The following is a 111,803-nucleotide window of genomic DNA, read 5'->3' as shown; positions in this document are numbered from 1 at the left end:
CGCCGCGGCGAGGAGCCGCTGCGCCACGCCCTCGGTCTTGAACAGGCCGCCGTGCGCGAACATCGCGTCCAGCTCGACACCCTCGTCGTCGAGCACGCGCATGCCCAGCGCGAGCGTCCCGAAGACGCCGTAGACCTGGGCACGCATGAGGTTGGCCAGCGTCATCCGGCTGCCCGGCGTGCGGACCACGAGCGGGCGCCCCTCGGTCAGCCCGGTCACGGGCTCACCGGCCAGGTAGTTGTAGGCGAGCATGCCGCCGCCGTCGGCCTCGCCCGCGAGCGCCTCGCGGAGCAAGGCGCCGAACACCGCGTCGGGGGTCGACGGGTGGCCGAGCGCAGCCGCGAACTGGCCGAAGACCTCGGCCCAGGCGCCGAGCTCGCTCGCCCCGTTGTTGCAGTGCACCATCGCGACCAGGTCGCCGCCGGGCGTGGTCACCAGGTCGATCTCGGTGTGCACGCGGGTCAGCGGGCGCTCCAGCACGATCATCGCGAAGATCGAGGTCCCGACGCTGATGTTGCCGGTCCGCGGAGCGACCGCGTTGGTCGCGACCATCCCGGTGCCCGCATCACCCTCGGGCGGGCACAACGGCACGCCCCCCTCGAGCGCACCGCTCGGGTCGAGCAGGGCCGCGCCGTCGGCGGTCAGCCGACCTGCGTCCTGACCGGCGACCAGGACCCGCGGCAGCAGGTCCGCGAGGGCCGGGCCGTTCCAGCGGCCGGCGACGTGCGAGTCGTAGCGCGCGACCAGTGCGGCGTCGTAGTCGTGGGTCGCGGGGTCGATCGGGAACATGCCGGAGGCGTCGCCGACGCCGACCACCTTCTCGCCGGTCAGCCTCCAGTGCACGTACCCGGCGAGCGTGGTGAGGAACGAGACCTGCGGCACGTGCGGCTCGGCGTCCAGGATCGCCTGGTACAGGTGCGCGATCGACCAGCGCAGCGGGATGTTGTACCCGAGCAGCTCGGTGAGCTCGGTCGCCGCGCGCTCGGTGGTCGTGTTGCGCCAGGTCCGGAACGGGGCGAGGAGCTCACCGTCGGCGTCGAACGCAAGGTAGCCGTGCATCATCGCCGAGACGCCGATCGCGGCGAAGCTCGTCGGGCGCACGCCGTAGCGCGCCTCGACGTCGTCGACCAGTGCCGCGTAGGCCGCCCGAAGCCCGGTCCACACCGCGTCGAGCGAGTAGGTCCACATCCGGTCGACGAACTGGTTCTCCCAGTCGTGGCCGCCGCTCGCCAGCGGGACGCCGGCCGGGGTGACGAGGACGGCCTTGATCCGGGTCGAGCCGAGCTCGATGCCCAGCACCGCCCGGCCGTCGGAGATCGTCGCGTGCGCGTCGGTGCCGTCGTGGGTGGTCATGCACTGCTCCATTCGCGTCGTTGCGAAGCTCGTCCAGGGGTTCTGGTCGAGAATGTTAGCGTTCACATTGCGGTTGTCAAGCCCTCTGCGGGGCGCGCGGCGGGGCCGTGCTGCGCCGCACGACGAGGCTCGGCCCGATGGACTGCGGATCCACCTGCTCACCGGCGAGCAAGGCACGCAGCTGACGCAGGCACGCCCGGCCGAGCGTGTCGAACTCCTGCCGGACCGTGGTCAGCGGCGGTGAGAAGTGCGCCGCACCGGCGATGTCGTCGAAGCCGACCACCGACAGGTCCTCCGGGACCCGCACCCCCGCCTCGGTGCAGGCGTGCACGACACCGAGCGCGAGCTGGTCGTTCCCGGTGAACAGCGCGGTCGGCCGCTCGGGGTCCGCCACGAGCTCGCGACCCACGCGGTAGCCGCAGTCCGCGCTCCAGTCGCACATCATCGGCTCCGCGGGCGACAGCCCGGCGTCGGCCATCTCGTCCCGCCAGCCGCGCAGACGTTCGCGCCCGTCGACCCAGTCCTGCGGGCCGGCGAGGTGACCGATCCGGGTGTGCCCGAGGTCGAGCAGGTGCCGGGTCGCCAGCCGCGCGCCGGTGTAGTGGTCGACCGCGACGGTGTGGACCGTGCCCGCGGGCAGGTCGCTCGGACCGACGGCGACCACCGGGACGGGTGCGTCGAAGGTGCGTGCCGCCTCGATCGCGTCGTCGCCGGCAGCGATCACGACCACACCGTCCACGCCCTGGGCCATGAAGTGCTCCAGCGTGTGGCGCATCGCCTCGCCGCTGAAGTCCGTGACGCTCGCCACGGACACGAACAGGCCGTGCTCGCGCGCCGCGTGCTCGACGGCGATCAGGGTGCTGATCGGACCGAACAGGTCCGACGCGCTGGTGATCACGCCGATCGTGTCGGACCTGCGGGTGACCAGGGTCCGGGCCGCGACGTTGCGCCGGTAGCCCAGCGTGGCGATCGCCTCGAGCACGCGCTCCCGGGTCTCCGGCCGCACGCTCGGGTGCTCGTTGAGCACCCGGGACACGGTCTGGTGGGACACGCCCGCGAGAGCCGCGACATCGCTCATCGCCGGCGGCCGGGCTCCGTTCACGTCGTCCCCCTCAGTCCCGGCCCGACGACGCGGGCGGTGCCCCGAGCTCGCGGCTGCGGTCCCGTGCCGCCTCGGCCGCGGCGATCACCGCGGCACGCACGCCGTGGGCGTCGAGCGCCCGCAGGCCGGCCACGGTCGTCCCGCCCGGCGAGGAGACCCGCTCCCGGAGCACCACCGGGTGCTCACCGGTCTGCTCGAGCAGCTCGGCCGCTCCGAGGAACGTGGCCCTGGCCAGGTCCATCGCCTGCGCACGGGTGAGTCCGAGCAGCACGCCCGCCTCCGCGAGCGCGTCGACCAGGTAGAACACGTACGCCGGGCCGGACCCGGAGATCGCGGTCACCGCGTCCATGTCGGCCTCGCCGACCCGGACCACCAGGCCGGTCGGCGCCAGCAGCTGCTGCACGGTGTCCAGGTGCGCGGTGGTGGCGTAGGCGCCGGGGCAGATCGCGGCCGCACCCTTGCCGACCACGGCAGGTGTGTTCGGCATGACCCGGACCACCGCGGTGCCCTCCGGCAGCGGCGCGGCCAGCGTCGCGGTGGACAACCCCGCGGCCACGCTCACCACGAGCGCCCCCGGGCGCAGCGCCGGCGCGATCGAGGCAAGCACCGCCGGCACGTCCTTCGGCTTGAGCGCCACGACCAGCACGTCGCTCGCGGCCGCCACCTCGGCCGGCGTGGCGTCCGCGCGCACGCCGTGCTTCGCGGCGACCGCGGCGGCCCGCTCGGGGTTCGCCTCGGACACCAGCACCCGGTCGGCCGGGACGACGCGCAGCACCGCCGCGAGCAGCGCCTCGCCCATCACGCCGGCGCCGAGCAGCCCGACGGCCTCGGAGCCGCTCACAGCGGGAAGGCCTCGTACACGTCACGCACGGCGGCGAGCGGACCCGACGCGGTGAGGACCACCGTGCCGTTGGACCAGACCGCGAGCGCGGTCCCGTCGGCGTGCGACGCGATCGTGTAGCTGCCGACCTCCTGGCCGTCGACCAGCACGGCACCCTCCTCGACGGCGCTCGGCGCCGCCGAGGTCGTCTCGTCGGCCATCGCGGACGTGTCCTCGGTCTCCGTGGACGGCTCCGCCGTCGCGCTGGGCACCGCGGCGTCCGCGGACGCCGCGTCGGCGAGCCGGCCGTAGACGGCGTCGGCCTCCTCCGCGGTCTCCCACTGCCCGGCGAGCACCGAGACCTCCTGGCTGCCGTCGGAGTAGTCCATCCAGTACGCCTCGAGCGCACCGTCGCCGACCAGCTCGGGGGCGTCCCCGGTGTCGGCCAGCGCGAACGCGAGCACCTCCGACGGCAAGGCGTCGTAGAACTCCGTCCCGGGCTCGCGGTCGATCGCGGTCACGGTCGGCGTCGGCACCGGGAGGGTGACCACCTCGGCCTCGGGCGGGACCGGCCCGCCCCCGCGGTTGACCATCAGCAGCGCGCCGGTCGCGGCCACGCCGACGAGGAGCACCCCGGAGACGATCCACACCCAGACGGGCAGCCTGCGCGAGGGCTTGGCGCGTGCGTGGCTCTCAGTCATACCTGCGTCTTTCCTCGGCTCCGGGCCGCGGTCCCCGCCGGGCCCCCGGTCAGCGTAGGCCCTGCGCCGAGGTGCAGGCTGCAGGCCCGGGCCGGGCGCCCGACCCTCGGGACGGGGCGCCCGGCCCGGTTCACGCCGTCAGGCCTCGAGGTCGCGCCGCCGGTAGGCCGCCACGCCTGCCCCGATCAGTCCCAGCCCGAGCACGGTGAGGATCACCAGCGCCGGCACGTTCAGGTCGCCGCCGGGCAGCCGAGGCGTGTGGGCGAACGGCGACAGGTCCATCACCCACTGCGGGAGCTCGAGCAGCGCGCCGATCTCACCCAGCAGGAAGAACGCGACGAACAGCCCCCAGGACAGGCCCACCGCGAACCGGGGCACGAGGCCGATCGCGAGGATCGTCAGGCCGACCATCACCAGGATCGCCGGAAGCTGCACGGCTGCGGCGCTCGCCGACTTCGACCACCACGCGCTGTCGCCGAGCGAGCGCGAGATCGAGAAGCCGGTCAGCGTCCCGGTGACGACGAGGAGCGTGACGACCCCGCCGATCGACGCGATCAGGTGCGACGCGGCCCACCGCGGCCGGGTCAACGGCGTCGCGAGCAGGTTCTCGGACCGACCGGTGGCCTCCTCGCTGCGCAACCGCAGCAGGGCCGCGATCGCGTAGGCGCCGAAGAACGTCCCGATGAACGACCACTCGACCGCCACGAACGTGTCCTCGAGCCCCTGCTGGCCGCCGAGCGCCGCGAGCATGTCCTGCATGCCCTCGTCGACGAATCCGCCGAGGTTGGCCACCAGCCCGCCGAGCACCATCGAGAGCAGCGCAGCGCCGAGCACCCAGCCCGCCAGCAGCCCGCGGTGCAGCCGCCACGCCAGGCCGAGCCCGCCGGACAGGGACCGCGGCGCGCTCGCGGCTCCCGCGCGGTCCGGCAGCAGACCGGCCCCGAGGTCGCGCCGGTCGACCAGCGCGAACGCGATCGCGGACACCAGCAGGAAGAACGCGAGCCCGAGCACGCCGACCGACCAGCGCGGGTCGGCGAACGCGTGCACCTCCTGCGCCCAGCCCACCGGAGACATCCAGCGCAGGCCGACGAGCTCGCCGTCGGCCGAGCCGTCGGCCACGGCCCGGATCAGGTAGGCCAGCCCCAGCAGGCCGCCGGCCAGTCCCTTCGCGCCCCGCGACGTCGTGGCGACCTGTGCGGTGACCGCGCCGATCGCCGTGAACGCGAGGCCCGTGACGAGCCAGGCGAGGGCGAAGGACAGCGAGCCCACCACGTCCAGGCCGGCGCCGACCAGGCTCACCGCGGTGACCAGGCCGAGCACGACCAGCACGATCGTGGTCCAGGTCAGCGCCGCGGCCAGGGGCGCCCAGCGCCCGACCACCCCGGCCCCGACGAGCTCGGTGCGTCCGTCCTCCTCCTCGCCGCGGGTGTGCCGGGCGACGAGGAACAGGCCGAGCAGACCGACCATCGCCGCGCCGAAGGCGTACATCTTGAACAGGGAGACCTGACCCATCGAGGTCGGGTCGAGGATCGGCCCGTAGAACGCGGCAGAGGAGGCGCTGCTGTTGAGCGTGTCGGCGATCTGGACCCTGCTGGCCTCGGTCGGGTAGATGCCGATCGTGGCCGCCGCAGAACCTGCCGCTGAGAAGGCAAATACCGCGATCCACACAGGAGCGAGTACGCGGTCACGTCGCAGGGCGAGCCGGACCAGAGGACCGGTTCCCGTGAATCGGGCGAGGGCGGTGGCCGCGGGCGCCTGGGTGCGACGGCCGGCCATCGTCGTGGCGGCCATCACTGCACACCCGCACCGGCGAGGTCGTCGCTGTAGTGGCGCAGGAAGAGCTCTTCGAGCGTGGGCGGCGCACTGGTCAGCGCCCGCACGCCGGCGCCCTGGAGCACAGTGAGCAAGCTCTCCAGGGCTGGAGCGTCGACCTCACAGGCCAAGCGAGCACCGTCACCGTGCGGCTCGACCCGGACGTCGTACACACCCGGGAGGGCGTCGAGGCCGTCCGGGGCGCGGAGCACGTCCACGGTCACGGCGGTCCGGGTGAGGTGCCGCAGCTGCTCGAGCGTGCCGGTCTCGACCACCCGGCCGTGCCGGATGATGCTCACCCGGTCCGAGAGCGCCTCGGCCTCGGACAGGATGTGGCTGGAGAGCAGCACCGTGGCGCCGCCCGCGGCGAGCTCACGCACGACGGCGCGGAACTCGGCCTCCATCAGCGGGTCGAGGCCCGAGGTCGGCTCGTCGAGCAGGAGCAGCTCGACGTCCGAGGCCAGCGCCGCGACGAGCGCGACCTTCTGCCGGTTGCCCTTGGAGTACGCGCGGCCCTTCTTGCTCGGGTCGAGGTCGAAGCGCTCGAGCAGCGCCGCGCGGCGCGCGGGGTCCAGGCCGCCACGCAACCGGCCGAGCAGGTCGATCACCTCGCCGCCGGTCAGGTTCGGCCACAGCGCCACGTCACCGGGCACGTAGGCGAGCCGGCGGTGCAGGGTCGCCACGTCGCGCCAGGGGTCGCCGCCCAGCAGGGTGGCGGAGCCCGAGTCGGCGCGCAGGAGGCCGAGCAGGATGCGCAGGGTCGTGGTCTTGCCGGCCCCGTTGGGGCCGAGGAAGCCGTGCACCTCGCCGGCCTCGACGGTCAGGTCGAGGTGGTCCAGCGCGGTCACGCTGCCGAAGGTCTTGGTCAGGTCCGTGATCTCGATGACAGGGGTCATGGGTGTCTCTTCTCGGGACGTCGGCGTCGGGCCGACGGGTCGTCGGGGTCGGGGTCGGACGCGGCCTCAGGAGGCTGCGGTCTCGTCCCGGGCCGGCGGGTCGGACACGTAGGAGAGGTAGGCGTCGAGCATCCGCCGGTCGGTCAGCACGCCCTCGGTGAACGCCTCCAGCGCGGGCAGGCTGATCTCGGCGGTGTAGCGCTGCAGCCACGCGGCGAGGTCGTCGGGCGGCGGGTCCTCGAGCGCGAGGGCGAGCAGCATCGCACCCATCCCGGACAGGGTCAGCCACCGGATCCGGGCCTTCTCGTCCCGGCTGGGCCGCAGGGTCCCTGCGGCGACACCCTCGGCGACGTACTGCTCGGCGTCGGACACGAAGTGCTCGAAGGCCTCGCGGCCACGGGGGCCGCCGCTCTGCATCGCGCGCATCAGGTACCCGGCGACCGGGGCGTACTCGGCCACCGACGCGAGCTGGACCAGGAGCTGGTCGGGCCCGGTCGGACCGAGCGCGACCCGCTTGACCTCCCGGATCACCGCGAACGCGTGGTCGTCGCACGCGTCCCGCAGACCGTCCTTGGACCCGAAGTGGTGGAGGACGAGCGCGGGGCTCACGCCGGCGTCGGTGGCGATCGCGCGGATCCCGACGCCGAGACCGTCGGCGGCGAACCGGCGCAGGGCCGCGTCCCGGATCCGGGAGCGGGCCGTCGCGTCGTCACGGGACTCGACTGAACGCATGTTCAGGATCCTAAACGCGCGTTCAGCCGGAGGCAAGGACGTTCCTGCGCGCCGGGTCGTCGGCCACCCCACCGCACACCGGCCGACCACGGGGCGACCGCCCGGCCGACCACCGGCCGACCCACGGCCGACCACTCGTCCGGCGGTTCCGCGGCGGCGTCGGTCCCGGGCGCTACCGTGCCGGGGTGACCAGCACCACCTCACGCACCAGGTCCCGGGCCGCACGGCCCGGCTTCACCTGCACCGAGTGCGGCTGGACCACCGCGAAGTGGGTCGGCCGCTGCGGCGAGTGCCAGACCTGGGGCTCGGTGGTCGAGGACGCCGCACCGACCGGGCCGCGCACCACCCCGACCTCCCCCGGCGCACGCGCAGCGCGGCCGATCGGCGAGATCGACGTCGAGACCGCGCGGGCCCGGCCCACCGGTGTGGGCGAGCTCGACCGCGTGCTCGGCGGGGGCCTGGTCCCCGGTGCCGTCGTGCTGCTCGCCGGCGAGCCCGGCGTGGGCAAGTCGACGCTGCTGCTCGACGTCGCCGGTCGGCTCGGTCGCGAGCCCGGCGCACGCGTCCTCTACCTGACCGGAGAGGAGTCCGCGGGCCAGGTGCGGCTGCGGGCCGAGCGGATCGGCGCGGTGTCGCCCGGCCTGCTCCTGGCCGCAGAGACCGATCTCGGCACCGTGCTCGGCCATGTCGAGCAGGCCGAGCCGACCGTGCTCGTGCTCGACTCCGTGCAGACCGTGACCTCCACCCAGGTCGAGGGGTCGCCCGGCGGCGTGTCCCAGGTGCGCGAGGTCGCCGCCGCCCTCATCGCCGTGGCCAAGCAGCGCGCGATCCCGGCGCTGCTCGTCGGCCACGTCACCAAGGACGGCGCGGTCGCCGGACCCCGGACCCTCGAGCACCTGGTCGACGTGGTCTGCCAGTTCGACGGCGACCGGCACACCCGGCTGCGGCTGCTGCGCGCGACCAAGAACCGGTTCGGCCCCACCGACGAGGTCGGCTGCTTCGACCTCAACGACACCGGGATCGTCGAGCTGGCCGACCCGAGCGGGCTGTTCGTCTCGCGCGGCGACCACCAGGTGCCCGGCACCTGCGTGACGGTGACCCTCGAGGGCCGACGCCCGCTCGCGACCGAGGTGCAGGCGCTCGTCGTCCCGACCGCCCTGTCCAACCCGCGACGCACCACGAGCGGCGTCGACGGCTCCCGGGTCGCGATGGTGCTCGCCGTCGAGCAGCGGCGCGCCGGCCTGCCGCTCGGCGACCGCGACGTCTACGTCTCCACGGTGGGCGGCGCGCGGGTCGCCGAACCCGCCGCCGACCTCGCGATCGCCCTCGCGGTGGCCAGCGCCGCGACCGACCGGCGGGTCGCACCGGACCTGGTCGCGTTCGGCGAGGTCGGTCTCGCGGGTGAGATCCGCACCGTCCTGGGCCTCGGGCGCCGGCTCGCCGAGGCAGCCCGCCTCGGCTTCCGTCGGGCCGTGGTGCCGGCCGGGACCGCGGCGTCCGACCGGGTCCCGGAGGGCATGCACCTGCTCGAGGCGCACCACCTCTCCGAGGCGGTCTCCCTCGCACTCGCCGGGCGCGGAACCTCACCCGCTCGCGAGCCGGGCCCGGAGCCACCGAACGACTAGGATCCGCACGTGACTCCCGCCGACGACCTGCTGCGGTCGACGCTCGCCGCTGCCGCTCCCGGCACCGAGCTGCGCGACGGGCTCGAGCGGATCCTCCGCGGACGCACCGGCGCGCTGATCGTGCTCGGCTTCGACGACACCGTCGAGGCGATGTGCTCCGGCGGCTTCGTGCTCGACGTGGAGTTCTCCGCGACCAGGCTGCGCGAGCTCGCCAAGATGGACGGCGCCGTCGTGGTGGACGGCCACCGGATCGTGCGGGCCGCCGTGCAGCTCCTGCCGGACCCGACCATCGAGACCACCGAGTCCGGTACCCGGCACCGCACCGCCGAGCGGGTGGCCAAGCAGTCCGGCTTCGCCGTGGTCTCGGTGAGCCAGTCGATGCAGATCATCGCGATCTACGCGGGTGGCTCGCGGCACGTGCTCGAGGGCTCCGACGTCATCCAGTCCCGCGCCAACCAGGCGCTGGCCACGCTCGAGCGCTACAAGGCCCGGCTCGACGAGGTCAGCGGCACGCTGTCCGCGCTCGAGATCGAGGACCTCGTCACGGTGCGCGACGTCGCCTCGGTGGTCCAGCGTCTGGAGATGGTCCGCCGGATCTCCGAGGAGATCGCCGGCTACGTGGTCGAGCTCGGCACCGACGGCCGCCTGATGGCCCTGCAGCTCGACGAGCTGGTCGGCGGGGTGTCGACGGACCGCCAGCTCGTGATCCGCGACTACCTGGACACGCCCAGCCCCGAGCGCATGGCCGAGGTCCAGGAGGCGCTCGCCGGGATGGACGCCAACGAGCTGCTCGAGCTCAGCCAGATCGCCCGCGTGCTCGGCCTCGCCGTGATCGACGACTCGCTCGACGGGGCGGTCGGACCGCGCGGGACGCGCCTGCTGTCGAAGGTCCCGCGGATCCCGCCGAGCATCGTGGAGCGCCTGGTCGCGCACTTCGGCGGCCTGCAGCGCCTGCTCGCTGCCGGCGTCGAGGAGCTGATGACCGTGGACGGGGTCGGCGAGCAGCGCGCCCGCACGGTGCGTGAGGGCCTGTCCCGCCTGGCCGAGTCCTCGATCCTCGAACGCTACGTCTGAGGCGTCCGGCCAATTCGGCTCGCGCGGGCCGATCGCGCCCACCTAGGTTCGCTCCATGGCGATCGTGATCGGGCACCTGAACATCGACAGCACCGACCCCCTCCCCCTGGCCCGCTGGTGGGCCGACGTGCTGGGCTGGCAGGTCGATGAGGACGACGAGGACGAGGTCTGGGTCGCCGCGCCGCAGGGCGAGGGTGTCGGCCGGACCGGCCCCGGCACCGGCGGGCTCCTCTTCATCCGGGTGCCCGAGGCGAAGTCGGTCAAGAACCGGCTGCACCTGGACCTGCGCCCGGCCGACGGGACCGACCAGGAGACCGAGCTCGCACGGCTGCTCGCACTCGGGGCCACGACGGTGGACGTCGGCCAGGGCGACGTGCCGTGGCACGTGCTGGCCGACCCGCAGGGCAACGAGTTCTGCCTGCTGCGGTCCACGCCCAGCCGGCTCGCCGAGCTCCTCGCCGCTCAGGAGTAGCGGGAGCCGAGCGACGGGCCGGGCTCAGTCCTGCAGCTCGAAGACCGCAGCGCTCAGTCCTGCAGGTCGAAGACCGCAGCGGTGCTCGACGCCCCGGCGAGGCTCGCCGTCGCCGTGTAGGTGCCTGCGCGCGGTGCCGGCAGACCCTCCGAGCACGCCTCGTCGGAGCGCACCCGCGGCCAGGTGTACGCGGACTCGTCCCGCGCGCCGGCCGCGAGCAGCAGGATCCGCTCGCTCGTGTCCGCCGGGCAGTCGGTCGAGGCCCAGATCCGGTCCGAGCCGGAGCTCACCAGGATCTGCCGGTTGAGCTCGCCGGCATCGACCGTGCAGCTCGAGTCACCGACGTTCGTGATCGCCACGGTGAACACCGGGTTCGAGCCGGCCGGATAGGTGCGCGCGTCGGCCGTCAGGCTGAGGGAGAGCTGTTCGGGCGTGCAGGCCACTGGCCCGTCGCCCGTGTCGGTCGAGCCGTCCTGAGCGTCGCCCTCGGTGCCGGTGCCGGCGTCGGTGCCGCTGCCGGGGTCCGCTGCGGCGCTCGGGTCGGCGGTGGCACCGTCAGCCGACGAACCGCCGACCAACGCGTTGCCGAGCACGAGCGCCAGCGCGACCACCGCGGCGACCGCGACCAGCGCGACGACCCGGCGCAACCAGTAGACCCGCGGCGGTCGTGGCCCCACGGGGTGCAGCAGTGCGCTCATCGCCCCTCCGCTCCGTCGACCTGGTCCGCCCCCTGCACCGCCACGGTACGTCGGGCCCGGCGCCGGGCTGCGGTGCCGCGCCGATCGGATGCCGTGCCGATCAGGCATCATCGGGGCGTGTCTCTCGTCGCTCCGGTGCTCGTCTGGTATGAGGAGCACCGCCGCGACCTGCCGTGGCGCGCTGCCGATCGGACGCCGTGGGGCGTCCTGGTCAGCGAGGTGATGCTGCAGCAGACCCCGGTCGTGCGGGTGCTGCCGGTCTGGCGTGCGTGGCAGGAGCGCTGGCCCGGCCCGCGCGAGCTCGCGAGCGCGAGGCCCGACGAGGTCCTGCGGGCCTGGGGCCGCCTCGGCTACCCACGCCGCGCACTGCGCCTGCACGCCTGTGCGGTCGCCGTGGTCGAGGAGCACGGCGGGGTGCTGCCGGACGACGAGGCGACCTTGAGGACCCTGCCGGGCATCGGCGAGTACACCGCCGCCGCGGTCGCGGCCTTCGCGTTCGGCCGGCGCTCGGTGGTGCTCGACACGAACATCCGTCGGGTGCTCGCCCGCGCGGTCGACGGCGCCGCGCTGCCGGCACCCCACCTGACCCGTGCCGAGCGGGACCGCGCGGCGGCCGTGGTTCCCGCCGACGAGCCCACCGCCGCCCGGTGGAACGCGGCGGTGATGGAGCTCGGCGCCCTCGTGTGCACCGCGCGCAACCCGGGCTGCGACTCGTGCCCGCTCGCCGACCGGTGCGCCTGGCTGGCCGAGGGCCGCCCGGCCGACGCCCTCGCGGAGACCCGGCGGCGCCAGGCGTGGCACGGCACGGACCGGCAGGCGCGCGGCACGGTCATGGGCCTGCTGCGCGACGCCCCGGCGCCCGTCCCGCACAGCGAGGTCGTCGCGGCCTGGCCGGACCGGGAGCAGCTCGAGCGCGCTCTGGCCGGTCTGACGGCGGACGGGCTGGTCGAACGGCACGGCGACCTCTGGCGCCTGCCGCGTGGAGGCGCCCGGTGACCGCCGACGCGACCCGCGGCGAGCCCGGGCGCAGCCCCCGGATCCGCGTGCCCGACGGGCTGCTCGCACTGCCCGGCTTCGGCGAGCCCTGGCAGACCTGGCTCGACGCGCTGCCGCGCAGCGCCGCGGACCTGCTCGACGAGTGGGCACTCACCCCGGACGGCGACCCGACCCACGGCCGGTGCTCGCTGGTGGTCCCGGTGCGCACCGCCGACGGCGACGCCGCCGTCATCAAGCTCGGCTGGCCGCACGAGGAGGCTCGCCACGAAGCCCTCGCGCTGCAGCGCTGGCACGGCCAGGGCGCCGTCCTGCTGCTGCGCGCCGACCCGCACCGCTGGGCCCTGCTGCTCGAACGGGCCCACCCCAGGGACCTCACGACGCTCGACGACGTGACCGCGTGCGAGGTGACCGCAGGCCTGCTGAGCCGCCTGCACCGCCCCGCACCGCCGCAGCTCGGGACGCTGTCCCGCTCGGTGGCCCGGTGGACCGAGCGGCTCGCGGCCCTGCCCCGCTCGGCGCCGGTACCGCACCGGATGGTCGAGCAGGCCGTCTCGCTCGGGGAGGCGTTCGCCGCGGACCCGGAGACCGACGGGACGCTGATCCACACCGATGCGCACTACGAGAACGTGCTGGCCGCGGATCGCGAACCGTGGCTGGTGATCGACCCCAAGCCGCTCAGCGGCGACCCGCACTACGAGGTCGCCCCGCTGCTGTGGAACCGGTGGGACGAGGTGGCCGCCGCACCCCGGCCCGTCCTGCAGCGACGGCTCGACGCCGTGGTCGACGTGCTGGGGCTGGACCGCGACCGGACCCGTGACTGGGTCGTGCTGCGCGAGGTCTGCAACGCGCTGTGGACCCTGGAGGACGCGGAGCGGCTGCGGCGCCCGCTCTCGCCGGCCGACCGCGACGAGCTGACCCGCGTGGTGACGATCGTCAAAGCGGTGCAGGACTGAGGCGGTCCAGGACTGAGGCCCCACCCGGGCGACCCCGTCGGCCGCCACTCTGTCGGGGTGCGCCTGTACACGATGCCGGCCAGACGCGACGACGACGTCGCGCTCGACGTGCTGCCCCCGGTCATGGGTACCGCAGAGGTCAGCGTGGTCCGGGTACCGGCGGGAGGAACGCTGGAGCACCCCGCCACGCAGCACCGCCGGATCATCACGGTGGTCAGCGGCGCGGCCGTCGTCGAGGCCGCCGGCCATCCCCCGGTCGAGCTCGGGCCGGGCCTGCTGCTCCTCTGGGAGCGCGGCGAGGTCGAGCTCACCCGCGCCGTGACGGACCTGGTCGCCGTGGTGGTCGACTGTGTCGGCATGCTGGACCTCGCCGGCCGCTACCCGGAGGTCGAGGTCGTCGGCCCGCGCTGAGGCCGTCGGCACCCAACGTTTCGCCGCCCTCCGTCGTTGATGTCGGTGAGAGGGGGCGGAGATGGCCTGGCAGGACGAGCTGACTGCGCTGGCGACCCGGCGCGGCGCCGCCCTGGTCGGCTACGCGTACCTGCTCTGCGGTGACCTGCCCCGCGCGCACGACCTCGTGCAGGAGGCGCTGGTGCGCTCGTGGTCGCGGCCCGCACGCGTGCTCGGCCCGCAGGCGACGGAGGGCTACGTGCGTCGCGCCGTGCTGCACGCCTTCCTCGACGAGCACCGCCGTGATCGCACGTGGGCCGGGCGCCGGCACCTGGCGGCCGCCCCGGCCGTCGCCCCGGACCCGACCGCGCAGACCGACGACCAGGTCGTCGTCCAGCAGGCGCTGTCCGGCCTGCCGCCGCGCGAGCGGGCCTGCGTGGTGCTGCGGTTCTACGACGACCTCACGGTGCCCGAGCTGGCACGTCGCCTGGGGATCAGCGAGGGCACCGCGAAGCGCTACCTGTCCGACGGGCTCCGTCGACTCGAGGACACGCTGGGACCGCTCGGGTCCGACGAACGCCTCACGGTGGACCTGACGGAGGGGGAGCGATGAACCTCGCCGACGCGTTCGAGCAGATCGCCGCCGGCGCGGCGGATCGCGGCGGGCTGGACGACACCGAGCTGGCCGACGTGCTGGCGAGCACCCGCCGGGGACGCCGGCGGTTCGCCGGGACCGTGGTCGCCGGGCTCGCGGGCGCGGCCGCGGCGGGTGCGCTCGGCCTGTCGCTGCTGCACCTCGGCGGTACACCGCAGCCGCCGGTCGCGCCCACGCAGACGATCGACCCGACGCCGGCGCCGAGCACCTCCCCCAGCCCGACCGGCTCCTGGCCGAGCGCCGCGACCGTCGCGGCCGTGCCGCAGTGCGAGGACGCCGCGCCGGTGCTCGACGCCCCGGCCGGCGCGCAGCTGGTCCTGACCGTGGACCCGATCGACGGCGTGCTCCCCGCGGACCAGGCCGTCATCCCCACGGCCTCGCTGGCCAGCGACGTGGGCTTCTACGGCAAGGCAGGCGGGCCGATCACGATCGCGGTCGTCGCCCGCGAGGGGCCGTGGGCCGGCAGCGTCGTGGCGGTCGGGACCGGGGCGATGACCGCGTCGCCGGTCGGCTCGACCGAGCCGACCTCCTCGCTCGTCTCCCCGGGCCCGGTCGTCCTGACCTCGTGCATCCCCGGGCTGCGCGGGCGCTCGTCGGAGAACGAGGTCGTGAGCCTGGACATGCTGCCGAACGGCGCCTATGACCTCTACGAGGTGGTGCCGCTGGCCGCGGTGACGGTCGACGACGTGGCGTACGGCGGGCCGGGCACCCTGCTGCTCGCCGCCGGGCCGCGGACCTTGGAGATCGGCGACCCGGAGCCGGTGCCGAGCTCGGCGCCCGACCTGCCGACCTGCGGGCAGAGCGCGGCCGGTCTCGAGCCGACCGCCCTCGGTCAGGTCTCCGCAGAGACCACCTGGCAGCGCAACGGCGGCGCGCCGTACTTCTCCGTCGCCGTGGTCGACGACGGACCGGCGAGCTACGGCGACGTACGGTTCACCGAGCTGTCCTGGGTGATCACGCAGGACGGCGTCGTCGTGAACGCCGGTGCGCAGCCTGCCTCCGGGCCCCAGGTCGGCACCACCCTCGGTCGTCACTCGCGCGTCAACGCCGAGGACCTCGTGAGCCTCGGCGGGATCGCCGACTGCCGGACCGGCGAACCGCTGGACGAGTCGATCCCGATCGAGATCTGGACGAGGTCGGTGGTCGGGGTCGATCTGACGCCGGCTCTCGGCGACGACGCCGATGCCGAGGTCGCCCTGATCTCGGCCGCCAGCTGGTTCGCCTACGACCCGGCACCGGTTCCGGCGGACGTACCGGTGGTCGGCGGGGGCGCGACGACGTTCGACGGGGTCGACGCCCAGGACTTCGACCAGATCGGCGACCAGGCGTGGGTGGTCGGTCAGTCCTGGACCGACGCGGCGACGTGGGACCGGATCAAGGCGGCCATGGCGGGGGCCGGGTACGCCCTCGCCGACGAGCAGACGCACCGGGCCCCGGACCACGACGGCATCGACCGCGCGTCGGGCACCTTCCGCGGAGGCTCCTGGACGGTCGTCGTGGACGCCGCCAACGACACCGGTGGCGGCTGGCTCGCGACCTGGCAGGTCAGCGCGGGCTGAGGTCGATCAGCATCCGGGTGTTGCCGAGCGTGTTCGGCTTCACGTGCGCGAGGTCGAGGAACTCGGCGACCCCGTCGTCGTGCGAGCGCAGCAGCTCGGCGAACACCTCGGGGTCGACCGGCGTCCCGGCGATCGCGCGGAAGCCGTGCGACGCGAAGAAGTCGACCTCGAACGTCAAGCAGAAGACCCGAGCCAGGCCCAGGGCGCGCGCGCGGTCGAGCAGCGCGATCAGCAGAGAGTGGCCCACGCCGGTCCGTCGGTGGTCGGGGTGCACGGCGAGCGTGCGCACCTCGGCGAGGTCGGACCACATCACGTGCAGCGCACCGCAGCCGAGCACCTCACCGTCCTCGCCCTCGGCGACGACGAACTCCTGGATCGCCTCGTAGTAGCCGACCAGCTCCTTGGCCAGCAGGATCCTGGACTCGGCGTACGGGGCGACCAGGTCGCGGATCGCCTTGACGTCGCGGGGCAGCGCGGCGCGCAGCCGTACGGTTCCGGTCACGCGCTCACGCTACTGGCCCCGCGACCAACGCCTCGGCGGTGAGCTCGTCGATGACCAGGTCGGTCACGACGCCGGCGGCGAGCGCGGCCCGCAGCGGCGCGACCTTCGCGTCGCCGGCGACGGCACAGACCCGCCGGCCGATCCGCTGGAGCTCCTCGGGTGTGGGGCCGGTCGCGCGCTCGTTGATCGGGATGTCCTGGTAGCTGCCGTCCCCGCGCAGGAAGACGGTGCAGACGTCGCCGACCACACCCTCACGGTGCAGGAGCTCGATGTCCTCCGGCTCGAGGTAGCCGGCCGAGTAGACGTGGGACGGCAGACCACCGCTGACCGCCCCGACGCCGAACAGCGCGATGTCTGCACGTCGTTGCACGTCGAGCACACGTTTGACCGAGCGCTCGCGCCACATGGCCGCCTTGGTCTCCGGGTAGTCGAAGAACGCGGGGACCGGGAAGTGGTGCACCGTCGCGTCGAACGCGGCGGCGAACCCGGAGATCAGGTCGGAGGCGTACTCGAACCCGCTCGTGCGCGTGTTCGCCGCACCGTTGAGCTGGACGACGGCACTGTTCCGGGTGGGTTTCGGGGTCAACCGCCGGCCGATCGCCGCGAGGGTCGTGCCCCACGCGATGCCGAGCACCATGTCGGAGTCGAACCACGCCGAGATGAGCTTGGAGGTGGTGATGGCGACCTGGTCGAGCCGCTCGACGTCGCTCGCGGAGTCGGACACCGGCGCGACGTAGGCCTCGATGCCGTACCGCCGGGCGATCGTGCGGGTCAGACCGGGTGCCCGGGTGCGCGCCGGGCGCAGGTGGATCTCCACGATCCCGCTGCTGCGCGCCTTCTTGATGAGCCTCGAGACGGTCGATCGCGACGTGTTCAGGTGCCGCGCGATGACCTCCATCTTCATGTCCTGCAGGTAGTACATCGACGCCGCACGCAGGACGTCCTCGTCGTCCACGACACCTCCCTGGGCCGTGCCGGTCGACCTGTTGCACATTTGTGCACCTGGGTTGCGCGTTCGTTCGCGCGGTGACCAGCATAGGGCCGAGACGGGACCTCGGACCCATCAGCACCACCGGTCAGAACCGAGGGCCAAGAAGTGCAGGACGTCGAGGAGGACGAGTGTGAAGACGGTAGCCCTGACACCGCAGACCCGGCAGCGAGCCCTGGACGCCCTGGCCGCCACCGGTGAGGGCAACGAGATCGACGTCCTCGTCATCGGCGGTGGGGTCACCGGGGCCGGGATCGCTCTCGACGCCGTGACGCGTGGCCTGCGGGTCGGCATCGTCGAGGCGCAGGACTGGTCCAGCGGCACCTCGAGCCGGTCCAGCAAGCTCGTCCACGGCGGCCTGCGCTACCTGCAGATGCTCGACTTCCACCTGGTGCACGAGGCGCTGACCGAGCGCGACCTGCTGCTCAAGAAGATCGCCCCGCACCTGGTCCGGCCCGTGTCGTTCCTCTACCCGCTGGAGAACGCGTACTGGGAGCGCGCCTACGTCGGCGCCGGCGTCGCGCTCTACGACACGCTCGCCTCGATCGCCCCGGGCAAGCGCGCCATGCCGTGGCACCGGCACGTGTCCCGCCCGGGCATGGAGCGGATGTTCCCCGACCTGCGGCACGACGCCGCGGTCGGCGCGGTGCGCTACTACGACGCGAGCGTGGACGACGCCCGACTGGTCGCCACCCTGATCCGCACCGCCGTGAGCTACGGCGCCTACGCCGCCAGCCGCACCCAGGTCGTCGAGCTGACCAAGCGCGGCACCGGCGTGGTCAACGGCGCCGTCCTGGTCGACCTCGAGACCGGGAAGAAGTTCACCTGCCACGCCGACCAGGTGATCAACGCCACCGGCGTGTGGACCGAGGAGACCGAGGCGCTGGCCGGCACCGAGGGCGGCCTGCACGTGCTCGCCTCGAAGGGCATCCACATCGTCGTCCCGCGCGAGCGGATCCGCGGCGAGGTCGGCCTGATCCTGCAGACCGAGAAGAGCGTGCTCTTCGTGATCCCGTGGTCGCGCTACTGGGTGATCGGGACCACCGACACCGAGTGGAAGCAGGAGCTGGTCCACCCGGTCGCCACGGCCGAGGACATCGACTACGTGATCGAGCACGCGAACGCCGTGCTCGCCACCCCGCTGACCCGCGACGACGTGATCGGCTCGTGGGCCGGGCTCCGCCCGCTCCTGCAGCCGGGGACCAAGGAGGGCACCTCCTCGGCCAAGGTCTCGCGCGAGCACACCGTCGCCTCCCCCACGCCTGGCCTCACGGTCATCGCGGGCGGCAAGCTCACCACGTACCGCGTGATGGCCAAGGACGCCGTGGACTTCGCGATCGGCGAGCGGTCCGCGAGCCTGCCGTCGCTGACCGACCGGATCCCGCTGGCCGGCGCCGAGGGCCACGCGGTCCTGCAGCGCCAGGCGGCCCGCATCGCGACCACGTACGGCTGGACCACGGCGATGGTCGACCACCTGCTGCACCGGTACGGCTCGATGCTCTCGGAGATCATCGACACCGTCGAGGCCGACCCGTCGCTCGGCAAGCCGCTCGAGGGTGCGCCCGCGTACCTGCGGGCCGAGGTCGCCTACGCCGCCACCCACGAAGGCGTGCTGCACCTCGAGGACGTCATGCTGCACCGCACCCGCCTGGTCTACGAGCAGCGCGACCGCGGCCTCGGCGCGATCGACGAGATCGCCGACCTGGTCGCCGAGCGGCTCGGCTGGGACGCCAAGCGCAAGGCCGCGGAGATCGCCTCGTACCGGGCTCGGTGCGAAGCGGAGGAGGCCGCGTCCCACGAGTACGGCGACGAGAAGGCCGAGGCCATCCGCCTGAAGGCTGCCGACATCGCCCCGATGGTCCCGCTCGGATCCAAGGAGCACGCGACCGCCTAGACCAGCACCACCCCCCGATCCCCCCGGGCGCTCCCGGGGTCTCACCTCTGGATCCCCCGGGCGCCGTCCGGGGCGCACGTGACAACGAAGTCCGCGAGTGAAACGAGGAAGCGCACATGACATTGGGAGAAGTCTTCGTCTCCGAGACCCTCGGCACGGCGATGCTGCTGCTGCTGGGTGCTGGTGTCGTGGCCAACGTCATCCTGCCCAAGACGAAGGGCAACAACGGCGGCTGGCTGCTCATCAACTTCGGGTGGGGCCTCGGCGTGTTCGCCGGTGTGTACGTGGCGTACAAGTCCGGTGCGCACCTGAACTTCGCCGTCACGATCGGCCTGCTGGCCAACGGCGCGGCGGAGTTCGCACCGGGGGTCGCCGCGAACTTCAGCAACGCGATGGTCTACCTCGGCGGTGAGATGCTCGGCGCGTTCCTGGGTGCCGTGCTGGCCTGGCTGGCCTACAAGAAGCACTTCGACGAGCAGGCCGACCCGGCCATCAAGCTCGCCGTGTTCTCGACCGGCCCGGAGATCCGCAGCTACACCTGGAACTTCATCACCGAGGTCATCGGCACCTTCGTGCTGGTGTTCGTCATCCTGGCCTTCGGGCCGACCCCGTCGGGCCTCGGCCCGCTCGCCGTCGCCCTGCTCGTGGTCGGCATCGGCATCAGCCTCGGCGGCCCGACCGGGTACGCCATCAACCCGAACCGCGACCTGGCACCCCGCATCGCGCACGCCCTCCTGCCGATCCCCGGCAAGGGCTCGAGCGACTGGGCCTACTCCTGGGTCCCGGTCCTCGGCCCGATCGTCGGTGGCGCACTGGCCGGTCTCGTCGGCCAGTGGTACCTCGCCTGATGAGTCAGCGGGGTGCGGGACCCACCCCCACGGGTTCCGCACCCCGTCTCAGGGGCCTCCTGCCCCCATCGCGTCGGCCGCAGGGCCGTCGCACAGCATGACCGGGTGCCACGAGCGCCCGAACCGGGGTCCCCGACCCCGACACCTGGGGGCAACCCCCCTCGCAGCGGTGCGACTCACCGCGAAGCGACAACCGACGAAGGACGGACATGGCTGACTACATCCTCGCCATCGACCAGGGCACGACGAGCTCGCGTGCGATCGTCTTCGACCACAGCGGCCTCATCGTGTCCACCGGCCAGAAGGAGCACGAGCAGATCTTCCCCAAGCCGGGCTGGGTCGAGCACGACCCGACGGAGATCTGGGTGAACGTCCGTGAGGTGGTCGGCCTCGCGCTGACCCGTGCCAACCTCACGCACAAGGACATCGCCGCGGTCGGTATCACCAACCAGCGCGAGACCGCGGTGGTCTGGGACCGCACCACGGGCGAGCCGGTCTACAACGCGATCGTCTGGCAGGACACCCGCACCAACAAGATCTGCGACGAGCTCGCTGCCCTCGGCGGCGGCGCCGAGCGCTACAAGGACCGGGTCGGCCTCCCGCTGGCGACCTACTTCTCGGGCCCGAAGATCCGCTGGATCCTGGACAACGTCGAGGGCGCCCGGGCGAAGGCCGAGGCCGGCCAGCTCGCGTTCGGCAACACCGACGCGTGGGTGCTGTGGAACATGACCGGCGGCGTCGACGGCGGCGTGCACGTGACCGACGTGACCAACGCCTCGCGCACCATGCTGATGGACCTCGCGACCCTCAGCTGGGACGCCGAGATCGCCGGCGAGATGGGCATCCCGATGTCCATGCTCCCCGAGATCAAGTCCTCGTCCGAGGTGTACGGCCACGGCCGCCAGGGCGGCATGGTCCCGGGCGTGCCGATCTCCGGCATCCTCGGCGACCAGCAGGCCGCGACGTTCGGCCAGGCGTGCTTCAACGTCGGCGACGCGAAGAACACCTACGGCACCGGCAACTTCATGCTGCTGAACACCGGTACCGAGCCGGTCCCGTCGAAGAACGGCCTGCTCACCACCGTGTGCTACAAGATCGGCGAGAGGGCCCCGATCTACGCCCTCGAGGGCTCGATCGCGGTGACCGGCTCGCTGATCCAGTGGCTGCGCGACAACCTCGGCATCATCTCCTCGGCCCCCGAGGTCGAGGACCTGGCCAAGACGGTCGAGGACAACGGCGGCGCGTACTTCGTGCCGGCGTTCTCCGGCCTGTTCGCGCCGTACTGGCGGGCGGACGCACGCGGTGCGCTCGTCGGCCTGACCCGGTACGTCAACAAGGGCCACATCGCCCGCGCGGCCCTGGAGGCCACCGCCTTCCAGACCCGCGAGGTGCTGGACGCCATGGAGGCGGACTCCGGTGTCGAGCTGAAGGAGCTCAAGGTCGACGGCGGCATGATCGCCAACGAGACCCTGATGCAGTTCCAGGCCGACGTCCTCGGCGTGCACGTGGTGCGCCCGAAGGTCGCGGAGACCACGGCGCTCGGCGCGGCCTACGCGGCCGGCATCGCGGTCGACTTCTGGTCCGGCGAGCAGGACGTCATCGACAACTGGGCCGAGGACAAGCGCTGGACGCCCGCGATGGACGAGGGCCACCGCGAGAAGACCTACCGGAACTGGAAGAAGGCCGTCACCAAGACCTTCAACTGGGTGGACGAGGACACCGAGTGAGGCACCTGATGGAGTGATCCCGCACGCGGACCGGGATCGGTGCCTCCCGGTCCTCGTGGCGACGGCCGTCCTTCGGGGCGGCCGTCGTCGCGTCTGCGGTCGGGAGCCGGTCCGGCGGCACAGGTGCGGCACCGCCCTGCCCGTGGTCGCCCGACCCGGCGGCCCCGCGGTTCGACGTAGGGTCGGGCCGTGCTCATCGTGCTGCCGCCCTCGGAGGCCAAGGCGGCACCCGCGCGGCGCGGCCACCCGGTCGACCCGTCGTCGCTGAGCTTCCCCGCGCTGGCCGGCACCAGGGACCGCGTCCTCGCGGCGACGCTCGCCAGCTGCACCCGGGGCGACGCCCTCCGCCGGTTCGGGGTGGGGCCCTCGCTCGCCGACGAGCTCGCGCGCGACGCCCGGATCCTCGAGCTCCCGGCCCGGCCCGCGCTCGAGGTCTTCACCGGCGTGCTGTTCGACGGGCTCGACGCGCCGACGCTGTCCGCGGCGGCCCGCCGGCGGGCCGCCGCACGCCTGGTCGTGGTGTCCGGCCTCTGGGGCGCGCTGCGGCCTCGCGACCGGATCCCGCCGTACCGGCTGAACGTGTGCGCGGCGCTCGTCGAGCCGGACGGGGCCGAGCTCGGCGGCCTCGAGCCGCTGTGGCGCGCCGTGCTCCCGGAGGTCCTCGCCGAGGCGCTCGGCCCCCGCGGGCTGCTGGTCGACCTGCGCTCGTCGAGCTACCTCGCGATGGGCCGTGCGACCGCGGTGGCGGACCGGACCGTCGAGGTGCGCGTGCTCCGCGACGGACCGACCGGGCGCAGCGTGGTCAGCCACATGGCGAAGCACACCCGCGGCCTGGTGGCCCGGCACCTGCTCCAGACCGGCGCCGACCCGCGCAGCCCGGAGGGTCTCGCCGAGGTGCTGTCCGACGTGTGGAAGGTCGAGCTGCAGGCCCCGTCGCGTGCGGGCCGCCCGTGGACCGCAGACGTGGTCGTGGCGGACACGTCGAGCTGAGGGCTGCGCGGACCCGACCGGGCCGGGCAGCGGGTTCCGGGGCGCTGACTCAGGCGCGCGGCGGGGCGGTCGTCCCGCGTACGACCAGCTCGGTGGGCACCAGCACCCGCTCGTGACCGGCCCGGGCCCCGGAGCGCACCTGGTCGAGCACCAGGCGCACGAGCTCACGGCCCATCTGGGTGAAGTCCTGGCGGACGGTGGTCAGCGGCGGGTAGGAGTAGCCGCTCAGGCCGATCGCGTCGAACCCCACGACCGACACGTCCTCCGGGACCCGGCGGCCCGCCTCGTGCAGGGCGCGCATCACGCCGAAGGCCATCTCGTCGTTCGCGCAGTAGACCGCGGTGACCGCGGGATCCAGCGCGATCCCGAGCCCCGCCTGGTACCCGGACTCCGCGCTCCAGTCCCCCTGCCACACCGGCGGCGGCCGGCGACCGGCCTCCTCGAGGCAGCGTCGCCACGCCCCGGCGCGGACCCGGGCCGGCTCGGAGACCTCGGGCCCGGCGACGTGGTGAACCGTCTGGTGCCCGAGGTCCAGCAGGTGACGCACGGCGTCGATGCTGCCCTGGACCTGGTCGGCCACCACCGACGGGTAGTGTCCGCCGAACCGCGAGTCGGACACCGCGATCGGCATGCCCACCGGCAGGGCGAGCGAGTCGGCGGTGGCCCGCTCCGCCCGGATGATCACCAGTCCGTCGATCGCCTGGTGCGGCAGCCGGTGGGCCGCGGGCTCCCACCCCTCGGCCGGGTTCTGCACGGTGAGCAGCGTGACGGAGTAGTCCTCGGCCTCGGCGGCCCGGACCAGCGCCTCGGTGGTCAGCGCCTCACCGGTCCGGCCGAACCGGTGCGCGACCAGGCCGATGGTGCCGTAGGTGCCGCTGCGCAGGGCCCGGGCGGCCCGGTTCGGGGCGTACCCGAGCTGTTGCATGGCGAGCAGCACACGTTCCCGGGTGTCCGGTCGCACCACGTTCGCGCCGGTGGAGACCCTCGACACGGTCTGCGCGGAGACTCCCGCAAGGCGCGCGACATCCTCGATCGACGGCCCTGTCTTTCGGCGGCCGCGGCTCGGCGTCACGCCCATGGGCGATGATCCTAGTGCGCCGGATGTTGACGTCACCACTGTCTCGGCGCGGATCCGTGCCGGGGGGCCCGACGTTACGGAAACGTGATCCATCGAAGGGGTGACGACCGCGCGGGGGACGTGGCAATGTTCACCTAAACATTTCGGCGCTCGGAGAGCGGCGAGGCACCACAAGGGAGTCGGTGCAACGCGCTCCGGACCCACCCGGCCGCAACGACGCGGAGGTCGTCGGTCGGCACCCGGAAGGGTGAGGGCCGGACGCCGTGGGGCATCGAGGTCGCCCCGACCTCGATGAGGTTGGTGACAGAAGGGGTTCAGATGACCACGTTCCGGAAGTTCACGGCGGGAGCAGCGGTCCTCACGCTCGCTGCCGCGCTCAGTGCCTGCTCCAGCAGCAGCAGCGGCGGTGGTGACGACACCAGCGGGTCCAGCAGCTCGGCGAGCGGCGGCGGCACCCTCTCCGTCTGGTGCTGGGACCCCAACTTCAACATCTACGCGATGCAGGCCGCCGAGAAGATCTACCAGCAGGACCACCCGGACTTCTCGCTCGACATCACCGAGGTCTCGTGGGACGACCTGCAGACGAACCTGACGACGCTGGCCCAGTCCAACCAGCTCGACCAGCTGCCGGACATCTTCCTGATGCAGAACAACGCGTACCAGAAGAACGTCGTCAACTACCCCGACCTGTTCTCGGACTACACCGACTCGGGCGTCGACTTCAGCCAGTTCCCCGACTCGGTCGTCGCCTACTCCACCGTTGACGGCGTGAACTACGGTCTGCCGTTCGACAACGGCACCGCGATCCAGGCGGTCCGCACCGACATCCTCGCCGACGCGGGCTACACGGTCGACGACTTCACCGACATCACCTGGGACCAGTTCATCACCCTCGGTGAGGACGTCCTGGCCAAGACCGGCCAGCCGATGCTCACCGGCCAGGCCGGCTCCACCGACCTGATCATGATGATGCTGCAGAGTGCCGGCGCGAGCCTGTTCGACGACGCGGGCAACCCGACCATCACCGACAACGACGCGCTCAACGCGGCGATCGACGTCTACACCCGGCTCGTCAAGTCCGGCGTCCTGGTCGAGGTCAACTCGTGGGACGAGTACATCAACACGATCGTGAACTCGAACACCGCCGGCGTGATCAACGGCGTGTGGATCTCGGCGTCCATCCAGAGTGCACCCGACCAGTCGGGTCTGTGGGCGGTCACCAACCTGCCGAAGCTCGACGGCGTCGCCGGCGCGACCAACTACAGCGCGAACGGTGGGTCGTCCTGGGCGATCAGCTCGAACGCCGACTACGCGCTCGCGGCCGACTTCCTGAACTCGACGTTCGCCGGCTCGACCGAGCTGTACGACACGATCCTCCCGGCGTCCGGCGCACTGGCCAACTGGATCCCGGCCGGTCAGTCGGCCGTGTACGCCGAGCCGCAGGAGTTCTACGGCGGCCAGGCGATCTACGCCCTGGTCGTGGACTTCGCCACCAAGGTGCCCAGCAACAACACGGGCGTCTACTACTACGAAGCCCGTGACGCGGTGGGCGTCGCCATCACCGCGATCCTGAACGGCACCGACCCGTCCGCTGCCCTCGAGGAGGCGCAGCAGACCGTCGAGTTCGCGATGGGCGGCTGACGCCCCAGGCCGGTGGTGGGGGTCCCGACGAACCGGACCCCCACCACCGGGCTCTCGAGCCGACCACCGAGGGAAGGTGCACCCGTGTCACGTCCAGCCGTGCCGGCCGAGGTCGGTGCCACACCGTCGACCTCTCCGGGAAAGACCTCGCGACGGCGCTCCCGTCCACCGAGCACGTCCACCGGCCTCGAGCGGCGTCGCAGCCTGACCGGCTGGACGTTCCTCATCCCGGCCTCGCTCGTCATCCTGCTGATGAGCTTCTGGCCGATGATCCAGGCGGCGATCCTGTCGCTGCAGACCGGGCGCGGCAGGGACCTGTCGTTCGCCGACCCGCTGTGGCTGAACTACCAGCGGATGCTCGACGACGAGATCCTCAAGCAGACCCTGACGACCACCTTCATCTACCTGATCATCCAGGTCCCGATCATGCTCGGGATGGCCCTGATCCTGGCGAACCTGCTGAACGACCCGAACCTGCGGTTCAAGGGCCTGTGGCGGACCGCGATCTTCCTGCCGAGCGCCGTGGGCCTGGTCTCCTACGCCCTGGTGTTCCGGACGATGTTCGCCACCGACGGCCTGGTCAACGACATCGGCATGGCCCTCGGGTTCCTGGACAGCCCGGTCAACTGGCTCGGCCAGACCTGGTCGGCCCGGATGGTCATCATCCTCGGCCTGCTGTGGCGCTGGACCGGGTACAACATGATCTTCTACCTCGCCGGGCTCCAGACGATCGAACGCTCGACCCTGGAGGCGGCCAAGATCGACGGCGCCGGCCCGGCGAAGACCTTCTGGTACGTCACGATCCCGCAGCTCAAGCCGATGATCCTGCTCACCGCGATCATGTCGACCAACGGGACCCTGCAGCTGTTCGACGAGTCCTACAACCTGACCAACGGCGGTCCGGGCAACACGTCGATGACCATCTCGCACTACCTGTACAACGTGTCGTTCCGGAACAGCCCGAACTTCGGGTACGCCGCTGCCATCTCCTACGTGATCCTCATCCTGGTCGCGATCCTGGCAGCCGCCCAGATCAAGATCGGAGACACACGTGACTAGGCGCCTGCGCCGGCTGCCCGGCTACCTGTTCCTGGGATTCGCGGCCCTCGCGTCGGTCTTCCCGCTCTACTACATGGCCGTCTCGGCGACCAACACGAGTCAGGACGTGCTCGCCTCCCGCCTGATCCCCGGGTCGAACCTGATGGCGAACTTCGAGTCGCTCGTGACGCAGCAGCCGCTCTGGTCGTCCGTCTGGCACTCGACGGTCATCGCCGTGAGCACCACCGTGCTCGCGGTCGTGATCACCTCGATCGCCGGGTACGGCTTCGAGGTCTACCACACCCGGGCCAAGGACCGGCTGATGGGGTTCCTGCTGCTCGCAGTGATGATCCCGTTCGCGGCGACGATGATCCCGCTGTTCCGCCTCTTCGCCGACCTCGGCATGGTGAACTCGCCCCTCGCGGTGATCCTGCCGGCGATCTCGACACCGTTCCTGATCCTGCTGTTCCGGCAGGCGTCGCGGTCGTTCCCGCGGGAGATCATCGAGGCCGCACGCCTGGACGGGCTCAAGGAGCTCGCGATCTTCGCCCGGATCTACCTGCCCACCATGCGGCCGACGTTCGCGGCCGCCGCGGTGATCACCTTCATGACTGCCTGGAACAACTTCCTGTGGCCCAAGGTGATCCTGATCAGCAACGAGTACCAGACCCTGCCGATCCTGCTGTCCAACATCAGGGCCGGCTACGTGACCGACTACGGGATGCTGATGCTCGCCGTGCTCATCGCGTCGCTCCCGGCCATGGTCATCTTCCTCATCCTGCAGCGCAGCTTCGCCGAGGGCATCACGGGAGCCATCAAGTGACGTTCGACATCGCCCGGGTCGCCGACCCCACCTACGTGTCGGAGAACCGGTTGCCGGCTCACTCCGACCACCGTTGCTTCCGCACCGCCGAGGAGGTCGCCGGCGGCAGCAGCAGCCTGGAGACCTGCCTCAACGGGCTGTGGAAGCTGCACCACGCGAAGAACCCGTCGCAGGTTCTGCCCGGCTGGGAGCAGCCCGGGCTCGACACCAGCGGCTGGGACGACATCCCGGTCCCGGGGCACCTGCAGCTGCACGGCTACGGCCGGCCGCAGTACGTCAACGTGCAGTACCCGTGGGACGGCCTCGCGGACGTCCAGCCCGGGCAGGTGCCCACCCGGGAGAACCAGGTCGCGGGCTACCGCACCACCTTCACGCTCGACGAGCCGCTCGGCCCGGGTGAGCGCCTCACGATCGTCTTCCACGGTGCGGAGAGCGCGCTCGCGGTCTGGCTCAACGGGACCTGGATCGGCTACGCGACCGACTCGTTCACCCCGTCCGAGTTCGACCTGACCCCGGCCCTGGTGGACGGCGAGAACGCGCTCGCGGTCCAGGTGGTCCGCTTCAGCGCGGCCTCCTGGATCGAGGACCAGGACTTCTTCCGGTTCTCCGGGCTGTTCCGTGACGTCGTGCTGCACCGCCGCCCCGCCACGCACCTCGAGGACCTGCGGGTCCGCACCGAGGTGGCCGACGACCTCGGCTCGGCCCGGGTGACGCTGAGCACCGCGCTCGCCGGCCCCGGCTCGGTGCGCGCGACGCTGGTCGGCGTGGGCGACCTCGCCGACCTCGGTGACGGGGACCTCGGCGTCGACCTCACCGCGCCTCGGCTGTGGAGCGCGGAGGACCCGTACCTGTACGACCTGCGGATCGAGGTGCTCGACGCCCAGGGCGCGGTGACCGAGGTCGTCCCGCAGAAGGTCGGCGTGCGGCGGTTCGGCATCGAGGACGGCCTGCTGCGGATCAACGGGCAGCGGATCGTCTTCAAGGGCGTCAACCGTCACGAGTTCGGCCCGCAGGGCCGGGTGATGTCCGCCGAGCTGATCGAGGCGGACATCCGGCTGATGAAGGCGGCCGGGATCGACTCGGTGCGGACCAGCCACTACCCGAACAGCTCGGTCTTCTACGACCTGTGCGACCGCTACGGCCTCTACGTGATCGACGAGATGAACCTCGAGTCGCACGGGATGTGGGACAAGGTCGCCCGCGGTGAGCTGACCGTGGCCCGGGCCCTGCCGGGCGACCGTCCGGAGTGGCGCGCCACCCTCATGGACCGGGCGGCGAGCACGGTCGAGCGGGACAAGAACCACGCGTGCGTCGTGATGTGGTCCTGCGGCAACGAGTCGTTCGGCGGGAAGAACATCGCCGACGTGGCGGACTGGTTCCGTTCGGTCGACACCCGGCCGGTGCACTACGAGGGCGTGCACTGGGACCCGCGCTACCCGGACACCACGGACGTGGTCAGCCGGATGTACGCGCCGGCCACCGAGATCGAGGAGTACCTGAGCACCCACCGCGACAAGCCCTACGTGCTGTGCGAGTACGCGCACTCGATGGGCAACTCGTTCGGGGCCGTGGACAAGTACCTCGACCTCGCCTACCAGGACCCACTGTTCCAGGGCGGCTTCATCTGGGACTTCGCCGACCAGACGCTGGTCACGACCGACCGGCACGGGCGGACGTTCGCCGGCTACGGCGGCGACTTCGGCGACCGACCGGCCGACTACGAGTTCAGCGCGAACGGCATCGTGTTCGCCGACCGCACACCGACCCCGGCGCTGCAGGAGGTTCGCTACCTCTACCAGCCGCTGCGGATCGCGGTCACCAACGACTCCGTCGAGGTCGACAACCGTCAGCTCTTCACCGGCACGGCGCACCTGGACTGCGTGGTGCGCCTCGCCCGCGAGGGCGTGACGGTGCGCGAGGTCCGGCTGGACACGGACGTCGCGCCGCAGGCCACGCGGTCCTACCCGCTGCCGCTGGAGCTGCCCCGGACGCCCGGCGAGTACACCGTCGACGTCTCGTTCCGGCTGGCGGAGGCGACCGCCTGGGCCCCCGCGGGCCACGAGGTGGCCTGGCAGCAGGAGGTGCTCACCGTGGCGGGCACGCGCCCCGCTCGTCGGGTGCCGGCCGCGGCTCCCGAGGTGATCGAGTCCACGCACAACGTCGGGGTCCGGGGGCAGCACTTCACCGCGCTGTTCTCCAGGCTGCACGGCGGGCTGGTGTCCTACCGGTTCGGCCTGACCCCGGACGGCGGGCACGAGCTGCTGCGCGACATCCCCTACCCGAGCTTCTGGCACGCACCGACGTCGAACGAGCGCGGGTGGGGCATGCCGTTCCGGGACGGCCCGTGGCTGCTGGCCAGCCGGTACCGCCGGCCTCGCCCCGGGCAGCCGGTGCCCGCGGTCGAGATCGGCGAGGACGCGGTCGAGATCCGGTACGCCTACGAGCTGCCCACCGCGCCCGCCACCGAGTGCGACGTCACCTACCGCGTGGACGGCGGCGGCCACGTGGAGGTCACCGTGCACCTGCGGCCGGGCGAGGGACTGCCCGACCTGCCCGAGCTCGGCATGCTGCTCACGGTCGATGCGGACCTCCACCGGCTCCGCTGGTACGGCGACGGCCCGGCGGAGAGCTATGTCGACCGGCGCAACGGCGCCCGCCTCGGGGTCTACGACGCCGACGTCGCCGACCAGCTCACGACCTACATGCGGCCGCAGGAGTCCGGCAGCCACACGGGGGTGCGCTGGGCGACCGTCACCGACGATCGCGGCGCCGGCCTGCGGCTGGACTGCGCCGAGGGCATGGAGCTCTCCGCGCTGCCGTGGACACCGTTCGAGGTCGAGAACGCCCGCCACGCGGTGGACCTGCCACCCGTGCAGCACACCGTCCTGCGCCCGGCGCTGCAGCGACGCGGGGTCGGCGGGGACGACTCGTGGGGCGCCGAGCCGCACCCGGAGTTCCGGCTGCCCGCCGGCGACCTCGAGTTCCGGTTCGGCTTCCAGGGCATCCGCTGACCCGACCGCCCGGCCGGCGCCTCGGTGCCGGTCGGGCGGGCCCCCGGACCGGTCGACCGGCACCCGCCGACGGTCGAGTGCCGGTCAGTCGGTGCGGCCGCGCTGGACCACGTCGACGACCGCCACCACGAGGGCAGCCGTGACCAGCGCGACGGTCGTCACCAGACCGTGGACCGCGGCGGTCGTGGCGTCACCGGCGGCGACCCCGCGGAAGTACAGCGCACCGACGAGCGCGACGCCTGCGGCGGTCCCGAGCCGCTGACCGGTGTTCAGCACCCCGCCGGCCGTGCCGGCCTGGGCCACCGGGACGTGCTCGAGCGTGAGGGTCACGTTCGGCGAGACCACGAACCCGCTGCCCAGCCCCGCGACCAGCAGCGGCCCGACCAGCCACCAGCCGATCACGTCGCCGGGGTCCGCGGCGAACACCAGGGCGGTCGCGACCAGGCCGACCGCGACCACCACGAGCCCGACCACCACGACCCACCGGCCCATCCGGCTGACCAGCCGACCGCCGACCGCGGCGGTCACCGCGGACCCGAGCGCGAACGGCGTGATCGTGAGCCCGGCCTGCAGCGGGCTGTAGCCGAGGCCGCTCTGCAGGTACAACGTCAGCACGAAGAACAGCCCGGTGAAGCCGGAGAAGTAGACCATCCCGAGCAACGCACCCGCGGCGAAGCCCTGCCGCGCGAACAGCGACGGCCGCACCATCGGCACCCGGCCGCGGCGCTCCTGGCGCCGCTCCCACCAGAGGAACGCCGCGAGACCGACCACGCCCGCCGCGAGCACGGCCGCGTCGACCGGAGCCCACTCCTCGGAGACCAGCGGCCAGAGCACCCCGACGACGCCGACGCCGAGCAGCAGCGCACCCCAGGGGTCGAGGTCGTGCGCGGGCTCGGGGTCCCGCACGGGGTCGATGTAGCACCGGGCCAGGACGATGGTGAGCAGACCCACAGGAAGGTTGACCAGGAACACCCAGCGCCAGCCGTGCTCGGGGCCCATCGCGGCCAGGATCACCCCGCCGAGCACCGGGCCGACCGCCGTGGAGATCCCGATCGTGGTGCCGAGCCGGCCGAAGGCCCGGCCCCGCTCCGCGCCGCTGAACAGCTGCTGGATCAACCCGGAGACCTGGGGGTTGATCATGCCGCCACCGACACCCTGGGCGAGCCGTGCGGCGACCAGCCACCCGGCGGCCGGCGCCAGCCCACCGGTGAGGCTGGCCAGGGTGAACACGGCGACGCCCGCGACGAACATCGTCCGGCGGCCCCGCGCGTCGCCGAGCCGGCCGGACGCCACGAGCACCAGGCCGAAGCTCAACGCGTAGCCGGAGACGATCCACTGCAGCGCGGCGTCGGAGGCGCCGAGCGCCTCGCGGATCGACGGTAGGGCGACGTTGACGATGCTCACGTCGAGCAGGGTCATGAACCCTGCGGTGAGGGCGACGCTGAGGGCCTTCCACCGTCGCGGGTCGGGTGCGGCCGGGCCGGCGGCACGCTCGGCGTTCACGTCGCTCATCGACCACGGAGCCTACGACCGTGGGCCGGTCCGTGCGGTCCGGGGCCCGGGCCCGAGCGCGTCCCGGCACCCGGGCCCGCGCCGGGTGCGCGGTCCGGAGTCCGCGGTCCGGAGTCCGCGGTCCGGAGTCCGCGGTCGGCCAGGTTCGGTCCCCGTACCCCGAGCACGCCGCACACCCCACGGGCAGGATGGAGCCATGGAGACGATCGCGGTCACAGGGGCATGGGGCAAGGCCGGACGAGCAGTGGTCGCGGACCTGCTCGCACACGGGTACCAGGTGCGGGCGACCGACCTGGTGGGCCGGGCCGGGCCGGACGCCGTGGAGGTCCTGGGCACCCCGCTGATGCTCGCCGACCTCACCGACCACGGCCAGACCGTCGAGGTCCTCGAGGGCGTGGACGCCGTGATCCACCTGGGCAACATCCCGTCGGACGGGCGCTACCCGGACGCGCGGACGCTGGACGTCAACGTGGCCGCCAACCACCACATGTTCCTCGCCGCGAAGACCCTCGGGCTGCGCAAGGTCGTCTGGGCCTCCAGCGAGACCACCCTGGGCCTGCCGTTCGACGTGCCGCCACGCTACGCGCCGGTCGACGAGGCCCACTTCCCGGTCCCGAACAGCACCTACGCCCTGTCGAAGGTGCTCGGCGAGCAGGCCGCGGAGCTGATCAGCGGATGGTCCGGGATCCCGTTCGTCGGTCTACGGCTGTCCAACATCCACACGGTCGAGGACTACGCGGCGGTGCCCGGGTACCAGGACGACGCACAGAAGCGGCGCTGGAACCTGTGGGGCTACGTGGACGTGCGCGACGTCGCGCTCGCCTGCCGCCTGGGCCTGGAGCGGGAGACCAGCGGGTCCCACAACGTCATCATCGCCGCGGCGGACACGATCATGGCGCGGCCCTCCGCCGACCTGATGGCCGAGGTCTTCCCGGACGTCCCGCTGACCCGCGAGCTGGTCGGCAACGAGACCCTGCTCGGGATCGACGCGGCCCGCGACCTGATCGGGTACGCGCCCGAGCACTCCTGGCGCGACCACGTCTGACCGCGGCGAGTCTCAGCGCACCGCGTCGGCCAGCGCGAGGACGCGGCGCACCGCGGCGTCCACCACCGCGGGCGCCTCACGTCGCACGTTGTGACCCGCCGCGGCGTGCACCACGGTCAACCGGTCACCGAGCGGCGCGGCGACCGCCTCGACCTGCGGCTCGTCGACGATCGCGCCGAGCACCGGGTCGCCGACCAGGAGGGTGACCGGCACCCGCACCTGGTCCAGGACCGCGGGCCAGTCCCGTGCGTCCCAGACCTGGGGCGTGTCGGCCAGCCGCGGGTCCACCCGGGTCTTCGACCGCGCCCACGGCGCCAGCTCGGCCACCGGCCACTGCGGGTTCCACACCGGCGCCAGCTCGAGCAGGTCCTCGACGGTGCGTGCCGCGTTCATCCGGATCGCCTCGTTCAGGTGGGCGGGTCCGCCGGTCCGGTCCACGTCCGGGTCCGCCCGCCACGCCGGGTCCTCGAGGACCAGGGCGGCGACGAGCGCCGGTTCGGCGATCGCGAGCTCCTCGGCGACCAGCCCACCCATCGAGTGCCCGACCACGACGGCCGGTCCGCCGCCGAGCTCGGCCCGGATCACGGCCGCGACGTCGGCCGCGAGCGCCGTGATCGTGAACGGGGGCTCGCCGAGGGGCGTGTCACCGTGGCCGCGCGCGTCGACCGCGACGACGCGACGGCCCTGCGCCCAGCCGGGCGCGAACGGCCCCCAGCACAGGCCGTCGTCGGTGACGCCGTGCAGCAGCACCACCGGCACTCCGGGACCGGAGCCCCACGTGTGCCATGCGACGTGTCCGGTCCGGCCGGAGACCGGGTCGCGCGTCGGGTCGGGTGTCGGTTCGCGGCCGGGCATCGGTGTCACGAGCCCGCGAGCAGGGTGTCGATCCGCTCGAGCTCGTCGTCGGACAACGGCGGCGCAGCGAGCGCGGCGACGTTGTCCTCGAGCTGCCGGACGCTCGAGGCACCGATGATCGCGGTGGTCACCCGCGGGTCGCGCAGGACCCAGGACAGCGCCAGCTGCGCCACGCTCTGACCGCGTGCCTGCGCGACCTCGCGCAGACCGCGGACCATCGAGAGGTACTCGGGCGTGATCCGCTCGGAGCGCAGGAAGTGTCCGACCGCGGCGCGCGAGTCGTCCGGCACACCGTCCAGGTAGCGCTCGGTGAGCAGGCCCTGGGCGAGCGGGCTGAAGACGGCGACCCCGACGCCGAGCTCCCCGACCGCCTCGAGCAGCGGCTCCGACTCCCCGTCCGCGACCTGCTCGAGCGCGCGGTCCAGCATGGAGTAGCGCGGCTGGTGGACCAGCAGCCGAACGCCCTCCGCGGCCAGCATCTGGGCCACCCGGCGGGTCAGGGACGCCGGGTAGTTCGAGATGCCGACGTAGAGCGCCTTGCCCTGCGCGACCGCGGTGAGCAGGGCCCCGACGGTCTCCTCGAGCGGGGTCAGGGGGTCGGGCCGGTGGGAGTAGAAGATGTCGACGTGGTCCAGACCCATCCGGGTCAGCGACTGCTCGAGCGAGCGCAGCAGGTACTTGCGCGACCCGCCGTCACCGTACGGCCCGGGCCACATGTCGTAGCCCGCCTTGGTGGAGATCACCAGCTCGTCGCGGTAGGGCCGCAGGTCGGCCGCCATCACCCGGCCGAACGCCTCCTCCGCGGCGCCGTACGGCGGGCCGTAGTTGTTCGCCAGGTCCAGGTGCGTGATCCCGAGGTCGAACGCGCGGCGCAGCGTCGCCCGTTGCGTCTCGTACGGCTTGGTCTCGCCGAAGTTGTGCCAGAGGCCGAGCGACAGCGGCGGCAGCAGGAGGCCGCTGCGCCCGCAGCGGCGGTACCCACCCGCGGCGGCCATGGCGTCGTAGCGGTCGGCGGCAGGGAGGTAGGCGGGCAGAGTGCTCACCGACCCACCGTAGGCCCCTCGACCCTCGCGCCGCGGCGCCCCGCGCGCTTGGCTAGCCGCATGCGCATCCGCCCCGTCCTGCTCACCGTCGCCGGCGCCGCCGCCCTCGTCCCGCTGGTCCGTGCGGCTCATCGCGCCCAGCTCGGCTGCGGGGCGACCGCGACCGAGCGGATCAGGACCCTGCCCGGCGACGGCCTCGTCCCGGTGCCCGACCTGGTCGCCACGCGCGCGATCGACATCGACGCGCCGCCGGCCGCGGTCTGGCCGTGGCTCGTGCAGCTCGGCCAGGGCCGAGCGGGGTTCTACTCCTACGACGTCCTGGAGAACCTGCTCGGGCTCGAGATCCACTCCTCGGACCGGATCGTGCCCGAGTGGCAGGACCTCGCCGTCGGCGACCCGGTGAACCTCGCCGAGGGCGTGCCGCTGGCCGCCGCGATCGTCGAGCCGGACGCCGCGCTGGTGCTGTTCGGCGCCGGGCCCCTCGACCCCGACGACGAGGACGACGCACCGCCGTACGACTTCTCCTGGGCCTTCGTCGTCGAACCGCGTGACGGCGGCACGCGGCTCCTGGTCCGCGAGCGCTACGCCTACCGCGTCAGCTGGGCGCCCGGGCTCGTGCTCCCGGTCTCCTGGATCAGCTGGCTGATGACCCAGCGCATGCTGCGCGGCATCCGGGACCGGGCCGGACGCGACTGACCGAGCCCCGCAGCAGCCCGGCCCCGCCGGGCAGGGGCCGGGCCGGGCCGGGCTGGGCTGACCGGGACCGGTCGGTCCGGGTCAGGGCCGGTGGTGCGTGCCGGCGTCCGCTCAGTGCCGGTCGATGCGGATGTCCAGGTCGTGCACCGAGCAGGAGATGCACGGGTCGTAGTTCCGGATCGCCTGCTCGCAGCGGTGCGTGAGGTCGTGGTCGCCCACCGCCACCCACCGCTCCGCGAGCTCGCGCAGGTCGGCCTCGATGCTCGGCTGGTTCTGCGCGGTCGGCGGCATGATCTGGGCGTCCAGGATCGTGCCGTCGTCGTCGAGCGCGTACCGGTGGAACAGCACGCCGCGCGGCGCCTCGGTGGCCCCGAAGCCCATCCCCGCGCGCGGCTCGACCGGCACCGACGCCGAGACCCCGTCGACCCACGCGTCGATGATCCGCAGGGCCTCCACGATGGCCTCGACCAGCTCGACGGCGCGCACCACGAGCGACCGGAAGGGGTTCCGGCAGGTCGGGCCGAGGCCCGCCTCGTGCGCGAGCTCCTTCGCCAGCGGCGAGAGCCGGTCGTGGTTCAGCGTGTACCGGGCGAGCGGCCCGACCACGTACGGCTCCCCGTCCAGCGTCGAGTGCAGCGCCGTCGAGTGCGGCACGTGCAGCTCGGCGAGGTGCTCGCGGAAGTCCCGCACCGGCCACACGTCACCGAGCGTGGTGACCACGTCGCCGGCCTCGATCGGGTAGCCGGTCGACGGGCGCAGCGACAGGTACGGGACGGTCTGCTCGAGGTCCGGGAAGTCGAACGTCGAGACCAGCCGCACGGTCGCCACCGCGTCCTCGAGCGCCTGCTCCAAGGCCGGGCGGAACGCGTGCAGCTCGGCCGCCTTCGGCCGGTGGTAGAAGCCGCCGACCTTGACGTTGATCGGGTGCACCGACCGGCCGCCGACCAGGTCCATCAGGTCGTTGCCGGTCTTCTTCAGCCGCAGCCCGCGGGCCACGACGTCGGGGTGGTCGGCGGCCATCTCGATCGCGCCCGGGTAGCCGAGGAAGTCCGGTGCGTGCAGCAGGTACATGTGCAGCGCGTGGCTCTCGATCCACTCGCCGCAGTACAGCAGCCGGCGCATCGCGCCGATGTGCTCGGGCACCGTGACCCCGCAGACGTCCTCGATCGCCATGCAGGAGCTGAACTGGTAGGCCACCGGGCAGATGCCGCAGATCCGCGCGGTGATGTCAGGCGGCTCGGTGAACGCCCGGCCGCGCAGGAACGCCTCGTAGAACCGCGGCGGCTCGAAGATCCGCAGCTCGACGTCGGTGACGTGACCGTCTCGGATCTCGACGTGCAGGCCACCCTCGCCCTCGACGCGGGCCAGCATGCCGACCTGGAGCGTCTGGGTCCGCTCGGAGACACCTGAGCTCATCGCTTGACCCCCGTCCCGCTCGCAGCCATCGCCCGTTCCTGGCGCTCGCTCTCCCGCCGGAACGGCTCCGACGCGGCGTTGAACGTCCGGTAGACCCGCATCGCGGCCTGCGGCGGCATGCCGGTGCGCACCAGGTGGTCGGTGAGCGACGCCGTGTTCGGCGTGTTCTGCGGGCCGAAGCAGCCGTAGCACCCGCGCTCGAACGCGGGGCACAGGGCGCCGCAGCCGGCCTGGGTGACCGGCCCGAGGCACGGTGTCCCGTGCGCGACCATGACGCAGGTGTTGCCGCGCCGCTTGCACTCCGCGCACACGCTGTACGTCGAGATCCGCGGCGTGCGGTGCTCCACCAGCGCGCCGAGCAGCTCGACGAGCTGGCCCTTGTCGATCGGGCAGCCCCGCAGCTCGTAGTCGACCGACACGTGCGCCGAGATCGGCGTCGACCGGGCGAGCGTGGACAGGTACTCCGGGTGCGCGTAGACCACGGACCGGAACTCGGCCACGTCGGCGAAGTTGCGCAACGCCTGGATGCCGCCGGCCGTCGCGCAGGCGCCGAGCGTGACGACCACCTTGGACATCTCCCGGATCTGGCCGATCCGCTCGATCTCCTCCGGCGTGGTCACCGACCCCTCGACGAGGGACACGTCGTAGGGCCCCTCGACCTGGGCCCGGGTCGCCTCCGGGAAGTAGGCGATGGACACCGCGCCGGCGACCGCGAGCAGCTCCTCCTCGCAGTTGAGCAGGCTGAGCTGGCAGCCGTCGCAGGACGCGAACTTCCACACCGCGAGCTTGGGCGGTGCAGCCGACCTCAGGGACTCGTCGAACATCACAGCTCCCGGATGCTCAGCAGGGGCGCGAGCCGGTCGTAGCCGAGCACCGGCCCGTCCACGCACGCGAACAGCTCACGGATCTGACAGTGGCCGCACAGGCCGACACCGCACTTCATGCTCCGCTCCAGCGACAGCCGGACCCGGTCGCCCGGCACGCCGCGCGCCACGAGCGCCTGGGCCGCGGAGCGCATCATCACCTCCGGGCCGCAGACCAGGGCGAGCGTCGCGTGCGGGTCGAAGCCGGCGCGCGGCACGAGGTTGGTGACCAGGCCGACCTTGCCGCGCCACGCGTGCTGGCCGTTGTCGACGGTCACCTCGACGACGACGCCGCGGTCGCGTGCCCAGCTGCGCAGCTCGTCGCCGAACAGGATGTCCTCCGGCGTGCGAGCGCCGTACAGGAGCACGACCCGGCCGTACCGCTCGCGGTGCGCGACGATCTCCATCAGCGCGGGCCGCAGCGGAGCGAGACCGATGCCGCCGGCGACCACGACGACGTCACCGCCCTCACCGTCGGCGACGTCCCACGACGTGCCGTACGGGCCACGCACGCCGAGCACCGCGCCGCGCGGCGCGGCGATCAGCGCGTGGGTGACCGCGCCGACGTCCCGGATGGTGTGCTCGAGCGGTCCGGGCCTGGTCGGGTCCCCGCTGATCGAGATCGGGACCTCGCCGACCCCGAACGCGTCGAGCATCGTGAACTGACCGGCCTTGTAGTGCAGCATCGGGCCGTCGACCGGTTCGAGGACGACCGTGAAGGTGTCCCGGGTGTCCTGCCGCGTCCGGCTGATCCGGTACCGCGACGGCGTCATGTGGTCGCGCACCGAGTGGCCCGGGCGGTCCAGGGTCGTGGTCATCGCATGCCTCCCGCCACCGGGATCCCCGCCGAGGCGCGGATCTTCGCGACCTCCGCGGTCAGGTCGATGCCCACCGGGCACCAGGTGATGCACCGGCCGCAGCCGACGCAGCCGAGCGCGTCGAACTGGTCCTGCCACGCGGCGAGCTTGTGGGTCAGCCACTGCCGGTACCGCGAGCGGACCTCGGTCCGCAGGCTGCCGCCGTGGATGTGGGCGAACTCCTCGGAGAAGCACGAGTCCCAGACCCGGCGCCGCTCGGCGTCGGCGCTGCCGAGCACCGACACGTCCTGGACCGTGGTGCAGAAGCAGGTCGGGCACACCATCGTGCAGTTCATGCAGGTCAGGCACCGGTTGCCGACGTCGTCCCAGACCGGGCTCTCCGCGGCGGCGTACAGCAGGTCGCGCAGCCCGTCGGTGTCCATCGTGCGGCCCATCCGCATGGTCGCCTCGGCCACCGCGGTGGTCACCGCGGCCTCGTCGTCGGCCGTCGCGGGCACGGTGTCGACCTCCGCGAGCACCTCGGCGCCGAGGTCCGTGCCGACCTCGACGACGAACCGGTGCGGGTCGCTCAGCTCGGTGAGCGCGAGGTCGTAGTCGGACTCCGGGTGCGGCCCGCCGCCCATCGAGGTGCAGAAACAGGTGCCGCCCGGGTCGGTGCAGGTCACGGCCGCGATGAAGGCGCCCTCACGGCGCCGCACGTAGCGCGCGTCGGGGAACGCACGCCCGGCGAGCACCCGGTCGTGCTGGGCCAGGGCCCGCAGGTCGCAGCCCCGCACGCCGAGGAAAGCCGTCGGGCGGACGTGGTCGACGCCCGTGTCGGTCACCTCGAACTGCGATCCACTGCGCCTGCCGCGCCAGATCAGCTCGTCCGGCGGGAACAGCGTCGCCTTCATCCCGGGCGCCGCTGCGGCCTGCGCGAAGACCTTGCCGTCGTCGCGCTCGGTGAGCCGGTACCGGCCCGCCTCCTGCTCGTCCCCGACGCCCCACGGCAGGTCGTCCGCGCCGTGCACCTCGGCGAGCGAGACCGCCCCGGTCCGCACCGTGGGTGCTACCACCGCGTACCCGCGCCCCTCCAGCACCTCGATCAGCCGGTCAAGCCCCTGGGGGAGCATGATGCGCGTGTCGTCCGCCATTGGACGCCTCCTCGCCGTGTTCCTCCTCACGGTTCGCCGTCAGCGCTGAGGGTTCCAGGGACCAAGGTCATGAAGCCCCGTACGGGTACGTCACACCCCGTCCGCGGCCCCGTCCACTGCCCCGTCCATGCGGCGACCGGCGAGCGGCACGGCCCGCAAGAGGGACCGCGCCGGGACACCTGGCAGACTCGGCGGATGCTCCACATCGTGCTCTTCGAGCCCCGGATCGCCGGCAACACCGGCAACGCGATCCGGACGGTCGCCGGCACCGGTGCGACGCTGCATCTGGTCGAACCGCTCGGCTTCGAGCTCGACGAGCCGCGGCTGCGCCGCGCCGGGCTCGACTACCACGACCTCGCCCAGGTGCGCGTGCACCCGGGGCTCGACGCGCTGCTCGACGCACTGCCCGACGCACGCATCTGGGCCTTCAGCGCCCAGGCCACGCTCCGGCACACCGCCGTCGACTGGCGCGACGGCGACGCGCTGCTCTTCGGGCCCGAGCCCACCGGCCTGCCCGACGACGTCCGCGAGCACCCCCGGGTGACCGGCCAGGTGCGGATCCCGATGCTGCCGGGCCGTCGGTCGATGAACCTCTCGAACGCCGCAGCCGTGGGGATGTACGAGGCGTGGCGCCAGCTCGGCTTCCCCGGAGCCGTCTGACCGGCGTCCGTTCCCGGTCGCCAGGACCACGCCCGCGCGAGCACGCGGCCGCAGAGGCTCGCCACCCGCAGGCACACCGACAGGGCGGGACGCCGTTGTCCCGCCCTGGTCGGCTCGGTCTCAGGCCGTGGTCGCGGCCTCGGTCTCCTTGGCCATCTCCTTGGCGGCCCGGCGCTCGGTCAGCTCACGCACCACCGCGGGAACCCGCGGGTGGCTGAGGTTGGCCCGCACCTGCCAGGCCCAGGTGTCGGCGACCGACTCGCCGATCGGACGCACCGGCATGGCGAGCTCGCGCGCCCGTGCGGTGTCGACCTGCCACACGGTGTGCGCGACGTCGCCCGGCAGGACGAACGGCATGTCGGTCCACGGCTTGACGCCGGCCTCGCGCATCTCGGCGTCGTGCAGGTTCGCGAACCGGGCCGGCTCGCGACCCGTCGAGCGCACGGCGTCCGCGCAGGCCTCGAGCATCTCCCCGAACGTGCACATCCCGGCCGGGCCGGTCGCGTTGATCGGACCGATCACCAGCTCCTCGGCGGCCGTGACCATCCAGGCGGCCAGGTCGCGGACGTCGATCACCGCGATCGGCTGGGAACGCGCCGCCGGGACGCCGACCCACTCCTCCGTCGCGATCCGGTGCAGCCAGGTGGTCAGGCGGTTCGTGTCGTCACCGGGGCCGATGATGATGCCGGCGCGCACGGCGAGGAGCCGCTTGCCGAGCGCCGCGCGCAGGATGCGCTCGCTCTCGGCCTTCATCGGGCCGTACTGGGTGAGGTCGTCGTCGGGGTGCATCAGCTCGTCGTCCTCGCCCTGGATCGGGCCGGGCGGCCAGTTCCGGTAGGCGCTGATGCTGGACACGTACACGTAGTGCGGGACCTTCTTGAACACCGCGGCGGCGGCGATCGCGCCCTCGACGGTGAACCCGCTGCAGTCGATCACCGAGTCGACCTTGTCGATGAACGGCGCCATCGCGGCGGAGAGCGACGCGACGTCGTCCCGGTCGGCCCGGACCCAGGTGGTCCCGGGCGGGGGCTCGCCCTTGTTGCCGCGGGAGACGGCAACCACGTCGTGTCCGGCGGCGAGAGCCGCGTCCACGACGGTGCTGCTGAGGAAACCGGTGGCCCCTAGCACGACGATGAGCATGGGCCCCAGGATGTCGGTCGGATCCGGATGTTTGAAGGGACTTAGGGCGGGTAATCGCGGCGGATCAGTCCCCACCGTCGGCGAGCGCAGCGTCGATCGCGTCCACCGCGCCGAGCCCGTCGAGGTCGGTGACCCGGGTGCGCCAGTACTCCGCGCCGTCCCGGGTCCGGGAGACCAGGCCCGCCTCGACCAGCTCTCGCCGGACCCCGACCGGGTCACGGACGAACCCGGCGAGCCGGCCGGTGAGCTCGCGCTCGGTCACCGGCTCGTGCACCGCGGTGACCCGCGTCGCGACCCAGGCGAGCACCGCGTCCCGGTCCGTCTGCCGCCGCGGCAGGGTCTCGAGCCGGCCGCGCACCAGGAACCGCCGGACGGCGGCATCCGGCTCGACGAGGGACTGCAGGGCCCAGACCTGGGTGCGCCACGCGGGGTGGTCGACGTCGATCACGTCGAAGTGGCCGCCGTCGACCAGGCTCAGGGTCGCCTCGGCGCCGCCCGCCCGCGCCGCCGCCACGTAGTCGCCGGACTGGGACGGCGGGACCAGGTCGTCGGCCCGGCCGTGCACGCAGCGGACCGGGACGTCCAGCGGTACCTGCCGGATCGGGTCGTAGGGCGCGTCGCCGGCCCCGGGCGCGTGGCCCAGGAGCTGTCCGGCGGCGCCACCGCCGAGCTCGGCCGCGGCGACCAGGTCGAGCACCGCTGCCTGCGCCACGACACCGGTGAGCCGGACCGCGCCGTCGCGTGCCCAGCGCTCGTGGCGGGTGCGGGAGGCGGCCCAGGTGGCGAGGTGCCCACCCGCGGAGTGGCCGAGGGCGAGGACCGTGTCGAGCCCGAAGCCGTGCTGCTCGGCGGCCGGGCGCAGCGCGTCGATCCCGGCGGCGAGGTCGTCGAAGGTGGCGGGAGTGCCGCCGCCGTCACCGACCCGGCGGTACTCGAGGTTCCACGCGACCCACCCCCGGTGAGCCAGGTCGGCCGCGAGCGGCCGGGCCCCCGCGAGGCCGTGCGGGACCCGCCAGAACCCGCCGTGCACCAGCACCACGACGCCGCGCGGCGGGCCGGCCGGCATGGTCAGCTCGGCGAACTGGTCGGCGTGCTCGGCTCCGTAGCGCACGAGCACCGGCGCGGTCACTGTCATGGCATCACTGTGCCATCCGCCCGGCCGCCGGCCCGACCGCACGGGCGGCCCGGGCCAGGACGGCGAACGGCCCCGGACCCGTCGGGGTCCGGGGCCGTCGTCGCGTTCTCAGGCGTCGTCGACCGGTGGCTTCTCGTCCGTCGTGGTCAGCGGCGGCAGGGAGCCCACCGAGACACCGACCGGCTCCTCGCCGGCGGGCTCGTCGCCGCCCTCGCCACGGAACACGAACTCACCGAGCAGGCCCTCGCCCTGCGCGTCGATCTTGACCGTCTGACCGGTGCGCAGCTCGCCGAACAGGATCTTCTCGCTCAGCGTGTCCTCGATCTCGCGCTGGATCGCACGGCGCAGCGGCCGGGCGCCGAGCACGGGGTCGTAGCCCTTCTCCGCGAGCAGCGCCTTGGCCGCCTGCGTCAGCTCGATGTCCATGCCCTTGTCCTTCAGCCGCGCGGCGAGGCGGGCGATCATCAGGTCGACGATCTGGATGATCTCCGCCTGCGACAGCTGCGGGAACACCACCACGTCGTCGACGCGGTTGAGGAACTCGGGCCGGAAGTGCTGCTTGAGCTCGTCGTTGACCTTCGACTTCATCCGCTCGTAGTCGGTGGACAGGTCCCCGCCGGCCTGGAAGCCGGTCTGCAGGCCCTTGGCGATGTCCCTGGTCCCCAGGTTCGTCGTCATGATGATGATGGTGTTCTTGAAGTCCACCACCCGGCCCTGGGAGTCGGTCAGGCGACCGTCCTCGAGGATCTGCAGCAGCGAGTTGAAGATGTCCGCGTGGGCCTTCTCCACCTCGTCGAAGAGGACCACGGAGAACGGCCGGCGGCGCACCTTCTCGGTCAGCTGGCCGCCCTCGTCGTAGCCGACGTAGCCGGGCGGCGAGCCGAACAGCCGCGAGACGGTGTGCTTCTCGGAGAACTCGCTCATGTCCAGCTGGATGAGCGCGTCCTCGTCGCCGAACAGGAACTCCGCGAGCGCCTTGGCGAGCTCGGTCTTCCCGACGCCGGTCGGGCCGGCGAAGATGAACGACCCACCCGGTCGCTTCGGGTCCTTCAGGCCCGCACGCGTGCGGCGGATCGCCTGGGAGAGCGCCTTGATCGCGTCGTCCTGGCCGATGACCCGCTTGTGCAGCTCGTCCTCCATGCGGAGCAGGCGGCTGGACTCCTCCTCGGTGAGCTTGAACACCGGGATGCCGGTGGCCAGCGCGAGGACCTCGGCGATCAGCTCCTCGTCGACCTCCGCGACCGAGTCGAGGTCGCCGGACTTCCAGGCCTTCTCCTTCTCGGTGCGCTTGGCGGCGAGCTGCTTCTCGGTGTCCCGCAGCCGCGCGGCCTTCTCGAAGTCCTGCTCGTCGATCGCGGACTCCTTGTCGCGACGCGCCTCGGCGATCGCCTCGTCGAGCTCGCGGAGCTCGGGCGGGGCGGTCATCCGGCGGATGCGCAGCCGCGCGCCGGCCTCGTCGATCAGGTCGATCGCCTTGTCCGGCAGGAAGCGGTCGTTCACGTAGCGGTCGGCCAGCTGGGCCGCGGCGACCAGCGCGCTGTCGGTGATCGAGACGCGGTGGTGCGCCTCGTACCGGTCGCGCAGACCCTTGAGGATCTCGATCGTGTGGGCGAGCGTCGGCTCGGCCACCTGGATCGGCTGGAACCGGCGCTCGAGCGCGGCGTCCTTCTCGACGTGCTTGCGGTACTCCTCGAGCGTGGTCGCGCCGATCGTCTGCAGCTCACCGCGCGCGAGCATCGGCTTGAGGATGCTCGCGGCGTCGATCGCGCCCTCGGCGGCACCCGCACCGACCAGGGTGTGGATCTCGTCGATGAACAGGATGATGTCGCCGCGCGTGCGGATCTCCTTGAGGACCTTCTTCAGGCGCTCCTCGAAGTCACCGCGGTAGCGGGAGCCGGCGACCAGCGCGCCGAGGTCCAGCGTGTAGAGCTGCTTGTCCTTCAGCGTCTCGGGCACGTCGCCGCGCACGATGTCCTGCGCGAGGCCCTCGACGACGGCGGTCTTGCCGACGCCGGGCTCACCGATCAGCACCGGGTTGTTCTTGGTGCGGCGGGACAGCACCTGCATGACCCGCTCGATCTCCTTCTCGCGACCGATGACCGGGTCGAGCTTGCCCTCGCGGGCCGCCTGGGTGAGGTTGCGCCCGAACTGGTCGAGCACCGCGGAGCCGGACGGGGTGCCCTCGGCCGGGCCACCGGCCGCGACGGCCTCCTTGCCCTGGTAGCCGGAGAGCAGCTGGATGACCTGCTGACGGACCCGGTTGAGGTCCGCGCCCAGCTTGCCCAGCACCTGGGCGGCGACACCCTCACCCTCGCGGATCAGGCCGAGCAGGATGTGCTCGGTCCCGATGTAGTTGTGACCGAGCTGCAGCGCCTCGCGCAGGGACAGCTCGAGCACCTTCTTGGCGCGCGGGGTGAACGGGATGTGGCCGGACGGTGCCTGCTGGCCCTCGCCGATGATCTCCTGCACCTGGGCGCGCACGGCGTCCAGCGAGATGCCGAGCGACTCCAGCGCCTTGGCGGCGACACCCTCGCCCTCGTGGATGAGGCCCAGCAGGATGTGCTCGGTGCCGATGTAGTTGTGGTTGAGCATCCGCGCCTCTTCCTGGGCGAGGACGACCACCCGGCGGGCCCGGTCGGTGAATCTCTCGAACATCAGCACTCCTTGCGGCGGCGGCGCGCCTCCTGGCGGGTCCAGGGACGTGGGGACGTCGTTCAGCAAGGCTAACCGCGGGGTGTCACCGAGGCGTCCCGTGTTCGCCGCGGGCGTGATCCGTTCACCCGACCGCAATACGGGCGGGACCGCGGCGTGACCCTTCTACCCGGCCCACCAGTCGACGGTCTCCCGCGGCGGCCTCGGTGACTTCCGCCTCGGTTCACGCCTGGCCGACTCCGGCAGGTCGCGCGTGGTCGCCGCGACCACGAGCGGCGTGACGATCGACACGACCAGCACGACCGCCACACCGGCCTGCGCCGCCGGGAGCCGGCCGTCGACGAGCACGTGCAGCCCAAGGAGTGCCGGGCCCGCCATCCAGGTCCACACGAGCGCGACCAGCGCGCGCGGCACGGGCGGGCCCGGCTTGCGCAACCGCGGCCGGCCGAAGCCTGCGACGAGGATCACCAGGGGGCACAGCACGACCAACCCGGGAGGCCCAGCCACAATCAGCCAGGGAATGCCCTCGCAGATGCCTTCGTCGGGGCAGGGCGGCGGCGGGGCCAGAAGCAGCGCCAGCACGCCGAGCACGAGTGCCGTGGGCACCAGCAGCGCGATCCAGGTGACGACGTCGACGAGGGTCCACGCGCGCGGCTCCGCCGCACGCCACCGCCCCCCGGGGACCATGGTCGGGACGCTAGCCGCAGGCCGACCGCACCGCGTCCGTCGCGCGGGTGAACCTGGGCGGTGCGCAGCTCCGCGGGGCTCAGCCGGCGACGTGCTCGACCACGGCTTCCACGACGCCCGGGTCGGCCAGGAGCCGGTGGTGCCCGAGCCCGTCGGTGGTCACGAGCCGCGCTCCCGACCACGCCTCGGCCACGGCGACGCCCACCGAGTAGGGGATCTCCGAGTCGGCGCGGTCGTGCACCACGAGGGTGTCGGGCACCCGGCCGGCACCGAGCGCCACCAGGTCGATCGCGTCGACCGGCGCGGCGACGATCTCCTCGAGCGCGGCCCGCAGGTGCGCGACGGTCCTCGGCGACAACCCGAACGCGCGCGAGAACTCCTCCAGCACGGCCGCGATCCCGGAGCTGGGCGCGACCAGCGCCACCCGGTCGGCGCTGAGCCGTCCGCGCAGCGCGAGCCCGGTCGCCGTGCACCCGAGCGAGTGCGCGACGACGCCGGAGACCGGACCGAACGCGTCGTCCGCGACCTCGAGGGCGTCCACGATCTCCGGGAGCATGCCGCGCCCCGCCCCGAGCACGCCCGGCGCCGCGTCGCCATGGCCCGGCGCATCCAGCGCCACGACCCGGTACCCGGCGTCGACCAGAGGTCTGACGAACGCGCCGAGCTGGCCGCGCCAGCCGCCCCAGCCGTGCACCAGCAGCACGACCGGACCGGCGCCCCACGACTCGGCGACCACGTCCCCGCCGCGCGGCGCGGGCAGCCGCACCAGCTCGCCGGGGCCGGGGCGCAGGTCACGGCGGCGCTCGGCGCCGGGCGGCAGCGTGCACCACAGGTCCAGGGCCCGACGGTCCGCGGCCGAGGGCGCGACGGCCTGGAGCACGGCGAGGCTGCATCGCAGCCACACCACGCTCGCCGTCGCGACGATCCGTCGGCGCCACCGCCGGGCTCGTCGGCGCAGCGTCGGGCGGGTGTCGGCGACAGCCGTCCCGGCCGTCACCGGCCGGCCTCCGCCACGGCGTCAGGAGCACCTCGCGCCGGCTCGGCCGGCGGGCGCTCGGCATCGAGCAGCGCGTCGACCGCGGCACGGGCGCGCTCCTCCGCCCGCGGGTCACCCAGCAACCGGTGCTGGTGGTAGAAGCCGAGCATGACGGCGTGCAGGTCGACGGCGAAGCGCTCCGGGTCGGCGTCCGCGCGGAAGTGACCCTCGCGGATCCCACCGGAGAAGATCCGCGCGATCGAGCGCGCCAGCTCGAGGTGCTGGTCGCGCAGCCGGTCGCGCACGGGCCCGGGCTGCTCGTCCAGCTCGGTGCTGGACTTGACGAACACGCAGCCGCCGGGCCGGCGCATCAGGCCGCAGACCATCCACCCGTCGACCAGCGCCCGTACGCGGGGCTCGCCCCGCGGCGCCGACAACGCGGGGAGCACGACCTCGGTGGCGAACTCCAGCGCTGCGGCGTCGAGCACGGCGAGCTGCAGCGCCTCCTTGGAGCCGAAGTGCGCGATCATCCCGCTCTTCGACATGCCGACCTCGGTGGCCAGCGACCCGACCGTGAGGCCACCGAGCCCGGTACGGCAGGCCAACGCGACGGCCGCGCCCAGGATCGCCTCCCGGGTCCGCCCGCCCTTCGACTCGCGGGCCTGCGCAGGCGGCACCCCGAGCAGGGCGAGGACGTCGGCGGCGGGTGTCATCGGTTCGCTCACCCGTTCAGAATAGTACGATCGTTCGTACTTTTGCTCTCCCGGTGGCCCTACGATCACCGACGTGCCCGCGAACGCCCCGCGCCGGACCCGCCGGTGGCGGACGGCCGTCCGGTGGGCGCTCGGAGCCGCCGCGGTCCTGGCACTCGCCTCGGTGGTGTGGGTGCAGGCCGTCGGCCAGCAGGCGGTGGTCGCGAGCCCGTCCGACGTACCGGACGGCGGCGTCGCGCTCGTGCTCGGCGCGGGACTGCGACCGGACGGGTCGCCCTCGACCTACCTGCGACGACGGCTGGACGCCGCCGCGGCGCTCTACGACGCCGGCACCGTGAGCACGATCGTGGTGTCCGGCGACGGCGTCTCGCGTCCCGGCTACGACGAGCCGGCCGCGATGCGGACCTGGCTGGAGGGCCTCGGCGTCCCCGGGTCGGCGATCGTCGAGGACCCCGAGGGCGTCGACACCACCGCGTCGTGCCGCCGGGCCACCGAGCTCGGCATCGCCGACGCCGTGGTGATCACGCAGGACTACCACCTGCGCCGGGCGCTCTTCTCGTGCCGCGCCGCGGGCCTGGACGCGGTCGGGATCGGGGTCTCGGCCCAGAGCGTCAAGCCCGTGCAGGCGGTGTGGTGGCACGCACGCGAGGTGCCCGCGTCCATCAAGGCCGCGTGGGACGCGCTGCTCGGCTGACCGCGGCCGCGCGGATCGGTCGTCCGCCCGGAGGCCGGCTCACCACTCGCGCAGGTGCGGGGTGTCGCCCGGGTAGGCGAGCAGAGCTGCGCGCTCGTCGTCGGTGAACGGACGCGCCTGGCGCGAGGCGGAGTCGAGCTGGACCATCCGGGTGCGGGCGCGCAGGTAGACGGTCCGCTGCTCGTCGACCACCTCGTAGGCGATGTCCACCGAGGTGCGCCCGATCCGCGGGACCCACACCTCGACGTCGATCGGGTTGAGCCGGTAGACGAGCTGCCCGAGGTAGTCGATCTCGTGCTTGACCACGACGAGCAGGGAAGCGGTGGGCTGGCCGTCGGCGTCCACGCCCATGTCGAACAGCGCGAAGCGCGCGTCGTCCAGGTAGCGCAGGTAGGCGGCGTTGTTGACGTGACCGAACAGGTCGACGTCCGACCACCGCACGTACGTGCGCATCACACCCCGGCCGGCGGGCCGCGTACCCGACTCGGGCGCAAGCATTTGTCCTGACATACGGCCATGGTAAATGCCCCGCTCCTCGAGCGACAGACCTCCGCCCCGCCGAGTTCGACAGGCCTGCACGCCCCGCGAGGGCACGGCTCCCGCGACTCGTCGCCCGCGGACGCGCGGCGGGAGCAGTGCCGCACGTGCGGTTGGATGGGCGGGTGACCGACCCCCAGCTCGAGCTGCCCGCCGCCGCCGAGGTCGCCGGGCTCCGACTGGTGGCCACCGACATGGACGGCACGCTGCTGGACGGCGACCACCGGATCGACCCGTCGTTCTGGGACGTCGCCGACGAGCTCGCCGTGCGGGGGGTCGAGCTCTGCGTCGCGAGCGGGCGACAGCTCGGCGCACTGGAGCTGGTGCTCGGCGAACGGTTCGAGGCGCTCACCGTGATCGCGGACAACGGAGCGGTCGTCCTGCGCCACGGCGAGCAGCTCCACATCTCACCGGTGGACCACGCCCTGGTCGTGGAGTTCGCCGACCGGATCCGCCGGCTCGCGTCCCGAGGGCACCAGGTCGCCGCCACGATCTCCGGGCGGCACGGCGCCTACATCGAGGGCCGTGACCCGATCGCACTGGACGAGGCGAGGCGCTACTACCCGCACGCCGTCGAGGTCGAGGACCTCGCGGGCGTCGAGGCCGCCGCGCTCAAGGTGTCCGCCTACGACGTCGCGCCGATCGGCGAGGCCGTGCTCCCCGCGATCGCCGACCTCGCCGCGGGCTACGCGATCCTCCAGGGCCACGACCACTGGGTCGACATCAACGCGGCCGGGACGAACAAGGGGGCCGCGCTACGGATGATCCAGGCCGCGGTCGGGGCCGACCGGGAGCACACCGCCGCCTTCGGTGACCAGCCCAACGACCTCGAGCTGCTGCGCGCCGCCGGGATGAGCTGGGCGATGGCGAACGCGCACCAGGACGTGCTCGCGACCGGACGGTTCCGCGCTCCGGCGAACACCGAGGGCGGCGTGATCCGCACCCTGGCGGCCCTGCTCGACCTGCTGGGCTGAGCGCAGGCCCGGATCGGCCCTCCCGCGCCCTCAGCCGCGCAGCGCCACCTCGAACTCCGCGAGGGCGGACGGCGAGAAGAGCACGAACCGCACCTCGTCGAGCCCGTCCGGGTGGCCGGCCGCCCACTCGCGCACCGTGGCGACCGCGATCTGCGCGACCTCGGACATCGCCCAGCCGTACACGCCGCCGCTCACCGCGGGGAACGCCACCGACCGCGAACCGAGCTCGGCGGACACGTCGAGCGAACGCCGGAAGCACGCCGCGAGCAGCGCCGGATCCGTCTGCCCCGCGTGCCGGTTGGGCCCGACCGTGTGCACCACCCACTGCGCCGGCAGGTCGAAGGCGCCGGTCGCGACGGCCTCGCCGACCGGCAGCCCGCCGGGCCACGCGGTCCGGCGCACCTCACGGCAGGCTGCGAGCAGGCCCGGGCCGGCCGCGGCGTGCAGCGCACCGTCCACACCTCCCCCGCCCAGCAACGACGAGTTCGCGGCGTTGACCACGACGTCGGTCGCGGTCCGCGTGAGGTCACCCTGCTCGGCCAGGATCCGCATGCCTCCAGCCTGCCACCGGACGAGCAGACCCGGCCCGCACCGGGTTGTCGCACGAGGTGCCCGGCGGCAGAGTGACGAGCATCATCCCCAGCCACGGAGGGCGAGCCATGCAGCACCGCAGGATCGGCGAACGGACCGTCTCGGCCATCGGGCTGGGCGGGATGCCGATGTCCATCGAAGGGCGGCCGGGCGAGGCGCGCGCCATCGAGACCATCCACGCCGCCCTCGACGCGGGCGTCACGCTGATCGACACCGCGGACGCCTACCACCTCACGGCGACCGACGTCGGGCACAACGAGATCCTGATCGCCAAGGCGCTCCGGCTCGCGGGCAGCGCTGCACGCGACGTGCTGGTCGCGACCAAGGGCGGCCACCGGCGCCCCGGCGACGGCACCTGGTACGTGCAGGGCGACCCGGCCTCGATCATCAAGGCCTGCGACGCCTCGCTGCAGCGCCTCGACGTCGAGGCGATCGGGCTCTACCAGTTCCACCGTCCGGACCCGTCGGTGCCCTACGAGGAGTCCGTCGGGGCGCTGCGCGACCTGCTCGACGCGGGGAAGATCGTCATGGCCGGCGTCTCGAACGCGAGCACGGAGCAGATCGAGCTGGCCGACGAGGTGCTCGGCGGGCGCCTGGTCTCGGTGCAGAACCAGTTCTCGCCGCGGTTCCGGTCCAGCGAGCCCGAGCTCGAGCTCTGTGCCCGACGCGGCATCGCGTTCCTGCCGTGGAGCCCGCTCGGCGGCATCAAGAGCGCCGGTGAGCTCGGTGCACGGCACGCGGCGTTCGGCGAGGTCGCCCGGCGGCACGGCGTCAGCCCGCAACAGGTCGCCCTCGCGTGGGAGCTCGCCAAGGCCCCCGTGGTCATCCCGATCCCGGGCGCGAGCCGTCCCGCGTCGATCCAGGACTCCGCACGGGCCGTCGACCTCGTGCTGACCGAGGACGAGTTCGCGGCCCTCGACGCGCGCGGCTGAGGTCAGGCCTCCAGCAGGATCGTCACCGGGCCGTCGTTGACCAGCTCGACGGCCATCTGCGCGCCGAAGACCCCGGTCGACACCCGCAGCCCGCGCTCGCGCAGCGCGGCGACGACGTCCGCCACGAGGGGCTCGGCGACCGGTCCGGGCGCCGCGGCGTTCCAGGTCGGCCGCCGGCCCTTGCGGGTGTCGGCATAGAGCGTGAACTGGCTCACCACGAGCACCGGCGCGCCGAGGTCGAGCGCGGACTGCTCGTCGCGCAGGATCCGCAGCTCGGCGACCTTGCGCGCGATCCGCTCGACCTGCGCCGGACCGTCGTCGTGCGTCACCCCGACCAGGACCAGCAGGCCGGGCTCGTCGAACGAACCGACGACCTCGCCGTCGACCCGCACTGCGGCACGGGTCGCGCGCTGGACGACCGCGCGCACCTCACCACCCGCCGGACGACGGCGGCCGCCGGCGGCGGATCGGGCCGAGCGCCGGGCGCACGTCGACGAAGTAGACGATCGCGGCGACCACCCCGATGATCGCGAGGAAGCCGAGCTGGCCGATCCCGACCGGCGGCGGGATCGCGACGAACGACACGGCCGTCGCGACGCCGAGGATCGCGCCCCAGAAACCCTTGGTCCGCTTCCCTGCGCGCGGGAAGGCCTCGGCCGGCCGGCGCAGCAGGTCCACGAGGGCGGCCACGCAGGCCACGAAGACCCCGAGGTACAGCAGGAAGAAGATCCACAGCTGGGCGTAGGCGACGGTCGACACGACGAGAAGCCTACGGTGCGACCGACGGGCCGGCGTCAGCGGCGACGACGGCGCAGACCTGGCTCCGGCCGCCCAGCTTCGCGCGGTACAGCGCGGCGTCGGCCTCGGCGTAGAGCGCCGTGAGCCCGGCCGCTGCGCCGGCCGCGAGATGCCCGGCGCCGATGCTGACGCTCAACGAGACCTCATCGGCGCCCTGGAGCATCGGCGTCGCGAGCACCGCGCGCAGCATCTCCTCGGCCACCCGCACGGCGTCGTCGCGAGACGCGTCGGGCAGGAGGACCGCGAGCTCGTCGCCGCCGAGCCGCGCCACGGTGGCCGTCCGCGGCGAGCAGGCCCGGAGCAGGCTCCCGACGTGCACCAGGGCGGCGTCGCCGACCAGGTGGCCGTAGGTGTCGTTGAGCGCCTTGAAGCTGTCGAGGTCGACGATCAGCAGCGCTGTCCCGCGCGGTGGCGCGTCCCGCAACCGGCGCGGGTGCGGCGCCGCCGCCTGTGCCGCAGCGGCCTCGAGCTCGCGACGGGTCGCCAGCCCGGTCAGCGGGTCCTGGCTCGCGAGGGCCGCGAGCTGCTCGGTGAGTCGTTGCTGGTGGCCGCCCATGTGCACGAGCAGCGCGGTGGCCATCAGGATCACGGCGCCGACGGCGACGAGCTCACCCACGGCGTCCGGAACCGCGCGGGTGGTGAAGACGATCACGGCGTCGCCGCCGATCGCCAGCGACGCGACGAGCCAGGCGCCGGCCGGCTGCAGGTGCGCTCCGGCGAACACCACCGCGTAGAGCAGGCCGATCTGACCCGAGGCACCGGTCTCGGGGGCGATCAGGTCCTCCGCCAGGATCACCCCGATGCCGAGCAGGCAGATCGTGATCCAGCTCCACCAGGGCATCCGGTCGGGCGCTCGGCTGAAGCCGACCACCATCGCGAGGATCACGACCGCGACCACGCTCGCCACGGCGAGCGTGCCGCCGTTGGAGCTCGACCGGCCCAGGGCCATCCCGAGCAGCTCGTACCCGACCGCGAGCACCGCGCACCCAGCACCGATCACCGAGGCGCCCCAGGCGGCGGCCCCGGTGTCGCGCGGCCCGACCAGCTCCTTCACGCACCCCCCTGCGTCGCTCGCGAACCTAGGGCAGCCGGCGAGCGCCGACCTGGGACGTCCGGCGCGCCCCACCGTGCCCGGCTCTCACGCCATCACGACGCGACCGCGCCCCCGGAGCTTGGCCTGGTACAGGGCCTCGTCGGCCTCGGCGTAGAGCTCGGCGAGGGTCGGCTCACGGGTCCCGGGGATGTGCGCGCCACCGACGCTGACGCTCAGCGCGAGGACGCGTCCGAGGTGGTTCATCGGGCTGGTCCGGACCGCGTCGTGGAACCGGTCGAGCACGCCGCGCAGCTCGGTCGGCTCGGTGCACGGGAGCAGCACGGCGAGCTCGTCGCCGCCCAGCCTGGCCACGGTCGCCCGGCTCGGCGACGTGGTGCGCAGCAGCGCGGCCACGTGCACCAGGGCGGCGTCGCCCACCGGGTGGCCGTAGGTGTCGTTGAGCGCCTTGAAGTGGTCCAGGTCGATGATCGCGAGCCCGGTGCCCAGCCCGAAGTCACCCGGCGGGCAGGGCGTCTCGAGCACCTCGTGCGCGACCTCCTCCAGCCGGCGGCGGCTGGACAGGCCGGTCAGCTGGTCCACGGCCGCGATCTCGGCCAACCGACGGGTCAGCTCGTCCTGGTGGTGCGCGACCATCTGCAGGACCGCGGTGAGCACCAGGAGGGCCGCAGCGACCTCCATGACCTCGAGCGCCGCGCCGCCGTGCGGCTCCTGCACCAGCACGACCGCGGCGTCGGCGAGCGCCGCGAAGCCGGTGACGAACCAGGCCGCTCCGGGCCGCAGGTTCGCGGCGGCGTAGACCACCGGGTAGACCAGCCCGAACTGTGCGCCCGCGGAGACGTCCCCGGTCCCGAAGGCGACCCAGAGCACGACGGTCACGCCGATCAGTGCGCTGCCCACCCAGGTCCACGGCGGGAGCCGGCCCGGCAGGGCCGCCGCGGCGATGGAGATGACCAGCAGCCCGGTCCCGACCACGGTGGCACCCACCAGGGTCGCCGTGGTTGCGCCCGGCAGACCGATCGCCTGGGCGATCACCTCGTACCCGACCGTCACGGTGGCAGCGACCATCGCCACCACGACAAGCGTGCGGCCCGCAGCCACCCGGTTGCGTGGCTCGAAGAAGCCACCCGAGGTCATGCCTCTTCATCGGCGGGACCCGGTGCGGGCTTGGTACTCCGGCCAGGTGACGGGCCGGGTGAACCTCGCCCCGCTCAGATCTCCGGGAGCAGCGTGCGGGCCTCGGTGGGGTCCATGCCCGCGGTCTCGGCGAGGTCCACCAGCAGCGAGCGCAGCAGCAGGACGAGCTGCTGGACGTGCAGGTCCGCCGGCGTCCGGGCGGGATCCGCCTGGTCCGCGGCGCGGGCCACCGCCGCTCGGGCCGCCACGGGCGACCCGCCGGCCGCGAGCGCGGCGCCGATCTCCTGGGCCGCGACCCGGCCGAGGTCCACCATGTCGGCCAGAGCGCCCGTCCCTCCGTGCAGCTCGGGCCGCTCGAGGACCACCTCGGACCGCCGGGCGAGCACCCGGGCGTTGCGCATCGCACGATCCGCCGCGGTCGCGGCCGCGACCATCTCGCCGAGCTCGTCACGGTGCCGCCGGAACGCGGGCGAGAGCCGCGCGGTCTGTCGCGCGCTGACCGCGGCGGACCGCCAGGTGTCGAGCACCGGCTGGGAGGCGCGACCGCGCAGCAGGGCACGGTGCGCCGCCGCGCGGTCGCCGGCGCGCAGGCCCTCCGACAGCACCCGGAGCAGGTCGGCGACCTCGGCCATCGCCTCCTCGGCCACGGCCCGCACCCGTCGTCGCGGGTCCTGCGGGGACAGCGCCGCGACGACCAGTGCCACCGCGCCGCCGACCATCGCATCGACCCAGCGGCCCACCGGACCTCCGGTCGCGGACGCCGGCAGCACGACCACCACGACGGCCTGGACTCCGGCCTGGATCGCCAGCAGGTCCCCGCGGTCGAGCATCCGCGCGACGAGCACCGCGATCGCGAGCACCACGGCGACCTGCCACGCACCGGAGCCGATCGCGTGGACCAGCAGGTCCCCGGCGAGGACCCCGACAGCGACCCCGATCGCCAGCTCGGCGACCCGGCGCAGGTCACGGTCCGCACTGAAGCCGAGCGCGAGCCACGCGGCGACCGGTGCGAAGAACGGGTACTGGTGGCCGAGCCCGTAGCGCGCCACGGCGTACGCGCCACCGGCCGCGATCGCCGCGAGCAGCAGCGGCACGGCGGCCCGGCGCACCCGGCCCCACCCCTGACGCAGCCGGGCCCGCAGCAGCAGGCCGAGACTCATCGGGTCGCGGGCGGGGGCAGCCCGGGCAGCACGGGCCGGGGTTCCGGCCGGTCGGCGGAGACCCCCTCGGCGGGCACGACGAGCTCCTGGGCGGCCGCGACCGCCCCGCCCTCGGCGTCGACCAGCAGCTCGGCGTCGGCGGGAACGTTCCGCTTCACGAGCGCGAGCGCCACCGGTCCGAGCACGTGGTGCCGGGCCACGCTGGTGACCCGGCCGACCTCGCGGCCCTCGAGCCGGACCGCGGCGCCACCGACCGGCGCGACGTGCCCCGAGCCGTCGAGGTGCAGCATCACGAGCCGCCGCGGCGGGCGTCCCATGTTGTGCACGCGCGCCACGGTCTCCTGGCCGCGGTAGCAGCCCTTGGTCAGGTGGACCGCGGTCCGCAGCCAGTCCAGCTCGTGCGGGATGGTCCGGTGGTCGACCTCGAGCGCCGCCCTGGGCCGCCACGCCTCGACCCGGAGGGCCTCCGTGGCCCAGGTCCCCGCGACCCGCCAGCCGCCGCGCTCGCGACGGTCGACCTCGCCCGCCAGCTCGCCCCGCGGGACGAGCACCAGCCGCCAGGCACGTGCCGTGCCGGGATGGTCCGCGTCGGCCGGCCCGTACCTGGTGCCGCCCGGCGCGGTGCGCGGCCACGGGTCACGCCACGTGACCGGCTCGCCCTCGACACCCTCCTGACCGACCGGTTCGCCGATCGCCGCCCAGTCGGCGGTGACGTCGGCGACCTCGACCCGGAGTATGAACCGCATCGAGTCCAGCCACCCGGCCAGGGCCGGTGCGCTCTCGGTGATCAGCCAGGTCGTCTCGCCGTCGTCCACGACGCCGGCCGCGTGCTCGACGTGACCGTGCGGGCTGAGCACCAACGTCTCCGTGGACCGCCGGGGCTCCAGGTTCTCGAGGTACTGACTCGTGATCGAGTGCAGCCAGCTGAGCCGGTCCGGCCCGGTCACCGTCACGACCCCGAGGTGGGACTGGTCGACCACCGCACCGCCCGCTTCGAGCGCGCGCTGCTCTCCGGTCGGGTCGCCGTAGTGCCAAGCGACCCCGGCGTCGGGGCCGGACGCCTCGACGGCACCGGGCCTGGCGATCACCGGGCTGGTCACCCGACCCTCGACATCCGGGCGGCCGCGTAGCTCTGCAGCGGCTCGCCGAACGCGGCGATGTCCCAGGTCCACATCAGCTCGCCCTCGACCATGCCGTACAGCCGCGTCGCGGCGGTGAGCTCGGCCGCGTCGGGCGTCCGGGCCACGAGGTCGGACGCGAGGTCGATCCGGCCGTTGCCGACCACGCCCGCGTACAGGGTGAGGTGCCCCGCCGGGTCGGCCAGCAACAGCTCCACCGGGAACCGACCCTCGGGCAGGTCCGCCGGACGGTCCGGCGGCACGCGCCAGAAGCCGGACTCGGTGGCCCAGACGTGGTCGTCGTCCTTGAGCCGCAGCTGCGCGGACCAGGTCAGGTACGGCCCTCCGTCGTGGTCCACGACGACGTCCGCGACGACCTCGGCGCGCGGCACCTGGGGGTAGGCGACCTCACCGCTGCCCCGCCAGCGCCCCACCAGGAAGGCCAGCGGGTACACCTCGGGGGCCAGGCCCTCCGGGATGACGAAGGCCATCGGTCAGCGCTGGCCCTTGTACAGGTTGATCACGACGTAGACCGCGAACCACCCGATGGTCACCGTCGCCGCGACGAGCAGGCCGATGTAGAACAGCTCAAGTCCGGACATGCGCCGATCCTACGGTGCGGACGCGCGACGGGCCGCTCGCCGGGCGGTTTCGGTCGGGCCGGTCGGGCCGGTGGCTCAGCCGAGCAGCACGCGGCCGACGACGTAGACGAGCGTGCCGCTGACCGACACGGGCACCACGGCGGCCGCGAGCGCCGCGGTCCGGGCGGACAGCGCGGGCACCCGCAGGAAGAGCACGTGCATCACCGCGGCGAGCAGGCCCACCGCCAGACCGAGGACGCCACCCGCCAGCGGGGGCACGTCCGGCATCACGAGCGAGCCACCCACCCCGCCGACCACACCCGCGAAGACCGTGACCCCGGCCGACGTCCACCCCCCGAACGGCAGCGCCGACGCGATCGCCGCGAAGAACAGCGCGACCGCACCGGTGACGACGAGGCCGATCTCGGCGGGGCTGCGCAGCGCCGCGACCCACCCCGCGGCCGCCGCCGCGACCAGCACGCCCGAGACGCTGCCGGACACCGAGTCCACCAGCCGGCGACGGCCGTCGGTCCGGGCGAGCTCCGCCGCGAACGCGAGCAGCACCGCGAACGCCACCACGACCGGCAGGTTGCGCAGCACCGGGGCGCCGGGAGTCACCGCGACGGCCAGCACGCCGCCGGCGCCGCCGAGCGCGATGACCACGAACGCCCCGAGCCGCGCGGGGAGCCGGAGCAGCGCCGGCCAGCCCCACGCGACGATCAGGGCGAGGGCCACGGAGGTCCCGGCGAGGTACGGCGCGCCGAGCACGCCGGCGCCCGCCACCGCAGCGGCGAGCACCGCGGTCAGCACCGCGCGGGTCGACACGTCCATCAGCACGACCCCGCTGGGTCGGGGAGCGGACGCGGGTCTGGCACGGGGCACAGTCTCGCAGATCGCGTCGGCGCACCGGACGCGGACGCTGCGGCGGTACCGTAGGGCCGACCGACCCAGCCGGAGGCAGACCGATCGTGGCGGACCTGCTGCTGCTCACCCCGTCGACCGGGGGCTCGGCCCAGGTGCTTCCTGCCCTGGGTCTGCTGGCCCACCGGGTCCGCGTGCTGCCCGTCGAGCCGTCCGCCCTGCTGGACGCCCCGGACAGCGACGTGCTGCTGCTCGATGCGCGGCGCGACCTCGCCACCGCACGCTCGACGTGCCGCCTGCTGCGCGCGACCGGCCTCACCGTGCCGTTCGTGCTGGTGCTCACCGAGGGCGGCCTCACGGTCGTCACCGGCGAGTGGGGCGCCGCGGACATCCTGCTCGAGGACGCGTCGCCGGCCGAGGTCGAGGCACGACTGCGGATCGTGATGGAGCGGGCGGCCGCCGCGAACGGCGAGGAGGAGCCCGAGGAGATCTCCTCGGGTGACCTCACGATCGATCCCAGTGGTTACACCGCGCGGGTCCGCGGCCGGGCGCTGGACCTCACGTACAAGGAGTTCGAGCTCCTCAAGTACCTCGCCCAGCACCCGGGGCGGGTGTTCACCCGCGCCCAGCTGCTCCAGGAGGTCTGGGGCTACGACTACTTCGGCGGCACCCGGACCGTGGACGTCCACGTGCGACGGCTCCGCGCGAAGCTCGGTCCGGAGCACGAGCAGCTGATCGGGACGGTCCGCAACGTCGGCTACCGGTTCGACCCGCCGCACCGGCGCAACGACGACGACGCACCCGAACCGGCCGCCGCCTCCTCCGAGGGCTGACCACCGCGGCTGAGCGCCGCCTATCCTGGGTGACCGGGAGTGCCGGGAAGTCTGGTCGGCGACGTCCCACCCGACCCCGAGGAGGCCCATGTCCCGCCGCGCCCGCCTCGCGCGCCTGGCCACTCGCCCCGTCTCCGGCCTGTTCGCCCGGATCAGCCCCGACGACGAACGCAACATCGCCGACGTCCTGCGCACCGAGAAGGCCGGCGGCGTGCTGCTGCTGGTCGGCGCGGTGATCGCACTGTTCTGGGCCAACTCACCGTGGTCGGAGTCCTACGAGACGCTCGCCCACACCGTGGTCGGCCCGGCCGCGCTGCACCTCGACCTGTCGCTCGCCCACTGGGCCTCCGACGGACTGCTCACGATCTTCTTCTTCGTCGTCGGCCTCGAGCTCAAGCGCGAGATCGTCGCGGGCGAGCTGCGACGTCCCTCGAGCGCGCTGCTGCCCATCGTGGCGGCGATCGGCGGCATGGCCGTCCCGGCGATCCTGTACGTGCTGGTCAACCTCAACGGTGGCGACCTGCGCGGCTGGGCGACCCCGACCGCGACCGACATCGCGTTCGCGATCGCCGTGCTCGCCATCGTCGGGCGCAGCCTGCCGAACTCGTTGCGCGCCTTCCTGCTGACCCTCGCCGTGGTCGACGACCTGCTCGCGATCATCGTGATCGCGGTCTTCTACTCCGAGGCGATCCACCTCGGCTGGCTCGTCGCGGCGCTGGCCGTCGTGGCGCTGTTCGGGCTGCTCACCCGCCGCCGCATCACGTCGGTCTGGCTGCTGCTCCCGCTCGGCCTGCTGGCCTGGGGCTTCATGCACGCCTCGGGGGTGCACGCGACGATCGCCGGAGTGCTGCTCGGCCTCGTGGTGCCGGGCGCACCGGACGACTCCGACGAGCACTGCATGGCCGCGCACTTCGAGCACCTCTGGCGTCCGGTGTCCGCCGGGTTCGCGGTCCCGCTGTTCGCGCTGTTCGCCGCCGGGGTCGCGCTCGACCCCGACTCGCTGGTCGCGGCCGCGAAGGACCCGGTGGCCCAGGGTGTCGTGCTCGGGCTCGTGCTCGGCAAGCCGATCGGCATCACGCTGGGCACCTGGATCGTCTCGAAGACCACCAGGACCCCGCTCGCGAGCGGCCTCGGCTGGGCCGACGTGCTCGCGGTCGGCTTCGTGGCGGGTATCGGTTTCACGGTGTCGCTGCTGATCGGCTCGCTGGCCTTCGGTGAGGGCAGCGCCGCCGAGGAGCACGCGCGGGCCGCGATCCTCGTCGCGTCGGTGCTCGCGGCCGTGCTCGGCGGCGCCGGGCTCGCCTATCGGGACCGCCACCACGCGGCTCTCCGGGCCCCGAGCCCGGAGGACTCCGCAGGCGCCTCGCCGGCCGGCGGGTCATGACCGCCGTCGACGCCGCGTCAGTCCTGCTCGAGGGCCCCTGGGAGCACCGCTTCGTCGCGGCGAACGCGGCGCGCTTCCACGTGGCCGAGGCCGGGTCCGGCCCGCTGGTCGTGCTGCTGCACGGGTTCCCGGAGATGTGGTGGGCCTGGCGTCACCAGATCCCGGCGCTGGCCGCCGCCGGCTACCGGGCTGCCGCGATCGACCTGCGGGGCAGCGGGGCGTCCGACAAGCCTCCGCAGGGCTACGACCTCCCGACGCTCACGCGGGACGTCGCCGGGGTGATCCGGTCGCTCGGCGCGAGCGACGCCGTCGTGGTCGGCCACGGACTCGGCGGCACCGTCGCGTGGTCCATGCCGACGCTGCGCCCCGGGGTGACCCGCGCCGTCGCAGCGCTCTCGTCCGCCCACCCGGCCCGGATGCACACGTCCGCGGCGGCGCGGCCGCTCCTGCTGCACCGCACCACACGGCGGCTGGGCTTCTTCCAGCTGCCCTGGTTCCCGGAGCGCCGGCTCACGCACGGTGACCTGGCCGTCCGCCTGCTGCGCGAGTGGGGCGCCGGCGGGTGGCCCGATGCCGAGACCGCGGCGGTCTACCGATCCGCGATGCGGGTGCCGTTCGCGGCGCACTCGTCGATGGAGACGCTGCGCTGGCTGGTCCGTTCGACACCGCGGGTCGACGGCCAGCGCTACCTCGCAGCGGTGCGGACCCCGATCGAGGTCCCCGTCCTTCAGGTGCACGGTGCGCTGGACCCCTGCCTGCCGCCGGCCGCCGTCGGTCGAGCCGCGCACGGCCGGCCGTTCCGGTTCGAGCTGGTCGAGGGCGCCGGTCACTACCTGCCCGAGGAAGCGCCCGAGGCCGTCACCGACCTGCTGCTGGACTGGTTGGCGTCACTCGACTGAGCTGATCGCCGGGATCGGGTGGGCGGACTCCTTGACCAGCCGCTCGGCAGCCACCGGGTCCACCTCACCGACGCCGAACGACGGGCACCACTGCGCGACCGGGCACGCGCCGCACGCGGGTCGACGGGCGTGGCAGGTTCGCCGTCCGTGCGCGATGAACCGGTGCGACGCCATGGTCCACTCGCGGCGCTCGAGCATGCCGCACAGGTCGGTCTCGACGCGCACCGGGTCGTCGGAGTCGGTCAGGCCGAGGCGCGCCGTCACCCGCAGGACGTGGGTGTCCACCGGCAGGCCGGGGACGCCGAACGCATTGCCGAGCACGACGTTCGCGGTCTTGCGCCCGACCCCGGGCAGGGTCACGAGGTCACGCATCCGGCCGGGCACCTCACCGTCGAACCGCTCGACGAGCGCCTGGCCCAGGCCGATCAGCGAGCGGGCCTTCGCCCGGAAGAACCCGGTGGACCGGATCAGGTCCTCGAGCTCGGCCGGCACGGCCTGCGCGTAGTCGAGCGCGGTCGGGTACCGGGCGAACAGGGCCGGGGTGACCAGGTTGACCCGGACGTCGGTGGTCTGGGCCGAGAGCAGGGTCGCGACGAGGAGCTGCAGCGGTGACCCGAAGTCGAGCTCGCAGTGCGCGTCGGGGTAGCGCTCGGCGAGCGCACGGTTGATCCGCCGAGCCCGCCGCGTGCGCGCCAGCGGGGTCTCGGAAGCCATGCCGGACAGCCTAGGCGGCCGGTCGGACACGGCGCGGGCAGCGTCCCGAACCACCGTTGGGGTGAACGCCTCGCGACGGCCTCAAGCCTCACCCGCCCACCACCGATGCACCAGCAGGCCCATCGACGATGGCCGTGTCAGCAAGGAGATGCGATGTCGATCGCCCACCTCGGCGAACCCACGGGACTCGAGACTGCCTCGACCCGTCGCGCCGTGCGGGCGGAACGGGCCGAGGTCGTCCGGTGGCGTCGGCTGCTGCGGGCCCGGCTCGACCTGCTGGTGGCCTCCTTCGCACCGCCCGAGCCGCTCGGCGCGATGGGCTGGGACGTGCTGCCGGACGCACAGCTGCGGCTGCCCTCGTCCGAGGAGCTCCACCAGGCGATCGCCGAGCGCGAGCAGGCCGACCGGGTCACCGCGATGCGGCAGCTCCGCGTGCTGGACCGACGACTCTCGGCGTACGCCGACGAGCTCGACCGCGCCCTGGAGCAGTCCACCGAGAGCCTCGTCATGGCGCTCGTCGCCGAAGAGCTCGACCGCCCCGACGCCCGCGACTGACCTCGCGCGGCGCGCGCCGTCCGGGCCCGCGCCGGGACGGACCCACAGCATCCGAACGCCCCGTGTCGGCCCGAACCGGGCCAAGGTGCGCCTAGTGTGGGCTCGAACGAGACCCAGATCACACCCCGGAGGTCCGGTGGACGAGGAGCTGGTGCTGCGAGCGCCGATGTTCGCGGCGATCGACGAGGCCGCGTCACGCGCGCTGCTGCGCACCATGGTGCGCATCGACCTGCCCCGCGGCCGGTCGGTGTTCAGCGAGGGGGACCGCGGCGACCGGCTGTACGTGATCGGGCGTGGCTCGGTGAAGCTCGGACGTCGCGCGCCCGACGGGCGCGAGAACCTGCTGTCGGTGCTGGGCCCCGGCGAGATGTTCGGTGAGCTCTCGCTGTTCGACCCGGGGCCGCGCACGGCGACCGCCACCGCGGTCAACGACGCCGTGCTCTACGAGCTGACCCACGACGAGCTGATCGCGTGGCTCGAGCTGCACCCGCCGGTTGCCAAGCACCTGCTCGCCGCCCTGGCCCACCGCCTGCGCCGCACCAACGAGGCGCTCGGCGACCTCGTGTTCGCCGACGTGCCCGGCCGGGTCGCGAAGGCGCTGCTCGACCTGTCGACCCGGTTCGGCGAACCCGTCGAGGACGGCCTGCGCGTGTCGCACGGGCTGACCCAGGAGGAGCTGGCCCAGCTGGTGGGCGCGTCCCGCGAGACGGTCAACAAGGCGCTCGCCGACTTCACCAGCCGGGGCTGGCTGCGGCGCGAGGGCCGCGCGGTGGTCCTCCTCGACGTGGACCGCCTGGAGCGCCGCGCCCGCTGACGCGGTCGGCGCTCAGGAGAGCTCGACGACGACCTCGACCTCGACCGGGGCGTCCAGCGGCAGCACCGCCACGCCGACCGCGGTGCGTGCGTGCCGGCCGGCGTCACCGAACACCTCGCCGATCAGCTCGCTCGCGCCGTTGACCACCGCCGGCTGGCCGGTGAACGACGGGTCGCTCGCGACGTAGCCGATGACCTTGACCACGCGGGCGACCCGGTCGAGGCTGCCGGCCTGCTCGGCGACCGCGGCGAGCGCGTTGAGGGCCGCGGTCCGTGCGAGGTCGTAGGCGACCGCGGGCGAGACCAGACCGGGGCCCTCGCCCACCTTGCCGGTCACCGGCAGGGCCCCGTCGACCATCGGCAGCTGACCCGCTGTCCAGACGTACTGCCCGGTGCGGACCGCGGGGACGTACGCGGCGGCGGGGGTCGGCACCGGCGGGAGGACCAGGCCGAGCTCGTGGAGGCGGTGCGAGATCGTCACGCGTCACCTCGCGGGCGCTTGAGGTAGGCCACCAGGCCGTTGCCGTCCGGGCCGGGCACCACCTGGACCAGCTCCCAGCCGTCCGCGCCCCACTGGTCGAGGATCTGCTTGGTCGCGTGCACGATCAGCGGCACGGTCGCGTACTCCCACGTCGTCATGGCGGCACGCTACCCGTGGTCCGCGGCTCCACGCTCCGGCACGGCGAAGGGCAGAGGGTGCGCGCCGCCGACCATGGCGAGCTCGGGCTCGGCCTCGAGGAGCTCGCGCCACGAGACCACGTCGGGGTAGCGGCGCATCAGCGCGCGCCGCTCGCGCTCGGTCATGCCGCCCCAGACCCCGAACGCGACCTTGTTGTCGAGCGCGTCGACCAGGCACTCGAAGCGCACGGGGCAGCGCAGGCACACCTCTCGCGCGGCCCGCTGCGCCGCGCCCTCGACGAAGAGGTCGTCCGGAGCGGCGGAGCCGCAGGCGCCGTACGCGGTCCAGTGCTGGTCGTGCACGCGTGCTCCTTCCCCCGTGTCGATCACGGTAGTTCGTCCCATGCGGTGTCGTAATGGGCCGTTCGGTCCCTTGTGCCGCCGTGAACCGCACGAACCTGCACCAGCCCTTCACGCGAGTGACCGAGCCGGACGGGGGTCCTCCCGTACCCTGGTGGCCATGTCTGCCTCCCGCCCTGTGCGTCGCCGCCAGGTCAACGCACTGCAGGCGATCGGTCTGATGATGGCGTTCGTGCTCGTCGCGGTGACCGGTGGCGTGCTCGCATCCGGCCTGCTGATGCCCGCCGTCGCGTCCACCAGCGCGTTGGCCCAGACCACGACCGAGCTCTTCGACGAGCTGCCGGGCGACCTCGCGACCCCGCCGCTGTCCCAGAAGTCGACCATCCTCGCCGCAGACGGATCGGTGCTCGCCGAGTTCTACGACCAGAACCGGATCGTCGTCCCGCTCGACGACATCTCCGACAACATGCGCAACGCGGTCATCGACGTGGAGGACCGCCGCTTCTACGAGCACGGCGGCGTCGACCTGCGCGGCATGACCCGCGCGTTCCTCAACAACGCGCTGAGCCAGGACACCGAGGGCGCCTCGACCCTGACCCAGCAGTACGTCAAGAACATGCTCATCCAGTCCGCGCTGCGGATCGACGACCCGCAGCAGCGCGCCCAGGCGATCGCCGACGCGAAGGACGCGTCGGGCGCCGAGGGCTACGCCCGCAAGCTCCGCGAGGCCAAGCTCGCGATCTCGCTCGAGCAGCGGATGACCAAGGACCAGATCCTCGAGGGCTACCTCAACATCGCGCAGTTCGGCGCGTCGGTGTACGGCGTCGAGGCCGCCGCACAGCTGTACTTCTCCGTCTCGGCGAAGGACCTCGACTACCTGCAGGCGGCGACGATCGCCGGCGTCACGAAGAGCCCGATCGCCTACGACCCGCAGCGCAACCCGGAGAAGTCGGAGACCCGTCGCAACGAGGTCCTGCACGACATGCTCCGCGAGGGCGACATCACGCAGGAGGAGTACGACACCGGGATCGCGACCCCGATCGCCGACACCCTCAAGCTCGGCCAGACGAAGCTCGGCTGCTCGGGCGCCGACAAGGCCGTCCAGGGCTCCGGGTACTTCTGCGACTACGTCACCAAGATCCTCGCGACAGATCCCGTCTTCGGCGAGACCGCCGCAGAACGTCGCCAGAAGCTCTACCAGGGCGGCCTGACGATCCGCACCACGCTCGACCGGCCCAAGCAGGACCTCGCCGTGGCCGCGGTCCAGGGCGCGGTGCCGCAGACCGACCCGTCCGGGGTCGGCGTCGCGATGTCGGTGGTCGAACCCGGCACCGGGAAGATCCTCGCGATGGCGCAGAACCGGACCTACGACACCCAGCAGGACCCCGAGCCGGGGCACACCGCGGTCAACTTCAACACCGACCAGGCCTACGGCGGCTCGCAGGGCTTCCAGCCCGGGTCGACGTTCAAGCCGTTCACGCTGCTCGAGTGGCTCAAGGAGGGCCGCGCGCTGCGCGAGGTGGTCGACGGCACGCCGCAGACCTGGAAGCTGGGCGAGTTCGACGCATCGTCCTGCGGGGTCGGCTTCGCCAACACCGACTGGAAGCTGCGCAACTCCGAGGGCGGCGCCGGGTTCATGACGGTGCTGGACGCGACCCGGAACTCGGTCAACAACGCGTTCGCCGACATGGCCAGCCAGGTCGACCTGTGCGGCATCTTCCAGGGCGCCCAGGACCTCGGGGTGCACACCGGCTCCGGTAACGACCTGACCGTGACGCCGGCCAACGTCATCGGCACCGACTACATCGCGCCGCTGACCATGGCCTCCGCCTTCGCGGCCTTCTCGGCCGACGGCGTGTTCTGCACGCCGATCGCGATCGAGTCGATCACCGACGCGGACGGCAACGACGTCCCCGTCCCGGACGCCGGCTGCCACCAGGCCATCACGCCGGAGCTCGCTCGCGCGGTGACGTACGCCCTGAGCTTCGTGTGGACCGGAACGGCCAAGAACGTCCCGCGACTGTCCGACAACCGCCCCGCGTCCGGCAAGACCGGTACCACGTCCGAGAACGAGCACACCTGGTTCGTCGGCTTCACCCGCCAGATGGCGACGGCGGTGTGGGTCGGCCACCCGGACGGCACGTACTCGATGCACCAACAGACGATCAACGGGAAGGTCTACTGGAACGGACCGTACGGTTCGAGCATCGCGGCACCCGCGTGGCGCGCGTTCATGGAGCCCGCGAGCCAAGGCATGGAGGTGCTCGGGTTCACCGCTCCGCCGAGCTCGATGATCAACGGCGTGCAGCGCACCGTTCCGCGAGTGACCGGCATGTCGCCGAGCGCGGCGTCCGCGGCCATCACGTCCGCCGGCTTCCACGTGAAGATCGCGGACGGCCAGGTGTACTCGGATGCGCCGGCCGGCACGATCGGGGCGCAGAGCCCCGGCGGCGGGTCCCGCGCGGTGCGCGGCTCGGTCGTGACGCTGTCGATCTCGAAGGGTCCCGAGCCCACGCCGACCCCCACCCCGAGCGACAACAACGGCAACAACAACGGCAACGACAAGGTCAACCCGCCCGGTCGCAACAACAACGACACCACCGGCTGAGTGGGGACCTCGACCGCCGCGCGCGGGCTGGGCTGGACGGCGCTCGCCGCGGGCGCCGGGCTGGCGTACGCCCTCGCCGAGGCGCACCGGTTCACGCTCCGGCGCTTCACCGTCCCGGTGCTGCCGCCCGGCGAGGCCCCGTTGCGCGTGCTGCACCTGTCCGACCTGCACCTCACGCCGCACCAGGACGACAAGATCGCCTGGCTGCGTGAGCTGGCCGAGCTGGAACCGCACCTCGTGGTGGACACCGGCGACAACTGGGCGCACCGCGACGCCCTGCCCGCGCTCGCGCACGCGCTGGACCCGCTGCTGTCCGTGCCGGGCGCGTTCGTCATGGGGTCGAACGACTACTTCGCGCCGGTCGTGAAGAACCCGGCCCGCTACCTCATGCCGGACGACGGGCGGCGGGTACGGCCCGAGCACCCGCGGCTGCCCGCCGACGCCCTGGCCCGCCTGTTCACGGACGCGGGCTGGGTGGACCTGAACAACCGGCGTGACGTCGTGGTCGCGGGCGGACGGCGACTGTCCCTGGTGGGCGTCGACGACCCGCACCTCGAGCTGGACCGGTTCCCGGACGGCACGCACGACGCCGACGCCGTGCTGGAGATCGGCGTGGCCCACGCGCCGTACCGACGGGTGCTGGACGCGATGCAGCACGACGGTGCTCAGCTGATCCTCGCGGGGCACACCCACGGCGGGCAGCTCGCCGTGCCCGGCTGGGGCGCCCTGGTGACGAACTGCGACCTGGACACCCGACGGGCGAAGGGCCTGCACGGCTGGCCGGCTGCCCGGCCCGACCAGCCGAAGGGCGAGGACTCGGTCTGGCTGCACGTCTCGGCCGGCCTCGGGACCTCCCCGTTCACCCCGGTGCGCTTCGCCTGCCCGCCCGAGGCGACCCTGCTCACGCTCGTCGCACGCTGAGTTTCACGACGGGTCCGCGGCTGGGCTATTCTTGCGTGGCTCCCCGGGGTGTGGCGCAGCTTGGTAGCGCGCTTCGTTCGGGACGAAGAGGTCGTGGGTTCGAATCCCGCCACCCCGACTCGGTGAGTTGGCCCCTGGTCCGCGGCTGCGGACCGGGGGCCTGTCTCGTCCCGGCCCGCGGCTCTCGCCGGCCTCTGCCCGCCACTGCCCGACAACCTCCGGAGCTCCCGTGCGTCACGTCTCAGCCCACCTCACCGCCGACGTCACCGAGCCGGCCGGCATCGCGCTGGCCGTCTCGGTCGCCCACGGCGCATGGTCGATCGACGAACGGCTCGACGTCACCCTCGACGGCGCGCCGCTCGACCTCGCCGAGCTCACCGACGGCCACGGCACCCGCCTGCACCGGTTCGACGCGGGGGTGGGGCACCTCGAGATCGCCTACCGCGCGACCGTCACCGGCCGGGACCTGCCGTCCCCGACGGACCCGCTGGACCTGGTCACCTACCTGCGACCGAGTCGCTACGCGGAGTCGGACGCGCTCCTCGGGCTCGCCGGCCGTGAGCTCGGTCACCTCTCCGGCACAGAGCTGATCCGCGGCGCGGGCACCTGGGTCGCCGAGCACCTGGACTACGTGGTGGGCAGCACGCGGGGCACCGACGGCGCTCGCGAGGTGCTGCTGTCCGGCGCCGGGGTGTGCCGCGACTTCGCGCACGCCACGGTCGCGGTGCTGCGCGCCCTCGACGTGCCTGCCCGGCTGGTGGCGGTCTACGCACCGGGCCTGGAGCCGATGGACTTCCACGCGGTCGCCGAGGCGTGGACCGGCGAGGAGTGGGAGGTCGTGGACGCGACCCGGCTCGCGCCGCGCGCATCGATGGTGCGGATCGCCACGGGTCGCGACGCCGCCGACACCGCGTTCCTCACCACGATCGGCGGGGCGGTCACCTTCGGTGAGCAGACGGTCACCGCAGTGGTCGACGGCGACCTGCCGATCGACGACCCGAAGACCGGGGTCGTTCTCGGCTGACCCGGGTGAGGTGACCGGCGTAGCGTCAGGTCCACCTGATCATCCTCACGAAGGGGACCCCGATGTCTGGTGCGGCAGCCGCAGTCAACCCTGACCCGTTCCGGGCGAGCGTGGTCGGCCCCGGTCGGCACTGGGGCCTGATCCTCACGTTCGCGATCCTCACCGCGCTGCTCGGCGTCGCGGTCCTCGTGTGGCCCGGCGCGACGCTGCTGGTGATCGCCGTGCTGTTCGCCGTCCAGATCTTCATCAGCGGCATCTACTACCTGGTGGCGGCGTTCTCCGACGACGACGCCTCGGGTGGTGGCCGGGTCCTGCTCGGACTGCTCGGTGCGCTCGCCCTGCTGGCCGGTGTGCTGGCCCTGCGCCACCCGCTGCAGACGCTCGCCGTGCTGGCGATCATCATCGGGGCGTGGTGGCTGGTCAGCGGCGTCCTCCAGGTGGTCGCCGCCTTCCGCCCGGGCGTGCCCGGCCGCGGCTGGACGTTCGTCGGCGGTGTGATCAGCATCGCGGCGGGCATCGTGGTGCTCAGCAGCCCCGGCATCTCCCTGGTGTTCCTGACCTGGATGCTCGGCCTGTGGCTCCTGATCGAGGGCGTCGTGCTGGTGTTCGTCGCGTTCTCCACCCGCAAGGCGGAGAAGAAGGTGGAGCAAGGGGCCGCCTGAGCGGGCCGGCACCGCCTGACCGGGCTCGCAGCCCGTCGGCCCGGCCGCCGGCTGCTCCGGTAGGTTCGACCGGTGCCCATCCCCGACTTCGTCCTCCGGCTCCGCGAGAAGGTCGGTACCGACCTGTTGTGGCTGCCCGGCGTCTCCGGCGTCGTGCTCGACGACGACGGCCGCGTCCTGCTCGGCCGCCGCTCCGACAACGGTCGGTGGGCCGTGCCGAGCGGGATCCTCGAACCCGGCGAGGAGCCCGCGATCGCGCTCGTACGAGAGGTGCTGGAGGAGACCGGGGTGCACGCCGAGGTCGTCGCGCTGACCAGCGTCTCGAGCGGGGACCCGATCCGGTACCCGAACGGCGACCGCGCGCAGTACCTGGACGTCGGCTTCCTGTGCCGGGCGGTCGGGGGCGAGGCGCACGTCGCGGACGACGAGTCGACCGAGGTCGGCTGGTTCGACCCGGACGCCCTGCCCGAGACGATCACCGAGGCGTCGGTCCAGTGGCTGCAGCGCGCACGCGCCTGGCAGCACGGGCAGCAGGCGGGCATCGACCCGCAGCCCTGGTTCGCCCGCTGATCCACCGACACCCACCGGTCCCGCACGGCCGGTCGCACGCGAGCCGTCACCCGCAGAGCCCGACCGCCGGGTGATCGCCGGTGCTAGTTTCGGGCTTGTCCGGACCTGACCCTCTGCAGGATCTCGGAGAATGCGATGGAACTCGCACTTCAGGCCGCCACCGTTCTCCTTGCGATCGCCCTGGGTGTGCGCACCAAGGGCATGACTGTCGGCCTGTGGGGCGCGGCGGGCGTCCTCGTCCTGGTCTGGGTCTTCGGTCTCCCCCCGGGTTCGGTCCCCACCTCGGCGATCTTCGTGATCTTCGCAGTCGTGACCGCCGCCGGCGCGATGCAGGCGGCCGGCGGGATCGACTACCTGGTCGGGATCGCACAGCGGGTGATCCGGGCGCACCCGAACCAGGTGACGTTCATCGCCCCGTACGTGGCGTGGCTGTTCGCCACCGGGGCCGGCACCGGCTTCGTCTACTACTCGATCCTCCCGGTGATCTACGAGGTCGCCTACGGCAACAAGGTCCGGCCCGAACGGCCGATGGCCATCGCACCGACGGCCTCGCAGATGGGGATCACGTCGAGCCCGGTCTCCTCCGCGATGGCGATCATGGTCGGTCTGATGGCGCCGCTGGGCTTCGAGATCACCCAGATCCTGTCGATCGTGCTGCCCTCCACCGCCGTGGCCATCGGAGCTGCGGCCCTCGTGCAGAACCGGATCGGCAAGCCCCTCGATCGAGACCCGGTGTACCAGCGACGGCTCGCGGCCGGCGAGGTCACCGCGCCCGAGCCGGTCGACGTCGGCGAGGCCTCACCGGCGGCGAAGCGCGCCGCGTGGATCTTCGGCGGCGGCATCCTGCTCATCCTGCTGTTCGGGATCTTCGACCAGCTTCGTCCGGCGGTCCCGGGCGAGGACGGCCCGGTGCCGCTGGAGATGACCACGATGATCCAGATCATCATGCTCATCGTGGCCCTCGTGATCCTGCTGTGGTGCCGCGCCAAGTCGGCCGATGTGCCTCGCTCGCAGGTCTTCCGCTCCGGCATGAGCGCGATCGTGGCGCTCTGGGGCGTGTCCTGGCTCGCGAACACGTTCATCGCCGCGAACCAGGACATGATCGTCACCAGCCTGGGCAACCTGGCGGACAACTCCCCGATCTTCATCGCCGTCGCCCTGTTCGTCGTGGCCGCCCTCACCACGAGCCAGTCGTCGGCGACCATCGCGATCATCCCGATCGGGATCGCCCTCGGGATGGAGCCCTGGCAGCTGACCGCGATGTGGATGGCCGTCATCGGGCTCTACACGTTCCCGATCAACGGCTCCCAGCTGGCAACGATCGAGCTGGACGCCACCGGCACGACCAGGATCAGCAGGTTCGTGATCTACCACTCGTTCACGATCGGGATGCTGGTGATGGCGACCGTCTCGGTGCTGGTCGGCCTCGCCATCGGGGCGACGTTCTATGGCTGACCTCGATCCGTGCCGGCTCGCGACCCGGCTCGACCTCCCTGCGGGTCACGTCACCGACCCGGCGGAGCTCGTGGTGCGTGACGACTCGACGGATCTCGCCCTCGTCGACGTCGTCGTCCATGACCCGCACGCCTCCGTGGCCCTGCCTGTCGAGCTCGAGGAGTGGCTCGCACCCGGTCTGTCCGATCGCCGCCGGATCGACTTCTCCGACGTCGCGTCCGATGCGCTGGGGCGGCACTGGGCGAGTCTCGACCCGCACGTCGTCTACGTGCGCAACCCGGTCAACCGCCTGGTGCTCGACCCCAACCGCTTCCGCCCGGTCCGATCACAGCTGGGCGGCCAGCTCGTCGAGGCCGTCCGGCGGTCCCGGGCGGCGCTCGAGCAGGGGACGCGACCGTCGTTGTCCGGCATGGATGCGGTCCGACCGGTCACGTTCGCCGGCTGGCCGGTCCTCGACCTCGATCGGGTGCTCGCAGATCCCGAGACGTTCCTCGACGTGCTCGACGACGCCGCCGGCCGGACCGTGGACGTCTACCGGGCAACGGTTCGCGAGGTGATCGCACAGGTCCTGGCCGCGAAGCGGACGATGCTCGCGCAGGTCTCCCCTGCCGACCTGAGCGCCGAGGACGCCGTCCGGCTCAGCGGGCTGCTCGTCGTCGGGCTGCACGACACGAGCGCCTTCACGCTGACGGCCGACGACCGTCTCGCCGTTCCGAAGCCGGTGGACGACACCCTGCCGACCTTCGTCGACTTCGGCACGCGCGGCGACAGCAACGCCGACCCCGGGATCCCCGACGGGCACGGCGGCCTGGAACCGACCTCGATGCGTCCGGAAGCGGTCCGCGCCCTGCGCCAGTGCTACGTGAAGGCTTTCGGTTCGGCCCGTGGCTTCACGATCAACGACCCGTACAAGGGTGCGGAGGAGACGGTCCGCTTCCGCGACGAGTACGCCGTCCCGAGCCGCTTGTCGCGCCCGATCGTCGACGTGGTCCAGCTCGAGTGGTCGCGCGAGACCCTCTACGGCGCGGACGGCGCCGCCGCGCTCACCTCGCCTGGCACGGCGTGGCCCGAGGAGGCGATGGCGATCGATCCGAGCCTCGCGCCACGGGTCGTCGAGGCCCACGACCTCTGGCGACGACTCCGGGCCGGTCTGGTCTGACGGCTCGACCGAGCACACCACGCGGCGAAGCCGTGGGGTGTCAGTGCGACTCGGCGCGCGGGCGCAGGGTTCGCGCCAGCAGCGGCGCGGCACCGAGCATGACGAGCAGGCGCACCAGCTGGACCCCGAGCACGAACGTCACGTCCGAGCCGGTACCCACGGCCGCCGCCAGCACCGCGTACAGGCCGCCGGGGGTGGTGGCGAGATAGCCGTCGAGGACGGTCACGCCGGTCATCCGCGCGAGTGCGACGCCGAGCAGGGCGGAGAGCGCGATGAGCGCCACGATCAGCAGGACGGCGAGCGGCAGGACGCTCGCGACGGTGCGCAGGCTCTCCCGGGTGAACCGCAGCCCGACCTGCAGCCCGATCAGCGCGAAGCCTCCGGCCTGGAGCCACCCGGGCACCTGGATCGAGTGACCGGCGAGCGCGAGGCCGATCACGGCCGCGAGCGGCCACAGCAGGGCACCGGCAGGGATCGGCAGGAACCGCTGGAGGACGAGCCCGACTACGACGCACACCGCCGCGAGCAGCAGGTCCGACCATGGCACGGCCGCCGCAGCCGCCGTCGTCGCCCCGGTGGCCTGGCCGTGGAACACCACCTGCACCACGAGCGGGATCCCTGCCAGGATGATCAGCACCCGCAGGTACTGCACGACGGCGACGACCCGCTCGTCGGCGCCCAGGTCCCGGGCCATCGCGACGATGCCCGAGGCCCCGCCCGCGATCAGCGCGAAGGTCCCGGTCGCGGCGCTGACCGCGGGGTGCAGCCGGAGCAGCAGACCGGCGCCCACGCTCAGCGCGAGGGTCGCCAGGCTGATCAGCAGGACGGCTGCCCAGCTGCTGCCGAGCGTCTGCAGCGTCGCCGAGTCGAACGAGGTGCCGATGGCGACGCCGAGCACCGCCTGGGCCGCGGTGAACACGCGGGACGGCAGAGCCGGCACGTCACGCGCCACGAGCGCGTACCCGAGGCCGGCCAGCAGCGCCCCGAAGAGCACCGGGCTCGGCAGACCGACCGCGCCCAGGGCGAGGCTCGCGACCGCCACGAGCGCCCCGAGGACGACCCAGGCGAGCAGTCGCCTCCTCAGGTCCGCGTGCGCCACGCAGCCGACCCTAGGCGGCCGGGGCCCCCGCGGGCGCGGGTGTCCGTCCCGGCTGGCATCGTGGGGCCATGAGTGAGTCCACGACCGACCCGCTGCCGGTCCCGCCGGACCTGCAGGCCTACCTCGACGGCCTCGCACCCGAGCCGAGGGCCGCGGTCGAGGCGATGCGGGACAGGGTCGTCGCGGCGATCCCCGAACCGGGCCAGCGGCTCGGCTACCAGATCCTCGGTGTCACCTGCCGGGGCAAGGCCCTGGTCTACCTCGCGGGGTGGACCGAGCACGTCGCGATGTACCCGATCCCGGCGCTCGAGGACGAGCCCGCACTCGCCGAGGCGATCGAGCCGTACCGCAAGGGCAAGGGCACGCTGCACTTCCCGCTCGCCGAGCCACTGCCGCTCGACCTGGTCGAGCGGGTGGCGCTGACCTGGGTGGCACAGCGCGGGCTCGGCTGAGCGGCGCGGCCGCCCGGTGCAACTACTGTCGGCGGGCCGCGACGAGCTCGGCGATCTGCACCGCGTTGAGCGCGGCACCCTTGCGCAGGTTGTCGTTGGAGACGAACAGCGCGAGACCGCGACCGTCCGGCACACCCTCGTCGGCCCGGATCCGCCCGACGTACGACGGGTCCTGGCCGGCCGCCTGCAGCGGCGTGGGGATGTCGCTCAGCTCGACCCCGGGGGCGTCGGCCAGCAGCTCGGTGGCGCGCTCGGGCGAGATCGGCCGGGCGAACTCGGCGTTGATCGACAGGCTGTGCCCGGTGAAGACCGGGACGCGCACGCAGGTGCCGGACACCCGCAGGTCGGGGATGTGCAGGATCTTGCGCGACTCGTGCCGGAGCTTCTGCTCCTCGTCGGTCTCGCCGAGCCCGTCGTCCACGATCGAGCCGGCCATCGGCAGCACGTTGAACGCGATCGGCCGCTTGTAGATCACCGGCTCGGGGAAGTCGACCGCGCCGCCGTCGTGCGTGAGGGCGGCGATGTCGGCGCCCTCGAGCGCCCGGACCTGCGACTCGAGCTCGGCGACGCCCTTGAGCCCGCCACCGGAGACCGCCTGGTACGTCGAGACGATCAGCCGCTCCAGGCCGGCCTCGGCGTGCAGCGGCTTGAGCACCGGCATCGCGGCCATCGTGGTGCAGTTCGGGTTGGCGATGATGCCCTTGACCGTCATGTCGACGTCGTCCGGGTTGACCTCGGCCACGACGAGCGGCACCTCGGGGTCACGCCGCCAGGCCGAGGAGTTGTCGATCACGATCGCGCCGGCGTCCGCGAACCGCGGGGCGTGCGCACGCGACCCGGTCGCGCCCGCGGAGAACAGCGCGATGTCGATCCCCGACAGGTCGGCGGTCTCGACGTCCTCGACCACGACCTCGCCGCCGGCCCACGGCAGCACCTTCCCCGCGGACCGGGACGAGGAGAAGAACCTGATCTCGTCGACCGGGAACGCCCGCTCGGCCAGCAGCCTGCGCATCACGCCACCGACCTGGCCGGTGGCACCGACCACGGCGACCCTGAAGCCCCTCATCGTCCGGTACCTCCGTACACCACGGCCTCGCCCTCGGTGGAGTCCAGGTCGAACGCGGTGTGCACCGCGCGCACCGCGTCGTCGAGCTGGTCGGCGCGGGTGATGACCGAGACCCGGATCTCCGAGGTGGAGATCATCTCGATGTTGATGCCCGCGTCGCGCAGCGCACCGAACAGCCGCGCCGAGACCCCGGGGTGGGACTTCATCCCGGCGCCGATCAGCGAGAGCTTGCCGATCTGGTCGTCGTACTGCAGGGACGCGTAGCCGATCTCCTGCTCGTGGTCGGTCAGGGCGGTGATCGCCTTCTGGCCGTCGTCGGCCGGGAGCGTGAACGAGATGTCCGTCAGCCCGGTCTGCGCCGCGGAGACGTTCTGCACGATCATGTCGATGTTCACGCCCGTGGCCGCGACCACCTCGAAGATGCGCGCGGCCGTGCCGGGCACGTCCGGAACCCCGACGACGGTGACCTTCGCCTCGGTGCGGTCGTGCGCGACACCGGCGATCAGCGGATGTTCCATCATCTGTCCTTCTCCCTCGGGAAGGGGGCGGTCGGTGACGAGGGTCCCGTTGTGCGCGGAGAACGACGAGCGCACGTGGATGTCGACCCCGTGCCGGCGGCCGTACTCGACGCAGCGCAGGTTGAGCACCTTCGCGCCGCTGGCGGCCATGTCCAGCATCTCCTCGTAGCTGATCCGGGAGATCTTCTTCGCGGTGGGCACGATCCGCGGGTCGGCCGTGAACACGCCGTCGACGTCGGTGTAGATCTCGCAGACGTCGGCGCCGATCGCGGCCGCCATGGCGACCGCGGTGGTGTCCGAGCCGCCGCGGCCGAGCGTGGTCACGTCGTTGCTCGCGTTGACGCCCTGGAAGCCTGCGACGATCGCGACGTTGCCGTCCGCGAGCGCCTGGTGGATCCGGTCGGCTTTGACCGCGACGATCCGCGCGCGGCCGTGCGAGTCGTCGGTGATGACGCCCGCCTGCTGGCCGGTGAACGACTGTGCCTTGAAGCCGAGGTTCGCGATCGCCATCGCGAGCAGCGACATCGAGATCCGCTCGCCCGCGGTCAGCAGGATGTCCATCTCGCGCTCCGGCGGGCGCGGGCTGACCTGGTTCGCGAGGTCGATCAGCTCGTCGGTGGTGTCACCCATCGCGGAGACGACCACCACGACGTCGTCCCCGGCGCGCTTGGCCTCGGTGATCCGCTTCGCGACCCGCTTGATCGCCTCGGCATCCGCGACGGAGGAACCCCCGTACTTCTGCACGATCACGGCCACGGCGACGACTCCCTGCTGGCGGGAGGGACCCGCTGCTGGGCCCCGACGACGTCGCGAGCATAGTTGGCGCCCAGCAGGTGGACGGCAGGTATTCCGGGATCCGGGCGGCACGACGCACCGGTGCAAGGCCACCGCGGGTGGGAACATGGAACGGGCAGGAGAACCTCGGAACCGGGAGGGGCCGCCATGCCCGCAGCCAGGCCCGCAGTGATCAGCACAGCGAGGCGCACGGCCTTCAGGCCCGCAGTCGTCCGGAGGGCCGTCGCCAGGACCGCTGTCGCCACCTCGGTGCTCGCCGTCGCCGCGCTGGTGCTCGCGGGGTGCGCGAGCGGCACGTCCGCCGGCGACGGCACCGACGCGCCGAGCGACACCTCGACGACCGCCCCCGACGCCCCCACCTCGAGCGACTCCGACGCGGGTGGCGGTGCGGCCGGGACCCGCCCGTCCGGTTCACCGTCGCTCGAGGGTCTCGCAGCGGACCTCACGGTGAGCGTCGACGCGTCCGGCGAGGGCGACGTCCAGGTCTGGACGCTGACCTGCGACCCGCCGGGCGGAGACCACCCCGACCCCGAGTGGGCGTGCGCGGCCCTCGAGGCCGCCGGTGGCGTCGCCGCGTTCGAGCCGGTCCCGCGGACCGCGGTGTGCACCGAGATCTACGGCGGTCCGCAGACCGCGCACGTCGAGGGCACGGTCGGCGGCGAGCCGGTCAACGCGGACTTCTCGCGGCAGAACGGCTGCGAGATCGCTCGCTGGGACGCCCTCCAGGCACTGCTCGGGGACGTCGCCGGGGTCTGAGGCGGAGCCGAGCGGACCACGGGCCGACCGTTCGGCCGGCGCGCCCGCTCGCCGCTCAGTCGCTCCCGTGCAGCGCGTGGAACTCCGCTTCGGCGGCCACGTCGTCGTCCACGTCGAGCCGCAGGTGCGCGAGCACCGTCTGCAGCACGCGGAGCGCGGACGACGCGCGCTCGCCCCAGTTGGCCAGGTACGAGTACTGCCACCACCACAACGACTCGGTCAGCTGACCGGCCGAGTAGTGCCGGAGCCCCTGCGCCAGCGCGCCGGCCACCAGCACGAGGTCGCCGGACAACGACGACTGCACGGTGTCCCCGCCCAGCACCGGGTCTGCGACCTCCAGGTAGGAGTCCAGCCCCTCGAAGAGGTTCGCGAGGCCCGCCCGCAGCGGGTCGAGGTCCTCGTCCGGGCCGACGTCGGGCTCGAAACGCTCGAGCGGGACCACGTCGACCACGGCACCGAGCCGCGCGCCGACGCCCAGCACGTCCGACACCGCGAGCAGGAGCAGCGGGATCGCGGCGTCCGGGTTGGCACCGGCGGCCACCTCGGTCAGCGTGTCGACGAAGGTCTCGGCCTCGTCCGCGACGGTTGCGGCAAGGTCGGCGAGGTCGTCCGGCACGGACTGGTGCTGCTCGACCGGTTCGTCATGCTTGTCAGGCACTGATCTGCCTCCGTCCCTCGAAGGCACGCCCCAGCGTGACCTCATCGGCGTACTCCAGGTCCCCGCCGACCGGCAGGCCCGAGGCGAGCCGGGTGATGCGCAACCCCATCGGCACGAGCAGGCGCGCGAGGTAGGTCGCGGTCGCCTCACCCTCGACGTTCGGGTCGGTGGCCAGGATCACCTCGGTCACCGTGCCGTCGGCGAGCCGGGTGAGCAGCTGCGAGATCCGCAGGTCGTCCGGGCCGACGCCCGCGATCGGGTTGATCGCGCCGCCGAGCACGTGGTACCTGCCGCGGAACTCGCGGGTGCGTTCGATCGCGACGACGTCCTTGGGCTCCTCGACCACGCAGATGATCGCGTCGGAGCGGCGCGGGTCGCGGCAGACCCGGCAGCGCGACTCCTGCGCGACGTTGCCGCACACCTCGCAGAACTGCACGCGAGCCTTGACCTCGGTGAGCGCGTCGACCAGGCGGCGCACATCGGCCGGGTCGGCCGCGAGCAGGTGGAAGGCGATCCGCTGCGCACTCTTGGGACCGACGCCGGGCAGCCGCCCGAGCTCGTCGATCAGGTCCTGGACCGCGCCCTCGTACACGGTGCCAGCCTACGTGGTGGTGGGTTTCAGGGAGAGACACCCGCCGACGCCGCGTCGAGGTCCGCCCCGAACTGCTCGACGACCCATGGCGTCCGCACCATACGTTCGCGGCGCTCGGTGTTGGCACCGTCCGGGCTACCGGCGGGAGATCGGTCGGCAAGCACGAGCAGCGCACGGTGCGCCGACATCCGCAGTGCCACGATGCTCTGGCTCCGCACGAAACCGTCCCGGTAGGTGACCTGCCGGAGGGATCCCGACACGACGTGCGGCTCCGGGACGAGACGCTCCGCCGTGTCGCGCACCTCCGTGGGGAGGAAGGCCCACGCGAGCTCAGCGGGCAACGGACGCCCCCGTTCCCCGTAGGAGAGCTCGGCCACGCCGTTGCCGCTCGCGGCGACGCCGTCAGGCTCGACCGCGCCACGCCGTCGGTGGAGCCCGCCGGCGAACGGGGTGAACCCCACCGCGAGTTCCTCCCAGCGGCCCGAGGAACGGAGGGCGCCGCCGACGGACGGGCGCATCCGTACGCACAGCTGGGCGACGACGACCCCGTCGGCGAAGAACCGCCAGGCCGTGGCCCGCTCGAACGCGTCGTCGCCGTCGTACCAGACCCGGGGGTCGATCACGACCTCCTCGGCGAGCAGCATGGCCCGTCGCTCCCCCACACGCCTCGTCGACCGGGGCAGCTCGGGCCAGCTGACATCTTCGGCGGCGAGGCGGATCCGTCTGTCGCTGGCGGTGAGGCGGAGCTCGTTCATCGGTCAGCCTCCTTGAGGACCCTCGCCCACGCTTCGGGCGCCCCGCTCGGAGCCGTCGCCGTGACGTGACCATCCCGGTCGACAGCCACCCACGTGCCAGGCAGCACGTCGATCTCGAGCGTCCGGATCGTCTCGCGCCCGGTAAGCGGGTCCTGGGCGCCCCATCGCCGCGAACCCTGGGGAGCACCCATGTCGACCATTCGTTCGACCTTGGAGCCCGGCGCGCTGAGCGCCTCTCGGACGACGTTCCACTCGGCTGCCAACCAGTGGCGCTCGTACAGCATGCCCAACCGCGCCGAGTCCCTCCGGCGCGAGTGCGGATACTGGCGGAGCCGGCTCTGCCGACGCACCCACCAGGACACGGCCAGGCACGCGAGACCCACGTCGACGAGCAGGCTCAGCGCTGGTCCGGTGAACCCGTTCGTGTCCGCCAGGAGCCCGAACAACCCCACACTCAGGAACACGGTCACCACGATCCAGGTGACGGCACTCCCGGCGCCGAAGCGCGCGACGATGGCGGCCCCGGCGGCGGTGAGGACCACCCAGATCACGGCGACCGCCAATGCGGTCACACCGATCCGGGTGCCAGACGCCGCGATGGCGACCGCCGCCGCAACAGCGAGGGCCGCCGCCAGACCCAGCAGCACCCGGTCCAGGAGTCCGCGTCTCGGGAACGCGGGCGGCCCCGGCACCGTCAACGGCGGCGCGGGCAGCTGGACCGCACCCGGCGCGAACGGTGTGCGAGCAGCGACCGGGGTGGTCTGCTGCCGGGGACCGTCCGCGGGGGCATGCACTGGCGCAGAGTCACGCCGCACCACGCCCTCACCCGGCGCGAGCCCCCAGAGGACGCTGGCCCAGTCGTCTCCCCGGACGACACCCGACACGGAGTGCTGAGGCGCACCGCTCCCGCTGACCGCTGCAGGGTCCGACACCATCGTTCCCTCTCTTCTGCGCCCTCGCGACGCCTCGAGGGTGGGTGCGGGCCCATCGACGAACGCCGTATCGCCTCGGGGACCGTACCGCCTCGACGGGGCCCCCGGCCGACGCTCCGTGCCGGCGTGTGCCCGGACACGGGCAACGACCGGACTCGAGCCGCCCTGCGGGGTGGATCGCGCCGCGGACCACCACTCGTACGGGTGACGGTGTTCGTCCCGGACGGCGCTCAGGTCCTAGGCTGCGGGGCGGCCTTCGGCCGACCCCCACGACCCAGAGGAGCTCCGGTGCTCGTACGCCAGCAGGCGATGCTGCTCGCAGTACGGCTCCGGTCGGCCGTACCGGGGGTCACCAGGATCGTCGTGGCACGCCGAGACGGTCGGGTGTTCTTCGACCAGGGGCTCGAGGAGACCCAGGAACCCGCCGCGGTGGCCGCGGCGTCGGCCTCGCAGCTCGGCATCGACGTCGCCGCCGCGTTCCGGCTCGGCTACGCCGACTCGGTCGTGGTGCACGGCGAGCGCGGCATGGTGCTCGTCCAGCCGCTCGACGCGATGCACGTGGTCGCGGTCCACGCCGAGCCGTCGACCGACGTGGTGGCGTTGCGGCACACCACGTGGGAGGCCAGCGCGGAGCTCACCGCGAGCTGACTCGGGCGGGCGCCCGGCTCAGGCGTCGGCGGGCGGCCCTGCCGGAACGTCCTCCGGAAGGTCGCTCGGCCCGGCCGGGTCCTCGACGGTCGAGCCGATGCTCCCGGTGCCGGACCCGTCCCCGGGGGCGTCGTCGAGGGTCGGGAGCAACCGCTCATCCCGTGCTCGGGCGAAGTCGTGGACGACCCGGAGCACGAGGATGCTGCCGACGATCCACATCGCTACGGCCAACCAGCCGAGGAACGGGCCGAAGTTCTGGTCACCCAGCTCACCGCTCGTGGGCGGGTATCCGTCCCACGCGGCGGCGTACAGGCTCTCGTGGATGGCGACGGCCCCGGACAGCACCGCACCGGCGAGCAGGCTCAGCCCGCCGACGAGCTCGCCCGCGACGGGCCTGGGATCACCCGGCTCCGGCGGGCGCCACCCGACCGGCGATCCGACCGCTGCACTCATGGACCCTCCCTCAGGACCATGCAGGCCGGGCACGCGCGGCCGCGCAGCCTCCCCCCGCGGGGCGATCGTCCAGCGTCGCGTCGGTCTGCACAAGGGCCTGAGGGCGCGGCGCGCCACCGGTCGAGCGCAGAGGGCGAGACCCGCCGATGCCGAGCTACTTCGGCTCGTCCGGGATCTCGTCGATCACCGTTCCGCCGAGCATCTGGGCGACGAGCGGCGCGCCGACCAGGCCCGAGCCGGCGAGCTCGGGGTCGTCGGGGCTCGCGTCGAACTCGTCGGCCGCCGGCGCAGGTGTCGAGGCCGGGGCCGGCCGGGCCGGCCGGCCGGCTGCCCGAGCGGCACCGGGCCGAGCCACGGGCGCGGGGCGCGCCGGAGCCGGGCGCGGTGCGGACGGCACGGGCGCCGCAGGCGTCTCGCGTGGCCGGGTCGGCGCACTGGAGCCCTCCGGTTCGGCTGGTTCGGGCTCCTCGTCGGGCTCGGGACCGTCGGGGATGCCGTCCGCGGCCCGGTCCGACTGCGGCGCCGCCGTCGGACGGCTCGCGGGTCGCTCCTGCGCCGGTGCGGCCGGAAGCTCGGAGCGTGCGCCCGGGCCCCGGTCGGCGGGCTCGGGCGTCGAGCGGGCTGCGGTCGTTGCGGGGGCGTCCCAGGATGCGGCGGCCTGGGCAGCCGACGGCCGCGACGTCCGGGTCGGAGCGGCCGGTGCCGGGGTGTCGGAGGCGAGCACGGGCTCGACCCGGGCGTCGAGACCGAGGGTCTCGTGGAGGGCGCGGCGCACGTGCTCGGCGTGCGGCCCCGAACGGAAGGTGGTCGCGAGCTGCGGGGTGGTGAAGGCGAGCTTCACGGTGCCGTTCTCGATCGAGGCGACCTGCGCGTTCTCGCTGACCAGCACCCAGGACGCCATGCGCAGCCCGCGCAGCGTCTGCAGCACCTCGGGCCAGCGGCGGCGGACCATCTCCGCCTCGGCGGACGGCGCGGGCGCGGCTCCGGGGCGGGGCGACGCCGCCTCCTCGCGAGCGGAAGGAGCGGCGGACGGCTTCGACGGCACGCCGGCAGGTGCTGGGGAGCGCGGAGCCCCCGACGGGGTGCCCCGCCCGGGCGCCGGTGCAGCAGGTTCGGGCACACCGGCGGAGCCGGCCCGAGCGGGCCGAGCCTTGCCGGCGGCCGGTGCCTCGCCCGGCTCGGCGGTCGCATCCGGCGCGGGCTTCTCCAGGTCCGGGGCGGGCGGCTCCGACGCACGCCGCTCCGGCGGTGCGGAGGATGGCGCCCGCACTGGCGAGGCCGCCGGCTGGTCCGGCGCTGCCGGCGCCGGCGCTGCGGCGACCGAGGCCGGAGGCGCCGATCGCTCCGCGGGTACCGGCACCGGGGCCGCCGGCCGCTCGGGAGCTGTCGGCGCCGAGATCGTCGCGACGCTCGTCGGCGCACCCACCCCCCGCGGGACGACGCCGCCCTCGGCGACGCTCCGCTCGACGCGCTCGAGCCGCGCCACCACGCCGGAGCTGTCCGGGGACGGGAGCAGCAGACGGGCCACGAGCAGCTCGAGGTGCAGCCGCGGAGAGGTCGCGCCGGTCATCTCGGTGAGCGCCGTGTTCGCGAGGTCCGCCGAGCGGGAGAGCTCCGCCGGACCGAGCGCCGCCGCCTGCGCACGCATGCGTTCCAGCTGGTCGGTCGGCAGGTCCCGCAGCGCGGCTCGGGCGGACTCCCCTGACGCCGCGATGACGATGAGGTCGCGCAGCCGCTCGAGCAGGTCCTCGATGAACCGCCGGGGCTCGTGCCCCGAGGAGATCACCCGGTCGATCACCCGGAACGCGCTCGCGCCGTCCCGGGCCGAGATCGCGCCGACCACGTCGTCGAGCAGCGCGGCGTGCGTGTACCCGAGCAGGGCGACCGCACGCTCGTAGTCCAGGCCGTCCGCGTCGGCGCCGGCGACCAGCTGGTCCAGCACCGACAGCGAGTCGCGCACCGAGCCGCCGCCGGCCCGCACCACGAGCGGCAGCACGCCCGAGCCGACCTGCACGCCCTCGGACGCGCAGATCTCCTCGAGGTACGGGGTCAGGGTGTCCGGTGCCACGAGCCGGAACGGGTAGTGGTGGGTGCGCGAGCGGATGGTGCCGATCACCTTGTCCGGCTCGGTGGTCGCGAAGATGAACTTCACGTGCGGCGGCGGCTCCTCGACGATCTTCAGCAGCGCGTTGAACCCCTGCGGGGTCACCATGTGCGCCTCGTCGAGGATGAACACCTTGAAACGGTCCCGGGCGGGCGCGAAGGCCGCGCGCTCGCGCAGGTCCCGGGCGTCGTCGACGCCGTTGTGGCTGGCCGCGTCGATCTCCACCACATCGAGGCTGCCCGGCCCGCCCCGGCCCAGCTCGACGCACGACGCACACGTGCCGCACGGCTCAGCGGTGGGCCCCTGCTCGCAGTTGAGGCAGCGCGCCAGGATGCGCGCGGAGGTCGTCTTGCCGCAGCCGCGCGGGCCGGAGAAGAGGTAGGCGTGCGTGACCCGGTCCGAGCGCAGCGCATGCATCAGGGGCTCGGTGACATGCTCCTGACCGATGACCTCCGCGAAGGTCTCGGGCCGGTAGCGGCGGTACAGGGCCTGACTCACGCGGCCACCCTAGACGGCGCCGCCGACTCCCGGAACCGAGCCGTCCACCGGCCGGCCCAGCACCGGGACGGTTGGTCCGGGCTCGGCCTCAGCGAGCCGGCGCAGACCCACGGCCTCGGCGTCCGCCCGGTCCGGGCCCGCCGTCCTGACCGCGCTCACGACGGCAGGATGCCACTCGCTATCGTGAACCGACCGTGGAGAGGCGGACCGGATGGGCGTGACCAGCGCGGATGTCGCGCGGGCCGCGGGCGTGTCCCGCACCACGGTGAGCTACGTGCTCAACGGCACCCCCGGGACGGCGATCTCCGAGGCGACCCGGCAGCGCGTCCTCGACGCCGCGGAGCGGATCGGCTACGCACCGTCGGCCACCGCGCGGGCCCTGCGCCGCGGCACGACCGACCTGGTCCTGGTGGTCCTGCCGCACTGGCCGATCGGCCCGGTGATCGACACGCTGCTCGACCACCTCGCGGACGACCTCGCGGCTCGCGGGCTCTCGGTGCTGGTGCACCACGGCCGCGGCCGGCCGCTGTCCGAGCTGTGGCGAGCCGTCACGCCGCGCACCGTGGTGGGCCTCACGGCGTTCGCACCCGAGGAGGTCCGGGCGATGCGCCGGGCCGGGATCCAGGTGGTGGGCACCCGCCTCGACGACGAGCACCACGACCCGAGCGTCTACGCGGTCTCGCAACGCCGGATCGGGCGGATGCAGGTGGCGCACCTGGTCGAGCGCGGCCGCACCCGGATCGGCTGGGCCGGGACCACCGACGAGCGCCTCGTCGACTTCGCCGGGCCGCGCCTCGAGGGCGTCCGGCAGGGTTGCGCGACCGCCGGGCTGGCCGAGCCGGTGGTCGCGCGGCTCGCGCTCACGGCGGACTCCGCGGCCCAGGCGGCGCGGGAGTGGCACGAGGCCGGTGTCGACGCCGTCGCCGCGTACAACGACGAGGTCGCCCTCGCGGTGCTGGCGGGCCTGCGGCGCGAGGGCCTGCGGGTCCCCGAGGGCGTCGCGGTGATCGGTGTGGACGACATCCCGGCGTCAGCGCTGGCCGAGCCACCGCTGAGCACGGTGTCGCAGTCGATCGAGGTCCAGGCGGCGTACCTCGCCCAGGCCACCATCGCCGCGCTGGACGGCGCGACCGAGCTGCCGCCGCAGCCGCCGGACGTGCTCGCCGTGGTGGTGCGCGAGTCGACCTGACGTCGCCCGGCGCGGGCGCGCCCGTGCCGGGCGACGGCCGCCCGCGGCACCTGAGCTCCCCCCGCCGACCCGGGGGCGGGGCCCCCCGGGGCGGGGCGACGGCCGCCCGCGGCACCTGAGCTCCGGGGTGCGGGGCCCCCTGCGCCCCCGCACCCCGGAACGTCAGCTCACGGGACGTCGACGATGAACTGCGGCGTCCCGGTGTTGGTGTTGTCCGCCTGCGTGCCGAGGTCGTTGACCACGTGCTGGATGGTCCCGGCGCTCAGGTTGACGGTCATCACGTGGTGCAGGCGCACGCCGGGGGTCTCCGGGACGACGAACCCGGACGCGGTGACGATGTCGGGGTTGTTCTGGTTGAACACGTAGACCCCGGCTCCGTACAGCTCGTGCGTGGTGACCGAGTCCGCCACGGTGTAGCCCGGGTACCCGAGCGTGCCGTCCGGCTGGGTCCAGTCCGCCTGGGTCGGCGGGTCGTACGGCAGCTCGTTCTGGAACAGCACGACCGTGCCGCCGTCGCCCTCCCACACGAGGTTGCGCTGCTGGAAGTGCTCGACGAACAGGCCCGTGGCGGTGACGTCGTCGCCGGTGACCACGACGCCGGTACGACCGGTGTTCGTGTTCCAGCGGTCGGTGTCGCCGTTGACGCCGGCGGTGAAGCCCTCGACGCCGTGGTCGGCCCGCCACACCCAGGTGTGGTCGATCAGCACGTCGTCGGCGTCGATCCGCATCGCGGTGTCGGCCTTGCCGATGTGCGGTCCGCCGACCCGGAAGTACACGTCGGACAGCGTGATCGGGTCGAGCGCGCTGCTCTTGTGGTGACCGAGTGCACGGCCGTGGCCATGGGTGCTGCCGACCTGGAGCAGGACCGGCGACTCCTCGGTGCCGGCGTCGATGGTCACGCCCGCGACGATCACGCCCGGGACGTCCCGCACGACGAGCGGCGTCGCGCCGTCGACCGCGGTGAGCGTCGCGTGGCCCAGGCCGAGCACCACGGTGTCGGCACGGTTCACCCGGATGCTGCGGTCCACGTCGTAGATGCCCGGCGTGAGCAGCAGGTTCTTGCCGCGCGCGAGCTGCGCGTTGATGGTCGCGACCGAGTCACCGGGGTGGGCGACGTAGAAGTCGTCCAGCGAGATCGAGCGGCCCGGCGTCATGCCGTCGGCCCACGAGATGCCGCGCGAGTCCGTGACGGCCTTCGGCACGCGCACCTGGTAGCGGCCCTTGGCGTCGAGGTACAGGTACGGCTTCTCCCGGCTGACCGGGGTCTGGTCGAGCGTCGTGTACGGCGGGTCGGGGAACGCGGTCTCGTCGGGGGCGCCCTCGACGCCGGAGAACACCTGGTTCCACACGCCGTTCGTCCACGTGCCGACCACCGAGTTGCGGGTCAGCCACTGCTGCTGCGAGCCGTTCAGGACGGTGCCGAAGCGCGAGTCGGCGATGAAGCCGCCGGAGGCGTACTGAGGCCCGGCGGTGCAGTAGTCCATCAGCGAGAAGTTCGTCTCCCCGCGCACGTCGAGCCGGCGCACGGACACCGCCTGGGACACGGCCCAGAAGTTCGCCGAGGCGCGGCAGCCGTCCTGGCCGGTGCCGTCGATCTCGAGCGTGAGGTTGGACAGCGTGCGCCAGAAGTTGTTCAGCGCGATGCAGTTCGGGTTCGCGTCGTCGCCGAGGCACCGGTTGTAGGTCTCGATCTTGCCGTGCACGACCACGTCGGACGGCGAGGCGCCGAGGCCGGCGATCTCGGTGTAGTACCCGACCCGGATCTGCAGCGGCTCGTCGACCGAGCCGTAGGTGCCGGGCGTGAAGAGCACGCTCCAGCGGTTGGTGCCCATCTCGTCGTCGACCTGCGCGTCGGCGATCGCGTTCACCTTCGCCTGGATCTCCGCGACCGGCATCGACGGGTCGATCAGCACCACGTTCGACCCGAGGTCCACCGCGCCGTGCGCCCGGTGGGCGGAGGCCGCCGTGGCCCCCGTGACCATCAACCCTGCCGCGGTCACCGCGGCCACCACCACACGCCCGGAGCGCGTGGAGCCCAGTCCTGCCATCGTCTGGCCCTCCCCGTCGAGGATCATTAGTGACTCGTGTCACCAGTGCCACCCTAGGCGCCCGCTGTGCGTCGGCTCAAGGGGTCGACGCCAGATCACGCGGCCTGATCGCGCGCCGGACCGCCGTGGCACGGGGCGCCGGCGGACACCTGGTGTCAGGCTGGGGAGGATGGACACGGCACCCGACCGGCTGCTCACCCTCGGCGAGTTCTCGCACCTCACCCGGATCTCCACCCGGACCCTGCGGCACCTCGACGAGCAGGGTGTCCTGCCCGCGACCCGGGTCGACGACTGGACCGGCTTCCGGCACTACTCCGCCGACCTGCTCGCCGTCGCCGTGCGGATCCGCGAGCTCCGGGCCGCCGGCCTCGCCGACGCCGAGCTCGCGCGCGCCGCCCCTGCGCTGGACGACCCCGGCACCGTCCGTCACCTTCTCGACGCCCGCCGCGAGGCGCTCGTCGCGGAGGCCGAGCGCCTGAGCGCACGGCTCCGCCTGGTCGAGGCGCTGCTCGCCGACCCGCCCTGGACGCGCCCGCGCACCCCCGTGACGGTCCGCACCGCGCCCGCCCGGATCGACGTCTCGCTGCGCCGGACCGTTCCGGACTACGCGGACGAGCCCCGGCTCTGGCAGCGACTGCACGCAGCGCTCCCCACGAGCGGCGCCTCGCTCGTCGAGCCACGGGTGCGCACGACCACGTTCCACGACGAGAGCTACGTCGACCGCGACCCGGACCTCGAGGTGGGCTACGCGGTCACCGAACGCTTCACCGAGACCGGCGAGCTGCGGTGCGTGAGCACCCCGCGGCGCACGGTGGCGACCGCCGTGGTGCACGGCCCGGACCTGACCGCGGCGCTCGGCGACGTCGGCCGCTGGATGACCGCCGAGGGCTTCCGGATGGACGAGCCGCCCTACCTCGTCCACCTGGTCGGCCCGGACGCGGTCGACCCGGCCGGCCGGATCACCGAGCTGTGCGTCCCGGTCGCGACGGCGGCGCCGGCGCCGAGGCCCTGAGCCCCCTGCGCCCAGGGCCTCAGTCCGCGCGGACCGCCGTGTCCCGCAGGGTCGCGCGGACCAGGGGCCGGGCGGTCTCGGTGGCAGCGAGCACCAGACCGGCACCGAGCACCACGGTCGCAGCGACGGTCGCGAGGCTCGCCGGGTCCGAGACCAGCGCGAGGCCGAACAGCGGGAGCACCACCGCCCAGCCCGACACGGCGGCCAGCACGGTCACCACCAGGGTCGGCACCGCGACCTCCCGGCGACGCACCGCGTGCGCGAGCCGCTCGGGCACACCGGCCAGACGCTGCAGGGTCAGCTCGCGGCGGCGGTCCAGCACGGCCGCCGCCTGGGCGACGCCCGCGGACACGGCCGCGAGCACCACGGCGATCCCGAACGTCAGCAGCCCGCCGGTGCGCAGGTCCGCCGCGACGACGTCCTGCGGGTCGCCGAGCGCAGGGATCACCGACAGCACGGCGGCGACGAACGTCGCCAGACCCAGCCCACCGATCACGCGCCACGCCGCCTTCGGGTCGTCCACCAGCCGCCGACCCGCCAGCAGGGTCGCCGGGGTGCGGGCCCGCCGTGCCATCAGCCGGCCGAGGCGCCCGACCACCCACGGTCCGGCGGCCTGGATCCCGGAGGTCACGGCGACCACCGCACCGATCATCACGCCGACGAAGACCGCGGCCGCCAGGCTCGTGGCACCGACCCTGGCGATCACGGCAGTGAGCGCCACCACGCCCACGGCGAGCCACAGGCGGGTCGCCCTCAGTCCCGGCGGCGTCTCCCGACGCGCGACGCCGAGCGGTGTGATGACCACGCGACGCAGCGACACCACGGCGCTCGCCGCGGCCAGCAGCGGGACGCCCGCGAGCACGCCGAGCAGGGGCCACCAGCCGAGCCACAGCTCCGCGGCCGAGAACTCCCGGCCCTGGAACGGGATCGACGTCCACAGCGGGAGCAGCGCGGCGTAGCCGAGCGCACCGAGCAGCGCACCTGCGAGCGCCTGGGCCGCGGTCTCGATCGCCGTGAGGGCGACCACCTCGCGCGGGGTCGCACCGAGCAGTCGCAACGTCGCGAGCCGGGCGTCGCGCCGGGCCACCCCGAGCCGGGCGGCCGCGCCGGCGAGCGAGGTCAGCGGGACCAGCAGCAGCGCGGTCGCGATCCCGGCGAGGAGCACGTAGGTGCCGGCGAGCTGCTCGAGGTCGGGCGGCGGGTCGACGGCCCGGGCCTGGAACGCGAGCAGCCCGGCCAGGACGCTGATCGTGAACGCCGTGGTCGCCGCGAAGCCCACCACGGCGAGCACGGCGGTGAGCCCGCCGTGACGGAGCCTCGGTGCGAGGGCGAGCAGCGTCCTCACCGGCGGGCTCCCGTGACGATCCGGCCGTCGACGACCTCGAGGCGACGGTCCGCCCACCGGGCGACGGTCTCGTCGTGGGTGACCAGGACCAGCGACGCACGGGTCGAGCTGACCGCCTCGGTGAGCACCCCCATCACCTCGCGCCCGGTGTCCTGGTCCAGTGCGCCGGTGGGCTCGTCGGCGACGACGACGGCCGGGTGGTGCACCAGGGCGCGCGCGACGGCGACCCGCTGTGCCTGGCCCCCGGAGAGCTCGCCCGGGCGGCGCTCGTACATGCCGGCCAGGCCGAGGCTGTCCAGCCAGCCGGCCGCCCGGGCGAGCGCCGGGCGACGGGCGGTTCCGAGCAGCATGAGCGGGAGCGCGACGTTCTCCACCGCGGGCAGCTCGGGCAGCAGCTGGCCGAACTGGAAGACGAAGCCGAAGTCCCGCCGGCGCAGCAGCGACCGTTCCTTCTCGGACAGGCCGGAGACCTCCCGGCCCTCCAGGGTCACCGTGCCGGCGTCGGGCGGGAGCACCCCGGCCAGGCAGTGCAGCAGGGTGGACTTCCCGGAGCCGGACGGACCCATGACGGCGAGCGACTCCCCCGCCGCGAGGTCGAGGTCGACCCCGGCGAGCGCCGTGGTGGACCCGAACCGCTTGACGAGAGCGCGGGCGGACAGGCGAGGGGTGTCGGACATGACCCCACGGTCGTCCTCGCGCCGGGGCGCCCGCGTCGGAGCGCGGGACGATCCTCGTGGCCCGGACGTGCGACCCACGTCGTACCCGCGACGCACCCGCAGGACGACCCGGCCCGGAAGCGGGGCGTGGACCGCGCCGTCCGCCGTGCGCGACCACACCCGGTTGACCCTCACACGATGTCAGGCTGTGGAGTCGTGGACATGGCACCCGACCGACTGCTCACCATCGGCGAGTTCTCGCGGCTGACCCGGATCTCGATCCGGATGCTGCGGCACTACGACGAGCACGGTGTGCTGGCGCCCTCCCAGGTCGACGAGTGGTCCGGCTACCGGTACTACTCGCGCGAGCTGCTGGCCGTCGCCGGTCGGGTTCGCGAGCTGCGCGACCTCGGGCTGGGGGTCGACGAGCTGGCGCACGCCGCGCGGCTCGACGGCCCCACCCTGGCCGAGGTCGTGCGCCGGCATCGCGAGCGCCTGGTCAGCGAGGCGAGCGCGGCAGCCGTCCGGCTGCACACCGCGGACCGCCTCATCGCCCGGTTGGAGGAGCACGACATGTCCACTGTCCCCGTCACCCGCACGACCATCCCGGCGCGCACCGTCGCCTCGGTGCGCGGCACGATCCCGACCTACGCCGACGAGCGACTCCTCTGGGAGCGGCTCGCCGGCATGCAGGAGGCGGGCGCGCAGCCCGCGCCGGACGCGCTCTCCGTCGCGGTCTTCCACGACGACGGCTACGTCGACGAGAACCCGGACGTCGAGGTCCAGCTCACGGTGACCGCCCCGTTCGCGGACACCGGCGACGTGCGCTGCCGTGAGGTCCCGGCCACCGACGTCGCCCTCGCGACGCTGCACGGCTCGTACGACGGCATCTCCGAGGTGATGACCGCGCTGGGCAGCTGGATCGCCGAGCAGGGACTGCGGATCTGCGGCCCGATGTTCGACGTGTACCGGGTCAGCCCGGCGTCCGGCCTGCCGCCCGAGCAGTGGGTGACCGACGTCTGCGTCCCGGTCGCGGACAGCGGCACCGCCACCGGCACCACCGTGGGCGCGGGCTGAGGCGTCCGTCGCGAGCCGCACGGGTGGGCCGTCGTCCCGGGTCACCTCAGCCCGGCGAGCACCTCGTCGGCCACGTCGGCGAGGTGCTCGGGAGAGCCCGGTCGATCGGTCGGGTGGGCGAAGGCGATGCCGCTGGGGTCGGCCCACCCGATGCAGGCGTTCGAGCCGTTGTGCCCGAAGGTCCGCGTGCTGCTGCTCTTGCCATCGGGCTGAACCGCCCCTCGACCCACCGTGGGCCACCCAGCTGGAACCCCTGTGACCAGCGGATCGGCACGCGCGCGAAGAGGTCGGTCTCGCCGTCGCAGGATGGCGTGGTGGCCTGGGCCAGCGTGTCTGCCCGCACGATCTCGCCGTCGAGCAGCGCCCGGTAGAGCCCGGCGAGGCCTCGCGCGGTCGTGGACACGCCGGCGGACGGGTTGACCGCCGCCCGCGTGGTTCGCCGGTTGACCGCCGCCGAGAGCAACGCCCCTCGTGGCCCGGGCGCCCGCACCGGCACGGCGCGGTCGACCCGTGCCGGCGGCAGGCCGAGGTGGGTGTCGTGGAGCCCGGCCGGTTGGAGCACCAGGGCTCGCACCAGCTCCGAGAGGGGCTCCCCGGTGACTCGCTGGGCGATCTCACCCAGCACGAAGCCGTACAGCAGGTACTGGTAGGCCGGGGCGCTGCCCGGCGGGCGGCGCAACGGGGCCCGCTCCGCACGCCGGACCATGCGGCGCCAGTCGTTCATGGCGAGCGCGTCCCCCACTGTGGTGCCACCCGTGGTCAGCCCGGAACGATGCTGGAGCACCTGCCGCACGGTCACCTCGGCCTTGCCCCCGCGCGCGAAGGAGGGCCACGCACGGGACACCGGGTCGTCCAGCCCGAGCCGCCCTCGCTCGACCAGCGCGTGGATCACCGACACAGGGCTTGCCCGCCGAGAAGGTCCAGAACAACGAGTCCGGCCGGGCCCCCCGACCGCCAGGTCGAGCACGACCTCGTCGTGACGCAGGACCACCAGCTGCGCCGCCCCACCGCGACGTCGCACCAGATCGACCGCACGCGCCAGGCTCATCCGACGAGCGTGCAGCACCGAGACGAGCTGAGCCAGCGTCGGGCTCGAGCTCAGCTCAGCGCGAGTTCGGCAGCACGGCATGATCCGCTGAGTCAGACCCTCCGCGCGGCTCCCAAGCCGATCGAGGTGTGAGGAGCGACCAACGCCGCAGTGCGCGCACGTGCCGATGAGCGCGCGGGGTCGAGCCCCCGCGCGTGGGCGCCACCGCTCGAGCGTCGAGCCAGTGGCTTTGCGCCGAGACAGGGGTGTCTCCGCCCCTATCTCGGGCCGAAACCCCTACCTCAAGCCGAAACCTCTGTCTCTAGGCCGAAGTCCGATCCCGGAGACCGCCCGGTCATGCCGCGACCCCATGGCGTACACGTCAGCCGCTCGCGCCACGCGCCGTCGAGCGCCACTGGCGAGCTCGACCCGTGCACCACCCCTTGCTGCCGCGCTCAGCTCAGCGCGAGCGCGACGGCCAGCCCGAGCACGACGAGGTCGCCGGCGACGCCGAGGGCCAGGCGGGTGCCCGGCCCGGCCTTCGCCCCGGCGTACGCGCCGACGCCCGCCAGCACCAGCTGCCAGGCCGCCGACGCCACCCCCACGCCGATCACGAAGGTCACCCGCTCGCCGACACCTACCCAGCGGGTGGCCAGGCCCGCGGCGACGACCGCGAAGTAGACGACGGTCAGCGGGTTCAACGCGGTGAGCCCGACGAACCGCGCCCAGGTGCGACGCACCCCGGCCGCAGCCGGCCGAACCACGGCCGCGTCGGGGCCGACGGGTGATCGACGGGCCCGCCACGCACCCCACAGGCCACGGCCCGCCAGCAGGACGAGGACCACGGCGCCGACCAGCCGCACCGTGTGCTCGCGCCCGGCGAGCACCACGACCACCGCCGAGCCGGCCACGGTCGCCACCGCGGCGTAGGCGAGATCGACCGAGGCGACGCCCAGCGCCGCGGACGCGGCGACGCGCCACCCGTCGACGATCCCGGTGCGCAGCAGCAGTACGCCGACCGCACCCAGGGGCACCGCGACGCCCAGGCCCGCGACGACCCCGACCAGCAGGGCGGCGACGAGATCGGGCATGCCAGGAGTGTCCCGGCACGGGCGGGTTCAGGCCAGAGGTCCGCTGCGGAACACGCCGCGCCACTGAGAGCATCGCCGTGTGGACGCCACTGACGAGCTGATCCTCCGTGAGCTGACCGCAGATGCGCGGTTGCCGTTCCGCGAGCTCGGTGCCCGCGCGGGGCTGTCGGCGAACGCTGCGGCCGCGCGGGTCCGCCGACTCCAGGCCGAGGGTGTGATCGCCGGCTTCACCGTGCGGCGCGGCCCGTCGTCGCCGGCCGCGCGGACCGGCCTCGAGGTCTTCGTCGACGTACGGATGCGTGAGGGCGTGAGCAACGACGAGGCGAACCGGCTGCTCGCGGGCTTCCCGGAGATCCTCGACGCCGCGCACGTCACCGGCCCCTACGACTACCTGGTGCACGCGGTGGTGCCGGACGCTGCCGGGCTGGACACGTTCGTCCGACGGCTCAAGTCCGAGGCCGGCGCCGCCCAGACGTCGACCCGGCTCGCGCTGCGGTCCCCCGCCCGATGACCGCGCGGGCATGCAAGGACCCCTCGCACACCCGCCAGAGCCCGCCTGCCCTTGCTGCCTTCCGGCCCTGGGGGGGTTCAGCGAGATGACGCCGTACGAGGGGTCTGCCACCAGGGTAACGCAGCCCGGCCCTCCGTCCGCCACCTCGCCCGGACGGCCGAGCGGGGCACCGGCCCGGCACAGGAAATGCCAGTCGCTCCCTAGGCAGCATTCAGGAAGCACTCAGGTTGGTTCGGGATCGTGAACGGCATGAACCCGGTTGCCACCGCGCCCAGCGCGTCTGCAGCTCCCGCCTCGGCGGCCCCGCGCGGCGCGTCCGCGGCGATGCTCCGCCTCCGCCCGCCCGTGCTGCGCCGCTGGTGGACAGACGCCGTCGGCCTCGTGGTGTGGGCGTCCATGACCATCGTCCTCGTGCTGTGGGTGCGCAACGGTGGCGTGCAGGACCTCACGTCCGGTGCGGCGAGCGCGATCAACTCGCTCGGCCGCCTGTCCGCACTGTTCGCGTCCGACCTGCTGCTGCTGCAGGTGCTGGCGATGGCCCGGGTGCCGTTCATCGAGCGGTCGATCGGCCAGGACCGGCTGACCCGCTGGCACCGCTGGGTCGGGTTCACGTCGATCTGGCTGATGGTCGTGCACATCGTGCTGCAGACCATCGGCTACTCGATGCTCGACAGCTGGAACGTGTTCTACGAGTTCTGGTCGCTGGTCACCACGGCGCCCGGCATGCTCATCGCCTTCGCCGGCACCGCGCTGCTGATCATGGTCGCGGTCACCTCGATGCGGGTCGCCCGCAAGAAGCTCCGCTACGAGTCGTGGCACCTGCTGCACCTGTACGCCTACCTCGGCGCGGGCCTCGCGCTCCCGCACCAGCTGTGGACCGGCACCGACTTCCTGTTCTCCACCTGGGCCACCGTCTACTGGTGGGGCAGCTACGCCCTGGTGATGCTCGCCGTGATCGTCTACCGGGTGATCGTCCCGCTGCGGCTGTCGTCGCGTCAGAGGCTGCGGGTCACCTCGGTGGTCCCGGACGGTCGGGGCGCGGTCACCATCACCATGAACGGCCCGCACCTGGAGGAGCTCGAGGTCTCCGCCGGCCAGTTCTTCGTCTTCCGGTTCGTCACCGGCCCGGGATGGACCCGGGCGCACCCGCTGTCGCTGTCCGCCGCGCCGACCACGCACGGCCTGCGCGTCACGATGGGCGTCACGGGCGACGACGGCGAGCGGATCGCCCGGATGCGCGAGGGCACCCGCGTCATGATCGAGGGCCCCTACGGCCGGCTGCACCCCCAGGTGCGGACCCGTCCGAACCTCGTGCTGGTCGGTTCCGGCCTCGGCCTGGCACCCCTGGTCGCCCTGGCCCAGGAGGCCGTGCTCGCCGGCCGGCTCACCAACGGCCCGGCGATCATGATCCGTCGGCTGCGCTCGTCGCAGGACGCGCCCATGCAGGCCGATGTCGACCACCTGGTCCGGATCGGCGCCCTGCAGGTCGTCGACCTGGTCGGCCCGCGCAGCACCAGCGGCACCGCGTGGCTGCCGCGCAAGCACGGCCACATGCCTGGCACCGAGGCCGTCCAGCGGATGGTCCCGAACCTCGCGTCGGCCGACGTGTACGTCTGCGGCACCGGCCCGTGGGTCGAGGCCGTCGCCGCCGACCTGCACGCCGCCGGCGTGCCGAAGACCGCACTGCACGCCGAGAACTTCACCTGGTAGTCGAGGAGACGCCATGCGTCGCATCGTCATCGCGATAGCGAGCACCATCACCGGACTCGTGCTGCTCTTCTCCTGGCCGACCAGCCTCAACCGGACACCGGCCACCGCAGCCGGGGCCGGCACGACGGGCACGGGCACGACGACCGGCTCGACGAGCTCGTCCGGCGGCGGCACGACCACGACGACCCCGTCCGCGCAGCCGGCCACCGCGACCTACACCGGTGCGTCCGCGCAGACCCGCTACGGCGGGGTGACCGTCCAGATCACCGTGACCGACGGCAAGATCACCGACGCCCAGGCGACCGAGTACCCCCGCGGGAGCCGACAGGACCAGCAGATCAACGCCTACGCGATCCCGCGGCTGAACGCCGAGGCGGTCCAGGCAGGAAGTGCGCAGATCCAGATGATCAGTGGTGCGACGTTCACCAGCTACGGCTACATCCAGTCCCTGCAGGACGCGATCGACCAGGCGGGCCTGTGAGCGCCGCGACGGTCGGCACGGCCGGGCAGGCCAAGGTCGTGTCGCAGCGGACCGGCGACGAGCAGGTCGACGCCTTGCCGCACCGCGCATGGGTCGAGCAGATCATGAGCATGCCGATCTCGGTGCACGTGCGCGGTGAGCGCGCCCACGACGACGTCGTGGCGGCGGCCGTGGCCGACCTGTTCGACGACCTGCGCGCCGTCGAGGCCCGGTTCAGCCCGTTCCTGCCGGACTCCGAGGTCTGCCGGGTGCAGCGGGGCGAGCTGGACCTCGCCGACGCCCACCCGCAGGTGCGTGAGGTCGAGCGGCTGTGCCACACGGCGCTGGAGCGCACCGACGGCTGGTTCGACGCATGGCACTCGCGGGCCGACGGCCTGTGGGACCCGACCGGCCTGACGAAGACCTGGGGCGTGGCCCTCGCCGCGACGAGGCTGGACCGCGTGCCCGGCCTCGGCTACGCGATCGGCGCGGGCGGCGACATCCTGCTGCGGCCCGCGCCGGACGGCCGGCCGTGGCAGATCGGGATCGAGGACCCGCGCGACCGGTCGACGGTGCTGGCCACCGTGCCGGTGGTCGACGGCGCCGTCGCGACGTCCGGCACCGCGGCCCGCGGCACGCACATCCGCGACCCGTTCAGCGGTGAGCAGGTGAACGAGGTGGTCTCCGCCACGGTGGTCGGCCCGTCGCTGATCTGGGCCGACGTGTTCGCCACCGCGGCCGTCGCCCGAGGTGCGTCCGCGGTCGACTGGGTGTCCACTCTTCACGGGACCAGCGGTCTGCTGGTCCTCGCCGACGGCACCGTGCACCGCTGGGCCAACCCGGTCTAGGCAGCCCGCCGGACCCTGCCCGAGGCGTCGACCCGCACCCGGATCGAGGACGCATGGGGATGCTCGTCCTGGTCCGCCACGGTGAGACGGCGTGGTCCAGCAGCGGCCGGCACACCGGACGCACCGACGTGCCGCTCACCGCGACCGGCCGGCGCCAGGCCACGGCCCTCGCGCATCGCCTGGCCGACCTGCGGCCGGTCCTGGTGGTCGCGAGCCCGCTGGCCCGCGCCCGCGAGACCGCTGCGCTCGCCGGGTTCGACGCCCGGATCGACGACCGGCTGGTCGAGTGGGACTACGGCGGCTACGAGGGGTTGACCACGCCGGAGATCCGCGAGCGGCGCGGCGACGACTGGACGCTGTTCCGCCACGGGGTGGTGCCCGGCGCCACGCCCGGCGAGAGCCTCGAGGACGTCGCCGCGCGCGCCGCGGCCGTGCTGACCGCGATCGTGCCGGCGCTCGGCGAGGGCGATGTGGTGCTCGTCGCGCACGGGCACCTGCTGCGCGTGCTGGCCACCCGGTGGCTCCACCTGCCGCCCGAGGCGGGAGCCGCGCTGGTGCTCACCGCGGCGTCGGTGAGCCGGCTCGGCCACGAGCACGACGTGCCCGCAGTGCTGTCCTGGAACGAGGGCCCCGCCCCGAGCGACGACTGACGCCGACCCGAGGAGAACCATGTTCGACACCATCGCCGGACTTCCCCTGCACCCGCTGGTCGTGCACGCCGCCGTGGTGCTGCTGCCGGCCGCTGCCCTCGTGGTGGCCGGTGCCGCGCTCTGGCCACGGTTCCGGCGCTGGTCGGCGTGGCTGCCGTTGCTGCTCACCGGCGGCGCGTTCGTGATGACCGTGGTGGCCAAGGAGTCCGGCGAGCGGCTGGCGACCCGGGTGAGCGGTTCGGCGGCGCTCGGCCGGCACATGGAGCTCGGCGGCCAGGTGCCGCTGTGGGCGGCCGGCCTCGGGCTCGCGGCGCTGGCGGTGACGTGGTGGACGTGGCGCGAGTCGGGGCTGCCGCTGCTCGCCCGGCCGGAGGGTGGCGAGGTGCCGCGCTGGTTCCGGCTGACGACCATGGTGCTCGCCGTGGTCATGGCGCTCGGGTCGCTCACCTCGGTGGTGCTGGCCGGTCACTCCGGTGCGACCGCGGTGTGGTCACCGATCGTCGGAGGGTGAGGTCCACTCGGGATCGGCGTCACGCGGGTCGGTGTCGCGCAGGTCGGTGTCGCGCAGGTCGGCGACGCCCGAGTCGAGGTCGATCAGCGGTGGCGCCTCGCCCGGCTTCTGCTCGGTCATCGACTTCTCGGTCTGCTGCTCCTCGGTGAGGTGCCGGTGCGACGGGTCGTAGAAGTCGAGGACTGCGCCGAGCGCGGAGCTCATCGGTGCGCCGCCGGAGCGTCGCTCGCGCGGGGCGTCCTCGCGGCGGTCGAACACGCCGGCCGCGGTCAGGCGGTCGACCACGACCACTGCGGCCGCGAGCGCGAGCGCCCCGATCAGCCACAGCACCCAGCTCTCCACCCACCCATCGTCGCACCCGGCCCCCGGCCGCAAGCCGGCTCGTGCTCCCTCAGCTCGGCCCGTCGCCGACCGATGAGCAGGTCGGCCGGACGGAACCGGCCGCCCGGTCCGGACCGGGGTCACGCCAGGGAGGGCCCGTGGAAGCACGCCTGCGCCGCGCCGCCATCCTGGTGATCGGGGTGCTGCTCCTCCTCCCGTTGCACCCGGCGTGGGTGACAGCCGAGCCTCCCGACGAGCCTGCGGCGACCACCGTCGTGCCGGCGTCGCGGTGAGAATGGCGGTGCCGGCGCCCGCATACTGACCCGGTGACCGCGACCGCCCCTGCCCCGGAGACGACCCGGTCGCCTCGCGGGGCCGGCGGCATCCGGCCGGACATCCAGGGTCTGCGCGCCCTCGCGGTCGGGGCGGTGCTGGCGTACCACCTGTGGCCGGGCGCGGTGCGCGGCGGCTACGTGGGCGTGGACGTGTTCCTGGTCATCTCCGGGTACCTGATCACCGCGCACCTGCTGCGCGAACCGCCGACGACCTGGCGCGCGGTGGGCCGGTTCTGGGGCCGGCGGGTCCGGCGCCTACTGCCGGCCTCCGCCCTGGTGATCGTGGTGACCGTCGCGCTGGGCGCCGTGGTGCTGCCGAGCACCCAGCTCTCGACGACCGGCGCCGAGGCAGTCACCTCCGCGCTGTACGTGCAGAACTGGGCGCTCGCCCGTACCGCGACCGACTACCTCGCCGCGGAGGGCACGGCGACCGCCCTGCGGCACTACTGGTCGCTGTCCGTCGAGGAGCAGTTCTACCTCGTGTGGCCGCTGCTGCTCGGCGCGGCCGTGCTGGCGGGCGCGTGGTGGTCGCGGCGGCGCGCGGGCGGCGAGGCTGCGGATGGTCGCGTCGCGGGTGGCCGGCCCGCGCGCGGTGCCGCGGAGCAGGTGGTGACCTCGTCGGCGGACGAGCCCCGCCCGCGGGCGGTGCACGCCGCGGTGGCCGTCGTGGTGGTGGCCGTGCTCGGCGCGTCACTCGTGTGGTCGGCGCACCTGACCACGATCGACCCGGCGGCGGCGTACTACGTGACGACCACCAGGATGTGGGAGCTGGCACTGGGCGGGACGGTCGCGCTGATCGGCCTGGTGCGTCCGATCCGGCCGTTGCTGCCGGAGCGCACCGCCGGGGTGGCGGCCGCGGTCGGTCTGGTCGCGGTGCTCGTGGCGGTCCTGACGTTCTCCTCGACCACGGCCTTCCCCGGCACCGCCGCGCTGCTGCCGACGCTCGGCACGGCCCTGGTGATCGCGGCCCAGGCGTCGCCGCGTTCGGTGGCCGGAAGAGTGCTGGGGCTGCGACCCGCTCAGGTGCTCGGTGACGTGTCGTACTCGACGTACCTGTGGCACTGGCCGTTGATCGTGCTGGTGCCGGCGGCGGTGCACCGCACGCTGACGTGGTGGGAGCTCGGCGGGGTCGCGCTGGCGTCGATCGGGCTGGCGTGGGTGACCAAGCGCTGGGTCGAGGACCCGGTGCGCCGGTCGCCACGGCTGACCCGGTCCGCGCTCGGGACCCTGGGCGTGCTGGTGGCGTGCACCGCGGCGGGGGTGGCGGCCGGGATGCTCCTGCAGGTCTGGTCCGCGGACCGCGCCGACGCCGAGGCTGCCCGGGCCGAGCAGGCAGCGGCCGCGCACCCGGACTGCTTCGCCGCGGCGGCGCTGCTCTCCGGCGCGGACTGCACGGCGTTCGCCGGCGAGCTGTGGACCACGCCCGCCCAGGCCGCGGAGGACAAGCCCCGGCTGTACGCCGACGACTGCTGGAACGACCAGCCCTACGAGACCCGGAAGACCTGCTCCTACGGGCCGGACGACGCGACGGTCCGCGTTGCCCTGGTCGGCAACTCGCACGCCGGGCACTGGTTCCCGCCGGTCGAGGCCGTCGCCGGGGATCGCGGCTGGCAGATCACCACGTACCTCAGCTCGGTCTGCTACCCCGTGGACGTGGACCTGTCGTTCCCCGACCCCGCCGCGACCCAGGGGTGCTCGGACTGGAACGCCTGGGTGCGCGACCAGGTGATCTCCGGTGGGTACGACCTGGTGGTCATGTCGTCCCGCACCGATCAGCACCTCGCGGACGTGCCGAGGGCCGAGGAGGACACCGCCGCGCAGGAGGCGTACGCGCGGGAGCTCGACACGTTCACGTCCGCGGGGTCAGCGGTGCTGGTGATCCGCGACACCCCGAACTTCCCGGGGCCGGTGCCGGACTGTGTCGCGGCGTCACCGTCGCAGGACTGCACGACGCCGCGCGCTGACGGGGTCGAGGTGGACCCGTTGGCGCTCGCGGCGGGTGCGGACACGTCAGGGCGGGTCGAGCTGCTCGATGTCACCGACCTGCTGTGCGACGACGAGGTCTGCCACGGCGTGATCGGGAACGCGATCGCGATGTTCGACCACGGCCACCTCACCGCGACGTTCTCGCGCTCGCTGCGGCCGGTGGTGGAGCCGGCGCTGGATGCTGCGCTCGCGCGGACGGCGGACGGCGGCTAGGGCGTCGCCGGCTCGACCGGGACCGGCATCACCGGGGCGTGGTGCCGCGACATCCCGCCGATCAGGAGGCCGGCGCCCACAGCGGCGGCTCCGACGACGAGCGCCGACCACGGGAAGGCGCCGTAGCGGTCCTCCTCGAGGGTGTTCACGAGCATGATCGAGAAGTAGATCGCGGAGGTCCCCCACACCGACCGGGTGAGCAGCGCACCGGCAGCGACGGCGAGCCCGACGCCGGCCTGGACCGCGGCGAGCGCCGGGTCGCGCAGCAGCTGGTCCACCCAGAACCCGACCGCGACGGCGAGCGCACCGGCGAGCGCCGCGACCGAGGTGCCGAGCCGGCCCGGCCCGACCATGCGCTCCACGGCGCGCGGGATCAGCACGAAGCAGTGCAGGGTCACCGCCAGCGCCATGCCGGGGAACAGCAGGAGGTACTTGCCGACGGTCGCAGCGTCCGGCGGCGCCGCGACCAGGCCGGCGACCGCGCCCGAGCCGACCAGTCCGACCAGCAGCGCCACGGCGAACGCCACGAGCCCGGCCGCCCGGGCCGCGCCCGAGGTCCGGTCAGCCGTCGTCCGCGCGAACGGCACCTGCTCGGAGTGGCCCAGCAGGCCCTCGCGACGACCGATCACGAGCGCGAGAACGACACCGGCCAGCGCCTCGAAGCCCACCATGAACAGCAGCAGGCTCCCGGTGCGACCCGGCTCGCCCCACCGCTCGGCGGCGAGCTGGGCGGCGAACCAGGTGAGCACCCAGACCGCGTACCCACCGAGCACGACCCACAACGTCCGACCCGGCGCGCGGCCGGTCCCCCGCACGGCTTCCATGCCGGTGACGCTAGGCGCGCGACCACCGTCGCCGGATCAGGGGTGGACCCTGAAAGGGACCCTGAACGACCCCTGGTTCAGGCGTTCTGTTCGTCCGCCGCGTAGGCCTTGGCGCGGGTCACGTAGCGCGCGCCGTTGTCCCAGAGCGCCGCGATCTCGTCGTCGGAGAGCTCGCGGCGGACCTTGCCGGGGACGCCGGCGACCAGCGAGCGCGGCGGGATCACGGTGCCCTCGAGCACCACCGCGCCGGCGGCGATCAGCGACTTCTCACCGACCACGGCATCGGTGAGGACCGTGGCGTTCATCCCGATCAGGCAGCCGTCCCCGATGGTGCAGCCGTGCACCACGGCACCGTGCCCGACGCTGACCCCGGCGCCGATGATCGCGGGCGAGCCGAGCTCGGTGTGCACCACGACGTTGTCCTGCAGGTTCGCACCCGGTCCGAGGACGATCTCGTCGATGTCGCCGCGCAGCACGGCACCGAACCAGACGCTCGCGTCCGCGTCGACCTTGACCTTGCCGATCAGCGCCGCGCTCGGCGCGATCCAGGCGGTCTCGTGCACCTCGGGCGTGCGCCCGGCGAAGGGGAGGTTGATCACGCGCCAACCCTACGCGGGCGGTTCTGGGACCAGCGCACCGGCGATCCAGTCGACGATCCGCGGCGTGGGGACGCCCAGGCGCTCCGGGTCGACCGGTGCGAGGAGCCGCAGCCACGACGCTGCGCGGTGCACGGCGCCGAGCCGGTCGGCGGCGCGCAGCACGTCGGACCAGCGCTCGCGCGGCACCTCGGGCCAGCGGCTCAGGTAGGCCTCGACCACGGCGTCGGCGGCCGGGCCCGTGGGGCGCGGCGCGGAGAGGCCCACCCCCACGGCGAGCCGCACCGGCAGGTGCAGGACGCCGAACGGGTGCGACCAGAACGCGTCGCCCACGTCGAAGTAGCGCAGCCGGTCGCCGGGGTCGCCGGACCAGCAGGCGTTGCGCGGGTTGGTGTCGTTGAGCTGCACGGTCTCGGGCAGGCCGAGGTCGTCGAGCAAGGCGAGGTCGGCCTCGAGCTCCGGGAGGTGCGCGGCGAGCCGATCCGCCTGAGCCGGGGGGACGTGCTGCGGGTCGGACGCGGGGAGCGCGGCGAGGTCAGCGAGGGTCGCGCGGGCCCACGCGGTCGCGTCGGATGTGCCGAGGCGAGGCAGCATCGGGAAGCGGTCGCGGTGCGTGGCGGTGGTGCGCTGGAGGTCTGCAGCCTGGGCGACGAGCGCCGGCCAGGGGTCGGCGACTCCGCGGTCGGCAAGGGTTGGGCCACCGTCCGGGAGCAGCCACCAGTCGCTAGTGACGTCCACGGCGATCGGCGCGATCACGCTGCCGGAGGCCAGCTCCGCGAGCGCTGCGAGCAGCGCGCCCTCGAACGCCTGGCCGGGGTTCGCCACCTTGAACCAGAGGCGCCCGCCGGAGGTCGGTACCCCGAAGACGGCGGCCCAGAACCGGACCTTGTGCGGGCTGAGCGGGCCGGTCCGGCGGACGCTGGGACGCACCGACGCGAGCGCGTCGTCGATCCACGCCGCGGCCTGGGCGCGGAAGGCCTCGCCGGACCACTCGGCCACGAGATCTCGCACGCCCGCCAGGGTAGGCAGGGCGGCGACACCCCCGCGCGCTCCCGGCCCCGAGATCGCGGCAACGGCCCGCGACTCGCCGCCTCGGTGGCGGCTGTGCAGCAGCCGGGCAGACTGGGGCGATGCGGATCGTGCTGCTGGACCTCGACGGGACCCTGACCGACCCGCAGGTGGGGATCCTCGCCTCGTACGACCACGCGATGGCGAGCCTGGGCTTGCCGCCCGTCCCCGCGGAGCGACGGCACGCGTGCATCGGCCCGCCGCTGCGCGACGTGTTCGCCGACCTCGGCGTCCCGGCCGAGCGGCTCGACGACGCCGTGGCCGGGTACCGCGAGTACTTCGCGCCGACCGGCATGTTCGAGAACCGGGTCTACGACGGGATCCCCGAGGCTCTTGCCGCGATGCGGGACGCGGGGCTGCGGCTCGCCGTCGCGACGTCCAAACCCGAGCCGTACGCCCGCCGGATCCTCGAGCACTTCGAGCTCGACGGCTGGTTCGAGCACATCGCCGGCGCGACCCTCGACGGCCGGGTCGGCGCGAAGGCGGACATCATCGCGCTCGCGCTCGAGGCGCTCGGCGCGGAGGCCGACGCCGACGTGGTGATGGTCGGCGACCGGTCGCACGACGTGCTCGGTGCCGCCGCGCACGGGCTCGCGTGCCTCGGAGTCGCGTGGGGGTACGCGGCGCCGGGCGAGCTCGAGGCGGCGGGGGCGATCGCCGTGGCGCGGGATCCTGCGGAGCTGGTGGAGCTCGTGCTCGGGTAGGTGGTGGAGCTGGTGCTCGGGTAGGTGACGGATCGTCAGCAGCGCGTCGCGGACTTCTCCTCAGGGCCGCCGAGCACCAGCCGATGAGGGCACGGACGCGGATACCGGCCGCCCGTCATGCTGAAGGGGTTCGGCGTTCACCGGGCGGTCCGGTATCCTCGTCCGGCCTGGAGGATTCGCCTAGTGGCCTATGGCGCACGCTTGGAAAGCGTGTTGGGTTAACAGCCCTCGGGGGTTCGAATCCCCCATCCTCCGCTCTTGGACGTGACGAAGGGCCCGTGACCTGCGGCGACGTGGGTGGCGGGCCCTTCGGCGTTGGCGGGGGCGGGTGGGGCTGCGGGGCGCGGTAGCAGTTGTGGTAGCAGTCGCCGGCCCCGGACCGGAACAATCACCGCCATGGCAGCAGTGCTGTTCGACGGTGTCGTGTTCACTGACTACGGGCAGCTCGACATCTCCTGGACCGGTGACACCGGCTTCGACGGAGACTTCGACAAGTTCTTCGCCGGGCAGATCAACGGCCTCGTCGGCGCAGCCGCCGGCGACGGGCTCTACCTCAACCTCGCCCGCCGCTCCGGCGGCTCGGCAGTGCGGATCATGGTGCGCGACGTGCCACCCGGTGAACCGGGCGACGACTGGGAGGACGTCGTCGAAGTCTCGGCGACCGTCCCCGTCGCAGCCTCTCCGATCTGGAGCTCATGGGCGTTCGAGAACCATGGCACGCTCGATCTCGCGCCCGGGACGTACCGCGTCCGGGTCAGCGCCAGGGGCCGAGACGCCGGGCGTGACGGCGAGTTCGCCGACGGTGTGGTCGACACGTACCTCGTCGAACTCTGGCCCGCGCCTGGCTCTCTCGACACGATCGTTCGTACGTCTTCCGCCGACGCTGCGTTGGCACCACGAGGTCGGAGGGAGGCGCTGACACGCCCTAGAGGTGTCGCCGCACCTCGCTTGCGAATCTCGGGACGCTCGCCCGCGCGAGATGCGCGAGCAAGCCATCGATGCTCATGCCGGGCCGCGAGTAGGCGGCGATCTGGTCCTGGAGCGCGCGCACGGTTGCGCCTGGGTATAGGTCCAGCTGATCGAGCAGGAACTCATCCGGGTGCGTCACGGTGATGTCGTACGGACTCGTCGCCTCTGCCGGGAAGTCGCTGAGATTGAAGGTCACCAGCAACTCGGCATTCGCACGCACTGCCGCGGCAAGGACGTGCCTGTCCTTGGGGTCGCAGGTCATCGATCCGATCAGCGGCTCGTACCCAGTCACCATCGCGTCTGGGAACGCTCGAGACATGTGCTGGGTCCGCCGAGCGGCTCGGTCGGCCGCGACGCCTCGCCCGACAAGGTTCCGCTCGAGCTCGCTCAGGATGTCCGTCGACCACAGCGGCCGGAACGTGCCCGCTTCGGCGAGGCGCAGGACCGTGTCGCAGAGGTAGGCGCCGAATAGGACGTTCGTGTCGAGTACAACCGGGAAGGCCATGCCTCAGACCGAACGCGACGGCGGCTCAGGGTCCATGTCGTAGAGGCCCGCGTCCTCACCTTCGCGGGCCATCGCCTCCAAGGCACCCCGCCGGTCCGCCTTGGCTCGATCAAGGTAGGCGAGCAGACTGGCGAGCATGACCCGCCGATGCCGGCCTCGCATCTCGTAGGGGATCAAGTCGTCCTCCAAGAGCCGCACCAGGGTCGGGCGTGAGATACCCAGGAAGTCCGCCGCCTCCTGAGTGGTCAACATCGCGTTGTGGGGCGCGATCGTCACGCCCTGACCGTTCGCCATGGCGGTGACTACCTGGCGAAGCGCCTCGAAGACTGGACGCGGGAGCTCAACACGTCGGCCATCAGCGTCGACCAGCGCGGGCCCCGCCTCCGGCACTGCGACGCCACGCGCGCTGAGCGCAGACACCAGGTCCACGATCTCCGCGAGCTCGCGAGACTCAGCGAGATAGGTACTTGCCCCAACACCAGCCGACTGCGAAACCACGTCGCACCTCCTATTCGAAAAAAGTGTAAGCGGGATGCCTGACACGCGGAAGCGCCTCACAGGGTGATGTCGGGCTGCGAGGCGGACGCATCGTCCCAAAGGAGTTCGCTCATCCGCCGGTTCGCCTCTTCGACGAGTCCAGGCACGACGTGCTGATACCGCGCCGTCATCGTCGGCGAGGTCCAGCCGAGCATGTCCATGACGACACGCTGGTCGACGCCTTGGACGAGCAGCAGCGTCGCGGCCGTGTGCCGAGCGTCGTGCAGCCTCGCCGGCCGCACCCCGGCGCGTTCGAGGAACTGGACCCAGTGCACCGAGTGGTCGCGCGGGTCGATCGGGCGGCCGGTGACGGTGGTGAACACGAGGCCCTGCTCGTGCCACTCGGAACCGGCGTAGATCCGAGCCTTGCGCTGGGCGAGCCGGTGCTGGAGCAACGCCTCGACAAGTTGCGGCGGGAGCGGCAGCGTCCGCCGCGATTGCCGGGTCTTGGGCTCAGCGAGCACCAGTCCGCCGTCGCGGCGCTCAGGGCACTTCGCGGGCTTCTCGTCGCACCGTTCGGGGTCGTCGCACCCGTGCCGCCAGCGTCGGCGCTCGAGCTGCTGGCGCACGCGCAGCTGGCCGCGCTCCAGGTCGATGTCGGCCCACGACAGCCCGAGCACCTCCCCGCGACGCAGGCCGAGGGAGATCGCGAGCATGAACGCGACGCCGTTCGGCTCGTCGTGGGCGGCCGCAACCAGGGTGCGCGCCTCGGCGACCGTCAGCGGGTCGATCTCCGGGGCGTCGTACCGCGGCGTGTGAGCGAGCGTGACCGGGTTGCGCGGGATGCGCTGGCGGCGCACCGCGTCGTTGAGCGCCTTGTTCAGCGTGCGGCGTACGTGGTGCACGGTCCCGACGTTCAGGCCCTTGGCGAGCAGCACCGTGTAGAGGTACTCGACGTGCTCGGGCTCAAGGTCCGACACTCGGTGCTTGCCGATGGCTGGACTGATGTGCGCCCGGACGTCGGTGGTGTACCCGTACAGCGAGCTCGGCCGGACGCGGAGCGCCGACGCCTTGAGCCAGTCCTCCAGCCACTCGGACAGCCGCGGCGACCGTCCGGCGGCGACCTTGGCGTTCTCGTCGCGGAGCCTCTCCAGCTCGCGGACCTTGCGAGTCACCTCGGCCTGGGTGCGGCCGCTGCGCTTGCGGCGGTCGGCCGAGCCGTCGGGCTTGGTGCCCATCGTGACGAAGCCGTACCAGCGACCATCGGTGGTGCTCTGGAACACCGAGGAACGGTTGTTCGCGGCACGGGTGCCCATCGGTCAACGCTCGGCGTCGGGGTTCTGCTCGCGGCGCAGGCGCTCGACGTACTCGACCAGGCAGTCGAACGGCACGCGGCGCAGCCGGCCGAGCTGAACGGTCTCCAGCTCGCCGGCCACGATCAGCCGGTAGATGAAGCTGCGGCCGATCGAGAGGCGTCGCGCGGCCTCGGGGATTGTGAGCATGAGGCGCGGGGTCTCGACGTGGTCGGCGTTCTCTGCCATGGCGGTGCTCCTCCTACGGTGCGGCGGGATGGCCCGCCCGGATCCATCGAGTCCGGCGCGTGTCGCGGGGGCAAGAGGCATGGCGCAGGTCTGTGGACCCGGTGCGGTGACGTCTTCGTGTGGATGTGGGCGGCCGCCTCCTCTCCGGCTGTGCAACAGGCCCCTGCATGTACGTGTGCGAGAACACGACCGAGATGGATGTGCCTGGCTCCGCCGGGACGTGGAGCCCTCCGGCCGGACGGGTAGGGCTACGAGGCCTCAGAGGCCTGGGGCGCTGGACGCGGCGGGGAAGCCGCGCCGCACGCGCTCGCGCCCCAGCGCAGGCTGTCGCCGCCGGTCAGGCGCGCGCGTCAGGCAAGGGGGGCTCGCGATCCGAACCTGCGTCAGGCTGACGCCGCACCGCGTCAGGCTGCGACCGGCACACTCAGAACCGCGTCAGGCCGTCAGGGCTCAAGCGCGAGCAGCCCGGGCGTCTAGGCAGGCAGGTGACTCAGCACGTCGTCGTGATCGGACGGGCCACGCAACAGCTCGACCAGGCGTTCATCGGTCGAGGTGGTGACGTAGGGGGTGTGCAGGACATTGAGGACCGTCGCGCGAGCGGGGGCCCCGAGCACGCCGCGGTCGAGCAGGTCGTTCGCGAGGCGACCATCGAGGTCGAGATCGGCGTACGCGGGCGCGTGCCAAACCCGAAATGCGCGCTGTAGGTCGTCCGGGTGAACGCCCAGCCAGGCTCCGAACGTCACCGAGAAGCCACCCGAGAGCGGGATCGGCGCCAAGACCCGCACGAAGGCGCCGAGCCTCGGCACCTGCATCATCACCGCAACCGATGGGTCGGGGGCGTCGAGCCACGCGTCATCGGGAAGCGCGCCGCCGAACGCGCTGAGAACGGGGTCAGGCAGCCTGAACCGCACCTGCCGGTCATGCTGATCCAGCGCGCGACCGCATTGCACGCAGCAAGAGTCCACGACCTCGAGCATGCCGGTTGCCGGGCGCGCGTCGCAGGCCCCACGCGGTCCGACGGAGGATGTCCCGCGCGGGCCCGACGAGACTTCGCCGAGGCGTGGTGCCAGATGTGTCATGCGCCCCCGATGACAACCATCGTTGTCGAAAACGGTCGCGGGATCCGGTCACTCGCCCATGGGAGGGTTGGGCCGTGAGCGCGCTGACCTGTCCGCTCTGCGCGGGCGAAATCGACCCCGCGGGACCTGGCGTTGCGTCGCACCACCCTGACTTCGATCCGTCACGAGGCTGGGCGTCGAGCTGGGTGCCATTCGTCGAGGACCTCCGCGGGTCTCCCCAGCGACTCGTGCATGCGGCCTGCTTCGCGCGCAGCGAAGGGTTCGAAGCCCTGGTCGAGGTGGTTCACGCGCGCGACATCGCGGTGCGCGAGCGAGAGCACGATGAGTGGCGGCGACGGTCCGGATCCAGCTGAGACCTCCGTAGGTAGCCGGCGCGGCGACGCGGGGTGACATACCGAGCGAGCGCATGCTCAGCTGATTGCCGATGCGACTTCTCGGACCTCGCTCTCGCAGTCGTCGGTGGCCTCCGCGACCAGCTCGGCGGCCTCGGGCGACCCGACGTCGTGGAGCGCACGGAGGTAGGCCGCCCGCGCGTGCGAGTGCTGGGTGCTCGCCCACGCCTGGAGAAGGGCCTCACGAGCCGCCGTCACCCCAAGACGGCCGAACGCATCTGCCAGCGGTTCCGTGATCAGCCAGTCGCCTGACGCGGCGGCGGTCTCGAACAGGTCGACGATCGTCGGCACGTCCTCGTCGACGCCGTGGTCGGCGACGATCCCTTGGGCGACGCGCTCGAGGTACGGGTCGCTTGACGTCAGCCAGCGTCGGGCGCGCGGCAGAGCCTTCGGGCCGAGCCCGTTTGCGATCGGTGTGAGGTGCGGTGCCCAGCCTGAGGGGCGGCGCAGGTCGAGCCGCTCAAGAAGGTCGAGCGCGCTCGTCTCGCCTCGTCGCACGAGCTCGCGAACCGCAGCCCTCTGCCGCACGTCGGGCGCGTCCCCGGTGGCAAGGTCCATGAGAACGTCGAGCGTCTCGCCGTTGAGCTGCGGCTTCGCCGCCCGAGGCCCACGAACACGCGAGACCTCCTCCTGCCGACGAGCCTCCAACGCCGCGGCGACCCGCGGGTCGGCGCTCCACGCGGCCCACGGCCCGTCGTCCCCTGGCCACGCGGCCTCCGCGAGGGCGGCATCGTCGAGACGCCCGAGAACAAGTTCGCCGAGACCGTCGCGGGCGGCCGGCCCACCGCCGATCCACAGAGCAAGGGCGAGCTCCCCGACCTGGTCGCCAGGCGCCTGCAGCACATGCGCGTGAAGCATCGCGGCCGCTTCCGCGGAGCCATGGGCGGAAAGCTCAAGGAGCGCGTCGAACACCACGGAGTCCGCCATCTCCGACGCTGCGGCGTCCCACGGCAGTTCGGCGAGCGGGATCTCGAGTTCACGCACGAGGCGGGCCATGTACCAGCCGCGTTCCTCCAGCTGACGGTCCCATCGTGCGTTCTGCCCGAAACACATCAAGACGGCGTCGGCAGCCCTGGCGGAAAGCGCCCGCTGAAGGCCAATGCCCCGCCCCCGCTGAAGCTGCCCCAGGAGCGAGTCCGGGTCCGCCCAACCGTCATCCGACAGCCAGTCATGCCCGCTGAGCCCGGCCTCCGAGTAGTCCATGTCGCTCGGGAAGGTAGCGCGCACGCGGCGAATGGGGCACGCGGATTGGCGAGATTCGAAGCTGACGCGGCGGATCACGAGAGCGTGCGCCACCTGCCGCCGCGCGCTGGCAACCGCCAGAATCGGCTCCGTGCCCCTTCACTACATCGACGTGCTCGCGGACCAGCCGTTCGCTGAGATCGGTGAGCCAACGCTCGTGGTTGACGATCCCGCACACGACTTCCTCGTCATTGCAGGGGACCTCGGCTACTCGCTGTGGTTCGGAGACGGCCGTGCGAAGCATGCTCACGCTCGGGTCGGCGTCTATGACCGCGGCACTCTGGCGTGCCGGCAGGTGGCGACAATCCGTTGGCCGGCAAACGACGTCGCCATTCACCCATCGGGGACGCTCGTGGCCGTCGGCACCGGCTCCCACGACGGCGGCTACATGTTCGAGGGCGAACTGGTCATTCTCAACCTCGACCGGGGACAGCAGACGAGCGCCCTGCGCCACGAGCGCCAGGTATGCACCGTCCGCTGGCTCGACGACACCCGCCTCGCGGTCGCGCTCGCGCCACCTACCGACGACCTTGCCGACGACTGGGAGGGTCTCACCGCCGAGTCCTTCGAGCTGGAGGCGGCCTGGGATGATATCGGCGAGCGAGCGCTCGACCTCTCCGGCACCACCGGGGATCCCGTCCCATTCGACTATCCGAAGCCGGACCTCGACGCCGCCCGCTCCGATCTAGAGCGCGTCGCTGCTCGCGGTGGTCGGTCGTGGGCCCCCAGACGGGCGGTCTGGAGCGTCGCAGGACGTTCCGACGGATCAGTGATCGCCGCGTGCGAGGGCGTCGCGGCGGAGCGCTGGGACCCGTCGGGCGGACCTCTGCCTATGTGGCGGACGCCGACCGCCGGGGCTGGGCGGCAGTTGAAGGCGCTCACCGAGACGACGCTCATGGCGACCATCGAGATCAGCCCACCATCGGAGGACTCATACGGCTACCGGCGTGAGTCTCAACACCACGTCGTCGACGTCGAAACAGGCACCATCCTGAACTCGGTCACTCGAGAGTGCGCCTCCGTAGTCGTCGCATCGCGAGGCGGGTACTCCCTCCTCCGGCCGGTCTCAATGGGCGGAGGCGCCCCAGACGGCCTCATGATCGACTTGAACGGGCGCGCCGTGGGCAGCATGCCACTGACTCGGTACGACCTGTTCAACCACTGGTTCGACATCGCCGGCGCGCCTGACATCCTGATCCTGAGCGGCAAGGGCGGGGAAGCCCACCTCGACAAGTGGGTGGCGCGCGTCGTCGTTCGAGCCGACGGACGTGCGCTCGAACGACTCTTCCCCCTCGACTGGCAGGGACCAAAGCAGCGTCACCTGTTCGGCGGTCCGGGCGTGTTCGTAGACGACGCACT

At 73.2% G+C, this 111,803-nt stretch carries 114 protein-coding genes, 2 tRNA genes and 1 other RNA gene (2 of these 117 cut by a window edge); 53 read left to right on the top strand and 64 right to left on the bottom strand.

Going from position 1 to position 111,803, the window contains the following annotated elements:
* The 7 genes from OEB99_RS02885 to OEB99_RS02855 form a co-directional block, all read right to left on the bottom strand.
* Positions 1-1,353 carry the 5' portion of a xylulokinase gene (locus OEB99_RS02885; RefSeq protein ID WP_263508196.1) on the bottom strand. It extends 249 nt beyond the left edge of the window, so the window shows 1,353 of its 1,602 coding nt (coding positions 1-1,353); its start codon is at positions 1,351-1,353; the stop codon falls past the left edge of the window.
* A 76-nt stretch (positions 1,354-1,429) separates the two neighbouring features.
* Positions 1,430-2,431, bottom strand: coding sequence for a LacI family DNA-binding transcriptional regulator (locus OEB99_RS02880; RefSeq protein WP_263508195.1), 1,002 nt, complete (start codon positions 2,429-2,431; stop codon positions 1,430-1,432).
* A gap of 34 nt (positions 2,432-2,465) precedes the next feature.
* Positions 2,466-3,296, bottom strand: coding sequence for a pyrroline-5-carboxylate reductase (proC, locus tag OEB99_RS02875; protein ID WP_263508194.1), 831 nt, complete (start codon positions 3,294-3,296; stop codon positions 2,466-2,468).
* Entirely contained in the window at positions 3,293-3,976 is a 684-nt protein-coding gene (locus tag OEB99_RS02870) for a hypothetical protein (protein ID WP_263508193.1), read from the bottom strand. The genes proC and OEB99_RS02870 overlap by 4 nt, the downstream gene beginning before the upstream one ends.
* Before the next feature lie 138 nt (positions 3,977-4,114).
* A complete protein-coding gene (locus tag OEB99_RS02865; protein ID WP_263508192.1) occupies positions 4,115-5,767 on the bottom strand; it encodes an ABC transporter permease in 1,653 nt (550 codons plus the stop codon).
* On the bottom strand, positions 5,767-6,684 hold the full coding sequence (locus OEB99_RS02860) for an ABC transporter ATP-binding protein (protein WP_263508190.1): 918 nt from the start codon (positions 6,682-6,684) through the stop codon (positions 5,767-5,769). The genes OEB99_RS02865 and OEB99_RS02860 overlap by 1 nt, the downstream gene beginning before the upstream one ends.
* Positions 6,685-6,750: 66 nt before the next feature.
* Positions 6,751-7,416: a TetR/AcrR family transcriptional regulator gene (locus OEB99_RS02855; protein WP_263508189.1), complete on the bottom strand. Its 666-nt coding sequence runs from the start codon at positions 7,414-7,416 to the stop codon at positions 6,751-6,753.
* Between the two features lie 185 nt (positions 7,417-7,601).
* Between OEB99_RS02855 and radA the strand changes: the two genes are divergently transcribed.
* From radA to OEB99_RS02840, 3 genes are read left to right on the top strand one after another with little or no spacing between them, the layout of a single operon-like run.
* The gene (gene radA, locus OEB99_RS02850; protein WP_263508188.1) at positions 7,602-9,041 is read left to right on the top strand and encodes a DNA repair protein RadA; all 1,440 of its coding nucleotides are present in this window, start codon (positions 7,602-7,604) and stop codon (positions 9,039-9,041) included.
* A gap of 9 nt (positions 9,042-9,050) precedes the next feature.
* The gene (gene disA, locus OEB99_RS02845; protein ID WP_263508187.1) at positions 9,051-10,115 is read left to right on the top strand and encodes a DNA integrity scanning diadenylate cyclase DisA; all 1,065 of its coding nucleotides are present in this window, start codon (positions 9,051-9,053) and stop codon (positions 10,113-10,115) included.
* A 55-nt stretch (positions 10,116-10,170) separates the two neighbouring features.
* Complete coding sequence (locus OEB99_RS02840) at positions 10,171-10,587, top strand: VOC family protein (RefSeq protein ID WP_263508186.1); 417 nt, start codon at positions 10,171-10,173, stop codon at positions 10,585-10,587.
* A gap of 53 nt (positions 10,588-10,640) precedes the next feature.
* On the opposite strand, the gene OEB99_RS02835 is transcribed toward OEB99_RS02840, so the two are convergent.
* Positions 10,641-11,285 carry a hypothetical protein gene (locus tag OEB99_RS02835; RefSeq protein ID WP_263508185.1) on the bottom strand — a complete coding sequence of 215 codons (645 nt, stop codon included), beginning with the start codon at positions 11,283-11,285 and terminating at the stop codon, positions 10,641-10,643.
* Positions 11,286-11,402: 117 nt separating this feature from the next.
* Here OEB99_RS02835 and OEB99_RS02830 point away from each other — a divergent pair, with 117 nt between their 5' ends.
* The 5 genes from OEB99_RS02830 to OEB99_RS02810 all read left to right on the top strand — a co-directional run bounded on the left by OEB99_RS02830 (position 11,403) and on the right by OEB99_RS02810 (position 15,838).
* Positions 11,403-12,281, top strand: a complete 879-nt coding sequence (locus OEB99_RS02830) for an HhH-GPD family protein (protein ID WP_263508184.1) — start codon at positions 11,403-11,405, stop codon at positions 12,279-12,281.
* Positions 12,278-13,234 carry an aminoglycoside phosphotransferase family protein gene (locus OEB99_RS02825; protein WP_263508182.1) on the top strand — a complete coding sequence of 319 codons (957 nt, stop codon included), beginning with the start codon at positions 12,278-12,280 and terminating at the stop codon, positions 13,232-13,234. The genes OEB99_RS02830 and OEB99_RS02825 overlap by 4 nt, the downstream gene beginning before the upstream one ends.
* Before the next feature lie 57 nt (positions 13,235-13,291).
* Entirely contained in the window at positions 13,292-13,645 is a 354-nt protein-coding gene (locus OEB99_RS02820) for a hypothetical protein (protein ID WP_263508180.1), read from the top strand.
* A 61-nt stretch (positions 13,646-13,706) separates the two neighbouring features.
* Positions 13,707-14,237, top strand: coding sequence for a sigma-70 family RNA polymerase sigma factor (locus tag OEB99_RS02815; protein ID WP_263508178.1), 531 nt, complete (start codon positions 13,707-13,709; stop codon positions 14,235-14,237).
* Positions 14,234-15,838, top strand: a complete 1,605-nt coding sequence (locus OEB99_RS02810) for a hypothetical protein (protein WP_263508176.1) — start codon at positions 14,234-14,236, stop codon at positions 15,836-15,838. The genes OEB99_RS02815 and OEB99_RS02810 overlap by 4 nt, the downstream gene beginning before the upstream one ends.
* On the opposite strand, the gene OEB99_RS02805 is transcribed toward OEB99_RS02810, so the two are convergent.
* Both OEB99_RS02805 and OEB99_RS02800 read right to left on the bottom strand, forming a co-directional pair.
* The gene (locus OEB99_RS02805; RefSeq protein WP_263508174.1) at positions 15,825-16,340 is read right to left on the bottom strand and encodes an amino-acid N-acetyltransferase; all 516 of its coding nucleotides are present in this window, start codon (positions 16,338-16,340) and stop codon (positions 15,825-15,827) included. The two genes, OEB99_RS02810 and OEB99_RS02805, sit on opposite strands and share 14 nt — an antisense overlap.
* Before the next feature lie 4 nt (positions 16,341-16,344).
* A complete protein-coding gene (locus tag OEB99_RS02800) occupies positions 16,345-17,262 on the bottom strand; it encodes a sugar-binding transcriptional regulator (RefSeq protein WP_411910651.1) in 918 nt (305 codons plus the stop codon).
* A 199-nt stretch (positions 17,263-17,461) separates the two neighbouring features.
* Here OEB99_RS02800 and OEB99_RS02795 point away from each other — a divergent pair, with 199 nt between their 5' ends.
* From OEB99_RS02795 to OEB99_RS02780, 4 genes are all read left to right on the top strand, one after another.
* Complete coding sequence (locus OEB99_RS02795) at positions 17,462-19,222, top strand: glycerol-3-phosphate dehydrogenase/oxidase (protein ID WP_263508172.1); 1,761 nt, start codon at positions 17,462-17,464, stop codon at positions 19,220-19,222.
* A gap of 116 nt (positions 19,223-19,338) precedes the next feature.
* The gene (locus OEB99_RS02790) at positions 19,339-20,070 is read left to right on the top strand and encodes an MIP/aquaporin family protein (protein WP_263508171.1); all 732 of its coding nucleotides are present in this window, start codon (positions 19,339-19,341) and stop codon (positions 20,068-20,070) included.
* Between the two features lie 209 nt (positions 20,071-20,279).
* Positions 20,280-21,797, top strand: a complete 1,518-nt coding sequence (gene glpK / locus OEB99_RS02785; protein ID WP_263508170.1) for a glycerol kinase GlpK — start codon at positions 20,280-20,282, stop codon at positions 21,795-21,797.
* Between the two features lie 189 nt (positions 21,798-21,986).
* Positions 21,987-22,787: a YaaA family protein gene (locus OEB99_RS02780; RefSeq protein ID WP_263508168.1), complete on the top strand. Its 801-nt coding sequence runs from the start codon at positions 21,987-21,989 to the stop codon at positions 22,785-22,787.
* 49 nt (positions 22,788-22,836) lie between these two features.
* Here OEB99_RS02780 and OEB99_RS02775 read toward each other — a convergent pair whose 3' ends face one another.
* Positions 22,837-23,865 carry a LacI family DNA-binding transcriptional regulator gene (locus OEB99_RS02775; RefSeq protein WP_263508167.1) on the bottom strand — a complete coding sequence of 343 codons (1,029 nt, stop codon included), beginning with the start codon at positions 23,863-23,865 and terminating at the stop codon, positions 22,837-22,839.
* Between the two features lie 318 nt (positions 23,866-24,183).
* Here OEB99_RS02775 and OEB99_RS02770 point away from each other — a divergent pair, with 318 nt between their 5' ends.
* The 4 genes from OEB99_RS02770 to lacZ all read left to right on the top strand — a co-directional run bounded on the left by OEB99_RS02770 (position 24,184) and on the right by lacZ (position 30,378).
* Positions 24,184-25,506, top strand: a complete 1,323-nt coding sequence (locus OEB99_RS02770; protein WP_263508165.1) for an ABC transporter substrate-binding protein — start codon at positions 24,184-24,186, stop codon at positions 25,504-25,506.
* Between the two features lie 84 nt (positions 25,507-25,590).
* Positions 25,591-26,565, top strand: coding sequence for a carbohydrate ABC transporter permease (locus tag OEB99_RS02765; RefSeq protein WP_263508163.1), 975 nt, complete (start codon positions 25,591-25,593; stop codon positions 26,563-26,565).
* Complete coding sequence (locus OEB99_RS02760) at positions 26,558-27,367, top strand: carbohydrate ABC transporter permease (RefSeq protein WP_263508160.1); 810 nt, start codon at positions 26,558-26,560, stop codon at positions 27,365-27,367. The genes OEB99_RS02765 and OEB99_RS02760 overlap by 8 nt, the downstream gene beginning before the upstream one ends.
* A complete protein-coding gene (gene lacZ, locus OEB99_RS02755; protein WP_263508158.1) occupies positions 27,364-30,378 on the top strand; it encodes a beta-galactosidase, LacZ type in 3,015 nt (1,004 codons plus the stop codon). Before OEB99_RS02760 ends, lacZ begins: the two co-directional genes overlap by 4 nt.
* Positions 30,379-30,462: 84 nt before the next feature.
* Here lacZ and OEB99_RS02750 read toward each other — a convergent pair whose 3' ends face one another.
* Positions 30,463-31,890, bottom strand: coding sequence for an MFS transporter (locus OEB99_RS02750; RefSeq protein ID WP_263508157.1), 1,428 nt, complete (start codon positions 31,888-31,890; stop codon positions 30,463-30,465).
* Positions 31,891-32,086: 196 nt separating this feature from the next.
* On the opposite strand from OEB99_RS02750, the gene OEB99_RS02745 reads away from it, so the two are divergent.
* Positions 32,087-32,935 (top strand): NAD-dependent epimerase/dehydratase family protein, encoded by an 849-nt coding sequence (locus OEB99_RS02745; RefSeq protein ID WP_263508155.1) that lies wholly within the window; start codon positions 32,087-32,089, stop codon positions 32,933-32,935.
* Between the two features lie 12 nt (positions 32,936-32,947).
* On the opposite strand, the gene OEB99_RS02740 is transcribed toward OEB99_RS02745, so the two are convergent.
* On the bottom strand, positions 32,948-33,688 hold the full coding sequence (locus OEB99_RS02740) for an alpha/beta fold hydrolase (RefSeq protein WP_263508154.1): 741 nt from the start codon (positions 33,686-33,688) through the stop codon (positions 32,948-32,950).
* A 107-nt stretch (positions 33,689-33,795) separates the two neighbouring features.
* On the bottom strand, positions 33,796-34,833 hold the full coding sequence (locus OEB99_RS02735) for an aldo/keto reductase (protein WP_411910643.1): 1,038 nt from the start codon (positions 34,831-34,833) through the stop codon (positions 33,796-33,798).
* Between the two features lie 60 nt (positions 34,834-34,893).
* Between OEB99_RS02735 and OEB99_RS02730 the strand changes: the two genes are divergently transcribed.
* Positions 34,894-35,529, top strand: a complete 636-nt coding sequence (locus tag OEB99_RS02730) for an SRPBCC family protein (protein ID WP_263508152.1) — start codon at positions 34,894-34,896, stop codon at positions 35,527-35,529.
* Positions 35,530-35,640: 111 nt separating this feature from the next.
* Here OEB99_RS02730 and OEB99_RS02725 read toward each other — a convergent pair whose 3' ends face one another.
* Genes OEB99_RS02725 through OEB99_RS02710 form a run of 4 tightly spaced genes read right to left on the bottom strand, consistent with a single transcriptional unit; the run spans position 35,641 to position 39,759 of the window.
* Positions 35,641-36,945, bottom strand: a complete 1,305-nt coding sequence (locus tag OEB99_RS02725) for a Ni/Fe hydrogenase subunit alpha (RefSeq protein WP_263508151.1) — start codon at positions 36,943-36,945, stop codon at positions 35,641-35,643.
* A complete protein-coding gene (locus OEB99_RS02720; protein ID WP_263508150.1) occupies positions 36,942-37,769 on the bottom strand; it encodes an NADH-quinone oxidoreductase subunit B family protein in 828 nt (275 codons plus the stop codon). The genes OEB99_RS02725 and OEB99_RS02720 overlap by 4 nt, the downstream gene beginning before the upstream one ends.
* The gene (locus OEB99_RS02715; protein WP_263508149.1) at positions 37,769-38,626 is read right to left on the bottom strand and encodes an FAD/NAD(P)-binding protein; all 858 of its coding nucleotides are present in this window, start codon (positions 38,624-38,626) and stop codon (positions 37,769-37,771) included. Before OEB99_RS02715 ends, OEB99_RS02720 begins: the two co-directional genes overlap by 1 nt.
* The gene (locus OEB99_RS02710; protein ID WP_263508148.1) at positions 38,623-39,759 is read right to left on the bottom strand and encodes a 4Fe-4S dicluster domain-containing protein; all 1,137 of its coding nucleotides are present in this window, start codon (positions 39,757-39,759) and stop codon (positions 38,623-38,625) included. Before OEB99_RS02710 ends, OEB99_RS02715 begins: the two co-directional genes overlap by 4 nt.
* Positions 39,760-39,954: 195 nt before the next feature.
* Here OEB99_RS02710 and OEB99_RS02705 point away from each other — a divergent pair, with 195 nt between their 5' ends.
* On the top strand, positions 39,955-40,419 hold the full coding sequence (locus tag OEB99_RS02705) for a tRNA (cytidine(34)-2'-O)-methyltransferase (RefSeq protein ID WP_263508146.1): 465 nt from the start codon (positions 39,955-39,957) through the stop codon (positions 40,417-40,419).
* 120 nt (positions 40,420-40,539) lie between these two features.
* Here the strand turns inward: OEB99_RS02705 and OEB99_RS02700 are convergent, their stop codons facing one another.
* The 6 genes from OEB99_RS02700 to OEB99_RS02675 form a co-directional block, all read right to left on the bottom strand.
* Positions 40,540-41,559, bottom strand: coding sequence for an NAD-dependent epimerase/dehydratase family protein (locus OEB99_RS02700; RefSeq protein WP_263508144.1), 1,020 nt, complete (start codon positions 41,557-41,559; stop codon positions 40,540-40,542).
* A 64-nt stretch (positions 41,560-41,623) separates the two neighbouring features.
* The gene (locus tag OEB99_RS02695; RefSeq protein WP_263508142.1) at positions 41,624-42,694 is read right to left on the bottom strand and encodes a DUF2087 domain-containing protein; all 1,071 of its coding nucleotides are present in this window, start codon (positions 42,692-42,694) and stop codon (positions 41,624-41,626) included.
* A gap of 108 nt (positions 42,695-42,802) precedes the next feature.
* The gene (locus OEB99_RS02690) at positions 42,803-45,349 is read right to left on the bottom strand and encodes an ATP-dependent Clp protease ATP-binding subunit (RefSeq protein ID WP_263508141.1); all 2,547 of its coding nucleotides are present in this window, start codon (positions 45,347-45,349) and stop codon (positions 42,803-42,805) included.
* 162 nt (positions 45,350-45,511) lie between these two features.
* Entirely contained in the window at positions 45,512-46,033 is a 522-nt protein-coding gene (locus tag OEB99_RS02685; RefSeq protein ID WP_263508140.1) for a hypothetical protein, read from the bottom strand.
* A 79-nt stretch (positions 46,034-46,112) separates the two neighbouring features.
* A complete protein-coding gene (locus OEB99_RS02680) occupies positions 46,113-47,030 on the bottom strand; it encodes an alpha/beta hydrolase (protein ID WP_263508139.1) in 918 nt (305 codons plus the stop codon).
* Positions 47,027-47,734, bottom strand: a complete 708-nt coding sequence (locus OEB99_RS02675) for a TetR/AcrR family transcriptional regulator (RefSeq protein WP_263508138.1) — start codon at positions 47,732-47,734, stop codon at positions 47,027-47,029. Before OEB99_RS02675 ends, OEB99_RS02680 begins: the two co-directional genes overlap by 4 nt.
* Positions 47,735-47,795: 61 nt before the next feature.
* On the opposite strand from OEB99_RS02675, the gene OEB99_RS02670 reads away from it, so the two are divergent.
* Positions 47,796-48,416 (top strand): SanA/YdcF family protein, encoded by a 621-nt coding sequence (locus OEB99_RS02670; protein WP_263508136.1) that lies wholly within the window; start codon positions 47,796-47,798, stop codon positions 48,414-48,416.
* A gap of 39 nt (positions 48,417-48,455) precedes the next feature.
* Here OEB99_RS02670 and OEB99_RS02665 read toward each other — a convergent pair whose 3' ends face one another.
* On the bottom strand, positions 48,456-48,869 hold the full coding sequence (locus OEB99_RS02665; RefSeq protein ID WP_263508134.1) for an acyl-CoA thioesterase: 414 nt from the start codon (positions 48,867-48,869) through the stop codon (positions 48,456-48,458).
* A 209-nt stretch (positions 48,870-49,078) separates the two neighbouring features.
* On the opposite strand from OEB99_RS02665, the gene OEB99_RS02660 reads away from it, so the two are divergent.
* Positions 49,079-49,927 carry an HAD-IIB family hydrolase gene (locus OEB99_RS02660; RefSeq protein ID WP_263508132.1) on the top strand — a complete coding sequence of 283 codons (849 nt, stop codon included), beginning with the start codon at positions 49,079-49,081 and terminating at the stop codon, positions 49,925-49,927.
* 30 nt (positions 49,928-49,957) lie between these two features.
* Here the strand turns inward: OEB99_RS02660 and OEB99_RS02655 are convergent, their stop codons facing one another.
* A complete protein-coding gene (locus tag OEB99_RS02655; RefSeq protein ID WP_263508131.1) occupies positions 49,958-50,479 on the bottom strand; it encodes an O-acetyl-ADP-ribose deacetylase in 522 nt (173 codons plus the stop codon).
* Positions 50,480-50,586: 107 nt separating this feature from the next.
* Between OEB99_RS02655 and OEB99_RS02650 the strand changes: the two genes are divergently transcribed.
* Positions 50,587-51,450 carry an aldo/keto reductase gene (locus OEB99_RS02650; protein WP_263508129.1) on the top strand — a complete coding sequence of 288 codons (864 nt, stop codon included), beginning with the start codon at positions 50,587-50,589 and terminating at the stop codon, positions 51,448-51,450.
* A 2-nt stretch (positions 51,451-51,452) separates the two neighbouring features.
* Here OEB99_RS02650 and dtd read toward each other — a convergent pair whose 3' ends face one another.
* From dtd to OEB99_RS02610, 8 genes are all read right to left on the bottom strand, one after another.
* Positions 51,453-51,878: a D-aminoacyl-tRNA deacylase gene (gene dtd, locus OEB99_RS02645; RefSeq protein WP_263508128.1), complete on the bottom strand. Its 426-nt coding sequence runs from the start codon at positions 51,876-51,878 to the stop codon at positions 51,453-51,455.
* 1 nt (position 51,879) lies between these two features.
* The gene (locus OEB99_RS02640) at positions 51,880-52,209 is read right to left on the bottom strand and encodes a DUF2516 family protein (protein WP_263508127.1); all 330 of its coding nucleotides are present in this window, start codon (positions 52,207-52,209) and stop codon (positions 51,880-51,882) included.
* A 10-nt stretch (positions 52,210-52,219) separates the two neighbouring features.
* Complete coding sequence (locus tag OEB99_RS02635) at positions 52,220-53,302, bottom strand: GGDEF domain-containing protein (RefSeq protein ID WP_263508126.1); 1,083 nt, start codon at positions 53,300-53,302, stop codon at positions 52,220-52,222.
* A gap of 84 nt (positions 53,303-53,386) precedes the next feature.
* On the bottom strand, positions 53,387-54,436 hold the full coding sequence (locus OEB99_RS02630; RefSeq protein WP_263508125.1) for a GGDEF domain-containing protein: 1,050 nt from the start codon (positions 54,434-54,436) through the stop codon (positions 53,387-53,389).
* 74 nt (positions 54,437-54,510) lie between these two features.
* Entirely contained in the window at positions 54,511-55,596 is a 1,086-nt protein-coding gene (locus tag OEB99_RS02625; protein WP_263508123.1) for an FUSC family protein, read from the bottom strand.
* Positions 55,593-56,696, bottom strand: coding sequence for a CAF17-like 4Fe-4S cluster assembly/insertion protein YgfZ (gene ygfZ, locus OEB99_RS02620; RefSeq protein WP_263508122.1), 1,104 nt, complete (start codon positions 56,694-56,696; stop codon positions 55,593-55,595). Before ygfZ ends, OEB99_RS02625 begins: the two co-directional genes overlap by 4 nt.
* Positions 56,693-57,205 carry a heme-binding beta-barrel domain-containing protein gene (locus tag OEB99_RS02615; protein ID WP_263508121.1) on the bottom strand — a complete coding sequence of 171 codons (513 nt, stop codon included), beginning with the start codon at positions 57,203-57,205 and terminating at the stop codon, positions 56,693-56,695. Before OEB99_RS02615 ends, ygfZ begins: the two co-directional genes overlap by 4 nt.
* Positions 57,206-57,391: 186 nt before the next feature.
* Positions 57,392-58,126, bottom strand: coding sequence for a hypothetical protein (locus OEB99_RS02610; RefSeq protein WP_263508120.1), 735 nt, complete (start codon positions 58,124-58,126; stop codon positions 57,392-57,394).
* 137 nt (positions 58,127-58,263) lie between these two features.
* Between OEB99_RS02610 and OEB99_RS02605 the strand changes: the two genes are divergently transcribed.
* The 3 genes from OEB99_RS02605 (at position 58,264) to OEB99_RS02595 (ending at position 61,272) form a co-directional block, all read left to right on the top strand.
* Positions 58,264-58,989, top strand: coding sequence for a winged helix-turn-helix transcriptional regulator (locus tag OEB99_RS02605; protein ID WP_263508119.1), 726 nt, complete (start codon positions 58,264-58,266; stop codon positions 58,987-58,989).
* Positions 58,990-59,077: 88 nt separating this feature from the next.
* Positions 59,078-60,373: a Na+/H+ antiporter NhaA gene (gene nhaA / locus OEB99_RS02600; protein ID WP_263508118.1), complete on the top strand. Its 1,296-nt coding sequence runs from the start codon at positions 59,078-59,080 to the stop codon at positions 60,371-60,373.
* Positions 60,370-61,272 carry an alpha/beta fold hydrolase gene (locus tag OEB99_RS02595; RefSeq protein ID WP_263508117.1) on the top strand — a complete coding sequence of 301 codons (903 nt, stop codon included), beginning with the start codon at positions 60,370-60,372 and terminating at the stop codon, positions 61,270-61,272. The genes nhaA and OEB99_RS02595 overlap by 4 nt, the downstream gene beginning before the upstream one ends.
* Here the strand turns inward: OEB99_RS02595 and nth are convergent.
* On the bottom strand, positions 61,261-61,986 hold the full coding sequence (nth, locus tag OEB99_RS02590) for an endonuclease III (RefSeq protein ID WP_263508116.1): 726 nt from the start codon (positions 61,984-61,986) through the stop codon (positions 61,261-61,263). The genes OEB99_RS02595 and nth overlap by 12 nt on opposite strands.
* 153 nt (positions 61,987-62,139) lie before the next feature.
* Between nth and OEB99_RS02585 the strand changes: the two genes are divergently transcribed.
* Both OEB99_RS02585 and OEB99_RS02580 read left to right on the top strand, forming a co-directional pair.
* Entirely contained in the window at positions 62,140-62,541 is a 402-nt protein-coding gene (locus OEB99_RS02585) for a hypothetical protein (RefSeq protein ID WP_263508115.1), read from the top strand.
* A 136-nt stretch (positions 62,542-62,677) separates the two neighbouring features.
* Positions 62,678-63,355, top strand: a complete 678-nt coding sequence (locus tag OEB99_RS02580; RefSeq protein WP_318011381.1) for a Crp/Fnr family transcriptional regulator — start codon at positions 62,678-62,680, stop codon at positions 63,353-63,355.
* A gap of 12 nt (positions 63,356-63,367) precedes the next feature.
* Here OEB99_RS02580 and OEB99_RS02575 read toward each other — a convergent pair whose 3' ends face one another.
* The 3 genes from OEB99_RS02575 to OEB99_RS02565 are packed head-to-tail and all read right to left on the bottom strand — an operon-like array spanning position 63,368 to position 64,335.
* On the bottom strand, positions 63,368-63,835 hold the full coding sequence (locus OEB99_RS02575; protein WP_263508114.1) for a RidA family protein: 468 nt from the start codon (positions 63,833-63,835) through the stop codon (positions 63,368-63,370).
* On the bottom strand, positions 63,832-63,993 hold the full coding sequence (gene sp36, locus OEB99_RS02570) for a Sp36 family protein (RefSeq protein WP_263508112.1): 162 nt from the start codon (positions 63,991-63,993) through the stop codon (positions 63,832-63,834). The genes OEB99_RS02575 and sp36 overlap by 4 nt, the downstream gene beginning before the upstream one ends.
* 9 nt (positions 63,994-64,002) lie before the next feature.
* Complete coding sequence (locus OEB99_RS02565) at positions 64,003-64,335, bottom strand: WhiB family transcriptional regulator (RefSeq protein WP_489667138.1); 333 nt, start codon at positions 64,333-64,335, stop codon at positions 64,003-64,005.
* Between the two features lie 157 nt (positions 64,336-64,492).
* On the opposite strand from OEB99_RS02565, the gene OEB99_RS02560 reads away from it, so the two are divergent.
* The 8 genes from OEB99_RS02560 to OEB99_RS02525 all read left to right on the top strand — a co-directional run bounded on the left by OEB99_RS02560 (position 64,493) and on the right by OEB99_RS02525 (position 72,731).
* A complete protein-coding gene (locus tag OEB99_RS02560; RefSeq protein WP_263508109.1) occupies positions 64,493-66,940 on the top strand; it encodes a penicillin-binding protein in 2,448 nt (815 codons plus the stop codon).
* Complete coding sequence (locus tag OEB99_RS02555; RefSeq protein WP_263508108.1) at positions 66,941-67,861, top strand: metallophosphoesterase; 921 nt, start codon at positions 66,941-66,943, stop codon at positions 67,859-67,861.
* A 44-nt stretch (positions 67,862-67,905) separates the two neighbouring features.
* Positions 67,906-67,979, top strand: a tRNA-Pro gene (locus tag OEB99_RS02550).
* A 111-nt stretch (positions 67,980-68,090) separates the two neighbouring features.
* Positions 68,091-68,885 (top strand): transglutaminase-like domain-containing protein, encoded by a 795-nt coding sequence (locus tag OEB99_RS02545; protein ID WP_263508107.1) that lies wholly within the window; start codon positions 68,091-68,093, stop codon positions 68,883-68,885.
* A 62-nt stretch (positions 68,886-68,947) separates the two neighbouring features.
* Positions 68,948-69,547, top strand: coding sequence for an HdeD family acid-resistance protein (locus OEB99_RS02540; RefSeq protein ID WP_263508106.1), 600 nt, complete (start codon positions 68,948-68,950; stop codon positions 69,545-69,547).
* A gap of 72 nt (positions 69,548-69,619) precedes the next feature.
* Positions 69,620-70,117 (top strand): NUDIX hydrolase, encoded by a 498-nt coding sequence (locus OEB99_RS02535; protein ID WP_263508105.1) that lies wholly within the window; start codon positions 69,620-69,622, stop codon positions 70,115-70,117.
* A gap of 135 nt (positions 70,118-70,252) precedes the next feature.
* Positions 70,253-71,572, top strand: coding sequence for an anaerobic C4-dicarboxylate transporter family protein (locus OEB99_RS02530; RefSeq protein WP_263508104.1), 1,320 nt, complete (start codon positions 70,253-70,255; stop codon positions 71,570-71,572).
* On the top strand, positions 71,565-72,731 hold the full coding sequence (locus OEB99_RS02525) for an N-formylglutamate amidohydrolase (protein WP_263508103.1): 1,167 nt from the start codon (positions 71,565-71,567) through the stop codon (positions 72,729-72,731). The genes OEB99_RS02530 and OEB99_RS02525 overlap by 8 nt, the downstream gene beginning before the upstream one ends.
* 40 nt (positions 72,732-72,771) lie before the next feature.
* Here the strand turns inward: OEB99_RS02525 and OEB99_RS02520 are convergent, their stop codons facing one another.
* On the bottom strand, positions 72,772-73,830 hold the full coding sequence (locus OEB99_RS02520) for an AbrB family transcriptional regulator (protein WP_263508102.1): 1,059 nt from the start codon (positions 73,828-73,830) through the stop codon (positions 72,772-72,774).
* Between the two features lie 68 nt (positions 73,831-73,898).
* Here OEB99_RS02520 and OEB99_RS02515 point away from each other — a divergent pair, with 68 nt between their 5' ends.
* Positions 73,899-74,282 (top strand): iron chaperone, encoded by a 384-nt coding sequence (locus tag OEB99_RS02515; RefSeq protein ID WP_263508101.1) that lies wholly within the window; start codon positions 73,899-73,901, stop codon positions 74,280-74,282.
* Between the two features lie 22 nt (positions 74,283-74,304).
* On the opposite strand, the gene OEB99_RS02510 is transcribed toward OEB99_RS02515, so the two are convergent.
* Both OEB99_RS02510 and OEB99_RS02505 read right to left on the bottom strand, forming a co-directional pair.
* On the bottom strand, positions 74,305-75,348 hold the full coding sequence (locus OEB99_RS02510; protein ID WP_263508100.1) for an aspartate-semialdehyde dehydrogenase: 1,044 nt from the start codon (positions 75,346-75,348) through the stop codon (positions 74,305-74,307).
* Positions 75,345-76,622 carry an aspartate kinase gene (locus OEB99_RS02505; protein WP_263508099.1) on the bottom strand — a complete coding sequence of 426 codons (1,278 nt, stop codon included), beginning with the start codon at positions 76,620-76,622 and terminating at the stop codon, positions 75,345-75,347. Before OEB99_RS02505 ends, OEB99_RS02510 begins: the two co-directional genes overlap by 4 nt.
* 186 nt (positions 76,623-76,808) lie before the next feature.
* On the opposite strand from OEB99_RS02505, the gene OEB99_RS02500 reads away from it, so the two are divergent.
* Positions 76,809-77,417 (top strand): subtilase-type protease inhibitor, encoded by a 609-nt coding sequence (locus OEB99_RS02500; RefSeq protein ID WP_263508098.1) that lies wholly within the window; start codon positions 76,809-76,811, stop codon positions 77,415-77,417.
* Between the two features lie 55 nt (positions 77,418-77,472).
* Here OEB99_RS02500 and OEB99_RS02495 read toward each other — a convergent pair whose 3' ends face one another.
* Genes OEB99_RS02495 through OEB99_RS02480 form a run of 4 tightly spaced genes read right to left on the bottom strand, consistent with a single transcriptional unit; the run spans position 77,473 to position 80,216 of the window.
* On the bottom strand, positions 77,473-78,075 hold the full coding sequence (locus OEB99_RS02495) for a DUF5063 domain-containing protein (RefSeq protein ID WP_263508097.1): 603 nt from the start codon (positions 78,073-78,075) through the stop codon (positions 77,473-77,475).
* Positions 78,068-78,667: a recombination mediator RecR gene (gene recR / locus OEB99_RS02490; protein WP_263508096.1), complete on the bottom strand. Its 600-nt coding sequence runs from the start codon at positions 78,665-78,667 to the stop codon at positions 78,068-78,070. The genes OEB99_RS02495 and recR overlap by 8 nt, the downstream gene beginning before the upstream one ends.
* Positions 78,668-78,693: 26 nt before the next feature.
* Positions 78,694-79,422: a hypothetical protein gene (locus OEB99_RS02485; RefSeq protein ID WP_263508095.1), complete on the bottom strand. Its 729-nt coding sequence runs from the start codon at positions 79,420-79,422 to the stop codon at positions 78,694-78,696.
* Positions 79,419-80,216: a hypothetical protein gene (locus tag OEB99_RS02480; protein WP_263508093.1), complete on the bottom strand. Its 798-nt coding sequence runs from the start codon at positions 80,214-80,216 to the stop codon at positions 79,419-79,421. Before OEB99_RS02480 ends, OEB99_RS02485 begins: the two co-directional genes overlap by 4 nt.
* 426 nt (positions 80,217-80,642) lie before the next feature.
* Between OEB99_RS02480 and OEB99_RS02475 the strand changes: the two genes are divergently transcribed.
* Positions 80,643-81,002: a roadblock/LC7 domain-containing protein gene (locus tag OEB99_RS02475; RefSeq protein ID WP_263508091.1), complete on the top strand. Its 360-nt coding sequence runs from the start codon at positions 80,643-80,645 to the stop codon at positions 81,000-81,002.
* An 18-nt stretch (positions 81,003-81,020) separates the two neighbouring features.
* On the opposite strand, the gene OEB99_RS02470 is transcribed toward OEB99_RS02475, so the two are convergent.
* From OEB99_RS02470 to OEB99_RS02460, 3 genes are all read right to left on the bottom strand, one after another.
* Positions 81,021-81,455 carry a hypothetical protein gene (locus OEB99_RS02470; protein WP_263508090.1) on the bottom strand — a complete coding sequence of 145 codons (435 nt, stop codon included), beginning with the start codon at positions 81,453-81,455 and terminating at the stop codon, positions 81,021-81,023.
* Between the two features lie 154 nt (positions 81,456-81,609).
* A complete protein-coding gene (locus OEB99_RS02465) occupies positions 81,610-84,057 on the bottom strand; it encodes a DNA polymerase III subunit gamma and tau (protein WP_263508089.1) in 2,448 nt (815 codons plus the stop codon).
* Positions 84,058-84,066: 9 nt separating this feature from the next.
* Positions 84,067-84,216 (bottom strand): hypothetical protein, encoded by a 150-nt coding sequence (locus OEB99_RS02460; protein WP_263508088.1) that lies wholly within the window; start codon positions 84,214-84,216, stop codon positions 84,067-84,069.
* Between the two features lie 52 nt (positions 84,217-84,268).
* Between OEB99_RS02460 and OEB99_RS02455 the strand changes: the two genes are divergently transcribed.
* Complete coding sequence (locus tag OEB99_RS02455) at positions 84,269-85,246, top strand: LacI family DNA-binding transcriptional regulator (RefSeq protein WP_263508087.1); 978 nt, start codon at positions 84,269-84,271, stop codon at positions 85,244-85,246.
* A gap of 167 nt (positions 85,247-85,413) precedes the next feature.
* On the opposite strand, the gene OEB99_RS02450 is transcribed toward OEB99_RS02455, so the two are convergent.
* Positions 85,414-87,321, bottom strand: coding sequence for a glycosyl hydrolase family 28-related protein (locus OEB99_RS02450; protein ID WP_263508086.1), 1,908 nt, complete (start codon positions 87,319-87,321; stop codon positions 85,414-85,416).
* Positions 87,322-87,463: 142 nt separating this feature from the next.
* On the opposite strand from OEB99_RS02450, the gene OEB99_RS02445 reads away from it, so the two are divergent.
* Positions 87,464-88,306 carry a MerR family transcriptional regulator gene (locus tag OEB99_RS02445; protein WP_263508085.1) on the top strand — a complete coding sequence of 281 codons (843 nt, stop codon included), beginning with the start codon at positions 87,464-87,466 and terminating at the stop codon, positions 88,304-88,306.
* A 19-nt stretch (positions 88,307-88,325) separates the two neighbouring features.
* Here OEB99_RS02445 and OEB99_RS02440 read toward each other — a convergent pair whose 3' ends face one another.
* On the bottom strand, positions 88,326-89,651 hold the full coding sequence (locus tag OEB99_RS02440) for an FtsX-like permease family protein (protein ID WP_263508083.1): 1,326 nt from the start codon (positions 89,649-89,651) through the stop codon (positions 88,326-88,328).
* Positions 89,648-90,328, bottom strand: a complete 681-nt coding sequence (locus OEB99_RS02435; RefSeq protein ID WP_263508082.1) for an ABC transporter ATP-binding protein — start codon at positions 90,326-90,328, stop codon at positions 89,648-89,650. The genes OEB99_RS02440 and OEB99_RS02435 overlap by 4 nt, the downstream gene beginning before the upstream one ends.
* 201 nt (positions 90,329-90,529) lie before the next feature.
* Here OEB99_RS02435 and OEB99_RS02430 point away from each other — a divergent pair, with 201 nt between their 5' ends.
* Positions 90,530-91,384, top strand: coding sequence for a MerR family transcriptional regulator (locus OEB99_RS02430; protein WP_263508081.1), 855 nt, complete (start codon positions 90,530-90,532; stop codon positions 91,382-91,384).
* Between the two features lie 46 nt (positions 91,385-91,430).
* Here OEB99_RS02430 and OEB99_RS02425 read toward each other — a convergent pair whose 3' ends face one another.
* Together OEB99_RS02425 and OEB99_RS02420 are read right to left on the bottom strand one after the other, a co-directional pair.
* Complete coding sequence (locus OEB99_RS02425) at positions 91,431-92,432, bottom strand: serine hydrolase domain-containing protein (RefSeq protein ID WP_263508080.1); 1,002 nt, start codon at positions 92,430-92,432, stop codon at positions 91,431-91,433.
* Positions 92,433-92,866: 434 nt separating this feature from the next.
* Positions 92,867-93,502 carry a LysE family transporter gene (locus tag OEB99_RS02420; RefSeq protein ID WP_263508078.1) on the bottom strand — a complete coding sequence of 212 codons (636 nt, stop codon included), beginning with the start codon at positions 93,500-93,502 and terminating at the stop codon, positions 92,867-92,869.
* A 79-nt stretch (positions 93,503-93,581) separates the two neighbouring features.
* Here OEB99_RS02420 and OEB99_RS02415 point away from each other — a divergent pair, with 79 nt between their 5' ends.
* Complete coding sequence (locus OEB99_RS02415; protein WP_263508077.1) at positions 93,582-94,013, top strand: Lrp/AsnC family transcriptional regulator; 432 nt, start codon at positions 93,582-93,584, stop codon at positions 94,011-94,013.
* A gap of 11 nt (positions 94,014-94,024) precedes the next feature.
* Here the strand turns inward: OEB99_RS02415 and ffs are convergent.
* An RNA gene (ffs, locus tag OEB99_RS02410) (signal recognition particle sRNA small type) lies at positions 94,025-94,121 on the bottom strand.
* A gap of 288 nt (positions 94,122-94,409) precedes the next feature.
* On the opposite strand from ffs, the gene OEB99_RS02405 reads away from it, so the two are divergent.
* Genes OEB99_RS02405 through OEB99_RS02385 form a run of 5 tightly spaced genes read left to right on the top strand, consistent with a single transcriptional unit; the run spans position 94,410 to position 98,192 of the window.
* Positions 94,410-95,723, top strand: coding sequence for a ferredoxin reductase family protein (locus tag OEB99_RS02405; protein ID WP_263508076.1), 1,314 nt, complete (start codon positions 94,410-94,412; stop codon positions 95,721-95,723).
* Between the two features lie 13 nt (positions 95,724-95,736).
* Positions 95,737-96,204: an FMN-binding protein gene (locus OEB99_RS02400; RefSeq protein ID WP_263508075.1), complete on the top strand. Its 468-nt coding sequence runs from the start codon at positions 95,737-95,739 to the stop codon at positions 96,202-96,204.
* Positions 96,201-97,031: an FAD:protein FMN transferase gene (locus OEB99_RS02395; RefSeq protein WP_263508073.1), complete on the top strand. Its 831-nt coding sequence runs from the start codon at positions 96,201-96,203 to the stop codon at positions 97,029-97,031. The genes OEB99_RS02400 and OEB99_RS02395 overlap by 4 nt, the downstream gene beginning before the upstream one ends.
* Positions 97,032-97,084: 53 nt before the next feature.
* Positions 97,085-97,681 carry a histidine phosphatase family protein gene (locus OEB99_RS02390; protein WP_263508072.1) on the top strand — a complete coding sequence of 199 codons (597 nt, stop codon included), beginning with the start codon at positions 97,085-97,087 and terminating at the stop codon, positions 97,679-97,681.
* Positions 97,682-97,700: 19 nt separating this feature from the next.
* A complete protein-coding gene (locus OEB99_RS02385) occupies positions 97,701-98,192 on the top strand; it encodes a DUF2231 domain-containing protein (protein WP_263508071.1) in 492 nt (163 codons plus the stop codon).
* Here OEB99_RS02385 and OEB99_RS02380 read toward each other — a convergent pair.
* On the bottom strand, positions 98,172-98,534 hold the full coding sequence (locus tag OEB99_RS02380) for a DUF6191 domain-containing protein (protein WP_263508069.1): 363 nt from the start codon (positions 98,532-98,534) through the stop codon (positions 98,172-98,174). The two genes, OEB99_RS02385 and OEB99_RS02380, sit on opposite strands and share 21 nt — an antisense overlap.
* A 137-nt stretch (positions 98,535-98,671) precedes the next feature.
* Here OEB99_RS02380 and OEB99_RS02375 point away from each other — a divergent pair, with 137 nt between their 5' ends.
* Complete coding sequence (locus OEB99_RS02375; RefSeq protein WP_263508068.1) at positions 98,672-98,806, top strand: hypothetical protein; 135 nt, start codon at positions 98,672-98,674, stop codon at positions 98,804-98,806.
* Between the two features lie 33 nt (positions 98,807-98,839).
* Positions 98,840-101,047, top strand: coding sequence for an acyltransferase family protein (locus OEB99_RS02370; protein WP_263508067.1), 2,208 nt, complete (start codon positions 98,840-98,842; stop codon positions 101,045-101,047).
* On the opposite strand, the gene OEB99_RS02365 is transcribed toward OEB99_RS02370, so the two are convergent.
* The 3 genes from OEB99_RS02365 to OEB99_RS02355 all read right to left on the bottom strand — a co-directional run bounded on the left by OEB99_RS02365 (position 101,044) and on the right by OEB99_RS02355 (position 103,478).
* Positions 101,044-101,871, bottom strand: coding sequence for a hypothetical protein (locus OEB99_RS02365; protein WP_263508065.1), 828 nt, complete (start codon positions 101,869-101,871; stop codon positions 101,044-101,046). The genes OEB99_RS02370 and OEB99_RS02365 overlap by 4 nt on opposite strands.
* Before the next feature lie 77 nt (positions 101,872-101,948).
* Positions 101,949-102,467: a gamma carbonic anhydrase family protein gene (locus OEB99_RS02360; RefSeq protein WP_411910650.1), complete on the bottom strand. Its 519-nt coding sequence runs from the start codon at positions 102,465-102,467 to the stop codon at positions 101,949-101,951.
* A 12-nt stretch (positions 102,468-102,479) separates the two neighbouring features.
* Positions 102,480-103,478, bottom strand: a complete 999-nt coding sequence (locus tag OEB99_RS02355; protein ID WP_263508063.1) for a hypothetical protein — start codon at positions 103,476-103,478, stop codon at positions 102,480-102,482.
* Positions 103,479-103,597: 119 nt separating this feature from the next.
* Here OEB99_RS02355 and OEB99_RS02350 point away from each other — a divergent pair, with 119 nt between their 5' ends.
* The gene (locus OEB99_RS02350; protein WP_263508062.1) at positions 103,598-104,239 is read left to right on the top strand and encodes an HAD-IA family hydrolase; all 642 of its coding nucleotides are present in this window, start codon (positions 103,598-103,600) and stop codon (positions 104,237-104,239) included.
* Positions 104,240-104,408: 169 nt separating this feature from the next.
* Positions 104,409-104,494: transfer RNA gene (locus OEB99_RS02345), tRNA-Ser, on the top strand.
* 670 nt (positions 104,495-105,164) lie between these two features.
* On the opposite strand, the gene OEB99_RS02340 is transcribed toward OEB99_RS02345, so the two are convergent.
* The 5 genes from OEB99_RS02340 to OEB99_RS02320 all read right to left on the bottom strand — a co-directional run bounded on the left by OEB99_RS02340 (position 105,165) and on the right by OEB99_RS02320 (position 108,708).
* Positions 105,165-105,713 carry a PIN domain-containing protein gene (locus OEB99_RS02340; RefSeq protein WP_263508061.1) on the bottom strand — a complete coding sequence of 183 codons (549 nt, stop codon included), beginning with the start codon at positions 105,711-105,713 and terminating at the stop codon, positions 105,165-105,167.
* 3 nt (positions 105,714-105,716) lie between these two features.
* Positions 105,717-106,211 (bottom strand): helix-turn-helix domain-containing protein, encoded by a 495-nt coding sequence (locus tag OEB99_RS02335; RefSeq protein ID WP_263508060.1) that lies wholly within the window; start codon positions 106,209-106,211, stop codon positions 105,717-105,719.
* 56 nt (positions 106,212-106,267) lie between these two features.
* Positions 106,268-107,506: a tyrosine-type recombinase/integrase gene (locus OEB99_RS02330; RefSeq protein WP_263508059.1), complete on the bottom strand. Its 1,239-nt coding sequence runs from the start codon at positions 107,504-107,506 to the stop codon at positions 106,268-106,270.
* A 3-nt stretch (positions 107,507-107,509) separates the two neighbouring features.
* Complete coding sequence (locus tag OEB99_RS02325; protein ID WP_263508057.1) at positions 107,510-107,731, bottom strand: helix-turn-helix domain-containing protein; 222 nt, start codon at positions 107,729-107,731, stop codon at positions 107,510-107,512.
* Positions 107,732-108,204: 473 nt separating this feature from the next.
* The gene (locus tag OEB99_RS02320; protein WP_263508056.1) at positions 108,205-108,708 is read right to left on the bottom strand and encodes a DUF2199 domain-containing protein; all 504 of its coding nucleotides are present in this window, start codon (positions 108,706-108,708) and stop codon (positions 108,205-108,207) included.
* Positions 108,709-108,884: 176 nt separating this feature from the next.
* Between OEB99_RS02320 and OEB99_RS02315 the strand changes: the two genes are divergently transcribed.
* Entirely contained in the window at positions 108,885-109,163 is a 279-nt protein-coding gene (locus tag OEB99_RS02315) for a hypothetical protein (RefSeq protein ID WP_263508055.1), read from the top strand.
* Between the two features lie 57 nt (positions 109,164-109,220).
* Here OEB99_RS02315 and OEB99_RS02310 read toward each other — a convergent pair whose 3' ends face one another.
* The gene (locus tag OEB99_RS02310) at positions 109,221-110,405 is read right to left on the bottom strand and encodes a HEAT repeat domain-containing protein (RefSeq protein WP_263508054.1); all 1,185 of its coding nucleotides are present in this window, start codon (positions 110,403-110,405) and stop codon (positions 109,221-109,223) included.
* A 130-nt stretch (positions 110,406-110,535) separates the two neighbouring features.
* On the opposite strand from OEB99_RS02310, the gene OEB99_RS02305 reads away from it, so the two are divergent.
* Positions 110,536-111,803, top strand: the 5' portion of a protein-coding gene (locus OEB99_RS02305; protein WP_263508053.1) for a hypothetical protein. It continues 337 nt past the right edge of the window; 1,268 of the gene's 1,605 nt are visible here — the first part of the coding sequence; its start codon is at positions 110,536-110,538; the stop codon falls past the right edge of the window.

This window comes from Actinotalea endophytica, from assembly GCF_025717005.1.
Classification (GTDB): domain Bacteria; phylum Actinomycetota; class Actinomycetes; order Actinomycetales; family Cellulomonadaceae; genus Actinotalea.
The sequence above is the reverse complement of the archived record's forward strand: the minus strand, read 5'-3'. Positions and strand labels throughout refer to the sequence as shown.

Excerpts from the sequence above, each read along its gene's own strand:
- OEB99_RS02880 (WP_263508195.1), bottom strand. The coding sequence starts at position 2,431 with ATGAGCGATGTCGCGGCTCTCGCGGGCGTGTCCCACCAGACCGTGTCC.
- OEB99_RS02870 (WP_263508193.1), bottom strand. The coding sequence starts at position 3,976 with ATGACTGAGAGCCACGCACGCGCCAAGCCCTCGCGCAGGCTGCCCGTC.
- OEB99_RS02865 (WP_263508192.1), bottom strand. The coding sequence starts at position 5,767 with ATGGCCGCCACGACGATGGCCGGCCGTCGCACCCAGGCGCCCGCGGCC.
- OEB99_RS02860 (WP_263508190.1), bottom strand. The coding sequence starts at position 6,684 with ATGACCCCTGTCATCGAGATCACGGACCTGACCAAGACCTTCGGCAGC.
- OEB99_RS02855 (WP_263508189.1), bottom strand. The coding sequence starts at position 7,416 with ATGCGTTCAGTCGAGTCCCGTGACGACGCGACGGCCCGCTCCCGGATC.
- OEB99_RS02840 (WP_263508186.1), top strand. The coding sequence starts at position 10,171 with ATGGCGATCGTGATCGGGCACCTGAACATCGACAGCACCGACCCCCTC.
- OEB99_RS02835 (WP_263508185.1), bottom strand. The coding sequence starts at position 11,285 with ATGAGCGCACTGCTGCACCCCGTGGGGCCACGACCGCCGCGGGTCTAC.
- OEB99_RS02815 (WP_263508178.1), top strand. The coding sequence starts at position 13,707 with ATGGCCTGGCAGGACGAGCTGACTGCGCTGGCGACCCGGCGCGGCGCC.
- OEB99_RS02810 (WP_263508176.1), top strand. The coding sequence starts at position 14,234 with ATGAACCTCGCCGACGCGTTCGAGCAGATCGCCGCCGGCGCGGCGGAT.
- OEB99_RS02800 (WP_411910651.1), bottom strand. The coding sequence starts at position 17,262 with ATGTACTACCTGCAGGACATGAAGATGGAGGTCATCGCGCGGCACCTG.
- OEB99_RS02790 (WP_263508171.1), top strand. The coding sequence starts at position 19,339 with ATGACATTGGGAGAAGTCTTCGTCTCCGAGACCCTCGGCACGGCGATG.
- glpK (WP_263508170.1), top strand. The coding sequence starts at position 20,280 with ATGGCTGACTACATCCTCGCCATCGACCAGGGCACGACGAGCTCGCGT.
- OEB99_RS02775 (WP_263508167.1), bottom strand. The coding sequence starts at position 23,865 with ATGGGCGTGACGCCGAGCCGCGGCCGCCGAAAGACAGGGCCGTCGATC.
- OEB99_RS02770 (WP_263508165.1), top strand. The coding sequence starts at position 24,184 with ATGACCACGTTCCGGAAGTTCACGGCGGGAGCAGCGGTCCTCACGCTC.
- OEB99_RS02750 (WP_263508157.1), bottom strand. The coding sequence starts at position 31,890 with ATGAGCGACGTGAACGCCGAGCGTGCCGCCGGCCCGGCCGCACCCGAC.
- OEB99_RS02745 (WP_263508155.1), top strand. The coding sequence starts at position 32,087 with ATGGAGACGATCGCGGTCACAGGGGCATGGGGCAAGGCCGGACGAGCA.
- OEB99_RS02730 (WP_263508152.1), top strand. The coding sequence starts at position 34,894 with ATGCGCATCCGCCCCGTCCTGCTCACCGTCGCCGGCGCCGCCGCCCTC.
- OEB99_RS02725 (WP_263508151.1), bottom strand. The coding sequence starts at position 36,945 with ATGAGCTCAGGTGTCTCCGAGCGGACCCAGACGCTCCAGGTCGGCATG.
- OEB99_RS02720 (WP_263508150.1), bottom strand. The coding sequence starts at position 37,769 with ATGTTCGACGAGTCCCTGAGGTCGGCTGCACCGCCCAAGCTCGCGGTG.
- OEB99_RS02715 (WP_263508149.1), bottom strand. The coding sequence starts at position 38,626 with ATGACCACGACCCTGGACCGCCCGGGCCACTCGGTGCGCGACCACATG.
- OEB99_RS02710 (WP_263508148.1), bottom strand. The coding sequence starts at position 39,759 with ATGGCGGACGACACGCGCATCATGCTCCCCCAGGGGCTTGACCGGCTG.
- OEB99_RS02705 (WP_263508146.1), top strand. The coding sequence starts at position 39,955 with ATGCTCCACATCGTGCTCTTCGAGCCCCGGATCGCCGGCAACACCGGC.
- OEB99_RS02700 (WP_263508144.1), bottom strand. The coding sequence starts at position 41,559 with ATGCTCATCGTCGTGCTAGGGGCCACCGGTTTCCTCAGCAGCACCGTC.
- OEB99_RS02695 (WP_263508142.1), bottom strand. The coding sequence starts at position 42,694 with ATGACAGTGACCGCGCCGGTGCTCGTGCGCTACGGAGCCGAGCACGCC.
- OEB99_RS02690 (WP_263508141.1), bottom strand. The coding sequence starts at position 45,349 with ATGTTCGAGAGATTCACCGACCGGGCCCGCCGGGTGGTCGTCCTCGCC.
- OEB99_RS02685 (WP_263508140.1), bottom strand. The coding sequence starts at position 46,033 with ATGGTCCCCGGGGGGCGGTGGCGTGCGGCGGAGCCGCGCGCGTGGACC.
- OEB99_RS02665 (WP_263508134.1), bottom strand. The coding sequence starts at position 48,869 with ATGCGCACGTACGTGCGGTGGTCGGACGTCGACCTGTTCGGTCACGTC.
- OEB99_RS02655 (WP_263508131.1), bottom strand. The coding sequence starts at position 50,479 with ATGCGGATCCTGGCCGAGCAGGGTGACCTCACGCGGACCGCGACCGAC.
- OEB99_RS02650 (WP_263508129.1), top strand. The coding sequence starts at position 50,587 with ATGCAGCACCGCAGGATCGGCGAACGGACCGTCTCGGCCATCGGGCTG.
- OEB99_RS02630 (WP_263508125.1), bottom strand. The coding sequence starts at position 54,436 with ATGACCTCGGGTGGCTTCTTCGAGCCACGCAACCGGGTGGCTGCGGGC.
- OEB99_RS02625 (WP_263508123.1), bottom strand. The coding sequence starts at position 55,596 with ATGAGTCTCGGCCTGCTGCTGCGGGCCCGGCTGCGTCAGGGGTGGGGC.
- OEB99_RS02615 (WP_263508121.1), bottom strand. The coding sequence starts at position 57,205 with ATGGCCTTCGTCATCCCGGAGGGCCTGGCCCCCGAGGTGTACCCGCTG.
- OEB99_RS02610 (WP_263508120.1), bottom strand. The coding sequence starts at position 58,126 with ATGGACGTGTCGACCCGCGCGGTGCTGACCGCGGTGCTCGCCGCTGCG.
- nhaA (WP_263508118.1), top strand. The coding sequence starts at position 59,078 with ATGTCCCGCCGCGCCCGCCTCGCGCGCCTGGCCACTCGCCCCGTCTCC.
- OEB99_RS02595 (WP_263508117.1), top strand. The coding sequence starts at position 60,370 with ATGACCGCCGTCGACGCCGCGTCAGTCCTGCTCGAGGGCCCCTGGGAG.
- nth (WP_263508116.1), bottom strand. The coding sequence starts at position 61,986 with ATGGCTTCCGAGACCCCGCTGGCGCGCACGCGGCGGGCTCGGCGGATC.
- OEB99_RS02585 (WP_263508115.1), top strand. The coding sequence starts at position 62,140 with ATGTCGATCGCCCACCTCGGCGAACCCACGGGACTCGAGACTGCCTCG.
- sp36 (WP_263508112.1), bottom strand. The coding sequence starts at position 63,993 with ATGACGACGTGGGAGTACGCGACCGTGCCGCTGATCGTGCACGCGACC.
- OEB99_RS02560 (WP_263508109.1), top strand. The coding sequence starts at position 64,493 with ATGTCTGCCTCCCGCCCTGTGCGTCGCCGCCAGGTCAACGCACTGCAG.
- OEB99_RS02540 (WP_263508106.1), top strand. The coding sequence starts at position 68,948 with ATGTCTGGTGCGGCAGCCGCAGTCAACCCTGACCCGTTCCGGGCGAGC.
- OEB99_RS02530 (WP_263508104.1), top strand. The coding sequence starts at position 70,253 with ATGGAACTCGCACTTCAGGCCGCCACCGTTCTCCTTGCGATCGCCCTG.
- OEB99_RS02525 (WP_263508103.1), top strand. The coding sequence starts at position 71,565 with ATGGCTGACCTCGATCCGTGCCGGCTCGCGACCCGGCTCGACCTCCCT.
- OEB99_RS02515 (WP_263508101.1), top strand. The coding sequence starts at position 73,899 with ATGAGTGAGTCCACGACCGACCCGCTGCCGGTCCCGCCGGACCTGCAG.
- OEB99_RS02510 (WP_263508100.1), bottom strand. The coding sequence starts at position 75,348 with ATGAGGGGCTTCAGGGTCGCCGTGGTCGGTGCCACCGGCCAGGTCGGT.
- OEB99_RS02500 (WP_263508098.1), top strand. The coding sequence starts at position 76,809 with ATGCCCGCAGCCAGGCCCGCAGTGATCAGCACAGCGAGGCGCACGGCC.
- OEB99_RS02485 (WP_263508095.1), bottom strand. The coding sequence starts at position 79,422 with ATGAACGAGCTCCGCCTCACCGCCAGCGACAGACGGATCCGCCTCGCC.
- OEB99_RS02470 (WP_263508090.1), bottom strand. The coding sequence starts at position 81,455 with ATGAGTGCAGCGGTCGGATCGCCGGTCGGGTGGCGCCCGCCGGAGCCG.
- OEB99_RS02455 (WP_263508087.1), top strand. The coding sequence starts at position 84,269 with ATGGGCGTGACCAGCGCGGATGTCGCGCGGGCCGCGGGCGTGTCCCGC.
- OEB99_RS02450 (WP_263508086.1), bottom strand. The coding sequence starts at position 87,321 with ATGATCCTCGACGGGGAGGGCCAGACGATGGCAGGACTGGGCTCCACG.
- OEB99_RS02445 (WP_263508085.1), top strand. The coding sequence starts at position 87,464 with ATGGACACGGCACCCGACCGGCTGCTCACCCTCGGCGAGTTCTCGCAC.
- OEB99_RS02435 (WP_263508082.1), bottom strand. The coding sequence starts at position 90,328 with ATGTCCGACACCCCTCGCCTGTCCGCCCGCGCTCTCGTCAAGCGGTTC.
- OEB99_RS02430 (WP_263508081.1), top strand. The coding sequence starts at position 90,530 with ATGGCACCCGACCGACTGCTCACCATCGGCGAGTTCTCGCGGCTGACC.
- OEB99_RS02425 (WP_263508080.1), bottom strand. The coding sequence starts at position 92,432 with ATGAGCCTGGCGCGTGCGGTCGATCTGGTGCGACGTCGCGGTGGGGCG.
- OEB99_RS02420 (WP_263508078.1), bottom strand. The coding sequence starts at position 93,502 with ATGCCCGATCTCGTCGCCGCCCTGCTGGTCGGGGTCGTCGCGGGCCTG.
- OEB99_RS02405 (WP_263508076.1), top strand. The coding sequence starts at position 94,410 with ATGACCATCGTCCTCGTGCTGTGGGTGCGCAACGGTGGCGTGCAGGAC.
- OEB99_RS02400 (WP_263508075.1), top strand. The coding sequence starts at position 95,737 with ATGCGTCGCATCGTCATCGCGATAGCGAGCACCATCACCGGACTCGTG.
- OEB99_RS02390 (WP_263508072.1), top strand. The coding sequence starts at position 97,085 with ATGGGGATGCTCGTCCTGGTCCGCCACGGTGAGACGGCGTGGTCCAGC.
- OEB99_RS02385 (WP_263508071.1), top strand. The coding sequence starts at position 97,701 with ATGTTCGACACCATCGCCGGACTTCCCCTGCACCCGCTGGTCGTGCAC.
- OEB99_RS02365 (WP_263508065.1), bottom strand. The coding sequence starts at position 101,871 with ATGGAAGCCGTGCGGGGGACCGGCCGCGCGCCGGGTCGGACGTTGTGG.
- OEB99_RS02350 (WP_263508062.1), top strand. The coding sequence starts at position 103,598 with ATGCGGATCGTGCTGCTGGACCTCGACGGGACCCTGACCGACCCGCAG.
- OEB99_RS02340 (WP_263508061.1), bottom strand. The coding sequence starts at position 105,713 with ATGGCCTTCCCGGTTGTACTCGACACGAACGTCCTATTCGGCGCCTAC.
- OEB99_RS02330 (WP_263508059.1), bottom strand. The coding sequence starts at position 107,506 with ATGGGCACCCGTGCCGCGAACAACCGTTCCTCGGTGTTCCAGAGCACC.
- OEB99_RS02325 (WP_263508057.1), bottom strand. The coding sequence starts at position 107,731 with ATGGCAGAGAACGCCGACCACGTCGAGACCCCGCGCCTCATGCTCACA.
- OEB99_RS02320 (WP_263508056.1), bottom strand. The coding sequence starts at position 108,708 with ATGCTCGAGGTCGTGGACTCTTGCTGCGTGCAATGCGGTCGCGCGCTG.
- OEB99_RS02310 (WP_263508054.1), bottom strand. The coding sequence starts at position 110,405 with ATGGACTACTCGGAGGCCGGGCTCAGCGGGCATGACTGGCTGTCGGAT.